The following is a 114,220-nucleotide window of genomic DNA, read 5'->3' on the forward strand; positions in this document are numbered from 1 at the left end:
CGGCACCACACTCCGACGCCGAGCATCCACCCGCTCCCCCGGCAACCACCTCGACACAACCCCCGACAACACCCGACCAGACACCGGATGCACCCACCACACCCACGAACCAGCCGCAAACGCACCCGAAGCAGGCTTCGGAACAGCCCCCCTCCGGCCTCGGCCACTGATATGTACAGAGATCAAGAACATGCAGGTCACAGCGTTACGGATCGCGAGTTAAGTACCTACTGGGGGGACATACCGCCGTTAATGTGTCCCGGCTGAGGGGGCAGATCGCCCACTCAATGTCAACTGGAGACGACACAGATCCAGGCTCCATGTCAAGTGGAGGTGACATTGCGAGACGGATGTGCCCCGGGGCGGGTCCACCAGACGGAGAGGGGGAGTTGTGTCCCTGCAGAGGGGACACAACTTGCGTGGCGTGTCGTGTCGAAGCGACATCAGTGTCAAGCAGAGGTGACATACTGCTGCGCGTCCAGAGACCAACAGCTTGGAGAACCACGTCGTGTCGACAGAGCCGCAGCGCCGCCGTACGAGCGCCCGGGCGGCGCCGCAGCCGAAGCTGCCACTGAACGATCCGGCCGACGCCTGGGACAGCCCGCTACGGCCGGTCAAGGACCTAGACGACGTCGCCCGCCAGTACCCCGGCCGCAAGCTGACACTGGACAGCGAGCGTCGGCCGCTGGAGTTCTACGGGCCGCCGGACCAGCCGAACGCGTTCTCCATGGACAGCCTGGAGTTCTTCCTGGTCATCACGCAGTTCTTCCGCGAGGCACTGCCGCTGCGGTTGATCCTGCTGATGATCGCGTGTCAGAGGGCCGGCGGGCGCATCCACCTGACGCAGGAGGAGATGGCGCACGTCCTAGACGTCGCGCGCACCAAGGTGAACGAGGCGCTGGGAGAGATCATGTCCCACGGCATCGTGTTCCGGGTGAAGCGCGGCGTGTACCAGTTCAACCCGCCGTACTCATACCGCGTTGCCGAGTTCATCCCGGGCACAGAGAGCATCGAGCCGGAGTACGTGAGGGTCGACCAGCACGTGGCCATCACAAAGATCCGGTCGGATGAGAGCCTGCCCGACCTGGTGCGTTTCCCTTCACTGGAGAGGATGCGCCAGGAGATCGAGCGGCTGCGCGAGGAACGGGCGAGAATGCGTGCTGAGCGCCGCCGGGAGCGGGCGGAGCAGAAGGAGAAGGGAGCCGAACAGTGAGTGGTCTGCATTTCGCCGTGGTGAACGCCGAAGGCGTCGTCGCGGACTTGGACCTGCTGCCGGCGGCTTACCGCGTGCTGCTGAAGCTGCGCGCCCACAGCGAGCCCGGAGGCCGCATCGAGATCGACCAGGTCACCCTCGCGCAGATGCTCAACCTGAGCCGGGCCGCCGTGAATGCAGCTCTGCGCGACCTGGACTTGGCGCAGCTGGTGAAGAAGCAGCGCCCTGGCGACTACCAGCTCAACCCCATGCTCGCCGCGTATCTCTCGCCCGAGGACGCCATCGCCGCTGTCAAGGCGATGCCGAAGGGCCAGCGCCTGAACTCTCCTGGCTTCGTAGAGCATTACCGCAAGGCGGTCACGGCCTACCAGGACCAGCTCGCCGAGAAGCGGCGGCGCCGTGAGGACGCCAAGCGCCGCCAGAACCTGAAGGCCGTGTCCTGACTTGACGGCCCGCTCGTCACGGCGGCGCTGCACCTCTACGGTGCAGCGCCGATCTCGTTTCCGGTGTCGGCGTTGACGCCAATGCTCCCTGCGAGCAGCAAGGAGCAAGTAACCGGACATGCGCCTTAAACACAACACCGCACTCACAGTGAGATCTGCGGGGAGGAGCGGGTAGAAAGAGAAGCCCCGGCGGGCCATGCGTGCGGCCCGCCGGGGCTTCCTGGTGGCTTGCTGCTACGGGGGAGGCAGCAAGCCGGTCTGGTCGACCTGCCGCAGTGCGTCGGACAGTTCGCCGGGGTCAACGAACCGAGGGCGGGTGGGGTGCGGGGGGCTGAGCCACGTGGCGGAGATGGATCCGCGCTGGGCTGTCGGCATGAGCAGCCACGAGCCGGTTGTCAGGGAGCGGATGCCTTGAGCGGTGCACCGGCGGGCGGTGCCGGCCGGTACGTGGACGATGAGCTCCTGGCGGACGTAGTCGGCCAGCACCGGGTAGCCGCGATCCATCGGCAGACCGAGGCGGGTGAGCGCGGCCAGGCCGCGTTCCAGCGGCGCGATGATGACGGCATCCCACTCCAGGCCGCAGCCCACCAGCCTCGTGACATACGGCGAGGAATCCCACGAACTCCGCGCGGCCTCCTCCGGCTCGACCAGCACGGGCCACTGAGGTTCGGCCTCAGCCTTGGGCGTGTTCGGCACGGCTCCTCCTGAGCGGATCGGTCTCGGAGGCTTCAGACCTCCGCTGTCCCCGGGCTCCCGCCGGGAGTCCGGGGTTGCTGGGCAGGGCGAGGCTGACGGTGCCCTGGGCGGTGATGACGGCAGGTCCGGTGAGGTCCATGGCTCCGCTGGGCCGTACGACGATGTGGAGGCGGCCGCCGGGCAGGTCGGCGGTGTAGTCGACGGCCAAGGGCGGGGACGGTTGATGGGAGCGGGCGGCCGCGACAGCGGCGCAGGCTCCGGTACCGCAGGCGCGGGTCTCGCCGACACCGCGCTCGTGGACCCGCAGCTGGAGATGGTGGGGCCCACGGGGGGCGACGAAGTCGACGGTGGCCCCCTGCGGGTACGCGGCGGCGGGCGTCACGGTGGGCGCGGTGCCCAGGTCTCCGGCGAGGCGGAGGTCCTCGAGGAAGACGACAGCGTGGGGGTTGCCCATGTCGACCTGAATGGCGGGCCAGGTACGGCCCGCTGCGGTGACCTCTATGCCCCCGGCGCCGGAGAGACGGGGGCGTCCCATGTCGATGGTGACCGGACCGGTGTGGTCGTCGGGGACGTGGACCCTGCGGGTTCCGGCACGGGTGGCGATGAGGAGGGCACCGGGCCGGTGCAGGCCGGCGTCGACCAGGTAGCGGGCCAGCAGGCGCAGGCCGTTGCCGCACATGGCGCCGAGGCTGCCGTCGGCGTTGCGGTAGTCCATGAACCACTCGGCCTCCCGCATCGCGGCCGCCTCGGGGTCGGCGGCGCAGCGCACGGCGCGCAGCACGCCGTCGGCGCCCAGGCCGGTGCGCCGGTCGCATAGGCGGACCACTTCGGCCGGGGTGAGGGTGAGGTGGCCGTCGGGGTCGGGGAGGATGACGAAGTCGTTCTCGGCGCCGTGCCCTTTGACGAAGGCGTGGGGTGCAGGTGCGGTCATGGGCGGGTGCCGGTCTCCCGTGGGATGCGTAGCCAGGCGATCTGGCCGGTGTCGGTGAGGGTCAGGCCGAAGTGGGTGCCGCGGTTGAGGACTTGAAGGACCTGGTCCCAGTTGTTGGCCAGGCGGGGTGTCACGTCGGCCTCGATGCGTGTGGCGCGGGGTCCGGGGAGGATGCGGGGCTTGGTGCCACCGAGGGTCTCCAACTGCGCGGCCGCGTCCTGGACTGCGTCCGATTGGTGGTCTTCAGCCACGCACCCACCCTCATTCAACACAGAACGTGATACTAGTCACTAGCTTTGATCTAGTCCACTAGGTTGTCAATCAGCACAGGTCAGCGCCGTGGGCGAGGAGAGAAATGGCTGACGGCAGCTCACGAGCCGCCCCGTATCTGCGTGTTGCCGCTGCATTCCGCGATCGCATCGCCGACGGCACCTGGACCCACGGCGAGCGTCTGCCCTCACGCGGTGAGCTGGGCTCCGAGTTCGGTGTCGGGGAGAATGTCGTCCGCCGCGCGCAGGAGCTGCTGATCACCGAGGGGCTACTTGAGGGCCGTGCGGGCTCCGGCACGTACGTGCGGGCCCCGTACCAGCGCCGCACCATGCTGCGCACCCCGGCCACCAGCATGGCCGGCCTGGGCGCCGACGGCACGTACGAAGCGGACAGCATCGCGAAGGTCCCCGCCCCACCGGATATCGGCAAACGCCTCGCCGAAGAGCCGGGCGCGCTGTGCGTGCGGACCGTCTACGAGGTCTTCGTCGACCGGCAGCCGGCGCTTTTGTGCACCAGCTGGGAGCCGATGTCCATCACCGGCGGCACCGTGATCGTCTTGCCGGAAGGCGGCCCGCTGGCCGGCCGCGGCGTGGCCGCCCGCATGGCACACCTGGGCATCACCGTGGAACGGGCCGTGGAAACCCTCCGCCCGGTTCATGTCGAGCGCGACCAGGCGCAGCTGCTGGGCGTGCCCGCCGGCACCCAGGCGACGCTGATCCAGCGCACCCACTACGACACCACCGGAAGGCCGGTGGAGACCGCCGACCTCCTCATCCCCGCAGACCGCTGGCACATCACCTACGACATCCCGGTCCCGCCCGCCACCTGACCGTGTGCATACATCCGCCGAACGCCACCTTCTGGGCGCCCGCCCACCGCCCAGCGCCGGGCCGGACCCGTGCGTTGGAGCCCGGAACGGCTGTGCCGTCGCTGCCCCGTCACGGATCCGGCCCGGCGGCTCGAGCACCCACGCATCAACCACGTTTGCGGCCTCTGGCCGCCGAGGGGGAGGGAACCCGTTATGCCCGCACCGCGCCGTGATCCGGCGTCCCGGCTCGCCGACACCCTGGCGTCACCGGTTCTGAACGCGCTCATCGGCCTGACGGGGATCGTCATCCCGGTCATCGCCTGGGTCAGTGAGCGGGCCAGCGTGAGGAACGGCCTGCTGATAGCCGAGACCGTCATCGTGATCGTCATGACGGCGAATCACTTGTGGCTGCGCAGGGCATTCATCTCGCTGCGGCGCGCGACTAACCTCAAGGCTATGGACGATGCGCACTATTACGACCTGGTTCGCTCCCAGCTGGAGCAGGAGCTGATCTCCGATTACGGCGAGGTCGCGGATGGACACCTGCGGGTCTACGCCAGCGAAGTCCCCCGTCTGTCCGTCCTGCTGGTCAACACGCTCATCGACTCGCAGTCCATGCCGAAGCGGATCCTGGCCGCGGACCTGACCACCAACCCGTCCCTGCTCACCCGGCGCCGTGAATACCTGACCGCCAACCGCCGCCTGGTCGACGCCGGTGGCACCATCGACCGGCTGTTCATCGCCTACCAGGGCGACCTGGTCCGCGAGGAGTACGCCCGCGAGCTCCTGACGCTCATCACCCACCATCGCGAGCTCGGGGTCACCTGCGGCCTGGCCGTCCGGGACCGGCTGCGCGCCGACCAGGCCGTGGACGTCATCATCATCGCGGCCGCCGCGGTCCTGGTCGAAGAGGAACAGGGCGACGCCGACTACACCAAGGGCCGCTCCAGCGTGTACTTCAAGGGAGCCGAGCGCTGGATCGGTCGGTTCGAGAGCGTCTGGGGCCACGGCGCCGACGCCGCCCCCCGCCTCCTCCAGCGCTACGAGGCCACCGTGCGACCCATGCTGGACGGCCGCACCTGGGACACCGACCGCGTCCGCGAGACGGTCGACGCGCTGTAGAACCAGGAGCTCGGCAGGGCACCCAGGAAGCGGCTCCCGCCGCGACGGCGGGAGCCGCTTCCTATTTCCACCAGCCGGCACTGCATTTGCGAAATGCCGTTCCGGCGACGACTCCGGGATTGGCGGCGACCTGGGTCAGCGATCGCTGCATACCCAGCGGCAAAGGACGTGGGTGCGGTCAACGGATTGCCCGGATCACGTGGTCGAGCAGATATGCGGTGGGGCGGCCGGGGATGTTGAGCCGGATCGTGCCGACGTCGCACCGGGCTGCACGGAACGTGGTCGCGATGGCGCGGCCGGCCATGGTGAGCCGGTCCCGGCGCGCGTCCCACTGTCCCCAGGTGTCCGGATCCTTCTCCCGCAGGAAGTCGACAGTGTCCGCCACAGTCAGGTGCTCTGGATCACCAGCGTGCGCGAACGCTTCGCGGATCAGGCAGGCCAGCTTCCTGGCCTTGGCCGCCTCCAGGCGTTTTGGCTCTACTTTCGGTGGAGGAGTCGCCTCCCCTTTCGCCGGCCGCACGTCCCCGAGCGGCGGGAGGGCCCGGTATCCGAGGTCGACGGCGGCTGTCGCGACCAGCGCCACCGGGTGCTCGTCACCGAAGTCGTACCAGTCACCGTGCCGCCGGAAGTCCTCGAACCGCTCATGCAGAGCACCTTCGAGGGCCCGGCCTCCACGTGTCTGCCACATGACATACAACGGGACCGGCGACCCGGCCTGCAGACCGCGGAGATGAGCCGGGATGTCCGTGGTGGCGCCGATCCTCACCGGCCGTGCCTGCGGGGAGCCCACGAGATAGACCCAGGTTCCCCGTCCGGGCACGGGGGCGTTGTCAGGCATCAGCGCGTCTCCTGAGCGCGGGCAGTCAAGCCCAGCACGCCGGAGCACCGTTCCAGCGGCGCACCGTCGGCACCAGAAGGGCGGTCAGCCGGGTCGGCGACCGCCGTACTCTCCGCGGCGAGCACAGGCGTCCGAGGCTTCGGCAGCATCGATCGCTTCCGCTGCTTTGTGGTTCGAGGCGCTCTCATGCTCGGTGAACGAGTAGCAGTCCCCTCAAGGCGCGGCAGCCAGCCTCGCATCACCGAAGTGCATCAGCCCCTGCCCCGACAGAGTGAGCCCGCCCCGCAGGTCGAGCGCGATTTGGGCGAGTACTGCCGGGAGGCCAGCCGACACCTACAGCAAATCTAGTGACTAGATGTACGGTATGTGATCACCGGGTGGGGCCGGGCCGAGCCCCGCCCCTGTCCCACCGGGGTGAAACCACCGTGCCGCTGTCCTTATTGCTCATCACTGTCGGCATCGCGCTACGGCAAGCCGACCGCATCCATTTCGCCCGCGGCCGCCCATACAGGGGGAACGCCGCCGCGCTCATAGCCCTGCAGCGAAGCCGGGCGACCAACTGGACACCCACCCTGCTACTGGTCGGCCAGTGGCTACAGATCGCCGGATGGTGGCGCCTGGCCGGGCACGGCCCCCTGGCGGCCGCCGCAGCGGCCCTCGGTGTGGCGGTGCAGTTCCGGCACCTACAGGAGATCAGCCACTTCGCGGTGCACGGTGTCCTGGCCCGCACCCGCCGGGCCAACCGACTGCTCGCCGAGGTCTTCGCCCACTACCCGCTCGGCCTCATCCCCGTCACCGAGCGGCAGCGGCTGCACGTGCGCGACCACCACCCCAACGCCGCCCGCCCCGGCATCGACCCCAACCTGGCCGAGCTCCACCGGGCCGGACTGCACCCGGGCACCAGCCGTGCCCGGTTCGCCCGCGCCGTGGTTTATCCGCTCACCTGGCACGGCGTCCGCGGGACCGTGGCCGGGATCGCCGCCAGCCTCCGGCACTCCGGGTCATGGCACCGCGCGGCCGCGATCGTGGCTGTCCTGGGGGCCTCCTACCTCACCGGCGGCTGGCCGGCCCTCTTGTGCGGTGTCCTCATCCCGCGGCTCCTGCTGTATCCGCAGCTGGCCTGGCTCAGCCTGATCAACGAGCACACCTGGTTCGACCCCGAACCTCGCACCGGCTCCCCGGCCTGGGTGGAAGCCGGGCGCTGTCTGCGGCTCTACCCCCACAACCGCGCTCTGGCCGCCTTCGCCGCGACCACCTGGCTCCCCTACGGCGACCTCCACCACTACGCCCACTCCGCCCACCCCGCAGTGCGCTGGAACTACCTCCCAGCGCTCGAACGCCACCTCCACCAGCCGCACTTCACCCCAGACAGCCTCCTGACCGGCTCCCGATCCGTGATCGCTCACCACCGCCGAGCCCTCGCCCTCCACACCACCGCCCGGCCGGGTACGGGCGCGGGCAAACCAGCCCACAGCGTCTAGCCACTGGACATGCGGAGGCCCCGGAACCCGTCGCCCGGGTCCGGGGCCTCCGCATGTCCAGTACGAACGTCCGCCTACATCTCCGCTCCCAAGGTGAGGCCGCTTTCAGCGAAGAAGCCGAGGATGCGCGGCAGCGCCTGACGTCGTCGGTCCCGCGTCGGTCAGGCGGGTTCGTCCGGATCAATGCCCTGAGCCCGCGCGAGGGCGAACAGGACACGCTCGATGGTGTCGAGCCGCTCCGTAATCGTCCGGTCCCCCGGGGCGCCGACAGCGTTGGCGAGTGAATCGATGTTCCCGAAAGCCGTGACCTGCTGCTCACCGATCCGCTGGAGCTGCTCACCGTGCTCGGCCAGGGTGCGACCAGTACGGAATGCCTCCGCCTCCAGGTCCCGGAGCCGCTCGTCATACGTCGCCATCTCTCGCGTCATGGCCTCATCATCTCAAAGACACAAGATCGGCAGTGCCCCCGTCCGCCCTTCACCCCCAGTAGCTCGGGTGGATCGGGTCGGGCTCGTCTGGGTGGGCAGCGGTGTAGATGGATCCGGGCTAAACGGTCCGGCGGCCCAGCCTGTCCTCGGGCCGGTGGCCCACGATTCGCGAACAATCGGGAGGGTGGCTGAATCCGTCAGGCGTAACCTGACAGCACATTGTGTCAGGGATAGCCTGACACAATGACTGATGTGGCAGAAACGCCGCCGCCGGCCCCGGCGCCAGACGAGCCGTCCACCCTCTCCCCCCGCGACGAGTCCCGCGTCGCCCTCGCTGTCAACTTCTCCAACCTGGCCGACCAGGCACTCAAATCCGTGCAGGTCGATCCCGACGCAGCCCCCGGTGCCCTGCTGCGCGCAGCCCTCGATCTGCAGCAGCAGATCGACAAGGTGGTGGCGAGTGCGGTAGTCGCCGAACGCGAGCGGGGCACCACCTGGGACCAGATCGGTGCGGCCGCCAGCATGACCCGGCAGTCCGCGCACGAGAAGTGGTACAAGGACGTCCGCGCCTGGGCTGCCCTCGGCCGCACCGCCCGGCCCAACAAGAGCAACTTCGCAACGACCCTTGAGTACGCCGCTGCCGTGGACCACCGGTACGCGATCGTGCACCCCTCGCGGCCGCAGGCCGTCACCTCGGGTCTGGACGTCGTCCGCTTCCCGGGTTCCCAGGCGTACGAGGACAGCCTGCGCGCCCGAGGTAGCGCCTTGCACAGCCAGTTCAGAGAGCTGAGCAAGACGGTCAAGGAACTCGATGAGGAGCGCCACGCACTGCAGGACGGCGGCTCGGACAACGACAGCCGCCTTGCCGAGAACAGCCTCCGACACGCGGCCATGTACGACGAGATCGCCAACGTCTACGAGCAATTGGTCACCGCCGAGCCCGCGCTCGCCGATGAGCACCGCGCCGAGGCGGAAAACCACCGCGCCACCGCCCAGAACGATCGAAAGTACGCCGCGCTTCTCCAGCCGCAGGGGTAATCCCGGCTCCGTAGCGGCCTGGTGCCCTCAGCACCGGGCCGCACACCGGCGCGGTTCTGCCCAAGTACCCCGTTGCGGCCGGCGCGGGTGTCGTCTCAACGATCGCCGCGGTATTCAAGGGCGGATAGGAGCGGAGGGGGCTGCCCAAGGTCCTCGGCGAGCGCTGCCCAGACGGTACGCCGCTCGTCTACGTCGCGGTCGTCCTCAGCTTCCGGCGACTCGTGTCCCTCCCTCGAGCACAGCCTGGGCAGCACCTCGTTTCCCAGGACAATCATTTCTCTTTCAAGTCGCATGTCACACATCGCGGCCCTCTGTGCACTTCTATACGTCGATGGCGGTGCGAGGAGTTGCCGCCGCAGAGTGATGTGAGGAGCCGCATGGAGATCGCGGTCGCGACAGCCGTTGGGACGGCGTGCGTCGCGGGGGCGCGCCTGCTGTATGTGTGGATCGGCAGCTGTGACCGGGCGCGTCTGGCCCGGTTGCGGGAGCAGGCCATCAGCGAGCGTGTGCGGATGCTGCCGCCGGGCAGCACCCTGACCGAACAGCACGACGGGATCCGTGTGCGGGTCCGGGTCGGGGCGCCGGCGGGAGGGGCTCGTGGATAAGCCTCACGTCAGCGCCTCTACTTCTACGCTCCCGGTGCATTTCCCCAGTCAACGCAAGTCGTCCGTCCCGGCCGCTCGTAACGAAGTGATCCGCGCCAGCTTCGCCGCTCACTACGAGGAGAACATGCCGGGCCTGATCCGGTTTGTCATGCGGTACGGAGCTACCCCATACGAGGCTGCCGATGCCGCCCAAGGCGCCTACATAGAAGCGTTCCGGGTCTGGCATCTGCTCACGTGCCCGGCGGCATGGCTACGCAAGGTGGCCTTTCGCCAGTACCTGCGTCAGGCTCCTCGCCCGCAGGAGGAGCTCACAGACGAGGTGCCGGATCGGCCGGCATTTTCCTGCCCATTAGAGAAAGTGGTCCTCAAAGATGAAGAGACGCAGGTGTACGAGGCTCTGGCTCAGCTGCCGATGAGGCAGCGGCAGGTGATCGCCTGGCATTTGGATGGCTTCTCGACCAATGAGATCGCGGACGCGCTAGAAATGCGGCCTCCAGCGGTCCGGCAGAACCTCGCCCGCGCCCGCGCCCAGCTCAAAGAACTGCTGGGTCTGGCTCCAGGAACTCCCGGAGGAGCGCAGTGACCCACTTCGACTCGTCCTTCGACTCGTCCAACGCGGCGCTTGACGCGCTCCTCGCCCGGGCCGACGCCGGGGTACTGCAATCCGTGACCGAGAGCCTCGACACCGTGCGCGGTGCTGGGCTGGTGCACTGGCACGCGGTCCCGAACGAGGACGTCCCGCTGGCCAGCCCGCCCGATATGTTCGCCGCCTTCCGTGACCTGCACATCCACGGCGCTATCGAGGCCATCGCGGAGCCGGGCGACACCGAGATCCCGGAGTTTCCCGACAGCCCGCATTCCACCCTGGCTGAGCTTCTGGCCGCCGCCTACCGCGACCACGTAGAACTGACCGAGCTCCTCGGCCAGTTCGCCACCTCGGACATGACCTACCTGCTGCACGCCCAGCTCGAGACACGGATCGGTTACCTGCACCACCGGCTCGTTGCAGCCAGCTCGTGTACGGACCACGGTCTGAACGGTCCTGGCGCCGCGCACCTCACTCTGGCCGTGTGGGGCAGTACGCGTCGTATCCGGCGACGGCTGGAACAAGGCCAGGACGATGCTCTGCCGCCCGGAGCCGTGCTGCAGGCGATCGCTCTGTGCACGTCGATCATCGACGTCATGGAGATCGTCAGGGATACGCTCTTCGATCTGTTCGGCATCGAGGCCACACCGACGCCCGCTCACAGTGAATACGCCGAGCGGTTCTCTGCGTAATTCTGCATTCCGCTGGCTCGGGCGGAATATCGCTGTCGACTCCATCAGGCAGGCGGCGACCACATCGCCGGCGATGAGCGCGGGAGCCGCACTCATCGCCGCGCGATCGCTGTCGTCGTCTGGCCGAGGATGTTGTTCTCGTGGGCGGCAACAGCGCGATGGCGGCGAAGCTAGCTTTTCGGGCCCGCGATTCCTCCTGGCGGGGGCGGTGTCTCGACTTCCCTCTGCTCGGCCCAGGTTCTGAGGACGTGCTGGCTGGCGCCTTCCTTGAGGATGAGGCGGATCACCACGTGCTCGTCGCTGCCGTACAGCCCGACCCATCCCCGGTAGGTGCGCAGGGCGGTGCTGTCGTCGGCCCATTCGCCCGTGACGGCTGGGCCTTCCTTGGAGAACTGCAGCGTGGCCAGGTACACGGTCACCATTCTGCCGTCGGGGGTCAGGCGCGGCTCGAGGCAGCGGCGCGTGGCAGGAGGGTGCGGAGTAGCGATGCGGTTTCTGTGTCCATGTCGACGTCGAGCTCTTCGTTGAGGGCTTCCAGCCGGGCGGCGGCCAGGCGGAGGGCTTCCATGTCGCCTGCGGCGTGGTGGGCTAGGAATACGTCGCGGTGGAGGAGTTCGTCCTCCTCGGCGGCGTTCAGGCCCTTGGTGGCGGCCCAGAGGGCGCTGCGGGGGTCGTGGGCGGCGAGGCGTCGGGTGGCGAGTTCGTGGGCGGTGTCGACGATGGCGGAGGTCATTTCCTGGATCCAGGGTTCGGCCCAGGTGTAGCGGCGTGGGTCGGTGGCGGCGAAAGGACGGTCGCGGACGAGGGCGAGGGCCTGGCGGAGGGCGAGGTCGGCGTCTTCGCCGGTGTCGTGCATGCCGGCGCGGTAGAGCTCCTGGAACTGGGTCCAGTCGGAGGTGACGTGGGGGCCGAGGGTGTAGCGGTGTTTGGCGTCGTCGGTGACGCGGGGGAAGTGGGGTGTTCCGTCCGTGCTGTCGCCGAGCCAGGAGCGGAGGCGGCTGATGAGCGGGGCTCGGGTGGACTTGGTGACGCGGCGGTCGGGCCAGAGTGCTTGATCGACGGCGTTGTGGTCGACGCCGGGGTTCAGGATGAGGTAGGCGGCCAGCTCGGTGCAGGTCTTTTGGCGGTTGGTGTCCACGCGGCCGGCGGCGTGCTGGATGTCGACCGGTCCAAGGACCCTGATCGTCGGCCCGGGCGCGGTGGGGGCTGGAGGCAGCGGGGAAGGCTCCGGGGCTTCGTCGGCCTGGGCGTGGATGGTGATGCGAGGGGCCGTGGAAGCGGTGGCGTGTGTCAGCTTGGCCTGGGCCGGTGGAGCGGCGGGAGGGGCGTCGGCGGGTTCTTCGGTGCCGGCGTCCGGCTCGCCGAGGATGTCGCTCAGGGTGGGGCCTGAGGGCGGCTGGGCCACCGGTGGTTCGCTGGCGGACGACTCGTCGTCACGCGGAGCGGGTTCGGTGGTGTCCGGGTCGGCCGTGGGGCTGGGTGTGGGTTGGGTCCAGGCGGGCGCGGGGGTGTCGGTGTCGCTGCCGGCTGTGGTGAGGATGGTCAGGATGTCGGCGTAGTCGGTGTCGCTGAGGGTCTGCAGGGTGATGGGGATGCCGGGGCCGGGCAGGGTGACGGGTGTATCGGCGTCCTCGGTGGTGAGCGTCCAGCCCGCCGGTGTGGTGGGCATGACGCCGTCGATGGTGGTGATCACCGCGCTGCTGGTGCGGGGACGTTCGCTGAGGGCCTCGATCAGTGCTGCCAGGTCCTCGTCGTCGGCTGCCGTGTCGTCGCCGCACAGCAGGATGCGGGGTGTCCACGCGCCGTCGGCTGTCGCCATCAGGCGAGCGGCGCGGAGGCTGGGGGCCCCGGCGGTCTGGAGGGCCCGCCGCTGGTCGGCGTCGTGCGCGGAGAGGGATGTGAGGGCTTGGCCGAGGTGCTGGATGCGGGCGACGCGTTCGGGTACGGCCGTCTCGAGCTCTTCGGCGGCGGTGCCGACGGCGGTGACTTCGAGGTGGGGGACGAGGGCGCTGGTGGCGAGTTCGATCGCGAGCGCGCGGAGGACGGCGCGGCACCGGTCGGGGTCGCCGGTGATGTGCAGGATCCCGATCGCTTCGAGGTCGATGAGGACCAGGCCGCCGTCGTCGTCCCAGCCGATGCTGACGAGGCCGGGGTAGGGCGGGTCGGTGTCGGCCAGCTGGTCGTCCCGGAGCAGGGCTGGGGTGTCGGCCGGGCAGCGCCACAGGGTGGGCTGTGCAGGGTCGGCGGTGAACGGTGCGCAGGCCGGTGCTGCTTCGGCGAGGTGGAGGTCGATCCCGGTGGGACGGAGGACGGCCGCTTCGATTTCGGGTAGGTCACGGTCGTCGGTGGCCAGGTTCGCGGCGAGGGTGCGCAGCGCGGTGTCGAGGAGTTCGACGCCGGTGGGGTTCTGCACGGTGCGCAGGGTCTGCTCGGTGGTGGCGGCGCGGGCCTGGGGCAGGGGGATGCGGCGGCCGGGCCGGCGGCGGCGCTGTTGGAGTTTGCGGCGCGTGGCGATGATGCCGATCGTGGAGGCGGCGAGGATGCCGGCTCCGGCCAGGGCGAGCGCCGTGCTGGGGGTGAGGATCTGGCTGTCGTGGTCGGCTGGTTGGTCGTTGGTCTGCGGCGCGTCGGGCTGGTGGGTGCGGAGAGTGCTCGCCGAGGGGGCCGGGGTGGTGGGGTGGTTGGTCTTTGGTGTGTGGGTGGGCGCGGGGCTGGCCGAGTCGGGGGTGGGCTTGTCCTCGGTGTGGTCCGGCGCCTTGTCTTCGGGGCGGGGGGTTTTCTCTGCGGGTGGGGTGGCGGTGGTCGGCAGCTTGAGGTGCTGCCCGGGGTAGATGAGATTCGGGTCGTCGATCGTGCCGCGGTTGAGGTTGTAGATCTTCGGCCAGGCGGCGGGGTCGTCGAGTTCGTCGTCGGCAATCGTGGAGAGAGAATCGCCGGGTTTCACGGTGACCGCGTGGTCGGCGTCGTCCCCCTTATCCGCCTTGTCCGCCTTGCTGGTGGATGTGGTCGCCTGGTCCTGGGAGGGGATGCGGGCGTCTGTGGGGACGTTGAGGACCGTGCCGGCCTGGAGGTCGGCCTTGGGGTCGAGATCGGGGTTGAGGGCCGCGATGTCCTTCCAGCGTGGTCCGCCGCCCTCGCCGAAGAGCTTCTCGGCCACATCCCACAGGGCGATGTCGTCGGCGGTGGCGCGGTAGGTGGGCCACTCTTCAGCGCGTGATGTGCTCGTGGAAGCGGTGGGGGTGTCCGTGCCGGTGGTGTGGTGGGGGGCTGAGGCCGTTGTCGCGGCGGCCGCGGGAGCGGCGGCGGCCGCGGCGGCCGGGGAGGCCAGAAGGATGCTGCCGAGGAGGAATCCGGCGATGCGCTGCGGTGTGGCGAATCCGGGGATTTTGGGGCTGGAGCGCCGGACGACGACCGCCATCGCCTCCAGCAGGACGGGTACGGCGAGCCAGAGCCACACGGCCCATCCGATGAGGGTGATGGTGGTGAGCAGCAGGGTGCCGTCATCGGGGGCGGACAGGGCATCCAGGGCGTCGCCGATGCTCGGTGCGGCGTCGGGGAGTTGGCCGAACTGCAGCAGGGCGGCGGGGATGCCGACGAGGAGGAAGGCGAGGCCGGCGAGTCCCGCGAGGGCGCGGAGCAGGACCGTGGGCCAGCGGCGGGCGGTGCGGGGTGCGGGCATGGGTGGTCAGCCTCCGGCCTGGTGGAGCAGGTGAGCAGTGCCGTGTCCGGTGACGTTGATCGTCGATTTGCCGATCAGCGAGGTGAACAGCGCGTCGTAGGTGCCGTGGACGGTGACGGTGAGGGTCTGTCCGTCGTCGCTGACGGTGACGCTGCCCTCGAGCTCTTCGTCGTCCAGGTAGGCGCGTGCCGCAGCCCGGGCTGCGCCGGGGTCCACGATGATGGCCTGGCCGGGGATGGCCTGGGCGGGGTCGATCTGCTGGCCGCCGGCGCGGGCGGCTTCCTGGGCGGCGTAGTCGGCGCGTGACTGGGCGGACATGGCGCCGCCGCCGTCCACGACCAGGCCGATGACCAGGAATCCCATCAGGGCGGCCCCGACCAGGAGCAAGGAGACGGAGCCGGTATCGCGGCGTGCGCGCCGGGCGAGGCGGCGGAGGTGGAGGGCAAAGGTCATGTGGCACCGTCCGGGCGGGCTCGGTACTGGTCGACCACGCTGGTGAAGGTGCTGGTCAGTTGCTTGCTTCCGGGTAGCCCCGGCACGGCGAGGTCCCCGAGTGGCGCGGTGCAGGCCACGGTCGCTGTCACGGTGGCGGACTGGCCGATCGGGGCGCTGAGGCCGCTGGTGTCGACGCTGATGGTGACGTCCGAGCAGCGCAGTCCGTCGGCATCCAGGCTGTCCATGGCGGCCTGTCGGGCCTGTTGCTGAGCGGTGGCCGGGTCGCGGGCCAGGGATGCGGTGCGGGCTGCCGCGCGGGCCGCGCTGTCCGCCTTGCCCTGGGCGAGGTGGACGCGTCCGAAGGCGGCGATCACGAGGAGGAGCAGGATGAGCGCCGGAGCGATGATCGCCGTCTCCACAGCGGCGCTGCCGCGGTCGAGGCTGCGGACGCAGTTGCCAGCGCGGCGGCTGCGCGCTCGGATGCTCATGGGGTCCAGTCCTCGATGGGCGCTTCGGCCCGGTGCACGACGGTGAGGTGCATGCCGGGGATCAGGGTGGTGACCGTTCCCCGCACTGTGACTGCCATTTCTCCGGCGCCGCTGGTGTCGACGCTGACCTGGGGTGATTGCAGTGAGCCGCCCATCTCGTTGAGGAAGGCGGTGGCGGCGTCGGCGCCGTCGCCGGGGACGGCGTTGTAGGCGCGGCCGGCGTCGACTCCTTGCTGGGCGGCACGGGCGGCGACCTGGCGGGCGTGGAACCACAGGGCGAATTGCGGCAGCACGAAGATCAGCAGCAGGAGGATCGGGACGATGATGGAGAATTCCGTCACCGATGCCCCGCGGTCGCTGTGCAGCGCGTCAAGCCGACGGCGTAGTGCCGTCGGCGTTATGCGGGATGGCCGGGTTGTCACGGGGGTCAGCTGCCGTTGATGATTCCGATTTTCTCCAGGACCTTGCCGTTGATGGCGGCGTAGATGAGTCCGGCGATGGTGGCGCCTCCGGCGGTGATGATCACCCATTCGGTGACGGAGTATCCGGCGTCCGTGGAAGCGGCCCGGATTCTTGCCCAGTGGCGGCGGGCCGCTGCGGCGGCGAGGCTGAGGCGGCGGTGCATGGTGATGGACCTCCAGTGGGGGGTTAGACGGACAGGATCCGCGAGAACGCGGGATAGCCGACGAAGATCAGCATGATGAACGCGGTGACCAGGGTGGGCAGGACCATCTTTTCGGTGGCCTGGTTGGCGCGGGCCTTGTCCTCGGAGAGGATCGTGGACCGCAGGGCCTCGGCTTGTGCTTCCAGCGCCTTGGAGACGGTCGCTCCTTCTTCACCGGCCAGGGCGAAGGTGGCGGCGGGCCGGGCGAGTTCGGGAACTCCGATCTGCTCGCCGAGGTGCCCGAGGGCGGTCCAGGGGCTGATGCCGGCGAGCCGGGCGTGCTCGAGGGTGGCGCGTACGCGGATGAGGACCCGGCCGTCGCCGTGCTCGGCCACCCGGTACAGGGCGTCGGCGGCTCCGGCGTCGGCTGACCGGGCCAGTGCCGAGCGCTGCAGCAGGGAGGCGGTGGCGTGGCGCCATTCTTCGCGGACCTCGGCCGCCTCGGTGCGGACGTCGTCCACGCATTTGGCGCCGAGGAGGACGGCGAAGGCCAGGGAGGCGGCGGCCGGGATCGCGAACGGCGGCGGGGTGCCGAGCAGGGTGAGCAGCAGCAGTACCCACTGGGGGATAGCCAGTCCGATGAGCGCGTAGAGCACGCAGCGGCCCAGGAGCCGGGCGGGGCTGGTCTCCAGCAGCGCCAGGTCCTGGGAGGGCAGGCGGCCGGCGACCCATCCGGTGCGCATCAGCCGGGTGCCGATCCGGTCGGCGAGCAGGGTGGCCTTGTCCCGGGAGGACTCAGCCGCGGTGGCGGGGCGGGCGGGCGCGGTTGCGGGGGCGTGGACGCGTTGCAGGACGTCGGCCAGGTCCGGGCGGCGGGGCAGGAGCTGGCGCACCGCCAGAGTGAGGCCGATGCCTGCTGCGGCTCCGGACAGCAGCGCGGGGGTTGAGATCACCGGATGCCTCCGGGCTGTCGGGTGCGGTGCCCGGCGGGCAGGAGCAGGCGCGGCTCGGGCCGGGGCCGGGCCATGCGGCGCATCCATCGCAGTGCGCCGACGAACAGGGCGCTCAGCGCGATGAGGAGGATCTGGCCGCCGAGGGTGCCGTAGGGGGCGGTGTAGTCGGTGCTGAGCATGGAGACGGCGACGACGGCGAGGGTGAAGACCGAGACCGTGCGGGCGTTGGTGCGGACTTTGGCGCGCTCGGCGTCAACGGCCTGGGCGTCGATGACTTTCTGGGCGACCTTCGCGGCGGTCTTCTCCAGGGCGCGGGCCATGCCGGGGCCGCGGTTGTCGGCATGGTCCATGAACATCAGCACCACGTCGTCGCTGGTGCCGTCAGCCAAGTGGTCCGCGAACTCGCGGTAGGCGAGGTGCGGGGGGTATCCGGCCCGCAGCCGCTCGGCCAGCACGGCGACCGGCCGGCGCAGCACGACGGGCACGTTGGGCACGGATGCCTGGATGGTCTGCTCCAGCGGTACGCCGGCGACGTGTACACCGGCCAGCTGGCGGAGCCACTCGGCGAGCGCGTCGAGGCGGGTGATGCGGGCCTGGGCGGAGCCGCCGGGGTGCCAGATGTATGGGAATCCGGCAACGGCGCCAGCGGTGATCAGGCCGTGGACGGGCCAGCCGGTCCAGGCCCACATGAGGATGCCGGCTGCCGCCGCGGCGGTCAGCAACCACCGGTAGTGGTCACGCCAGCGGGCCGGGAGTTCTTCGAAGGCGCGCTGCTGCTGGCGCCGCAGCCGGGCGGTGCGCGGCCGCGGGCTCCAGCCGCGCCAGACCGCGATCGCGCCGACGATGCCGCCGGCCGTCAGCAGCCCGCAGACCAGGGCGAGCATGGCCATCGAGTTGCCGGTCACAGCGGCATCACCAGCTGCATGTCCGGCCACTGGCCCCCGGGGATCTGCAGCCAGCCGGGGTCGAAGCGGCCCTTGCGCTGGAGTGTGTGCAAGCGCCGTTGCGTCGGAGGGTTCTTGTAGACGGCGCGGGGGTCGTTTCCGCGCGGGGCGAAGATCTCTCCGAGGGCGACGCCGCCGCCGTCGCCGCGGCCGGTGACTTCCCAGACGTGGGAGACGTGCCGGTGCATCCGGCCGCCGATGTCGGTTTCGTCGATGCTGTCGATATAGATGATCATGTCGATGGCGCTGGCGATGAGCCGGTAGGCGGCGTTGTCCGTCAGCCCGGCGCGGGAGAGCGGGACCATGAGGCGGTCGATGACGTCGTGCGGGCTGCGGGCGTGGATGGTGCACATCGACCCGGAGCCGCCGGCGGACATCACCTCGAGCATCGGGACCGCTTCGACGGAGCGGACCTCGCCGACCATTACGCGGTTGGCGCTGTAGCGCAGCGTCATCGGCACGATGTCCTCGATCGAGACCTCGCCGGTCAGCCGTCCGTCGCCGTCGCGCTCGCCGTTGGACTCCCGGGCCTCGAACGCCAGCACGTGGGCACCGTTGCCGTCCGCGTCCAGGTACAGCTCGCGGTCGGTTTCGATGGTGGCCAGGCGTTCCCGGGCGGGGATCTGGCGGCCCAGGGCGCGCAGCAGGGTGGTCTTGCCGGTGCCCATGTCACCGGCGATCAGCAGGTTGAAGCGGGCGCGGACGCTCGCGGCGAGGAACTGGGCCAGGACCTCGTCGATGGTGCCCCACGCCTTGAGCTCGGGCAGGCCCGCATTCTGGATGCGGTGCGTACGGATCGCCACGACCAGGTGTGTGGTCAGCAGCGTTGCCGCGACCCGCTGCCCGCCCGGCAGCCGGAAGTTGACGTGCGGGGTGGCGTGGGAGAGCTGCCGCTCGCCGTGGCCGGACTTGGCGGCCATCTGGTTGACCCAGTCCTCGGCCGCCTTCTGGTCCGCGAAGGGTGAGGGGCGGCGCTCGCGCGGCCGGTCGTAGAAGTCGATGTGCATCCACGGTCCGTCCAGCAGCACGTTCTCCACGCTGGGCTGGTCGAGGATGCGCTGGAGGGGGCCGGCGAGGAAGAGGGCGTCGAAGACCGCGGCGCGCAGCATTTCCTGCTGCTTGCGGGTCAGCGGGGTGTTGGTGCGGGCGTGGACGGTGGCCCACTCGGCGACCCGGCGCTGTACGAAGGAGCGGCCTGCGGCCTCCCGGTCCTCCTGTGTCAGGGGCCGCCCCTGACGGGCGGCTTCGTTCTGGAGGTCATCGGAGACCGCCACCCGCAGCTGCTGCACCACCTCCCACTCGACGGGCAGGACGCCGGGCAGCCCGGCCACCGTGCCGGTGTGCTGCGGCGCGGGGCTGTCGGCGGGCCCGCCGGGCGGGGCGGCGGGCGCGGCGAACGCGGTGGGGTGGCCGTCTGCCGCGCGCTGGGCGAGCAGCTGGCCGATGTGCGTGCTGGGCGCTCCTGCGTCGTGGCGGGTGCCGTTGGTGTCAGCCACCGTCGCTCACCTCCTGGCCGTGGGTCAGGCGCTGCAGGACACCGGCGACCGCGGGGTGACGGGCCTGGGCGTCGGCGAGCTGCAGGTGCAGGCGGCGGCGCTGGGCCCACTCCCGCAGGTTGCGCGCGGCCGTCCGGGCATCCCGCATCAGCGGGGTGCGGTCCAGTCCGCGGGGCCGGGCCCGCTCGCCCTCGAGGTAGCCGGCGGTGCGTTCGTCCCAGGAGAGCTGGGCCATCACCGGGGTCTGCAGAGCCCGGCTGACGTCCGCGGTGCTGTGGCCGCCCTGGGTGACCACCAGCAGGCCCAGGCCGTCGGGGCCGGTGCCAGCCGCGGCGAGCTCCGCGCGAAGGACCTCGAGCATGGGCTGTGCGGGGACCACAGAGGTGCGCCGGGCGCGGACCACCAGCAGGACGAGGTCGGCCTGGTGGAGCAGGGCCGCAGGCGCGAGCACCGGGTGCACACGCCCGTTTTCCACGACCAGGCGGCCCGCGTCCACGATGACGTCATAGCCCGCCTGCTGCGCGGTGACCTGGAGCAGCTCGGCAAGGGTCGGCCAGGTCGAGGCCAGGGAGGCCGCCTGGCGCGGGTCGGTGATGCCGGGCAGGAGGTAACGGCGCTGAGAGGAGTCCAACTGCCGGAGATTCGCGTCGAAAGCCGGCGCGAGGGTCTCTTCGGGGTTGGCGCGGGCCCAGTCGGCCTGCGCCAGCGTGTGGAGGCCGACGGAGCTGTCGAGCGGGTGGTGGGCGTGCAGCGGGCTGTCGTAGAGGTAGCCGGAGCGGATGCTGCCGCCGGACAGGTCGCACTCGGCCAGCAGCGTCGGGCGGGGGCTGGCCAGGGCGAGCGCGAGCGCGGAGGTGGTCACCCCATCAGAGGTGGCTGACACCAGTGCGACTACGGACACAGTCAGCTCCTCAGCTTCTCGGCTCGCGCACCAGCGCGATCTGCTTGGCCGCGGCCTGAGCCGCCAGCGTGGTCCCGTCGGTCGTGGCCACCGCCAGGTTCACCGTCACCGTGCCGGCGGCGTCGGCCGGTCCGACGGACACCACGGTCGCGTTGATGCTGCTCGGCTCCTGACCGCCGGAGGTGGGCTTCTCACCCTCGGCCGGGATGGTCACGGCCAGCACCCGGTCACCGGGAGCGAGCGCGTCACGCGGCACCTGGCCGCGCTTGAGCTCGACCCCGACCAGCTGCTTGTCGTCTCCGACACCGCCGCCGGCGGTGAGCTGGGAGCGGGTGAGGAGGCTTCCGCGGCGCAGGTCGACCGCGGTGCGCTGGCCGACGATCGCCTGCCGCTGGGAGGCACGGACCGGGTTCAGGGCCGGGTCCTTCGCGATCGAGGCCGTCACCAGGTCCCCCGCCTCCAGCCGGTGCCCAGCCGGCACATCGCGGGCGACGGCCAGGACCTGCACCCGGTCACCGGCCTGCGAGACCAGCGAGGCCGCGCCCAGCGCACCGGCGATCGCGACCAGGACGCACAGACCGAACAGCGGCCATTTGACGCGCTTCTTCGGCGCGCCGGAGCTGGCCGGCACATCGGCCTCGCGCAGGGGGCCGGTGCGCGGCGCCGGCATCGGGGATGTGGTGGTGCCCATCGTGTGCGATCAACCTTTCCGGTGCTGCTAGCTGACGACCTGCAGCTCAGTGATGTCGACCTGCACCTGGGAGGTGCGGGTCTCGACGAGCTGGCCCTGCTGGCCGCCGCCGTTCCAGTCGATGTCCCAGGTGGACGTCGCGGACACGGCGAACGTCCCGCCCTTCTTGTTCTGGGAGGTCTGCGTGTATTGATGACCGCAGTCCGGGGACTTCCTGGTGCCGTAGGACGCCTTGTACGGGGTGCCGGGCGTCGTGCACGTCACGGTCGACCCATCCCCCATCGTCCAGACCACCTTGCTGACCTTCGCAGTGGCGGTGACCGTCGTACCGCCGGCCGTGGCGGACGCGGTGTTCGGGCCCCAGGTGGTGTCCGAGGTGCCCATCGACATCCACAACGGCACGCCCACGGTGTAGCAGCCGAACCCGGCCGGGGCCTTCGCCTCCTTGCCGCAGCCGTTCGACGGCGCGGGCTTAGGCGAGTTGATATCCGGGCCCTTCAGCAGCATCTTGTCCACCGCTTCCCGCGCCAGCTGAGCCGGATCCGGGCCAGTGGCCGCTGGTGGCGTGGCCGCCCAGAATGTCTGGGAAGGCATCACTCCGACGGTGAGCGCAGCAGCGCCAGCGTCCAGGAGACACCTTCGCGTGTAGATAGCGCCGTCGCCTGGCTTGTGGCCATCCCAGATCTCGCTGCCGGCCGGCGGTTGGGGATCGAGCCGTACCACCTTGCAGGGCTGGGGGACCGGTTTTCCGGCCTTACCGCCCTTGCGGTCTTGGGCGGGCTGGTCTTGAGACCCCTTGGACCCTGAGGAACCGGGTTCGCTGGCTCCCACGCAGACGAAAACGGTGGAGCAGTCACCCACGCTGGCTTGGCCGCCCGAATGGTCGTCCGCGTAGGCGACGTCCGACAGGGCCATCACCAGGGCAAAACCAGCTGCGGTGAAGGCCGTACGCCGCGCTAGCAGGCGCGCTTCTGAGGCGACACGCTGAGGATCATCCATTGCTTCCCCCACTTCTCGGCTTTGACCTCCGTCACGTACCGCTCAAGCCGTCCCTTTGCGGCCGGCAGCTGCTCTCCGGTCTTCCGGTTCTTCACCTTCCACTTAGAGACATCCAGGCAGTCACGGATCGACCCCTTGGGGACCTTTCGATCCATATCGAGACCAGTCACCTCAGAGTGAGACACAGGTGCGCCCGTGAGAACGTTGCCTGTCTTCCGCATGGTCATGAGTTCGCTCTCGGCGCGGGCCAAGGCGTCCCCTGTGGCGTAGCGGGTCAGCTTCGTGCCATCAGAACTGGCCTTGGCATACGCCGCAGTCTGCTCATCCCAAAAGTGACCGTAAGCGGCAAGGAGGCCCTTCTTGTCCGCAGCTTGAGGATCGGAACTCGTTTGGCTCCCTGACGGCGCCGGCGTGGAAGCAGCGGACTTCGAGGGGTGCTTCGGCTCCGGCTTATCCGACTTTCCGTCACTGCTGCTGCAGGAGGAGACGGCCAAGGCCACACCGACCGCGATCGCGGTCACCCCGTATCGTGCAGTCCTCGAGCCATTCTCAGGCGTTGCCACTGCGCCTCCCCTAGGTCCTGGTCTGAACACCGGGGAAGCTATTCGGCGAGCCCCAAGGCGGACGCGATGCTTCCCACTCGGTGATGCCAACCGTACGTTACGTAATTTCGTCATCACGAGCCCACCTCGTTTCTCCAGTCCACGGCTACAACACGGTTACATTCCTGAGGACGCTGTGTGTAAACGACCCGTGAAGGCCGAGCTGAACGCTCCCTCATCCATGACAAGCCCTCTCAGCAGGAGCCGATGGGACACGTGGCACCAGATTTTTCTGGAAAGTGAGAGCGAGGTGAGCGATGACCGCCTGCGCGGACGTCGAGGGCTGGGTCGGGCTCGAACCGTGGCCTGACCGTGTGGGCGTGATCGAACTCGGCTCTCGGGACTGGTGGGCTCGCATGTTGAGGTGTCGCGTATTCCAGCTCAGGGTGCCGTGATTGGTCACTTTGAGTGATGAGGGCAGAGTACAAGGTCCTGGAGTGGGTACTTTCGTCCGGTGGCACCACAGTCCGGCAGCGCTGCTACGTGAAGGGTCGCGTCGGCATGGCTGCCGCCCTGCTGGTCAATGCGCGGGTTCCTGGTCGAAGTGGGCGTACACGGCGTCAATGAACGCGTCGATTTTGCCGCGCGCCTGCTCGTACGTCTCATGGAAAGTGCTGTGGGCTTCTCGGTCCGGCCACGTCCCCGAGTGCCTAAGGTGGTTCTCCAGACGATGCAGTTCCCTGGTGGGAAGGATGCCGCTCGCCGCCAGTTCCGCCCACATCGGATGTTGCAAGAGGCTGTCACGGCCCGTCGGCAGAGCCAGCCGCTTGCGAACCTTGTCCGCAACCTCGCTCCCCTCGTTGGCTGCGGCTCGGATGAGGAACTGGGGTCGCGCCTGGACGTGATGCACCAGATGTCGGCCGAGAGCTCCGTTCACCAGTTTGTAGGCGTCGGCCGCGACATCCGACAGAGACTTCGGGCCCTCAATCCGCACCACGGCCATGGCGCGCCACAGCGCGCGCTGGACCTGCTTGGACTCGTCAAGGTCGAGCACGTCGTAAGAGGCCGAGAGCTTGCGGGCCTCTTCAAGAGCGCGGTCGATCTCCAAAACGAAGGTGACGGCGGCCTCGCGGCGTGTACTGCTACGCCACTGCTCACGGGCAGAACCGGCAGCCAGCTCCGCAGCCTGGCGGGCGGCGCGCGCCTGCCTCATACCCACAACAAGAGCGGCGGGCACGCCAAGCACTGCGGCGCCCGAGGCGACGAGCGCTGACACGGCTTCGATCTCCATGGCCCGTCATGATGCCCGGCCAACGCGAGCACCATGGGTATTTCTCCTGATCGGTGAGACCACCCGTGGTGTCACCGGGAGTGGTCGCCGGGGGCGTATCGGGCCCAGGTTCCTCCGGCTTCGGTGACCAGTCGGGTGGCGGTCTTGTCGTGGTAAGCGAGTGCCTTCGCGATGACGGGGGCCGACTCGGTGCGTCGCCCAGGACGAAGAAGCGCGCGGCGTTCGGCGGCGAAAGCGGTGGCGGTGGTAGAGATGTCGATGCCGGTCAGGCGCAGGGCGAGGGCGTGGGCCAGCCACAGGCCCTCGCCACCGGTGCCACAGCCGATTCAGCCACCACAGCGTGCGCAGGGGCGGTATCCAGCGGCTTCTGCCTCGCCGACAGGCGTCCATCCGGCGTGGGTCACGTGCCGGCCGTCCCCGCTGATGAGTCCGCAGGTCTCATCGCGGTGATAGACCTCGCGGTGCCCTGGAAGGCTGGGCCGTACAAGGACAGCTGGCCTCCCACACGAACGCATCGTGATCTGTTCCCGGCGCTCCAGGGCCTGCCGCTTCTGGGGAAGCGGATCATTCGCTTGCTGGAGCTGCCACCTGGCTTGATCGATGAGCCGCTCCCTGTCTGCCCGGGTCAACTCACCTGCGGCTCGCTCAAGTAGCTCACGGGCGGAGGAGCGCAGCCGTCTGGCTTCTTCTGTCCGCTCCTCTTCGTATCTGTCTTGATCCATATCCAGCTGGCCCAGGTCCTCTGCCCACATGTGTTCGCCCGCGTCCTGCGGGCCCGAGGCTTCCGTGAATCTCAGACTTGAAACGGTCACTGGCGCCCCCCTGTCCACCGGGAACTCACGCCCCGGCTTCCACTGATAGTTCCTCAGCGTCACCGTAGCGGGCGGGACTTGCCGCAATCGGCCCGTGCGGCCTCGGTGTGTCCAGTCAGTGCTTGGCCGCCTCTGCGGGCGTAGTCGCCTCCGCGGGCGTTTGACTCTTCACCCGGACTGGCCCTTCGTGGTCACGGAGGGCGGTTCGGATGAGGCGGTGTACGTAGTCCTCCGCTGAGAGATTCGCGGCTGTTGCCCGCTGCATCACCACCTGGTGCTCCAGCTCCTCCAGTGGGATCCGTAGGTAGCGGGGCCGGAGGAGACGGAGCGACTGCGGGGTGTGGAGTTGGCCCAGGTGCTCCGTCAGCAGTCCGGCGAGAAGTTCGGGCACTGGCGGGTGGGGTTTCTCGCCGTGACGAATCCAGCGGCTGACGCGGGTGTGGTGGACGGCGATGTGTCGGTGGCCTTGCTGTGTGGCCGCATCAACGATGCGGCGGGCCGTCTCGTGGTTGCTCCATCGGGCTGCGGCCAGGGCGACGGCCAGAGAGTAATTGGGTGTGCTCATGTAACCCCCTGGGGCTGATGAGACCGGGGTGGCAGTTGAAGAGGGGGTGCGGATGTATCCGCACCCCCCTTGGTAGTGGAGGCCGTGGCGTCTGGAGCGGGAGGTTGAGCGGGCGGCGCCCAAGAGGGGCGCCGGTGCATGGGCTGGCGTCGGCCGGTCCAGAGGGAGGGTTCATGACTGAGACCGCAGTTCCCAGAATCACCGCGACGGCGTCCGCCGGCGATCCCGTGGCTCTTCGCCGGGTTCACTTCGTCGGTGTGGGTGGGGCGGGAATGCTGCCGCTGGCACGGGTCTGCGCCGAGCGGGGGTTCACGGTGTCCGGCAGTGACCTGCGGCAGTCGGAGGGCCTGGAGGTGCTGGCCGGCCTGGGCGTCCGTGTGTACACCGGGCACGCCGCGTCGCAGGTTCCCGCGGACGCGACCGCGGTGGTGTACACGCACGCGGTCGATGAAGACAATCCGGAGGTGCAGGCGGGCCGGGAGCGGGGCATTCCCCTGGTGCACCGCTCCACGGCGCTCAACGCGCTGATGGCCGACAACATCGCGGTCGGCGTCCTGGGCACGCATGGCAAGACCTCCACTGCGGCGATGCTCGCCCACGCCCTGACCCGTATGGGGCACGCCCCGACGTACGTGGTGGGCGGCGACGTCCGGGGCCCGGCCAGCGGCGGCCACGCGGGGAACGGCGAGATCTTCATCGCCGAGGTGGACGAGTCGGACCGTACGCATCTCGGTGTGCGCGTGAACGTCGCGGTGATCACGAACATCGAGCACGACCACCCCGAGAACTACCGGGGCGTGGCGGACCACATCGCCGCCTACGAGCAGTTCGCGCTCGGCATCTGGCCCGGCGGCACGCTGGTACTCAACGCGGACTCGCCCGGCTGCCGGGAGCTCGCCTCGCGCCTGGCCCTGGCTGGCCATGGCCCACGGCTGATGTGGTTCGGCGGCTCTGCTCACGCCACCTGGCGCATGACGGACGCGGTATGCGCGCACGGCGGGGGCATGGCGACGCTGAGCGGGCCGGGCGGTGCCGAGACCGGCCTGACGCTCGGCATCCCCGGCACGCACCAGCTCCTCAACGCCGCCGCCGCCATCGCAACGGTCCACGCCGTGGGACTGGACGCAGCTCGTGCCGCCGGGCACCTGGGAACCTTCGAGGGCGTGGCGCGGCGGATGAGCCGGGCCGGGGACGCGGCAGGCGCGCGGGTCTACGACTCCTACGCACACCACCCGACCGAGATCCGGGCCGATCTCGCTGCCGCGCGCAGCCTCCTCACCGAGCCCGACGGCCGGGTGATCTCGGTGTTCCAGTCGGCCGGCCAGGCCCGGCATGAGGCGTTCGGCGGCGAGTTCGGGGCGGCTCTGGCTCACGGTGACGAGGTGGTCCTGACTGGCCATTCGCGGGTCGGTGACGAGGTGGTGCTGCGGGAGCTGTCCGCGGCCGTGGAGAACGCGGGGGGCAGCTGCCGGGGCGTGGAGCGGGACCGGGCCGCGGCGGTCGCCTGCGCGGCCGCGGTGGCCCGGCCTGGTGATGTGGTGGTGCTCATCGGCACCGGCGACCTGGTCGAGTACGGCCAGGCGCTCACCGGGGAGCTGAGCCGTCCGGCCGAGGCCGCGGCCTAGCCGGCGGGTTCGGGGTCCGGTTCCAGCAGCGCCTGAGCGAGCTGCTGGAGCTGGACCCCACGGCTTGCTTTGACCAGGACGACGTCGCCGCGCCGGAGGGTCGAGCGCAGCAGGTGCAGCGCGCTGTCCTGATCGGGCAGGTGTACAGCGGGTGCGCCGAGATCGCCGGCGGCGGTCTGCATCCATTCGGCTGCTTCCCCTCCCACCGTGATGAGCTGGTCCAGGCCGAGCCCGGCGGCGTGGCGGCCGACTTCCTCGTGGGCGTGGCGGGCGTCGTTGCCCAGTTCGTTCATGGGGCCGAGGACGGCGATGGCGCGCTGGTCACGGCCGCGGGCCATCGCGGCGAGTGCGTCGAGGGAGGACCGCATGGAATCGGGGTTGGCGTTGTAGGCGTCGTTGATGACCGTGACTCCGTCGGCGCGGCGGGTGGTCTCCATGCGCCAGGGTGACCGTGGGGTGGCCTGGCTGAGGACGTCGGCGATCTGTGGGAGGGAGAGACCGGCCTCGCCGGCGACCGCTGCGGCGGCGAGGCTGTTGTAGACCTGCGGCTGCCCCACGTACTGAAGGGCGACGGGAGCGCTGCCTTCGGGGGTGTGCAGCGTGTAGGTGGCTTGTCCTCGGCCGTTGAGGCTCACCTCGGTCGCACGGATGGTGGCCTGCGCGTCGAGGCCGTAGGTGACGACGCGGGCGTGGGTGCGGTGGGCCATGGCGCGCACGAGGGGATCGTCGGCGTTGAGGACGGCGAGACCGCCGGCGGGCAGGGCTTCGACGATCTCCCCTTTGGCCTGGGCGATGTTGTCGCGGCCGCCGAACTCTCCGACGTGGGCGGTGCCGACGTTGGTGACCACACTGATCTGGGGCGGCGCGATGCGGGTGAGCTGTCGGATATGCCCGATGCCCCGCGCCCCCATCTCCAGGACGAGGAATCGGGTGGAGGGATCGGCCATCGTGATGGTCACCGGCAGGCCGATCTCGTTGTTGTAGCTGCCGGGCGTGGCCACGGTGGGCCCGACGGCCGGCAGCACCTGGGCGATGAGGTCTTTCGTGGAGGTCTTTCCGGCGGAGCCGGTGATGGCTACGATCTGTGTGCCGGTGAGGGCGTGCTGGACGAGGTGCAGGCCCAGGCACCCGAGTGCGGCCAAGACGTCGGGGACGACGATCGCGGGAACGCCGACGGGGCGAGCGACCAGGGCGGCGGCCGCGCCATTGGCAATGGCGGCCTTGGCGTAATCGTGGCCATCTGCCTGCTCCCCGGTGAGCGCGACGAACAGCGACCCGGGCGTGGCGACGCGGGAGTCGAAGACGGCCGGCGCGGTAACGGTGGCCTGCGGATCGGCGTCGGCAAGACGGCCGCCTACGGCGTCGGCGACGGCCGACAGGGGCATGGGCTGCACGTGAGTTCTCCCTGGTCAGAGGTCTATCAGGACATTACCGGTCAGGTGGTACTGATCAGGCTGGTTTGGGGGCCTCAGCCCCGCGTGCCGAAGTGGCGCTGTGGGACCGGGGGACGGCTTGGAGGGAACAGGGTGGAGCTGATGGAGCCACTGCTCGGCTCGGTCGTCGAATCGCTTGGGGCGAGCGCCTGGGTCAGGAATCGTCGGGGGGTTCTCGTTCTCGACGCTCTCGACACGCACGACAACGGGCCTGTCAGCATGCACCTTTGACGGCCAGCGATATCGGCTCGCGGATGTCGTCTGCGTCCAGCAACTCGATCGGCTCGCCCTGGTGATCCCAGGGCGGCGTGTCCCACCGGGTCATGTGGGACGGCGGCAAGGCCACCCATCCGTCGGGGCCACTGCGCAGCTTCATGACGGTCCGGCTGAGATGACCGAGCCCGGCTGTGGCGGTGCGGGGTGCCACCAGCAGCACCGCCTGGTGGCGGTTGACGACACACGGCACCTGAGCTGAGCGGCGTTCGAGCTGCACCAAAGCGAACATCGCGACGGGCCTGGGTAACACGACCGCGTCAAATCCCAGTGTGGGGGCGATGACACCGGCTCCGGGGCGTGCGGTGAACTCACGGTCCACACGGTCGGGGCTGGCGACCACGACATTCGAGGCGAGCGGGTGCGCCCCGGGCCTGGGGCACAGTTGGGCGGTCGTCCCGTCCAAGCACGTGCAGCCGCTGTCGGGGCGATAGCTGTGGCCTGCCGCCACGGGCCAGCCCAGCAAGGTGATGTAGACGTGGGCGTGCTCGGCAGCATCGCGACCCGCGAGCGAGTGCATGGCCGTCCTCCTCTCAGCGGCTCCGCCGCCGTGGTCGTCCGGCGTCCCTGCGTACGTTCGGCGCCGGAATGCCGGTGGGGTCGGTGCGTCGCCCCCGGAGGGCGGCCGGGGGCGACGCGGGGCCTCGACCCGTCCGCGGGGGATCGGTTCGCGCAACCGGCGCACGGGTCGAGGCGACTTGGGATTCGCAGGTGTCAGACCAACGGGTGACTACTTCGGACCGTGCATATCCATCGCTCGGCCTGATGGACGACCGCGGCCGCCACCGCCTCACACAGTGCGTCCGCATCGGTCGCCGCGGCCGCGGCCGGGCCGGGTGGGACGATCCACCGGCGGCCGCACACAGCCCGTTGGCCAGCGCTGCGGGTCCGCTCCGGCCCGGGGCAGCGGATGATGCCGTGCTCGACCCAGCGCGTGCCCACCAGCGACGGCCAGCTGGCGGCCGCGCACCGCGGCACCAAAAACTCCACGGCGAACCGCAACGGCACCTCGAGCACGGGGCCCAGGGGCTCGCCGCGCTCCTGGAGCCGCGCGAGGGCGTCACGTCCGGTCGTACCGGTGACGCGCAGCACGTGCCAGAGACTGCCGATGGGGATCTCGGTGGCACGTCCCGCCTGCCAGTCGATGCGGACGTTCTCGGCCGGAGCGCCGGCGGCCACCGCCCACGACAGCGCAGCAGGGGTCACCAGGGGCACCTGAAATCGGCCGTGGGCAGGCAGCGGGCACACAGCTCGACCAACCAGCCGAGACGACCGCCGCCTCGCGCCCGGGTGTAGGCGTAGCCGCCGGGGCTCAGCGGTTTGTCGGGGCTGCCACAGCGGGCGCATGCCCTGCCCCACAGCCCGATCTGCATCTCCGGCGTGATCCGCAGCGGATCGATGTCACCAGCCCGCAGATCAGTGTCGGCCCGGCGCAGCACCGGCTCCCTCGGGCGCGTAACCAGCAGCCCGAGCCCGGCCGTGGTGTCGGCCTGGGGCATCGTCATCGCAGCCATCCATATTTTCCCGGGGATGTCATCACATCCAGGGAACTTCGTCCGGCTGGCCGGGGAATAGGTGGAAGGGGGTTGCGATGGGTTGCGGATTGGCATGAGTCTGAGGGGCTCACGGCAGACGGGGTGATCGTCATGGGCGTACGACCGAACGAGCGGCTGGCCAACGCGTTACAGCGGGCCGGGATCAGCAACCGGGATCTGGCCCGGCGCGTCAATGTCCGTGCGGCGGCCGCCGGACTCAACATCGCGGTCGACTGCGCGCGGGTGGGGCGATGGCTCAAGGGCGAGCATCCCCGGGATCCGGTGCCCGGGATCGTCGCCGAGGTCCTCAGCCAGAAGCTGGGGCCGTTGACGCTGGCGGACCTCGGCTGGAGTCACACTGGGATCGACCCGCTGGATCCGCTGTGGTCCCCGGACGGGGCCGCCCACTCCCTTCACGAGTACGCCCGGAGCGATCTGATGCTCAGTCGCCGCGATATGGCCCAACTCGCCGTCGGCCTGCCCCTCATTGCGGCTGCCGAACGGCTGTGGTGGGCCGACCCGCCTGCCGGCACCACGGCGCCGGGACCCGCGGCCCGGGTCGGCAAGGAGGACGTCGCCGGGATCGAACAGCTCGTCCGCCATTTCCGGGACCTCGACGGTCGACATGGAGGAGCGCTGTTCCGGGCGGCCATCGTGGCCCAGCTGCAAGACGTCACCGAACTGCTGGCCCACGGCCGCACCTCCACCCCGGCCGTCGACCGGCGGCTGCGCCAGACTGCCGTCGACCTCGCGCAGCTGGCCGGATGGACCGCCCACGACGCGGGGTACTACGGGACGGCACAGCGGTACTGGACCCACGCCATCACGCTCGCCCGGCAGGCCCAGGACCCGGGGCGCGGCGCCGAGGTGATGTCCCGTCTGGCGCACCAAATGGTCTACCTCGGCCGCCCCGATGACGCTCTCCAACTGCTCGACGTGGCCGGCCGCACCGCGGCCGCCGCCCACAACCTGCGCCTGACGGCCATGCTCACCGCGCAGCGCGGCCGGATGCTGGCAGCCGTCGGGGACGCCCAGGCGTCCCTGGCGACGCTCGCCCAGGCCCAGGAACATCTGGCACGGGCCGAGGAGAACGGCGAGAGAGTCGAGGAGTGGATCGCCTACTTCACCGCCGCCGAGCTCGCCGGGGCGACAGCGGTCGCCTACCGCGACCTGCACACCCTGCACGGCAAGCCGGTGGGCAAGGCCAGCGTCCATTTCGCGACCGCCATCGAGCAGCGCGGTGCCGGGTACGAGCGGGTCCGGGCCATGGACATGGTCGGCATGGCCGCCGCCCACCTGGAAGAGGACAACCTCGAAGAAGCGTGTGCCGTCGCCGGGCAGGCCCTCGACCTTGCCGAACGCCTCGATTCCACCCTGATCCGCTCCCGCGTACTGACCCTCGCCACCGCAACCGACCGGGTCAGCAGCCACCCCCAGGTGGTGGAGCTCCACCAGCGCCTCGGCGGCTGGGCCGCTCCTGATCTGCATGCCGCTTGACCGGCTGGTGATCCCTCACCTGATCAGTCAGTTGATGATTCGGCGGGCAGCGACAATGTCGCCCTTCCAGGAAGCGAGCTTTGTCACGCGTACGACGTCGCCCGTCTGGGGAGCGTGGACGATCAAACCCTCCCCCATGTACATGCCGACGTGCTCGGGGCCTTTCGGCCCGTCGTGGGTGAAGAGCAGGTCGCCGGGTTGGAGCGCGTTGACGCTGACGGAGCGGCCTTCGTTGACCTGGGTGTAGGTGGTGCGGGTGAGCCTGACGCCGGCGACGCCGTAGGCCCGCTGCATCAGCGATGAACAGTCGCACCGCTCGGTCGGATTCTTGCCGTGGGGGTTGGTGCAGGTACCGCCCCACTGGTACGGCGTGCCGAGCTGGTCGAGCGCCCACCGCAGGGCGGTGCGGACCTGCGGGGGTGCGTCGGCCGGGATCTGGTAGCCGTCGGGACGGGAACCGGCCGGGATCTTCCCGAACTCACCGCCGTCGCCCTCGTCCTGGGATGTGTCGGTCCGGCTGCACGGCTTCTTCCCGAACAGGGCGACGAGCGCGGCCGCGTCGGTGGTCTGCTGGCCGTTTCCCTCTCCCGCCGGGGTGTTGGTGAGAGCGTGCTGCAGGGCGGTGGCCAGGGGCTCCCACTGGGCGTAGGCGTCGGGGAATCCGGACCTCTGCACCTTCTGGGCTGCTTCGGTGAGCGGCAGCTGCTGCCACCTGTCGACCTTCAGGAGCCTCGAGTAGAACTTCCGCGAGGCGTAGCGGGGGTCTTGGCGCTGCTCTCGCGTGCCCCAGCTGGGGCGCTGCTGGAACAGGCCGATGCTGTCGCGGTCGCCGTGGCCAAGGTTGCGGAGCCGGGATTCCTGGAGCGCGGTCGCGATCGCGATCACCTGTCCTCGCGGTGGGACGCGCATCGCGTCGCCTTCTTCCTGGATGATCTTCGCGTTGGGGATCTGCTCCTGGGGGCGGTCCAGGCCCTTGGCCGACGTGGATGCCTTGGCGCGGCCGCCGCTGAGGACGGCCTGGACCTGTTCGGTGACCGCCGCGGTGTCCACGGTGGTGTCCGTGTCGTTTCGGGAGCATGCGGTCTTCTGGGCCGTCTGGCTGTTCAGCCGGGCCTGCTGGTCTCGTCCCAGAGCAGCGACCGCCGCGGTCGCGAGCACGATCACCAGGACGATGAAGATGAGGGGCATGCCGAGCCCTGCGGTGAACAGGGCCCGGCGGCGGTTCATCTGGGCCCCCGCGGTGGCCGGGGCGGGTTGGTGCGGCGGTCGATGCGGGCCCGCAGCTGAGCTTGGCGGGAGGAGCCGGGCGGTTGGAGGGGCACGCGCGGGGTGGGCCGCGGGCGGCGTGGCGGGTGCGTGGGACGCGGTGGATGGCCGGGGCGGGGCGGGTGTGTGGGTCGGGGCGGGGCCGCCGTTGGCCAGTTCCCCGGGGGGCCGGTCGCGGGGCGCCTGTTGGCAGGCCGGGATGCGGGGCGGGTGGGGCGGCGTTTGGCGGGCTTGCGGTTCAGGCGGGTGGCGAGAGCGCTGGCACCGTCCCGGCGCAGAGCACTGCTGGCGGCCCCGCGGATGTTGCCTCGGGCGAGGGCGCTGCTGGCCATGGAGGTGCGGATGATGGCGTTGGTGGTGTCGCGGGCGTTCATGGTGTGGTCGGGAGCGGATGGAGAGGCGAGGAGGCTGTGGCCGGTGCCTCCGACCCGCGCGTTGCTGAGCCGGTTGCGGATGTTGTTGCCGACGTCGCGGGATTTGCGAGCGATGTCCTTGCGTTTGCGGTAGGCGCCGATGCAGACGACATCGACGACGAGGAAGCGGACGGTCAGTCCGCCGCTTCCGTACTCCTCGGACGGCGCGTCAAGGAGAGCGTCGACCAGCACGATGAAGATGCCGAGCATGCTCACGGTGCCGAAGAGCTGGAGCAGCGAGCGGCTGACCGATCCGCACCAGCCCCATAGGTAGGTGCGGCCGGCCCCGGGGATGGTTCCGGCGACGAGTGCGGCTTCACCGCGGATGGCGTCGTAGGCGATGCGGTACTGGGCGACGAGGAAGCTGCCCGCGATGCCGACGACGAGCAGGAAGACGATGATCGCGGCGACGAGGACGAAGAAGGCGCCGGCGAGCTTGTCACCGGACGCCTTCATCGCGGATCCGGCGTCGGGCACGCACTCGGCTTCGAATGCCTTCATGGGCTTGTCGCCGTAGTGGTTGGCGGTCCACTCGGCCGAGAGCTCGGTGACCTTGGACAGGACGTCACCAGGGATGTCCGCGCCGGGGATGTCGATGCCCAGGGAGTCGGCGGTGCTGCCCAGCGGGCCGAGCACGGCGGCCTTGCTGGCGCCGCGGATGACGTCCTTGGCGCCGCTCAGGCGCTGGTCAAACTTTCGTTCCCAGGCGAGCTGGTCCAGGAGTGCTTCGGCGTAGCGCTCGTTGCAGTCGTCGCTGAACGTCCTGCCGTATTTGATCAGCTGGGCGGGCTTGGCGATGAACGCGTCGGTGAGGGCGTCGGTCACCGGGCGGGCGAGACCGGCGGCGGTGACAGGCGTGTTGTCGTCTTGCTGCTCACCCGGCGGATGGGTGCTGTCGAGGATGATCGCGGTCACTTCGAGGGAGAACTGCCGCACCGCGCCGAGCGCGCCCTGATCCTGTCCGCCCATCAGCTGCTGGGGCGGGGTGATGACCGCGGTGGCGGTCAGGGCGGCGAGCAGGATGGACAGGGCGGCGTCGCCCCAGCCGCGGGCACGGTCACCGAAGAAGATGTTCCACGCGCAGATGAGGGCGCAGACGCTCAGGAAGAGCGTGGGCAGGCCGAGCTCCATGATGACCCGGGTGTGGAGGGACTCCGCGACCGCCAGGACCGGTTTCAGCAGGATCTTGGCGAGGCCGAAGGACAGTGCCCAGGCGACCACCCAGCAGGAGAAGGCGATCAGCCATTTGATGAACATGAAGCACAGGGAGGTGAGGAGGTTCCACACGCCCAGATCCCACTGGTACCAGCTGCCGGTGTCCCCATCGACGCTGTAGGTGCTCACGGGGATGCCGTACTTGTCGGTGGTGTTGAAAACCCCGAGGACGCCGCCTTCGTCCTCCAGGAGCTTGCGGACGCGCTTTTGCTCCTGGCGCAGCAGCTCCTTCTGCATGGACTCGCCGATGACGTCGTGCTGCTCGTCCCAGAACTTCTCGAACTTCCTTCGGAGCCGGTCGGCCTCCTTCTTCTTCTCCTCCTCGGTGAGGGACCCGTCGGGCCTGGAGGTCGCCGCATCCGAGGGGGTGGCCGGTGCGGTGGCGGCCGGGGAGGGGGTGGGGGCGGTGGGGGCTGCGAGCGCCTGGGTGGACGTCAGCAGCACCACCGTGGTCGCAACCAGGGCCCCCAGGAGCAGCGCGCCGCTCCACTGGCGCCGTCCCAGACGCCGCAGCAGCCGGATCCAGCTCATGCCGGCTCCCCGGTGGGCGTGGTGTGGATGGCGTCAGCGGCTTCCGGATCGGCGGGGATGAGGATCTTCATGGTGCCGACCCGGCCCAGCAGGTCCCGGTACAGGCACTCCCCCAGCCGGGCCTCCCGCTCGGCCTCCGGGAGGTCGAGGGGGGACAGGCCGGTGGTCACCAGCTCCAGGAGGTCCTTGTCCTCGCCGTCGAGGTCAAGGAAGTCCAGGCCGCGCCGGGCGAGGTGGCTGGTGGTCTGGCGGAACAGGAACCGGTGGGGGATCAGGCCGCGGACGATCGCGCCGCGCTCGGTCTCGGAGGGGCCGACATCATCGGAGTCGTGGGAGCCGACGAAGGCCGCGGCGTTGTGCTTGCGGCCGTCGCGGACCAGCTCCAGGAGCAGCTCCAGGCCCTCGCTGGAGGAGGTGAGCCACCAGCACTCGTCCCACACGCAGACGGCGAACTCGCTCGGTGAGGCGACCGCGATCTGCCGGCACAGCGCGGCGATCAGGTACATCAGGGCGCGGCCCATGACCTTCTCGAACTCCATGCGCTCCAGGCGAAAATCGCTGCCCAGTTCAGCGCGCTTGGGGAGCTGAAGGGCGTGCACGCTGAAGACGACGCTGTCGGCGTCCGCGGCCGCCACCGGCAGGGCATCGTCGAAGACCACCCGCGACAGGTCCTTGCGGGCGACAGCCCTGAGCTTGCGGGCCAGGCCCTGCGCAGCCGGGTCGCCGGCCCCGCGGGCCTCGAGCTCCTTCGTGAGGGCGCGCATAGAGGGGGCCGGCCGGGCCAGGACGGCGTCGATGGCCTCGGACAGGGCCACCCCCTCCAGATCCATCGGGCGCACGCCGAGCAGCAGTGTCAGGAACGACTCGGTGAACCGGGCGGCTTCCTGCGGGGCGAACAGGCGCAGCGGGTCGAGAGAGATCTGCGCGTCCTGGTCGACGGTGATGGTCTGGGTCGTGCCGGGGCAGGCGTCGGCGAAGCGCAGCCACTCCTGGTTCCGGGTGCGGTCGACGATGACGGCTCGGCCCCGGGAGTTGGGCTGGCCGGTGCGGCGGCCGCGGGCGAGCACGCTGTAGACGGCCGCCTTCATGCCGACCGACTTTCCAGCGCCGAGTTCGCCGATGAACGCGGCCGAGGCGGACGCGTTCTCGCGCGGGCCGCGGGAGAAGTCGACCAGTACGGGCCGGACACCGCCGCTGGCTGTCTGCAGTCCGTACAGGGCGCCGGTGTCGTCGCCGAGCTCGGCGCCGGCCAGCGGCATCGCCATGGCGAAATCGGAGGCGAGCAGGATCTGCCGGTAGGCGGTCATCACCCGCGGGGTCCGGCAGCCGGGCAGCATCCCGTAGAAGAGGGCTTCCTGCTCGCCCAGCGGCCGGGCGAAGGTGTAGTCGCTCGGGCCGAAGTGGGTGGCGATGGCCGTGGCCCGGTCCTGCGCCTCGGCCGCGTCCTTGCCCCACACGCACAGCGCCACCATGGCGCCGACCTCCACCTCACGCGCGGAGGAGGTCACCCTCGAGCGGAAGTGAGCGAGCTTGCCGATGCCGGTGCGGACATGGTCCGGCGCGCCGGCGGCATCGCCGTCGTATTCGGCTTCCTGGTGAGCCAGCTCCCGTGCCCGGCGCCGCGATTTGGCTTCGGCCTTGTGCCCGGGGGTGATGTGGAGGCGGGCAACCCAGTCGATCGGGAAGGGGAATTGGTCGAGTGCCTGGAGGTACTCGCTGCCGGGGAAGGCGAATTCCTCGGGCATCTCGGCCAGGGCGAGCAGCGCCTGGTGGCTGTCTCCCCATTCGGTGGCCACCTGCAGGAAGCGGCGGTGGAAGGGATTGCCCGCCGGCCGGCCGCGCCGGGAGCCGAAGTCGGTTCCGCCTTCGGCCAGCAGGGCTTCGCTGAGGGCCGCGGTGGTCCGGCCCCGTCCCCGGACCCGGTGCGCCTGATCGTCCAGGGCGGGCAGCAGCGGCTCGGCCAGGCCCCGGCGGACACTGTGGCCGTAGATCCACAGGATCTCCGATTCGGTGGCCGGCCGCATCGGAACGGCGGCCGGCCACTGGGCCTGAATCCGCGCGGCCTGCTCAGTGCGCTGCTGTTCTTCGGCCGCAGAGACGGGTGCGGGCATCAGGCCGAGTTGCCCGGCCAGCTCGGCCCGGGCGGCGGACAGGACCTGGGTGAGGGCCTCCCGGCGGCTTTCGGAGGGCAGGGGGATGGCCAGCCAGTCGGTGCGGCCGGTCAGCTCCATCGTCTCCAGCTGGTCCAGCACCGTGTGGGCGAGGTCGACATACCGGTCGGACGCCTCGAGGTCGATGCCGGCGGTCATGTCGCGCACGACCTGGGCCGGATCAACTTGGGGGCACAGGCTGAGCAGCATCGGCTCGCCCTGGAGGCTTTTGACCAGTGATTCGACCGCCTTGAGCCTGCGTCGCTTGGCCGCTGCCGTCGCGTGGCTGTAGTTCGCCGAGGACGCCCGCCACACGGCCCAGCAGGTGCCGTGTGTGGTCCAGATGATGTTCCCGGCCACGTGCCGGACAGGCAGCCGCATGGTCAGTGCCCCTTCGTTGATTCGTGCTCGGGCCCAGTGCGGCGCTGCGCGAGCAGCTGCTGCACGCCGGACCGCATCCCGCCACCGCCTGCCGTCACCGGCGTCTCGGTACGTGCCGGGGCCGTTGGACGGGGCGGGGCGGGCTGGTCAAGGTGTGGTGGCTCGGTCTGGCCGGCCGTCTCCGGTCGCTCCCGGTCCGCGACGGTGGCCTGCTGGTTGTCGGCCGCGTCCTGCGCGGGTCGGCCTGTGAGTGGCAAGGTGCAGGCGGCACGGGCGCGGTGGGCGAAGGCGGCGCGCCAGGGGCGTCCCCGCAGCCGGCCGTGGCGGGGCGCGGTCGCCAGCATGGTGATGCTCACCATGACGGCTGCCGGGTTCCGGCCGTCCAGCCGGACGAACCGCAGCGTCCACGCCCCCGCGTACGGGATGACGATGACGATCAGCAGGTCCAGCACGCTGCGCGTGCCCCACAGGCTGCGGGTGGCGATCAGCGGGATGGCCAGTGCGACCAGGGTGGTCAGCTGGGTCTTGGTGTAGGGGCCGCCGGGCAGCCGGGCGTTGCCGCCGGGGATCTTCCCGACCACAACCGGCAGGCGGCGGGCCTTGGTGTAGCAGTGGCCGATCAGACGGTCATCCGGGTCCGGGCCGGCCAGCTCGGCCCCGCTCACGGCGCCTGTCCGGTGCCGGCGGGCTTGACGCCGTTGTCGTACTGGGTGACGTCCTCACCGGTCTTGTCGCTGAGCAGGTCCATGTTGGCGGCGCCCCACCAGACCATGGCCGCCAGGATGACCGAGAGGATGGTCGGCCCGGCCGCGCGGGTCTTGAACCCGACCACGACCACGAAGATGAGGCACATCAAAGGGATGACCCCGTAGAGGAAGAGGTTCTGCAGGTCGGCGCTCAGCATCCGAGCGGTTTCGATGTTTCCGATCACAGCGAGCTGGTTCATCGTGGTCTTCTCCATATCTGGACGGTCATGTGGCCGGTGCGGTGGGCGGGGTGTGGTGGGCTGTGGCGGGGGTGGCGTCCAGGGCCGCGATCTCCCAGCGCCCGGCGCGAGCGGTGAGGGTCAGGGCGTAGGACAGCGGGACACCCACCCGGTCGGTACCGGTGGCGCGGATCTGCACCAGCAGCCGCTGCCGCGTACCGTCCGCCGGCACACCGGTGGCCGGGCTGTCAGCGCTCTCCTCACCCGCGACGGCCAGGGACTCGACCGAGACCTTGCGGTACGGCGCAGGACTGACCGGTTCCATGTGGAGACCGGGGGCGAGGTAGCGGTCCAGCTCCCCGGATCCGGTCAGGTACGCGCCGAGGAACTCCTGGGCCGTCTGGGCGCGCGTGTCCCCGGGCACGGCCGCACGCTCGGGCCCGTAGCCGAGTTGCGGCTGGTGGGACTGGCCGCCAGGAGCGGCCACTTCGGCCGGCAGGGTGGCCGCCACGTAGCCCTCAGCGCCGGAGCTGACGGATCCCTCGGAGACGAGTACGGGCACCTGGAAGTACCGCAGAGCACCAGACTGCGCCTCGGCCTCGGCTGCGTCCTTATCCCCTGTGTCCTTCGGCTGGCTGGTCGGCTCGAGGCGGGCGGCGACGATGACGGACCACGCGCCTGGTGCGGTCTGCCGCACGCGGACAGCGGTCGTCTGGGTCGTGGTCTGCCGCCCCGGCTTCCCGTCCAGCTGCAGCTGCCCGGCCGAGGGGTAGTAGGCGGCGAGCTGGTCCTGGTCGCCCTCCCCGGCCGCGACGAATGCGCTGACGAACAGCTCAGCGAACCCGGAGGGTCCCGTCCCGTCTGCCTCAGCGTGCTGCACTCGCGGCTGCGCCTGCGGGACGGCGTCCACGGCGGCCGCGGCCGACATCCAGGCCAGCAGCCCCAGGATGGGACCAGCGCAGATCACCGCCCACGCGAACCAGCGCGCCACAACCGTCGCGTTCGCCCGCGCTCCGGGCGACAGATCCCAACCGCCGGCCTGCGGCCCGCGCTGCTCCCACTCCTCCATCACGTTCTCGACGGCCGCCTCGGACGACTGCCGCCCCCTGGACTTCCAGAACTTCATGACCGTCCTCCGTTCTCGGCGGCCGAAACGGGCCGGGTCAGTTCCGCGATGCGCTCACGCAGCTGGTTCTCAGGCCGTTCCAGCAGGACCGTGAGGGAAGCGAGGACCTGGTCCGCGTCCCGGTCGAGGTAGTCGCGCAGCGCTTGGTAGGTCTCGGGGTTGAAAGGGCGGTGCACGAGCGCGGCGCCGAGTCCGACCAGCAGGTGCCAGGCGCGGGTCACGCGCTGTTCGTCGTCGTCCAGCCGCCCGGCCGACGGGCCGGTCCTTTCGTCTGTCATGTGCGCTCCCTGGGAATGAGGTGTGCGGGTACCGGTGGTGCGGCGGCTGCGGCTCATGCGGCCGTCGCCAGTTCGGCGGCCGCCGGGATGAGGCGCTGTACGGCGCGGGCGCGGCGTCGACGCCAGGCCCCTGCGGTGGTGCCGGCCGCGCGGGCCGCTACCGCGTCGGGGACGGGGATCTCTCGGTGGTGCCAGCTGATGGCTTGGGCGTCCGGGCCGGTGAGTGTTCCCTGGCGCAGGGCGGCCAGGAGGAGCTCGAGGAGCTCCAGGCGGGCGGCACTCGCCTCGATCGGGGCGGCCACCGACTGTGCAGGCTCAAGTCCATGGCTGGCCGCGGCATCGAGAAGTCCTGCGGCCTCCGCGTGGCGGCTGGGGCCCGGCTGCGGCTCGGCAAGCTCGTCGGCGATCGCGGCATCGAGTTCTTCGGCGTCGGCTTCTCGTTCGCGGGCCAGCTCCCGGCAGGTGCGCTTGAGGGTGTCCAGGGCGAGGTTCGCCGCGGGCCGGCCAGGACGGGTGTGGATGCGGCCGGAGCGGGCCACCTCGAACAGGACGCTGACGGTGAGGTGCGCGACGTCCGGGAAGGATCGGCCACTGCTTGGGCGGGCCTGGCTGAGGGCGATGCGCACCGCGGCGGGCAGCATCGCCTGGACGACGATCCGGGCTGCCCATGTGGCCGATGGCCCGGTGCCGGCCGCCCGCACCAGAAGCGTGCGGAGTACCGCGTCGGCCATGCTGTCGGCCGCTTGGCCGCGCCGTTGCCGAAGCACGGCCAGGACCTCCTCCGGGCCGAAGACCGGAGTCTGGGCGTCGGCCACCAGGCCATCGGCCACCATCCAGTCGCGTACGGCCGCACCGATCTGCGGATCCGCGCACACGGCCACCCATTCGGTGTCCAGGTGGGCGAACGCCCCTCCTGTTGCGGGTCGCTTCTGGTCTGCCACGGCACAACTCCCTCTTCGATCTCGTGCCGTGAACGCTCCCTGCCGGCAGTTGCCCAAAGGCTTGACCGGAACCGCGAAACACCAGGTCAACTGGTTGCCCAGTGCGAAGTGGGCCCTTCGGCAGGTGCTTGGGCAACCTCCCTGGGCGCAGGGCCGGGACTCTGGCCGGACGCTCCCAGGAGGGGGGTCGGATCGCCGGGGCGCGGTGTCGAGTTCGCCGTGCCAGGTGCTTGCGCATCGCATCACCGCGCAGAAGGGGGCTGCCGCAGAGGAGGGACGGATGCGTCGGCCATGGGCGCGACGGCAGCATCGGCCACGGGTATCCATCAGCGGGATGTGGCCGATCGGTCATGGCCGATGGCCGACACCGCGCATCGGCCATCGGCCATGGGGTTGCCCGCTACCTGCTGGATGGCCGATTGGTCAGCTGCGCTCCCCCGTGGCCGAGCGTTTCCCACTCCTCGAGTTCGGCGCGCAGTACGCCGAACGCGTGTGCGGCGTCGCGCTGGTTACGCAAGTGCTCGAGCCATCCCCGGTCAGCCTCGGGGGCGATGCGGCGAGCAGGCAGAGGAGTGCCGAAGGCACGGGCGCGGTAGACCTCGAGCGGGGAGATGTCCTCGTTCCAGGACTGCATCGGCAGGAAGCGGGCGAAGTCCTCCTCGCTCTCCCGCATCCACGGCCGGTATTCCACCGGCGTGCTCCGCTCGTGAGGGATGCGTTGCCGGACGGCGGCGAGCTGTTGGCGCAGCGTTGGACGGAGCTGCTGGGCGTAGCGCTGCCAGATCGGGGCGTTGCGTTCTTCTCGGCCGCGGAGCATGGCCGCATGCCGCGTGCCGTCGTCGTCAACCGGTACGTCCGGTGTGGCGGCGCCGGCCAGTTTCCCGAGTCGCTGGCGGCGGGCGAGCTCGTGCCGTACGTAGGCGGCCGGGTCCCGCAGGTAGCCGGGCACTCCCCAGGTGAGCAACTCGGCGGCGAGACCCTGCCAGGTCCACCCAGCGGCGATCAGCGGCCGCAGTGCGTAGGCCAGACGGCGGGGACACCCACGCCGGAGCCACCACACCTCCCCCTGGAGCCGTTCGGTCAGGGCGATCCCCCGGGCGCATTCGGTCGGTGAGACCGGGATTCTGCTTGTCGTGGTGGGGTGGGAGGTCTTCGGGCACGTCGCGCGCTGGCGCGAGGTGTTCTTCTTACCCCCCACTACCTTCACCTGACGGTGGTCCTGAGGGACCACAACAGAAGGGGTGCACGACGCATGCCGGGGCCGGGGCTGGCGCCGGGCCGCTTTCCGGCGGACTTCTTCAACGGCTCGGATGCGTCCGGCCTCGGTGACTCCGATGATCCGCGCGGTGTATCCGGTCCCGGCGATACGGCGCCCCTGCGCGTCATCCCAGACACGTGGGGCGACGGCGGCGAACAAGGTGGCGGTGCCGCGGTATCCGTCTGCGGGCTGCCAGGCGTTCCCCCGGCGGGTGCGCAGCGCGTTGGTCTTGGAGCCATGTTCCACGTAGGCGATCAGGCCGAGCTCACGCAGGTACCGGGCGTGGTACATCACCGCCCGCTTCTTGAGCCCGAGTTCGCGGGCGGTCGCCTCCGCGCTGAGGGGGAAGTGGCCGCGGCTGCTGCGTCTCATCCGGGCCGCGAAGACCGCGGCCAGGCGCAGTGTCGTCTGTCCGGCTTTCGGGTGATATCCGGATTCGACCATGTGCCGGGCCGCGGCGAGGAAATGGTCGGGGTGGCGCAGCTGACGGGAGGTGGTGGCTGCGAGCTCGTGGTCAGCGGCGTTACGCAGGAGAACGAAGGCATGACGAGATGTGTTCGAGACGTCTCGGGTCTCGGACAGATCAGGACATGCCGCTGGGTCGATATGGCGGCACGCCGAAAGGTCGTGCATCATTACCTCCGTTGCTCCGTACCTCCGGAAGGGAGCACAACGAAGCCTCCGTAAGGGGTGCTTCAGGTTCGGGTGAACCGAAAATCTGTCCGGCCTTCGGGACGGACACTTCGCCTGACCAGGGCTTGCACCCCTGGAACACGGCGGTGGCAGGTTGGCCAGCTGGCCCGATGGGGATCGGGCTCGGTGGCCGGGGCAGCAGACGCGGGCCTTGGAGAAGGCACTGCGGAGGGGCTGCCCCTCTGGTGGGCTACGTCATACAGCTCCCCTCATAGGGGGAAGGCGTGAGCCCGCAGTCCGGATGACATGCGGACATCCACCAGGTGACCGGGATGGACACGGGTGCGTCCTGGTGGTGGTTGTTGGGTCCTGAAGGACCTGTGCGGGTACGCTGCATTCAGCGAGACCTCGTTCCTGAAGACCTCGGTCTCGCACCGTGCGAGACCTTTTCCTCGAAGCTTGCTCGCACCGACGGCGGCCCCAGTAGCTCGCACAGGTTGGCAGACCTGAGCTGCTCGGGGCCTTTGTCGTGTCCGAGCTCCGACTGCTCGTGTCCGGGCGGACACAGAAGACGGCGCGGGACCACCCTAGTGCTCCGGACGCATCAGCTGTCACACGTCCCGACGCGTCCCTCCTTCGTGTCGCCTGCCAGGTCTTGACGAGCTGTCCCCTCTCCGCGTTGTGCAACCTGCGTGGCTGCGGCAGGCGTATCCAGGTCATGCTGCACGTCGTGCTTGCCCGCGGCGGGATGCCTCGGAATGCCCAGGCGCGTGGGATCCCGCCGGGCGGGCCTCGGGTGGGTCCTGGAGGAGGTCGTCTATCGAGCCGCGGCCACCGGTCTGGTGCTCCCAGGCTCGGAGGAGCTCGCCCACCAGGGACCGTGCGGCCGCCTGGAATTCCTCGCGGCATGTCTCGCGCTGGGCGAGCCAGGTCAGGTGCCGGGTGTGGGCGTGCATGGCGAGCAGCTCGGTGATCAACGGAGAGAACGGCAGGGGCACGTCCAGCGCTGCGCAGGCGTGCGGGGCATCGGCAGCCGGAGCGGGCTGGGAAGCGGCGGACTTGGTGAAGCGGTGCCAGATCACGATGGGCTCCTTCGAGACGAGGTGTGGGGGTCAGGCGACGTGCGCGCTCGGGCGCAGCCAGGCGTCGGTGGGGTCGGCGGGACCGAGGACGGGCGTGAAGACGGCTGCGAACGGGCCTTGCTCGCGCAGCTGGTCGAGCGTGGTGACACTGGCGCGCAGGGCCGTGGCGGCCACGACCGGGTCGGCGGCAACCAGGCTGCGCAGGTCGGCGATGCGGCGCTCCAGCCGGGAGGGCGAGGCTCCGGTGAGGATGAGGAGGAGGCGGGGGAAGACCGGGTAGCGGCTGCGCCAGGCCGCGGTCTGGGTACGGCGTGCGGGCCGGCCGCCGCGGGCGGGGGCGGCCGGGGGTGTGTACTGGTGGTAGCGGGCGTAGGCGTGGACCTTCTGAGCCAGCCGGGCAATGGTCATCTGGGTGCGGTCGACCTCGATGAAGAACGTCATCAGGGTGCGCTGCTCCCCTTCGGTGTGGACGTAGTTGAGGACGGCATCCGGGACCAGGGAGAGGTCTTCTCCGGGGCGGGTCTCGTCCCGGTAGTAGTGGGCGATTTCCGGGGACCAGTCGAGGGGGCCGCATTCGTGGCCCAGCTTGCGGGCCCACTCCACCCACGCCAGGCCGGTTTCGACGGTGGCCAGGGTGTGTTCCTGCAGCGGGCCGGCGGCGGCTTCCGGGCTCATCCGGTACGGGCGGCGTGGCAGCAGGCCGGTCGCTTCGACGGCTTCGGCTCCCTTGTCGGTCAGCCACCACAACAGCGGGGCCTGTCCGTGGGAGCGTCGGCCGACCAAGTTCACCAGGCCCTGCTCGCGCAGCTGGTGGAGTTGGCGGCGCAGGTATTCGGCGCGGGTGTGGTGGGGGGTGAGCATGCGGTGCACCTGGTCGGTTGCGACCAGGCGGTGCTGGTAGAGCACGTTCAGGACCTGCTGGCCCAGTGGGCCGGCGCCCAGTGGCGCTGCGGTCGGGTATGGCATGTCAGGCTCCTCAGCCGATGCGGGTGGTCGGGCCGCCGGCGGACGCCGGGGGCGGTTGGCGGCCGGTGAAGTGAGCGAGGATCTCGTCGTCCAGGACCTCGAGTTCGGCGAGGATGTCGCCGACGGGACGGCGCCGCAGATTGGTGTCGATCGCCGCGTCGAGCTCCGGGATGCCATCCGGGTGCTCGTAGTGGGCGTAGATCTCCTCGACCGGCAGGCCGCGCACCCGGAACGGGGTGGTGGGCGTCCCGTCGAGGTTGATCGACATCACGTAGTTGTACTTGGGGAGCTCCATGATCGTCTCCGGGGTGATGTGGCCGTTCCATCGGCGGGCCACGAAGGCGGCCTCGTCGTAGTCGGCGGTGCACGTGGACAGCAGAGACTGGTTCTGCAGCAGTGCCTGGCGGGTGACGGGGCTGAGCCGCAGGGCCATCTGGGTCATGCCGGTGAACCTGATCTCGTACTTGCGGACCTGCTCACACAGAGCCGCGAGGAAGCCCTTGCTGCTGCTGTCCACGGCGGTGAGCTCATCCCCCCACGCCCAGAAGGTGCGGCGATCAGGACGAGGGGTGTCCTGGCGGGACAGCGAGGCCCGGTGCAGGTCGTGGATGAGCAGGCAGGAGACCAGGGCGTCGGATTCCGAGCCGGAGGGACACACGAACACGATGCGGCTGGTGTCCATCGCGGCGCGCACGTCGTAGCTCGACCGCGGGGAGCCGAAGAACACCTGCAGGGACTGGGAGGTGTCCAGTCGGTCCATCACGTAGGTGACGGTCGGGACGGCTTCCTTGGAGAGGGTGGGGAAGGTGGTCCGCCAGTACGTCTGCACCCGCTGGGGCAGCGCTGGAAGGAGGGCCTCCCGCCAGTCCTCGTCCGTCAGCCACGTCCTGATCTGGAAGAGGGTGGGCTGGACCTCGGGGCGGCCGTCCTGGACCGCTCGCAGGGACAGCAGGGCGAGCGCCTGGGCGGCGCGGGCCAGGATCGTCCGTGCCCGCGGCGCGTGATCGCCCCAGTCCTGAGCGGCCGCGATGCCTCCCGTCACCGACCGCACCACTTCCTGGACGTCGCTCTCGGTGCGGCCCTCCATCGACAGCGGGTTCCAGGACACCACCCGCTGCTCGAGCTCGCACTTGGCCAGGTTGATCTCCCACACCCGGTCGAACAGGTGCGGGTGGGCCAGGTACGGCTTCGCACGCGCCCACGCTTCGCCGTGCGGGTCCAAAAACCAGACGCCGTACCCGCAGTGAGCCATCGCGATCGCCTGGACGAGCGCCGCTTCGGTCTTGCCATGGCCGCTCTTGCCCAGCTGCAGCCCGAACAGCAGATCCTTCACCCGGGCCGCGCCGATCCGCTCCTGCCCGTCCGGGTAGGTCACGGCTCCGAGCGGCACCAGGTCGGCCTGGCCGGTGTAGACGGGCAAGTTCGCGGGGGCCGGCGGGACCAGGCCGCCGGACCGGACGACGCTGGAGGCGTGACAGCGTGCGGTGGGCGGTTTGAGGAATCCGACGAGTTCAGGCACCGTCAGCCACTGCCGGCGTGGCGGATGGAATTCCCCGCTGGCGAAGCGGCGGTCGAACGCCGCTATGGCGTGCCGGGTGCGCGGCCGGCGGGGTTTGAGGTAGTTGGGGCCGCTGGTGATGGCGAAGACGGCCAGGAGCTGGTGCATGCGCGCCAGGGCTTCCTGAGGGTGTCCGGCGGCGACACGAAGGAGGAGTTGCACGGCGAATACCGCGGTCCCGGGCTCGAACTTCCCGACACTGTCGCGGACATCGGTCATCCGCGGCAGCTTCTGCGGCCGGCCGCCTGTCCCGCGGCTTGAGGTGGCCCCGCCGCTCCAGGCCGCGGTGAGGGATTCCACCACTCCCCCGCCCACGCCGCTGGTCAGCTTTTCGCCGTACGCCGACGGGCCGCGGCGGCGGGAGGCGGCTATCAGCTGACGGCGCCGCCGAACGATCTGCTGAGGGCTGACCGGCACGAGGTCCAGGACGACGTCAGCCTCCTCCCCCGCTTCACTGCGGACCGTCGCCATCGCGGCCGCCAGCTGCTGCAGCGGATCCGGATTCAGTCCCAGGGCCGCGAGCGGCTTGTGGTGCGGCAGGGCCAGCACCAGCTCAGCCCGCTCTACATAACGCGGCCGGCTGCCGTCACGGCTGGCGGGCTTGGCCAGGTCGAGGGGTGGGTTCACCGCACCTTCTCCTCTCGCTGGGCGGGATCAGGGAAGCGCACCGGCTTGATGGACTTCGTGCCGCGGTCTGTCCGCACGTCCACTTCGGCGAATCCGGGCATCGACAGCACCGCGGCGGCCTCGGCCGGACCTTCGAGGTAGCAGCGCATCTTGCCGCCGCCGGTGGCGGTGTAGCGGATGCGGGCAGCGGCACCGCGGCTGGGGGTGCTCGAGGCCGCGAACCGTACCCGGCCCAGCTGATGCGCCCACCGGGTCACCTCTCCCTCCCCCGGGTCGAACGTCCGGGTGGGGATGAGCTCCACGCGAATGCGGTCGGCGAGCGCCTCTTGCACGCGCTGCGCTCGCCGCGCGGCCAGCCATAGCGCGGCTGCGCCGGCGAGGAGGAGAAGACCGACGAGGTACGGGGCGGACCAGGCGATCCACTGCGCCATGTCGGCGATCGCACCGGGAAGGTGGGGGCTCATACCGGTGCCTGAGCGATCAGTTGGGGCGAGAGGCGGTTCACGGCGGCTCCTGTCGAGTGACGAATCCCTTCACTCAGACCAAGCCCTCGCGACAGGCCCTGTTGGGACACACGCCGACCGATTTCTGAAAAAACGGCCGGGGGCCGGTGTCCGTGGACACCGGCCCCCGACGCACGGGCTGTGCTGCTTGGTCAGTAACCGGGCTCGGTGCGCTCGGCGAAGAGCCACCCCTTCAGGTTCGTGCCTTCCTTCTTGCCGTACAGCCAGTGGTTGCCGTAACCGTTCGTGGTGCTGCAGTACACGCGGAAGTGCTCGTCGAAGTCGATCGTCCCCTTCTTCCGGTACTTCGCCCCGGGGCCGGTGTGAATGCCCGGGTAACCCAGGTCCCGAACGGTGACCCAGTGGTTCTTGTCGTTCTTGGTGCATCCGTCGCTGCCCGCCGCGGTCGCCGGCGATGCCGCGATCGCTCCAGCGCCCAGCAGGAGCGCGCTGCTGATCACAAACGCCGCAGCACGAGACCGGATCTTCGTCTTCACCTGGTACCCCTTCTGTCCTCTGCCCTGTAACGGGGGCAGAGCGGTTGCCGTCACGAGGCGTTGTGTCGCCTCACCCAGGCCAAGCCCCGTACGGCAGACCACTTGGGACACCAGCCGTCGACCTTTACCTTTTTGTGATTAATGCCGCGTGGTCGTAAGCGCCCGGTGCGCGCCGGCCACGCGCGGCCCACCAGAAAGCAGCGGCCAAGGCTCCGCGATACGGGGCCGCTGGGCTCCAGCCGTGGGTCGCGCCGGGACGGTCCCGCGACAACCTCCCGGGCACTCAAAGGGCAGATGCCCTCCGACTCCCGGCTTGCGCGGCTAACAGCTGATCCGCGCAGAGTGCTGTCCAACGAACTCCGCCCGTCATGGCGGAGCCGCCAACCACCCCTGCACGCACGCACTGTGCGGCCCGACGACTGGAGACCTCGGTGCCCCACCTCGACACCAGCACGCCCAGGACGAGTCCAGAACCGCCAATCCCGACGCGGCCGTCCCCACCGCCATTCCTCGAACTGCGCGTCGGCGGCCTTCACCTGACGGTGCAGCGAGTCCCGTACCGGTTCCTGATGGTGGCCGGCACGCTGATCGGCTCCATCGGAGGAGCCACCTGGATCGCTCGCTGAGCTACCGATGGCACACCCCGCCAGGTTCCACCAAGCAGCAGTAGGCCCACGCCCGCCAGGTCAACCTGGCGGGCCCCGGCCCTCGGGGAGTATCGGAACGGGAATTAGCGGTAGGCCGTCGGCTGTGGTGGGACGGGTCGAGTGGGAACCGTTGAGGGCGTCAGTCTCGGGGGCCGAGGACCTGCCGTTCGAGTCGTTCCATCAGTTCGGGGTCGGTGCCGCTGCCGGGGGCGTTGAGGTCGACCCGGGTCGGTCGGCGCGGGGTGATGATCTCTGGTTCGGCTGGTGTGTCGGTCTTCTCGGCTTCGGCGAGGGCCCGGTACAGGGAGGCGACCGAGGGGTGCTTGCCCGTGTTCTTGCCGGTCTTGATGGTCAGCTTCTTCGCGATCTCGGGTACGGGGACGCCGCGGTCCTTGAGCGCGCGGGCGAAGAGGAGGGAGTCGTCATCGATGACCTTCGGGCGTCCGCCGTGGTTGCCCTTGGCGGCGGCCGCCTGCTGGCCTTCCAGGGTCTTCTCCCGGATGTAGTTGCGGTCGAGCTGGGCGGCGACGGCCAGGACGGCGAAGAACATCGCGCCCATGCCGTCGGGGTCGTAGATGCCGGTGAGCGGGCCGGTGAGGAGTTCAAGCTGGACGCCGGCGTCCTGGAGCTGGCCGGAGAGCGTCATCAGCTCGGCGGCGTTACGGGCCAGACGCTTGAGCTCGTGGACGGTGAGGATGACCTCCTGGTCGGGAGCGGCATCCTTGATGTCGTACGCCAGCCTGAGCGCCTTCTCCAGCTCCGGCCGCGTCTTGATACGGGTGCTGATCTTCTCGGAGAAGACGCGCTTGCAGTTGGCGCGGCCGAGCGCGTCGAGCTGGGAGGCGAGTTCCTGCTGCGCGGTCGAGCAGCGCGCGTACCCGATCCGGATGGGCCTGGCGGTCGGCGGCGCCGGGGCCTGCTCGACGGGCGGGCCCGGCTTCCACGGCCGCCCCGGGCCGCGGTCCTCGGGCACGAGGGCTTCCAGCTCCTCACGGAGCGCGGGGACGAGGATGAAGCGGGCGGTGTGGTACTTCGTCGCGCATCGCCCGCTCCGAGTGCGGCACGGGCTCCCGGCCGGGACCTCACACTTCGGACACTCGTTGCGCTCTACCGCGTCTGCGACTTCATCGGGCGTCAGGTTCACCTGGGAAGTGTGTCAGAACTGTCTCGCATAATGCGCGAGTTTTGAGAGGACTTCTGCGAATGACGGCCTGGGGAGACGTGATCGCTCCGGGGGTTCTCGCAGAACTCTCGCATCTGGTCATTTATGAGAGTCGCTGTTGCCCCCAGCGGACTCGGTCAGCATGGCGGGCCTAGGCTTGTCCGGCTTCCAGCTGGGTGAGGTAGTCGGTGGCGGCAGGCACCTCCGCGGCACCGATGCGCTGGTAGATGGTCACGGCCTCGCGGAGGCGGGTGATCGCAGCCTGTGTGTCAGTGTGTGCCTGGCAGCGGGCGATCCCTTCGAGGGCGTGTGCCTCGTCCAGGGGGCTGTGGACCTGACGTGCCAGGAGGAGAGCCTGCTGGTAGGTGTCAAGCGCCCGCTGTGGTTCCCCAGAGCGGGCGAGCAGGGCGCCCGTGCCGTTCAGTACTTCTGCCTCCCCCTGCGCATCACCGACCTCCGCGAACAACACCCGCGACCGGTATAGGAGATCGGTCGCCGCGGTAAAGTCCCCCAACTCGGTCTGTACCCGGCCCAGGTCCTGCAGAGCGCATGCTTCGCCGTGGCGGTTGCCGAGGGTGCGGTACAGCTTCAGGGCCTGCCCGGCCAGCTCCCCCGCCCCCGCATAGTCACCCGTCAGCTGCCGCACCCAGCCCAGGTCCGTCAGGGTGTTTGCTTCGCCGAGGCGGTGGCCGAGGGTGCGGTACAGCTCTAGGGCCTGCCCCGTCAGCTCCCCCGCCCCCGCAAAGTCACCCGTCAGCCACCGCACCACGCCCATGTCCCGCAGGGCGCCTGCTTCGCCGAGGCGGTCGCCGAGGGTGCGGTACAGCTCTAGGGCCTGCCCGGCCAGCTCCCCCGCCCCCGCATAATCACCCGTCACCCGCCGGATCTGGCCCAGGTTCCGCAGGGCGCCTGCTTCGCCGAGGCGGTCGCCGAGGGTGCGGTACAGCTCTCGGGCCTGCCCGGCCAGCTCCCCCGCCCCCGCATAGTCACCCGTCAGATACCGCACCACGCCCGTGTCCCGCAGGACGTGTGCTTCGCCGTGGCGGTGGCCGAGGGTGCGGTACAGCTCTCGGGCCTGCCCGGCCAGCTCCCCCGCCCCCGCATAGTCACCCGTCAGATACCGCACCCGGCCCAGGTTCCGCAGGGCGTCGGCTTCGCCTAGGGCGTCGTTGGTGTGGTGTGCGGTGGCGGCGGCGGTTTGGTGGAGGGTGATGGCTTGGTCCCAGGGGCCTTGCTGGTGGAGGTAGGCGGCCATGGCGTCGGCGAGTGGGATGAGGTGGGTGGGTTGGGTGTGGGTGGTGGTGTGGTGGGCGCAGGCGGTGAGATTGGGGTGTTCGGTGCGCATCCAGGCCAGTGCCTGTTCGCGGGTGGTGAGGTTGGGGGCCACGTGGGGCGCGGTGGCGGGGTGGGTGTGGGGGTATGGGGTGTCGTTGAGGTGGTGGTCGGCGGTTTGGGCGGTGTGGGTGTAGTAGGTGAGGAGGCGGTGGGTGGCTTGGGTGCGGGTTTCGGTGGGGTCGTGGGTGGCGAGGGTGCGGGCGTATTCGCGGAGGAGGTCATGGAGGCGGTAGCGGCGGGGGGTGGGTTCTTCGATGAGGTGGTCGGTGTAGAGGGTTTCCAGGTGGCGCCGGGCCTGGGCGAGGGGGACGTCGGTGAGGGCGGCGGTGGCGTAGGGGTCGATGTCGGGGCCGGGGTGGAGGCCGAGGTGGCGGAAGAGGTGTTGGAGGTGGGGTGGGAGGTCTTGGTAGGAGAGGTCGAAGGCGGCGGCCACGGCACGGTTGCCGGTTTCGAGTTCGCCCAGGCGGTCCTGTGCGGTGGCGAATTCGTCGGTGAAGGTGATGAGGTCCCAGGTGGGGTGGTGGGCGAGGCGGGCGGCGAGCAGCGTGATGGCCAGGGGCAGGTGGCCGCACAGCCGTACGGTTTCGGTGACCGCGCTGTGGTCGGTGTCGGTGTCGGTGGGGGTGCGGCGGGCCAGGCGGGTGAAGAGGCGGGCGGCCTGGTCGGGCGGCAGGATGTCCAGCGGGAGGGGTTCGGCGCCGTCTAGGGCGATCAGTCGTCGGCGGCTGGTGACCAGGACCAGGCACTGTGGGGAGGCGGGCAGGAGGGGTTCGACCTGGTCGGGTCCGGCGGCGTTGTCCAGGATCAGCAGCATCCTGCGCCCGGCCAGCCGGTCCCGCCACATCGCCGCGCGCTCCTCCAGGGTGTCGGGCAGGTTCTGCGGGCTGATGCCGATGCTGATCAGCAGCGTGGCCAGGACGTCGGCAGGGTCGGCGGGAGGCTGGCCGGCGGTGTGGGCATGGAGGTCGACGAACCGATGCCCGTCCGGATAGCGCTGCGCGAGCTGGTGGGCGGCGTGCGTGACCAGAGCGGTCTTCCCGACCCCGGGCATGCCGTCGACGGTGTGAATGCTGATCACCGGGGCCCGCCCCGCCTCGGCCGCGCGCAGGAGGCGGTGGAGCTCGCCCTCGCGACCGGTGAAGGCCGCGATGTCCCGGGGCAGAGTGCTGTGCAGAGCAACGGGCGCGGGCCGGGGCGGCGCCTGGTAGGTGATGTGCTGGGTGTTGCCGTCGCCGATCTGCACGCTGGTGTTGCGGCGCAGTTCCATCCGTCGGAGTCCCTACTGTGCGGTGCGGGTACGCCGGGGGCCGGCTTCGGGCCCCGGGGTGGGCGGTGCGGGGCCGTCGTTCGCCGTGGCACCGGGGCCGGAACCGGCAGACGCGGGCGCCCGCCTGTCTGGCGGGTCGGGTCTAGAAGAAGTTGACGTGCTGGGTGTTGCCGTTACCGACCTGCAGGTTCACGTTCGTCGCTCCGCGCGTGTCGAACCCCGGTGGAACGCCTGGCAGCCCGTCCCTGTCGTGCTCGGGGGCGGGCAGGGCGGAGGCGTGCTCGTCCGCATCGTGCAGGGCCTCGTCTGCGGCCGCGATGTCCGGGCCGGGGCCCTCCTGAGTGCCAACCGCGGCCTGGTTGCGCTGCGGTTGGCGTCGGCTGGCGGCGCGGGCGGTGCGGTAGGCGCGCCAGAGGCGCGTGAGGGCCTCGCCGGAGCCGAAGAACTCGTCGGCCCGGCGGGCGACCGGCCCGGTGGGGGCCAGGGTGCAGCACTCCAGATGGGTGACGTAGGACCTGTCGTATCCCAAGTGCTCGGCCAGGACAGGCTGGGAGAGTTCGGCGGCGGTGCGCAGCCGGAACAGCTCGGCCGCGAACGCCTGGGCGGCCCGCCGTACCGGACCCTCCGCCGCCGGAACCGGAATCTCCGGCGCGCGGTCGTCCGGTGAGGGGTGCGGCTCATCTCCGGGAAACGGAGCGGCAGCGTCGGGTACGGCCCGTAGGCGCGCGTTCGGCCGGAGGTGGTCCACCGGATCTTCGTCGTCTGCTGCTCTGCCGGTGGCGTCCACACCGTGCCCCTTACCGTCCAGGTCCCCGTCACGCGCGGCCCGGGCGGGCCGGATCAGCGAACGCGGCTTCGGTGCTCGGGAGGCGTGTCCTTGGCAGGACCACCGTTGGACAGCGCACGGGGCGCGTGCCAGAAGCGCACAGGAGCAAATACCGGAGCGAATCGCCTGCCCCGTCACACCGGAGCACTCCTGCCCCAGCCGTAACCGAACCCTTCGCCGCGCGGGGCTGGGGCCATCGCATCGTCGCGGCGGGCGTGCGGGCTGTTCCCCGGGGCGAACCGACGAAGCTCGCTCGGCGTGCCTCCAGCCGAAGGCGCCGGGACCGGCTGCGGTCAGCCGGTTTCATTGGTGCGTGCCAGGGCTGGTGGTGAGTGAGGTGTGAGTGAGTGCTCCTCACCGTGGCCTCACCCGTGTGCTCACCGGTGTGCTCATGGCACCGGGGCGCCGCATCAGGGCGAGCGGCCCAGGCGAGGGGAAGGAGACGGCGATGACCGCGATGACGGTGTTCCCGCCGGCGGACGAGGGATGGTTCAAGAGCAGCTTCAGCCAGAGCACGGGCCAATGCGTGGAGGTCCGTTTCGGGGAGGGCCTGGCGCACGTGCGCAACACCCGTGACAGGACGGGTCCGATGGTGACGTTCAACCGGGCGGAGTGGGAGGCGTTCCTCCTCGGGGCGTGGAACGGCGAGTTCGACATGCCTGCCTGACGCAGCGGTTCGTCGCCAGGGGTGCTGTGGGCCGGTTCCGGTCCCACAGCACCCTTCAGTACGCCTTGACCCGGGCTCTTGCCCCTGGGTTCCGCTCTCCGGGCCCTGGTGACAGGCGAAGCGGCGTGTGTGAGGTTGAGGAGCGGCACGGACCGTGTCGCTGTTGTCGCGGCGCTGGGCGCCGGTGGTGTGGAAGGGGGAGGGCTGGGGATGGGGGATGTCTTACCCGGCGGGTCGGGGGACGGGACGGTGCGTGGTGGGGTGTGGTCGGATCTGTCGGGCTCGGCTCGTGATGTGGTGCAGGCCGGGCAGGTACTGGGTGGTGTGCACTTCCACGGCCCGGCCCCGGTGAGGGTGGAGGTTCCCGTGCCGCGGCAGCTTCCGGGCGATGTGTCCGGTTTTGTCGGTCGGTCCGCTGAACTCGCCGAGCTGGACGCGCTGCTGCCCGGCGACAACGGCGGCGAGCCGGTGTCGGTGGTGGTGATCGCCGGGACCGCCGGGGTGGGCAAGACCTCGCTCGCGATCCGCCTCGCCCACCGGATCAGCGGGCGCTTCCCTCACGGCCAGCTGTTCGTGAACCTGCATGGCTACGACGCCGGCCCGGCGCTGACGCCTGCGGCCGTGCTGGAGCGGTTCCTGCGCGCGTTCGGTGTGCCCGCCCCGGCGATTCCGGCCGGGGTGGAGGAGCGTGGGGAGTTGTACCGGTCGCTGCTGGCGGGCAAGCAGGTCCTGGTGGTGCTGGACAACGCGGCCACTGTCGGGCAGGTCCGTCCGCTGCTGCCTGGCGCCGCCGGCTGCCTGACGGTCGTCACCAGCCGCCACCGCCTGTCCGGACTGGCCGTACGCGACGGAGCCCGCCGCATCACCCTCGACGTGCTCACGGAACAGGAGTCCGCCGACCTGGTCGCTACAGCCACCCGCGGCTATCGCACCGGCGACGACCCTGCCCAGATAGCCGAACTGGCGCGGCTGTGCGCGCGGCTGCCACTGGCGCTGCGGATCGCCGCCGAACGCGCCGCCACCCACCCCCTGCTCGACCTGCCCCAGCTCACCGCCCAGCTGCGCGACGAGTCGACCCTGTGGGACGCGCTCTCCAGCCCTGACCAGGAGGAAGCCGAAGCGGTGCGCACCGTCTTCGCCTGGTCCTACCGTGCCCTCCCACCCCCCGCCGCCCGCCTGTTCCGTCTCCTCGGTCTTCATCCCGGCCCCGACTTCTCGGTCCAGGCCGCCGCCGCCCTGGCCGAACAGGACCCGCGTACGGCCCATGGCCTGCTGGACCTGCTGGCCGGCGCGCACCTGATCCAATCCACCGGGCCGGAGCGCTACCAGTTCCACGACCTGCTGCGCGCCTACGCCACCGACCAGGCCCACAGGGAAGAAACCTCCGAAGACCAGCACGCCGCGCTGAAGCGGGTGGCCGACTGGTATCTGCACACCGCCGACGCCGCGCGGGCGGCAGCCCAGACCTTCTACCCCTGCGTCCTGACCCCGGCACAGACCCGCCCGGCAACAGTTCTGGCCTTCGACGGACAGCAGGACGCACTGGCCTGGCACCAGCGCGAGCAGGCCAACCTTTTGGCCCTCGGGCGGGCTGTCGCGCAGGCCGGGCTGGACGAGATCGCCTGGCAGCTGCCGGCCACCCTGCACAGCCTGCACGTGGCCCGGGGCACGTTCGACGACCTGCAGACAGCAAGCCTCATCGGGCTGGAGGCCGCCCGGCGGCTGGGTGATCAGCGCGCCCAGGCCCTGATGCACGACTTCCTGGGCACCGCATACAAGCAATCCGGGCAACTGGCGCAAGCCGCCGAGCACCACGAGGCCGCATTCGACCTGCGCAACCAGATCGGCGACTGGACCGGGGCTGCGGAATCCGCCAACGGCCTGGGCCTGGTCCACTCATGGCGTCACGAACCCGACGCCGCCCGTACCCGCCTGGAGCACGCCCTGGCCCTCTACCAGCAGCACGGCCCTTACGACCGGACCGGCCCGACCCTGTGCAACCTCGGCTACGTCAGCGCCGACCTCGGCCAGCCCCAACAGGCCGCCCAGTACGCCCGCCAAGCCCTGACCGTGTACCGCGAGACAGCAGCCGACCACTACTTCTCGATCGACGCCCTGATCCTCCTGGCCCGCCTCGACCGGGAAGCCGGCCACCACGGACGGGCCGAGTCCCACCTCTCCGACGCCACGGCCCTGCTGGAACGCACCACCCCTCCCTCAGCTAAAGCAGCCATCCACTTCGAACAGGCCACCTTGCTGCGCGAACAGAACCGTCACGACCAGGCGCTGGAAACGTACTGGGCATGCGAGGCACTCGAGCGCTCCACCGGCAACCGCCTCGGCCAGGCCCTGGCCTACAACGGCATCGGCCAGACCCTCCGCGCCCTCGGCCGCCTGCCCGAGGCCGTCGACTTCCACACCACGGCCGCCCGCATCCTCCGCGACCTCGATCAGTCCTGGAACCTGGCCCAGACCCTGGCCCACCTCGCCGACGCCCATACCGACAACGAGCAGCCCGAGCCCGCCCGCCAGCACCGCACCGAAGCCCTCACCCTCCTCGCCCCCTTCACCGACCTGCCCGCCGCCGCCCTGCGCCAGCGGCTCCAAGAGCTGACCACCGGCTGACCCCCACCGGCTCCGCCGGTGCGACCCCCGGTGGCGCGCGGCTGAACACCATGCGTGCCGCGTCGTAGCTCAACGGCCTGATCGGGCGCCGTAAGGTCCACCACAGCGGTTCCTCCGGCCCGTCGAGGGCCTGCGGGCGGATCTGCTGCTGGTAGAGCCGCAGCCATACGAACGCGTCGCTGGAGGCGGGGATCCATTGCAGGGCCCGGGAGCCCTTGCGGATGACGCCGATCGTCTGGTCACCGGGGCTGACCCGGTCCCGGCTGACGCCGAGGAGTTCCGAGGCGCGGGGGCCGGCCGAGATGTAGAAGGCGACCAGCGCGCGGTCGCGGTGCGAGGGCAGGGCCGCGAACAGTTCGTTGAATGCCTGGTCGGGGATGCCGCGCGGGGTTCGCCGGGGTTCCTTCGGCTGGTAGGGGGCCCGGCGGACAGGGTGCTTGAAGGCGTGCATCGGGTTGTGGTGGGCGTTGAGGTGCTCGTCCTCGGCGCGCTTGGTCTTCGGGAACGGGTTGAGCAGCGGACGTCCGTGCATGTCGCGGTGGTACTCGTAGAAGCTGCGGACGACTGCCCGCGCATGCCTCCGGGTGCGTGCCGCGTAGTTCTCGCCCGCGTACCGCTTGCCGGTCACTGGATTGACCGACCCGGGCGCCGGAGCGCCCGGCCGCCGGGGCCGCGGCGGCTTCTTGACCATCTTCAGCCACAGTGCGAAGTCTCGGGCCTCCGCCCTGCCGGCCCGGTCCCACGGCACGTCGACAGCCCACAGGAACCGGAACCAGGGCAGCAGCTCGTACGCGTACGAGCGGAGCGAAGCCGGGCTGTCGTCGTCGGCGAGCATGTCGAGCAGGAACTCGCTGACTGCCGCCACCTCAATCCCGTCCTGGTCGAGCAGCCGGTACGGCAGCGACGGATCGCCGGTCTCCTGGACCCGGCCGACCCTCGGCACCGTGAGCGCCGTGACGTCCCGTAACTGCTTGCCCTTTTGCACCTGAGCCTCCACGAGTTGCTGGGGTCTCCAACAGCTCGGATGACAGCACATCAGGACGGTGGTGTGGCACGACTTCCGAGGCAAGCTGACCGGTCTGGTGCTTGGTCCCGTCACCTTGCGTCGACCTCGGGGGGCTCGTCGGCTCACACCCTGGTAGTTCGGTCAACAGGTCCTCCATCCCTTCGCGGTAGTGCTGGCGCAGTTCGCCGCGCTGGCCGATGAAGATCTTCCGGGCGAGGCGGTGGCGGGCCTCGGTGACATTCAGCTGGGCGCCGATCATCCGCCGGTATCCCTCATCGGACACGAACTGGAGCAGGTGCAGGGTCTTGAAGATCCGCCCGTAGTGGGCGAACGCGTCGCCCAGCCCGGTCGGCTTGCCGTCCCGGGAGAGCATGCGGATCAGGTCGTGACCACGGACCTCGCCCAGGGTGAGCGACCCGGCCACGCGGAGCATGTCGCCCCAGTGGGCGCGTATGCGGTCCAGGCGGATGGTGTGGTTCGACACCGGCTGGAGCGGCCCGTAGTCGGCCGCGGTGTTAGTGCGCCACAGTCGGGCGTCGGAGATGTCGGCGATCCGAGGTGAGAACTGGTAGCCGCAGATGGCGAACAGGCCGAAGACGATGTCGGAGTTTATGTGGACAGTTCAAGTTGATCTTCCTTCGGCTTGTCGCTCGGATCGTTGGCGGTGTTGATGCGGGCTGGAGAAGCCGCGCGCATAGAGTGAGATCTTCGATGGAGTGGCAGGGGTGGTGGAGGCCGTGGAAATCACCGTCCAGTGGATACGGACGTCCTGGACGAAACAGTCCCGCGGAGGAGAGGCCGCCGCTCGTAGGAACGCGGCCCCGGTCGGCTTCACTGTCCCGTATGTACCGCCCTCGTTTGCCCACGTGGTCCGCATGCATGAGCGAGACGGCTTCGAGCCCCACGGCGTCGAGGAAGACCTGGTGGGGGTCGACGTCCAGCTTCGCGAAGCCGACGGCCGGTTGCGCGTCCTTCCCCGAGTGCAGTCTCTGTTCGCCATACCACCTCGGCCGCGACGGCCCCCAGCCGTGCGCCTTGCCTCCGGTCAGTGGGTCCGCTGGCAGCTCAACTACCGTTTCAGCAGGGCGGCGGGTGTGCGGGACTGGTCGTACTGGCTGGACACCTTCAACATCGCCTATGGCCCGGTGGATGCCGACGTGTTCTTGTCGGAGCCCACTGTCCACGTTGACGAGCGAGGACCGCTCCGGTAGCTCCGTCATGGGGCGATCACGCACTGGAGCCGTTCTCTTCCGCTTCCGCGTTGACCGGCTGGCTGAGGTCGGCCAGGAGCCTTTCGATGCGTTCGCTGGTGCAGCGGTGGCGTTCGACCTCGCGGTCCCAGCCGCGTTCGGCCGCGTCGCGGGCGAGGGCCAGCTCGACCTCGCGCCGTGCCCGCAGTCGTGGTGCGTATTCGGGCGTGGTGACGAACTTTGCGCAGGTCAGGTAGAAGTCGCATTCGCAGGGGCCTTCGGCGGGAAGCCGGAGGCAGTGGCCGAGTTCGAGTTCGGTCTTGAAGAAGTTGGTCTTGAGCCAGTCGACCGACGCGTCCGGCAGGGCGCCGTACTCGCCTGCGCCTGCGGCTGGACCAGCCCCACCGCACGCTGGCCCCGGTACGCGACCGCCGCCTGGCAGAACCACCTTCTCGAGACGGGAGCGGCCGGGGGTTGCCCGGCCGCTCCTTGGTCCGTTGGGCAACCCCTGCGATGACCGACTGGGCAACCCCCCTCGCGGTCGTCCGAGCCAGCGGTCGGGCCGGACATCATCGATGGCCGACCGCGGGCAGGACCACCGGCCACCGGCTGATCGAGGGCCGGCCGCAGGATCGGTCACGTGGCCGATCGGCCATCGGCCACATCCGCGGACGGGCGGCCAGCCTGACCTGTGGCCGATGATGAATCGGCCATCGGCCATCGGCCACAGACCGGTCAGGAACTGACTGACCGAAGGTGACGGCTCTGCTGCCGCTGCTGCTCCACACGGTATGCCTGCCCCTTGCGCAGCACGCGTTGACCAGTACGCGGAGACACCTCCAGACGGCGGGCAACCTCCGCACCGGAGAGGGCTTCACCCTTCGCCTCAGCCTCGGCGATCCACTGGGCAACCGTCTGGATCCGCTGCTCCTCCGGGTCCAGCTCCGGTTCCTGATCCTGCTGTTTCGGGACCCACGGGGTCACCGCAGCCGAGCCCGGACTTGTGGCTGTACCGGCCATGGCCGACTGGCTCGCAGCCGTTGTGACCGTCGGCCGTTTCGCGTGCGACCGGCCACCGTCGCTTCGCCCGTCGGTCATCTCTTCACCGGCCACAGGCGCGGTCACTGGTTCCTGCGCGGCATCCTGGGGCGCCGAGCCTGTCTCGGTATACACCGGGTCAGCGGGCGCGGTCAGATCGGTCAGGACGGTCCGCCCATCGGTCACGGTCGTATCGGTCATGGCCGATACGTCGGCCACGCCCCCTGCTTCCTCGCCGTCGGCCCGGGCCTGCTCGGGCGCGGGGGTGTCGCGCCCCTTGGTGTCGTCGATGTACGCGGCCAGCTCGCTGTTGCTGAGGTCGCTCACGCCGTATGTCTCCCGCAGCAGCTGCCCGAACTGGTAAGCGGAGGGGTAGTGGTTGCGTTCGGCGAGGAACTGGCGGAAGGCGGTGTAGTAGACCACCTCGCGCGGCACGTCGTTCGGCAGCTGATTCAGCGTCTGGACCGGCATGGTCTGCTGTGACGGCTGGGGTTGCTGCCGCGGCTGCTGCTCGGGCTGCGCCGCCTGATCCGGTATCTGCCGCTCCTGCGGCTGGGGCTGCTCCCGAGTTCCGGCGGCTTCACCCGGGCCGTTGGCCCCCGTCACAGCATCGGTCGTGCCGTTCGCGTCTGCCGCGTCGGTCCGGCCCGGCGGAAGCGCGGTCGCCGACACCGCGGACGGCTCCAGACCGGCCGCCGCGAGCCCCGCCGGGGCGGTGTCCGACAGCGGCACCCCGTACCGCGCCAGCCGCAGCGGCATCAGCGACTCCACGGGCGCCTTACGGCGCCAGGCGCGTCCATAGCGGGCGCGCAGCCGGGCCTGGTAGACCAGCCGGTCCTGCTCCAGCCTGATGACCTCGTCGTAACTGCGCAGCTCCCACAGCTTCATCCGGCGCCACAACCGGAAGGTGGGCACCGGCGCGAGCAGCCAGCGGGTGATGCGCACCGACTCCATGTGCCGGTCGGCGGTGATGTCGGCGATCCGGCCGACCGCGTGCCGGGCCGCCTCCACGGAGACGACGAACAGGACCGGGATCACGGCGTGCATCCCCATACCCAGCGGGTCGTCCGCCACCGCGGCATTGAAGGCCACGGTCGCGACGGTCAGCAGCCAGGCCGTCTGGCGCAGCAGCGGGAAGGGGATCCGGATCCAGGTCAGCAACAGGTCCAGGGCGAGCAGGACGACGATCCCGGCGTCGATCCCGATGGGGAAGGCATTGGCGAAGTCGCCGAAACCCTTCTGCCGGGCCAGATCGCGCACTGCGGCGTAGGAACCGGCGAAGCCGATCCCCGCGATCACCACCGCCCCGGTGACGACCAGCGTGATCAGGATGCGGTGAGCTCGGCCGAGCCTCACTGGCGTTGTCCCCTGCCCCGCGGCCACTTGTGATCCGCCTTCCCCTCAATCCGTTGTCATCGCCTGAGCGGCCTTCACACTCTCACGCGTGCTGCGTCAGGGTGCTGGATGGCATCGCATCCGGGGTGGATTGTCAGCGAAAAGTGATCACGGGGAGCGAGGGAGGAAGGTTGCCGCCCTACCGCAGGCACAGCTTCCGCGGGCGCGGGAGCAGTCCTTGAGAGGGCAGGTGCCGTGTGGCGGACTTCACCGCGGGGCTTCCTTTGAGGGCGGTGCTGGCGAACAGTGTGAGAGCGGACGGTGATTGGGAGGCTGGGCTGTCGCCTGCCTGTGCCGTGGACTCCCCAATTGGGGAGTCCACGGCACAGGCACGGATTGTCGCCGGGTGAGGTATGCCAGGATGCCGTGAGCCGGTCCTGATATGGGCGCGGCCGGGTAAGCGAGGAGGTCCTTTTCCGGTGCTCAATGATCCGGTGGAGCCGATCGAGCCGCCAGTAGACAGCATCATGATCGGGACGGGCAAGGGCGGCGTCGGCAAGAGCACGATCGCCGCGCACCTGGCCGGGCACAGTGCGGCTGAGGGGCTGCGGACGCTGCTGGTGTGTGTGACCAGTCAAGACGACGACGATCTCGGCATTAAACGATTTAATCGCGGCATTCAACCCGACGGGCCGTCAGTTCTGGACGGCCAAGGTATCTACCGGGCGATCTCGGAACGCACGGCACTGAAGCCGATCCGTGAAGTGCGGCCCAACCTTGACGTGGTCCCCGGTGGCGAGGCGGTCGGTGAGCTGGTCCAGCTCCTGATGCACCGCATGATGACCGATGGGGTCGGGGTGGCGCTCTCCCTGGCCCGATCGCTCGCGCCGATCGCCCCCTGGTACGACCGGATCGTCTTCGACAGCGCTCCGGAGAACGACTCATTGGAGCAGCTTGCGGCTAGTGCTGCCCGGCGCCTGGTGGTGCCGACCCGCTCAGATGACTCTTCCATAAGCGGTATGAAGCGCATCGCCAGGAACTTCCAGGCGGTGCGTCGGCAGATCAACCCGTCCCTGCGTGTGGCAGGAGCGTTCCTCTACGCGTCGAACCCGACGGCAACGTCGATGCACTCCGAGGTCAAGGACGACATCCGCGAGGTGCTGGGGACGTCGACGCCGATCTTGTCGAAGGTGGTCGGCTATCGCGAGAAGCCAGCACGCAATGCCCGCAAGAAGGGCCTGCTGTTCTCCGAGTACGCCGAAATGCTGCCCACCAGCGCCCGAAGCTACGACGTCGCTGCCGGCCGGGCCAAGGTCGCCGACGTAGTGCCGGATGCCATCGTCGGCCTCGCAGACGACATGCGTGAATTGAACAACGAAATACTGCTGTACTGCGGGAGGGCCAACTGATGGGTGACCTGTTCGACGCTGACGACGCCGCGGGTACGGCGCACCTCGGCACCGGTCTGATGGGCGGCGGCCTCCCCGCCGTCCATCAGCAGGCGGCGGTCGTCATCAAGGCGCCGGTCGGCACCACGCTGGACTCCATCCCCAACCCCCAGCCCCCTGCCGGGGATGGCGACCTGACACAGGAAGAAGAAGCCACATTCGAGGCGTGCAAGGCCGGAATGGACAACCTCCATAACGCCTTCTGGGTTGCTGGCAAAGCGCTCGAGACCATGAAGGCCGGCGAACTTCACCGCAAGTCCGGCATTCCGAACTTCGCGGATTTCGTCTGGGCCACCTGGGAGGTTTCGGAGTCCCAGGCCCAGCGCCTGATGGGCGAGTGGCGCATGGGCGAGGCTCTGGCCGCACTGGGATGGCGCCCTCGGGAGTCGCAGGTGCGCGAATTGGTCGACGTCGCCAAACAGTCCGGTCCGAAGGCTGCAGTGTCGGTCTATGACGTCGTTGCGCGCACCGGTCAGCGCGTCACCGCTCGGGCCTTGAAGGAGGTGGTGAAACGCCTCCCTCCGATACCCCGTGACGCCTCTGCTGGAGATGTCAGCCAGATCGTCAGGTCGGTCATCCAGGGGGAGCGCTCTGCCGGTGAAACAGGTGGAAGCGAGAACTCCCCAATTGGGGAGTCCGTCGCGGAGAACGGCCACAGCGGCACAGGGACAGCCGAGTCCGAGGACATCCGGCGACTCAGGAAGGCGCTTGCCCAGCTCCAAGAAGCAGCGAAGAGCATCAACCGGCCGACCGTGCAGCGCGCTCTGAGCTCGCATCCAGAGGCAGCCGAGCAGCTGCTGGGCGAGATCGACCAGGCTCTCGACAAAGTGAAGCGCGCCGTACGCCGACCGTCGCCCGAGTGACACCGCGTGTGGGGCCTGGGTGAGTCGCGGGCTCCACAGGAACCGGAGCGAAGGACCTCACCTCACCGCTCACCGGGAGCTCCCGGTGAGCGGTCCGCCAACTGGATTCTGTCACTCCAGGGCGGGGTGCGACTGCCATCTGGGTTCAGCCCGTACGGCCATCGACCTGCAATATCTGGCTTTGCGAGACGGGCGAGGGGCTCGTCCTGTGCGAGTATCCCGGGAAGCAGGAGGGCGAACTCAATGTCACCAGAATCGGCGATTTGGCGGTAAAGTTCTTCAGCCTCGCTGGGGTCGCCTCTCTCCTCTGCCATCTGCGCCAGCCGGGCCAGGGCGGCGGGGCTACCGAGGTCAGCGGCCTGGCGGTAGAGGGCTGCAGCGCCGTCGTGGTCGCCACCGTGCTCCCGAATTCGAGCCAGGGTGTGGTGGACTCCGATGTCGTCGGCCTCGGCGGCCTGGCGTGCTACTTCTTCGGCGCCATCGCGGTCTCCGGCTTCCTCTTTCATCCGTACGAGGTGATACAGGGCGTCGCTGTACTCGTCATTGGCGGCCTGGCGGTAGAAGACCTCCGCTGCGTCTAGGTCGCCGGCCTCCCGCCGCTGCTGAGCCAGGAAACACAGGGCGCCGCTGTTTCCTGCGTTGGCGGCCTGGCGGTAGAGGGCTGCAGCGCCGTCATGATCACCAGTCATCCGTCGTACATAGGCAAGGCGGACCAGGAAGCTGCTCCCGATCTCATTGGCGGCTTGTTGGGTCAGCGCTTCAGCACCGTCACGGTCTCCGGCTTCCTCCCGCATCTGGATCAAGTCTCGCAGGGCGTCGTTGTTCCCGGCGTCTGCGGCCAAGCGGTAGAGGGCCTCGGCGCTGTCGAAGTCTCCGGCGTTGTGCTGCCGCATCCAGGCCAGAAGCCGCAGTTGATGGGCTTGGCCAGCAGCGATGGCTTGCTGGGCGAAGGCGTCGGCACCACTCCGATCTCCTGCCACGTCGCGCAGTTCGGCCAGATCGCAGAGAACACGGTCATGGCCAGCGTCGGCGGCTTGGCGGAGCAGCGCTTCCGCTCCCTCGAAGTCTCCGGCAGCCATGCGCAGGTCGGACAGGCATAAAAGGCCAGTGAGTTTGTCGGAGGCGGCGGCTTGTTGAGTCAGCGCTTCAGCGCCGTCACGGTCTCCGGCCTTCTCCCGCATCTTGATCAAGTCTCGCAGGGCGTCGGAGTTCCCGCCCTCGGCAGCCCGCCGGAGCAGAACCTCGCAATCTTCGCGCTCCCCGGCTTCATCGCACTTTCGTGCCAGAACATACAGGGCGTCGGCGCTGCCGGCGTCGGCCGCGCGGCCGCGTAGATGAAAGGCCCACTGCAGGCGGTATCGGTGAAAGGCGGCCCGGGCGAGCCGGTTCAGATCCTCAGGATGGGTGAGATGGGCGTGGGCGGCGTGCCAGAAGGAGGCCGACGGGCACATTGAACGGCGAGCGACGCGGCCGTGCTGCTCAAGGTAGTCGGCCAGCCGGAACAGCGGTCCTGCTGGTGTGGCGCTGGCCGCGACCGGCGTAGGAGCGCTGGGAGGTCTGCGCTCAGGGCGAGGGGCTGCTCGGCGCAGGGGAGCCTGTTTGCCGTGAACGGGACGTGCCAGATCGGCGAAGGCGGCCTCTGCCCAGTCTTCGCCGAGCTGGTCGAGGTCGTCATCGCTGAGATAGTCGATCGCCGCCTCTGTCAGAAATGTCTGTGGGAGGTGGAGGCCGACGCCCAGGCGGCGCGCGTCCATGGCGGCTTCCAGCAATGCCCTGGCGGGCGGTGTGGCGTGCTGGTAGCGACGCAACAGTTCCGGCGCGCCGGCTAGATCCTGGGTCACTCGTCCGTCAGAGCCTTGGCGGCCCATGACATCGGCGAGCAGGCAATCACCGTCCTCGGCGAGGGCAGCCGCCTCTTTCAACGCCTTGGTGTCGAATCTTTCCGGGACGGTGAGGGTGCGTCCAGCAAGCAGTTCCCGAACCCGGCTGTGTCGGTCCCAGGAGCCCGGAGTGGACAGTTCGGTGTACTCCTCGACGTACTCCGGCCACAGTGTTCCCAGCACCAGGACTGGTCCGCGGAGGGGGTCGGTGATCAGGCCGTGTACGGCGGCCGCGATCTGCGCGCCGAGCCGGGCGTCGCCGAGGTAGTGCTGGGCTTCGTTCAGCCACACCACAGTGAGCGGCTGAACGCGCACCAACTCGTTGAGCGCCGCCTCGGCACGGGTGGGGTCGTAGGGGTGCCACAACGTCCAGCCTTGATCGGCGAGCGGCTGAACAGCCTCCCAACAGGCCCTCGTCTTCCCCGTCGACGAGCTGCCCACGAGGACCACCATCCGGCTGCGACCCTCCATGACGTCGCACACTGCCTCGGCGAGCGCCTGGTCGTGATCGCGCCTGACGTAGCCGGGCAATACCCCCTGGCCGGTGAAGGAAGATCCGGCGGGATGGACCTCCAAGTCGTGAGCATGCCACTGACTGATCGGCTTACCCGGGCCTGACTTTCGCACGGCTGGCACTCCAGCCTCCCCAGCGGCCATCCGGCGTAGATCTAGCAGCTCCCTCCTATCTGCATCCGGTAAACGCAGCGCACGGGCAAGAGCGACAATCGTCTTTGCCGACGGCACCGGCCCGCCGTCTTGGAAGGCTTCCTGGACCGTCGTACGGCCCAGGGACGCGCGGACGGCAAGCTCCGTCTTCCCCAGGCGGCTATGAGCCAGTGCATCGTCCAGCTTGCTCCGCAGCTCGGACAGTGCCGCCTTACGTTCGTCCTGTCCGCCGTTCACGCTTTCCGACCCCCTCGGGTGTGTTCGCCGACGCTCATCTTTGTACGCCGAACCCCGGCGAACACCGATTCCTGGACTGTCATACGCGTCAACACCCAACTACCCATACGGAGTCGTCGTGTACGGTCTCGTCCTTCTCCTGATTGTTGCCGCCTTGGTGGTCGTAGTGGCGCTGCTGGCCGCTGCCGTCGCGGGCAAGCTTGCTCGCTTGGACGGCGCCAGCTACCCAGCCGCCCTTACACGGGCTGGCGCGGCCTTCGCCGCGGTCCTCTCGCTCGCTGCTACCGTGACCGCAGCTTTCGCCCAGGTCCTATCGTGACCCCTCGCTGGCATCGAGGAATGCAGCGGCGGCGATCGCCGCGACGTCGGCAACTGCGCCGTACCGCCCGCTGGGACCCTCCCTCGCGGCCCAGCGGTGCCGGGCCTGATCCCGAGGCGGGTTCAGAAGCAGCTATCGGTCTCGTCGAACCGCGCGTTCCCCCGGCCCGCCGTCGTCCTGGCGGGCCTCTCTCGCGGCGCGCACCGACTCCTCCAGTACTGCCAGCAGATCCACGGCCGGCGCCGGCTCGGGAAGTTCCCGCGGTTGGCCCCCTGCGGCCTTGACGTCAATCAGCTGCTCCAACGCGGCCGCGTACTCGTCATGGAGCTCGCTGAGGTCCACGCCGGTCATCTCGCTCATCAGCACTTCAGCCAGCTGCAGCTCGCGGTCCGTCAACGGTGCCGGGCTGGACAGGTCCCCCGGATCGCGCAGTTCCTCAGGCCACAGGAGCGTCTGGAGCACCAGCGAGCAACGCCTTGGCCGTAAGACGGCCAGCCGCTCCCTGGTGCGCAGGGCCACTTTGCATACCGCCAGCCGGCCGGAGCGGGCGAGCGCCTCGGTCAGCAGTGCGTAGGGCCGCTGGGCTGCCCGGCCGTGAAAGCCGACCCAGTACGGACGGGAGTACAAGACCGGGTCGACGTCCTCGATAGGGACGAAGCCCAGAACTTCCACGGTGCGCCGGGTCGGGAGAGGCAGGGCCTCCATGTCGGCGTCGTGGAGGATCACCATGCGCCCGTCGGGAGCTTCCCAGCCACGAGCCAGCTCGGACTGTGGGATCTCGCGCTCCTCGGCTTCACACACCCTTCGGAGCCGGATTCTGGCTCCGTCGGCGGCATGCACCAGATGCAGACCGTGGCCGTGCTCGTCCACCGCGTTGAACAGCTGCACGGGAACGGATACCAGGCCAAACGCGATCCAGCCCGACCACACAGCCCTCATGCCGCCAGTCTGATGGACGATGGCCGATCGGCCGCCGGTCAGTTCGCTCACGCTCTGAACAGCGAAACGAGCACGTAAGGCATCACACGACGATGATGCCGACCACACCGCCCGCAATGGCTGCGCCCAGAAGGACGTAGCTGACTACCTTCACGGCACCGGCGTGCTTCAGCTTCTGCTTTGCATCGTAGGCATCGGCTAGCGAAGCGATGTAGATCTGCCCCATCACGACCAGCAAGATCCCCACTACCACCGCCCCCGGAAGGCCAGCGAACCACCTGATCCAGGCTGGTGCTCCATGCCCCCTCGCAGTGATCAACGCGGCCACTTCGAGGAAAGTCAAGATGACCAGGTTGAGCGTCTGGAAGTAGAGATCAACGTCGTTCCAGATGGTCCCTGACCCGGATCCGTTGATGCGCACCTGATGCTGGTGACGGGCCTCCACGACGATCGCCAGAATCACAACGGGGATCACCTGGGCCAGCACCGCAGCGAAATTTTCCTCGCTCATGCGGCGATATTGGCAGGTCAGTGAGGAACCGAGGCGGAGGTTGATCGGTGAGCTTCAGGCAGCCCGGCATGGTCACGCGAATGGTTGAGCCAGCTGAGTTCACCTGCCCAGCCGCCGAGCTGCCGCCATGGGCGTAACCGGCCGGCTCCATAGCGACCAGGCACGCCACAACAGTGATGACGGTCATGAGCGTCGTCATCGGTTTTCCGCCTGTCAGCCATCGTCGTTCCCGGTGCCGGACGACAGGCAGTGCAGCTGTCGCCCGGCACGGCCGAGGTCTTCTCGGTCGGTTACGACCAGCGCATGCCGAGTGCGGTGAGCGCTTCCACCCGCTCGGGCGGCAGTTTCGCGGCCTTCGCGCGCTGCTGGCTGACCCAGGCGCCGAGCCGCACGGTCTCGCCGTCCACGTGCTCGGTGTGGCTGCGTGGTACTTCCAGGTGTCCTTCACGCTCGTGGTACTGCGTGGCTGCTGCCAGGTTCTGGGCCCACATCTGCGCCCGGGTGCGCTTGACGGGCGCGGGCGTGATGCCGAGCACGCTGGTGAGCATCCACTGCTGGGTTGTGGCCAGCGTGGTGAAGCCAGCGCGCTGGGAGGCCACCCACTTGCCCAGGTCTTCGCCGTCCACGGTGGCGGTCCCGGCCTTGTCCGACAGGGTGTGCCCGGCCTTGACGTGGTTCCAGGCGAGCCGGAAGGAGCGCTGCCAGTCGATGCTCCAGGCCGGGCACCAGCCCGGATCGATCTCCTCCAGGGCCTGTCGGCGCTCTTCCGACAGCGGGGCGGCGCCGTCCGGTTCGGGCAGCCCTGCCGCACTGCGGCGCTCGAGATCCGCGGCGCGGCGGGCAGCCGCCCGCTGGTTCTTCAGCCACCGCCCCACCGGGTACCGGCTGTCGCCGTGGACCGTGTCGACCGGGGCGGCGAGGCCGACTTCGTGCTCGGCGGCCCAGGCGGCGGCCGCGGCCAGGCCCTCCTCGAAGCCGGCGTCGAATGGGGACCAGACCATGCCCAGGGCGTCGAGCTGGGCGGCGCGCTCGGCGTCGAGTCGTCCCGCGTTGTAGTACCGGCGGCAGTCGGTGATCCACGCGCCGAGGGGGTAGTCGGCCGGGGACCAGGTGGCCGGTGTGCGGTAGCCGTACGGCACGCGCAGGTCCTGGTGCTCCTTGGCGTATTGCTGGGCGGCTTGGATGCCGCGCCGCCAGTGCACCCGCTCGGGGTTGATGACCCGCGTCTCGATGAACGCGGCCAGCTGGCGCGCGTCGCGCGGGGAGGAGAACCGCAGCAGCTCCTTCGCAGGGCGGCTGGCCCGGGCGGCCTGGCCGCCGTCGTCCAGGTCCTCGTCCTCGTCGTGGGCTTCCTCTCGCGGCTCGGGGGCGCGCTTGCGCGAGTTGCTGCCGGGCGAGGTGAGCTTCTCGATGCGGGCGTCGTGGGCGCGCAGCGCGGTCAGCAGCTTGGCCAGGCCGTTGTACGCGGGGGAGGTGAGCATGGCGTCCGGCGTCTCGCCGGGGGCGAGGAAGACCGGCACGATCAGGGTGGCGAGCTTCCCTTCGCCGGGCTGCATGCGCAGCGCGCGGCCGACGGCCTGGACGAGGTCGGGCATCGAGCCGCGGACGTCCGCGAAGAGCACAGCGTCGCATTCGCGGGTGTCGACTCCTTCGCCGAGGACTTTGACGCTGCCGAGCACGGACAGGGCCGCCTCGGTGCCCGCGTCGGTGACTCCGGCGGCGAACTGGGTCAGCGCGCTGCGCCGGTGGGCGGGCTTGTGCTCGCCGTGCAGCCACTCGGCCCACACCTCGTGTTCGGCGGGATACAGGTCGGCGTCCTGGGCGTGGAGTTCGGCCGCCTTGCCGGGCAGGCCACGGACGAAAGCTTCGGCTTCGGTGACCCGCTGGTGGAAGGACAGCACCTTCTTGAGGTCCTCGCGACCGGCGACCTTCAGCAGGGCGGCCTGGAGCGCACCCAGCCGCTTGCCGCGGGCCTCTTCGCTGCCGTCGCCCGCGGTGCGCAGCGCGGTGTTGAGGGCCGGGTCCTGTACTTCGACCACCAGCACCTGGTACGGGGCGACGATTCCCTTATCGATCGCTGTCTCGAGCGGTAGGTGATAGGCCACGCGGCCGAAGAGGCCGTCCGGGTCGTCGGTCATGGAGGCGACCAGCTCGCCCGGGCTACGGCGGCCGGGCTCGTCGTCGTCGGTCTCACCGGCCTGCCACATGCGCGGCGTTGCGGTCATGTACAGGCGCCGCAGTGCGGGGATGCGGGTGTTGTCGTGGACGACGGCCCACGGTTTACCGGCCCGGCCGCCGGTCCGGTGGGCTTCGTCGATGATGATCAGGTCCCAGCTCGGCAGGCCCGTGGCGTGGGCGGCTTCCAGGAAGCCGAGGCCGAGTGAGGCGTAGGTGGCGAGGACGGTGATGCGGCCGGTGCCGCTGGTGAGGCGTACGAGCTCGGCGGGGTCGGTGGTGCTGGGGAATCCGATCTCGTCGGATTTGAGAGAGGAGACGGCGAAGAAGGCGCCGCTGCGGCCGCCCTCGCGCCAGGCGCGGGCGGTCTGGTCCAGCAGGGCCAGGGAGGGGACCAGGACCAGGACGCGGTCGGCGGTCAGCTCTTCGGAGGTGTGCACGGCCACCAGGGTCTTGCCGCTGCCCGTGGCCATGATGTCCTGGGTTCGCAGGCCCGTCGGAGGCATCGGCGTGCCAACGGGCAGCTGGAGCTCGCGGACCGTGGCCACCACGGCGTCGTTCTGATGCTCCCGCAAGGGCTTCAGCATCGTGTCTCTCTTTCTGGGCTTCCGGGTTGAGGTTTCCAGGTGGGGCGGCCGCCGTCTAGCTCACCCCTGGGCTTCACGCACAGCGTTGGCCCGGGCGCCGATCCGGCGCCCGGGCCAGCGGAGGTCATGCCTGCGGTACGGAGGATGCGCTGGTCTTCCTCTGCTCGGCGTCCCGGGCTTCCTGCTCCGTCGCCAGGTACTCGGCCACGGCCTCCGCTGAGTCCTCGTCGCTCTCGCCCGTCAGATCACCGTGCAGCTCGTCCGCCGCATCGACGATCCAGCGGGACACGTCAGCGATCTGGACGTACTGCACGAGGCGGGCTTCGGGGCTGGTGAGCGGCGCGTTCACTTCGCGGCCGAGGCTGGTCAGCAGGTTGATGGCGTAGCCGACATCGGCAGTCGTGGCGTCGCCCGCGAACGGCAAGTCCTCGCTCCGGGCGATCTTGTGACGCTCGTAGTTCAGTCCACTCATGGTTCTCCCTTGTTTTCGTCGTGGCATCCGTCGGGTGGGTGCCCGCCGCGCCGGTGGCGGACGGCGGCGGTGCCACCGTCACCATCTTGCATACTCTAACTATGCATACACATAGAATGCATTACAAGGGGTTGAGGGACTGGTTCTGGCCAGGAGCAGACATGCCGGATGCCGAGGGTCGAGGCTGCCGGGGATGGGCAGTGTTCCGGCGACGTGCCACCACACCGCGGAGGGGAGCAAGTGGCTGACACCCAGCAGCAGATAGCCGGCGATGTCGCAGGCCGGCAGAGCGATATCAGGGCCAAGCTCGATGAGCTCGAGGCCATGCCCGATGACGATCCGCGCTACGCGACGGTCTTCAACCACCTGCTCGAGGCGGCCGATGGCCTGCTCACCTTCGAGGCGCAGATACCGGCGAAACTGCAAGAACCGCACCGCCAGGCCAGCAAGCGGACTATCCGGTGGGCCTCGCTACTGCACCTGGCGGGCGCCGCCGTACTGGCCCTGGCCCCGTTCACTGGGCAGATCAGCTGGTGGTGGCTGATCGTGGCCGCCATTCAGGCGTTCTTCGGCGCCATCGCAGCGAGCACCGACCCCACACCCCAGACCCACCGCCGCAGTCGATACGCGGCCGGCATCCTGACCGTGGTCACGGCCTTGGTCCCGCTGCTGGTCTTCGACGTGCTCACGGGCTGGTTCTGGCTCGCTGCCGCCGCCGGATGGATCATCAGCTTCGCCCTCACCGTCCCGGACGCCCCCACAGACACGAGCCGGGAGAAGCGGCCATGAGCATGGACACTTCCTACGGCGACGTCAACCGCCGCCTCAGCAACCTGAAGCGGGACCTTGAATTCGACCTCTCCGCCGTGCAGTCCAAGCTTGAGGAGGTGGAGGAAACCGTCGAGCGGCTCCCTGGCCGCGTCGACACCCTCGAGGCCGAGCTGGACGAGACCAAAGAACAGATCGGCCGGACGACCGAAGACCTCGAGAGCAACATCTCCGCCGTCGAAGGCTCTGTCGAGCGGGTATCCCGCAGAGTGGCCGCGCTCGAGCGCCGGGCCCGCCAGGCGGCCAGTGCCGTCGTCGTCGACCTGGACGCAGACCACGGCGCGGAGTTACACCACCTCGCCGTGGCGGTCGAAGAGGGAGCCGCGGCACAGGCACAGATCCTGCCGGACTGGCAGCGCGCTGCCCTGGAGGCCCCCATCGGGCAGCTCTCCCGGGCTCTGGAAGAACGCGGTCAACACCGTCGCACCGTGCTGCGGGCCGCAGCGATCCTCGCCACAACCGCCGCAGACCACCCCGACCGGAAGACGGCCGAGCGCGACTTCAAGACGGCCGCCCCCAAAGCGCAGCAGGCCCACGACCGCATCGAACCGCTCAGGCGGAAGGTCGAGGAAAGCCGCCGGAAGCTCGAGGCGGACGACAACGCGCGCACGCGTTACGGCAAGACCATCAGTGCCGGCGAGCGGGCCGACACCAAGCTCCGGACACGGCTGCGCAGCCGACTGGCCGGCGCCATCAGCGGCAAGGATCTGCTGCCCGTGTGGTTCGAGACGGCACTGGGCCCGCTTCCACCGCACCGTAACCCGCAGGCGTGGATGGAAGCCGCGACGGACCTGCTGGCGTACCGCATCACTTACGGGATCACCGATCCCGTGGTCCCGCTCGGGCAGCCGCCCACGAACGCGGTGCCGCGGCGCCGCTCCTGGCACGAGGAGCTCACCCGGGAACTCAAGCGCCGGGCCTAGGTGTGGTGGTGGATGAGGCCGTGGCCTGATCCTTCGATGAGGTCAGAAGCTCCAGCCGATGAGGGTGAATTCGTAGCCGAGTTCTTCCAACTCGCTTCGGGGCTCGGCTTCTTCGCGGCCCCAGACCAGCGGCAGAACCCGGCCCTCTTCGGAGTCGGTCGGGTAGTCGGCCCACACAGTGCCCGCGTCATCAAGCCACACGGCTGCGTACTCCGCCGCCCCGTCCGCCGACGGCGCCCCGTAGGGGGAGAGCAATTCGGTGCGGCAGTGGGCGATGCGGGTCAGGGTGTAGCCGCGCTCTTCCAGCTCGCCGCGCGCGGTGGGACTTTCGTCGTGCCACACCATCGGCAGCACGTCATCGGCTGACGGCACGGTGGGGTAGTCGGCCCACACGCCGCCCTCGTCATCCAGCCACACGGCGGCATGATCGTTCGTAGGGGCGGTAGCCGGCGGGGTGGCGAGGGCGCACACGCGATCGGCGGTGCTGGGTGTGAGAGTGAGTCGCCCCTGCTCGGTCGACATGTATCTCTCCTCTGGTGGTGTCGTGACCTTTGACCAGCCGCCGGCGGCGTGATCAGTCCTCGCGCGCCGTCCACGCGCGGATTTCGAGTCCGACGATCACCGTGCCGGGCTCGATGCGGTTGTTGTCGACCAGCCACGTCTGCACCGCAGCGGCGACATCCCCGCCGGCGGCGTCGACCATGGCCTTGAACTCGACGGCGTCGAAGCCCTCCATACCGGAGCCGGGACCGCCGACGTTGTTGGCGTAGGCGCGTTCCTCGGTTCCGTCGCGGCGCTGGACGACGTTGCGCCGCACACCGGGGGAGTCAGCCAGACGGCCGGAGTCGTGCTTGAACGACCCCTTACGGGCCCGGACGGTGAACGCGATCTTCCCGCCGTTCGCGGCGGCCTCCTCCACCACCGGACGCAACCGGGACGCCCCTGAGGCGATGTGTTGCCGACCGGCCCGGGCCATCGAGGAGGTCCATCTCTTCACCCGCCGGCCGTCCTCGGTCACCGTCTTCTCCGCGCGGATCCCGCCCCTGCCGCGCACCCGCGCCATGGCGCCGGACTTCGCCAGTCGCGGCTGAATGTGGCCGGCGGCGATGGCCTGGAGGCTCTCGGCGTCCCGCACCCCGGCCTGCACGGCCTGGACAGCGGCCCGGAGCGCTGGCACGAGAGAGGCCCCCTTGTTCTTGGTGAAGAACTGGCTCACCAGGGACGGGTTGCGGCCGAGGATCTCGCCGACCTGCTTCTTGTTGAATCCGGCGTCCAGCAGCTGGTCGGTGAGCCGTGCGGCTTCATTGCGCTGGGCGCGGCGGCCGCCGCCGGCGCGCCTCCTGCGTGGCGTCATGCGGCCGCCTCCTCATCGTCGTTGCACTCGTGATCGGCATAGGTGCTGGTGTCGTCCTCGAGCTGGGCGTCGCCGCTGGCGCCGCAGCTGTGGCAGCGCCACTCGGCGCTCCATGTCACCTCGCCCTCACGGCCGCAGTCGTGCCCGGAAGACGCGGTGTCCTCGTCCTCCCACACGGCTTCGCCGGACGCACCGCACACCGGGTGCTCCCACGCTCCGCCCCAGGCAACGTCCGCACTCACTGGTCGCCCACCTCCAGCGCCTGCCGGCCGAGCCGCTGCAGGTCGTAGAAGTCCTCCTCGGTGGTGGGGGTGCCCAGCTCCCAGTCCATCGCCCCCTTGAGGAGGTAGTCGCCGGGCTCTCCCTGGTACGGCCAGTCGGGGCGGACCGAGCTGTAGATGGCGTCCGTGCGGAAGGCGAGGATCGAACCGGGCGGCAGGTGCAGCGCACCGGCCTTCACCGGCTTGCCCGTCGCGTCCTTGGTGCCGGTGCTCGCCGACAGCAGCGCGGCCCGGGCCGCCGACCACACACCGGCCGCCCACTCCGGATGCGCGTACGGGTCCCGTGCGAAGCCGCCATCGCGCTCCCAGGTGGCGTGCGTGTCCGTCAGACCGGTCAGCCGCGCCCCGTCCGGGATCTCCGGGACCTCGCCACCGGCGCCGAGCTCGACCGAGCCGGTGGTGATCCGCGGCCGCTGCGCGAACGTGCCGATGCCGTACAGCAGGATCGACCGCACCGCGCGGGAGGCCAGACGCGCGGCCTGGCGCTGCTGCTCCTCCCCATGGACCTCGGACATCGCGCGCAGCGACTGCCAGGCGTCCTTCAGCTTGTTCGCCCAGCCCTTGAGCGGCTCGCCCTTCTCCCAGACCAGGCCGTCCAGGATCTCAATCCCCCAGGGCTGGACCGGGTTGCGCAGCGCGAGATTGACCTCGGCGCCGCCCGCCCAGGTGACGAAGGTGCGGCCGCCCTCGTACGGGTAGTGCCACGACCGCTCGCCCGGCGCGGGCGCCGGCAGCAGCCCCACGTGATTCCAGTCCCGGGGGATCGTGACCCGCACCTGCCAGTGCGAGGGGGAGAACAGCAGATTGGCCTGCTCCTTCTCGCTCAGCGCGGCGAACGCGGCCGCCGTCACCCGCCGCGGCACCCCCACGCCGGAGGACCAGGTGTGTTTGGCGTAGGCGAAGGTGCGGTCGGCCTCGTACCAGCCGGGGATCGTCTCCGGCACGCGCGGCGGGGTGATCAGCTCGGTGCGCCCCTGCCCGGCGGTCGCGTGGAGCAGGCCGCGGATCTCCTGGCTCATCACCGGGAACCCCTCGGCCCACTTCGCGCCGGCCTTGGCGGGGATGGTCCGCGACCACAGATCCCGCCCGGTCTGCGAGGGCGAGCCCATGAGCACCACGTCGTCCCAGTGCCGCCGCAGCGCCTTCCACAGCAGCACGAACGCCTCGCGGACGGTGGCCGGGTCGGCGCCGGCCGGGTCGAACCACTCGCCGATGGAGCGGATCTCGGTGTGCTGGTCGCCGCGCTGCCAGCGGCCCACCGGGTTACGGGGGTGGACCAGGTGCCCGGCCTGCCGGTCCTTGCCCCGCGAGGACTCGACCCGCCAGCCCTCCGGCAGCGGGCCGTTGAGCCACTCGGCGACGGCGTCCTTGAGCCACTGGTGACCGGCGGCGTTCTGGTGCCAGGGGTCACCGGCGGTGATGTAGATGCGCTCCACATCCGCCGGGACCGTGGCGTAGACCGCGGTGAGGATGTCCGCCACATTCGCATGCCCCAGGTCCAGGGTGACCTGACCGCCCTGCCACACCAGCACACCGGTCGCGGTGTCCAGGAAGGCCATCTGCCGCGCGGCCTGCCTGAAGTTGGGCCGTTGGGACGCCAGGTTCGGCTCGGCCCGGAACCAGCGGTCACCCGTCTCGCCCGCGGGGATCGACGGCAGCACCCGCTCCTGCGGGGGCGCCGTGCCGGGCTCCGGGGGAGCGGGCGATGAGGGGGAGACGGGTACCGGTTCGGCCGCTCGGTCTTCGGCGGGCAGCTGCTGCTCCTGGTCGCCGTCGTCGCTGCCGGCCTGCGGGTGGGCAACCGTCTCGGGCTGTCCGGGTGTCCCGAGAGCGGGCGCCGGAGCACCGGGCGGCTCCTTGATCGGCTGTGCGGCCGTCTGCGGCTCTGTGTGATCTCCGCTGGGCTGATCTGGCGCGGCTTCCACGGGAGCGCTGGCGGGCGCCTGAGGGCCCAGAGAGGGCGCCAGGGCGACGACGTCGATCACAGAAACGCCGGCTGACGTCGCGAGCCGGTCCGGCTTCGCCTTCTCGAACCCGCCCAGCTCGGCGATCTGCTGGTCGCGTCGTGCGTGCAGCTTGCCGAGCTCGGCCCGGAGCTTTGCGATCTGCCGCTCAAGCGGCTTGATCTTGTCTCGCACTTCGCGGAGCTCGGCGAGACCGGCGGTGTAGGTCTTGTTGTCCATCAGGAGCTTTCCTCCGGGGCCGCAGGTACGGATGCCTCTTCTCGCAGTTCCTGCAGGCGTTTTCCGCTGGGGACGTGCGTGTATTGGCCCCAGCCGTTGATCTCGGAGCCGGCCTGTGCCTTGAGCGCAGGGGAGGGCTGGGCGAAGACCCGGCCGTCCGGGAGTTCCACCCAACCATCCGCGGTGACCGTGGCCTTGTGTGTCCGCCGGAGCCGTGGCTGATGGTGCTCCAGCTCGTCTCCGGGCTGGAGCAGACCGGCTTCGAGGATGAACATCAGGGCGCCGGGGCGCCGGGCCCCGGCTGGATCGGCCGGGAGAGTCCCCCCGTTGAGGAGCAGACGGCGCAGGACGTCGTTGGGGGAGTCGACCAAAGGCTCCCCGTGGCGCTGCAGATAGGCGAACACCTCTTCGTCGATCTCGATCGTCCGCATGGACTTGGACACCAACACCTCCACTGAAAACTTTGAGACTTGAAGACTGCCAGATTCAAAGTGTGGAGGGCAAGGGGAACAGCCGTCCGGCACGGAGGCGGAGAAACCGGACGTCGCCGCAGCGCGCAGATCCTGCAGGGTCTCGCTGCCCGCGGCACGGACGGCGCTCGTTGACCAGCGGTTGCCCCGCTGTCACACGTCGATGGCACAGCGGCTCAGTCTCACGAACGTGGCACTTCCTAAAGCTTCGGGCGGATCCGCCCGAATCGTCGAGCCTCTGACCTGCGACATCTCCGTTCGATCTCCAGGGACCCGGACTCGCGCAGGTCCGACACCACAGGTTTCTTGTCCGTCCGCTGCTCCGGCCCGCGGTTCAGCTGCGACAGGGCGATGACCGGAACCTCGAGTTCCTTCGCCAGCAGCTTGGTGTTCCGGGAGACGAAGGACACTTCCTCCTGCCGGTTCTCGATCTTCCGGCCGCCGGACTGCATCAGCTGCAGGTAGTCGATGATGACCAGCCGCACGCCGTGCTTCTGCACCAGCTTCCGGGCCTTGGCGCGGATGTCCGTCATCGACAGGTTCGGGGAGGCGTCGATGTAGAGCGGCGCATGCTGCACCTTGGGCATGTGGCGGCGCAGCTTCTTCGGCGCCGCCTGGGTCCTCGGCCTGCAGGCCACCTGGTGGCAGCGCATCCTCCTCGCGCTCCCGATGGTCGGCCTGGCCTGCCTGGACGCCCGCGGAGTTGCCGTCGTGATCGAGGCCCGCGCCGGGCTCACCCGCGCGCTGGCCGACATGAACTGGGCGCAGATCCCGCTGGCCGTTGCCGGCGGCGCCTGGCTGCTAGGGCTCCTGGCCCCCGTCGGCCAGCGTGTCACGCTCTCCGTCGTCATCGCCTTGGTCGCTGCCCTGTACCGCCACGCCACGCGTCACCTGACACGGCCGCGCCACGCCCCTCGGCCGTCAGGGGCGGTCAGTACAGCTGGACGCGGGTGAGGACGATGTACGGCGGGTCGGCGTCAGCAACGATGACGTACTCGGCGACACCCAGTACACCGTCCAGGCCGAGCGGCATGCGTCTCTGCTGGGGCCACTTCACCGAGGCAGTGCTGCCCGGCACCATGCCCCGCGTCTCGTTGATCTGCACTGCCGCCGCGATGATCGCCCCGAAGACCTCGCCCGGCAGGGATAAGTCCGCCAGCAGCGCGTCGACCTCTTCGGAGAGTTCACAAGGCCAGCCCTCCGGCTCCTGGCCGTGCGACTCACTCAACGGGCAGCCCGGCCGCCTGGCGGCGCGCGATGGCCGCCGCGACGCTCGTCGTGGGCAGGGTGCCGTTCACCGCGGCCTCGGTGAACCGGCCACCGGCCGGGTCGGTGTCGAGTGTCGCCTCGCACCACCAGCGGCGCAGCACCGCCTCGGCGTCCTCCGGGGCGGCCGCCAGGAGCTCGCGGTAGAACTCCATCCGCCGCTCGCCGTCGAGCGCGGCCGCGATGCCCTCGGCGTTCCGCGGTACCCGGTCCGGCTCCGTGTGCGGGTGAATCGGCCGGATCGGTGTCGCGGCGCAGAGAGCGTGGGCTTTGCTGACTCGGGGTCTGGCGCGAGCACGCTGAGTTATCGGACAATCACAACCCTGCGCCCGAAGGAGGCGCCGACGGACCCGTCCTGACGACGCCCGAGGGAGATCGTGATGAGATTCGTCTGGCTGGGCGCGCTCGGTGTGCTCGCGGTCGTGATGGCAGTGTTCACGCCGTACGTGTTTCGCACCGAATCGACGTGGCAGGCCATTGCGTGGTCGGTCATGCTCACCGGCACGGTCGCCTTCATCGCCGTGCTCATCCGCTCCGAACTGCTGATCCGCCGCATGGGCCGGCGCACGAACAGCGACGCCTCCGAGACCTGATTCGCACTCCGAGCGTGACGAGGTCTGCCCAGGCCGAGCCTGCTCGGGGCTGGCGGATCATCTCGCTGACACGGCATCACCTTGCGTGGCAGGGTCAGCGGTGATCGGTTACGGCAGACGGACAGGGGGCTTCCGTGGAAGCACGGATGTGGGACGCGCTGGTTGGCGTGATGAAGGACGCGTACACCGCAGGGCTGGGCGAGGGGACTGTGCCGCGGCCGGTCATCATGCCGCTGGTGCGCGGCGAGTTGGTCGGGCTGATCTGGGTCAGCCCGCTCAAGGTCGGCGAGGATGCGCTCACCGGGATCGCGGAGCTCGCGAACATCGCCGCTGCGGCCGGCGCGGACGAAGTCGTCCTCGCGTGGGAGACCCACGACATCGCCACCGCCTGCCAGCTGCCCATCGTCGGCCTGGCACCGTGCCTGAACATGGTGCTCGCCACCCGCGACGGACACGTGCTGCACCAGTTCCCCTACAGCGAGCTGCTCCTGTCCCGTAGCCCCGAGGGCTGGGCGTCGGTCGCCCCCGACTGGAGGCCGGCCGCCGCGCCGCAGCCCGGCGGCGAGCTGGTGCCGCCCATCCAGGCCGCGGTCAACTTCGCCTTCACTCCCATCGAGCTGAACCACCCCGATCCGTTCGGTGCCACCGTCGTGCTGATGGAAGAGGACGGCTACCGCGTGCGCCTGGCCGAAGCGTTCGCCCGCTGACCCGCCCGTGGCACGGAGCTTTGACGACGACGCGCCCCGCCGAATCCGGGACGCAGACGAACTGATCAGCGCCCGCAAGCGGGATGCCGACGAACGGATCTACGTGGTGACCACCAACCTCGTCATCGACGCACAGGAGAAGCTCGCCCGGCGCCGACGGCTGGACCGCATCGGGCGCGTCGGCTGGGCGGTCAGCTGGCTGTCCTTACTCACCGCCGTCATTGGCACGGTCACCGCCGCAGTCACCACAGGCGACCCGGCGCGGTTCGTCCTGGGCGATCTGATCTGCGGCAGCCTCCTCCTGCTGTCCCAGCTGACGCTGGTGTGGGTGCATTTCGCCGAGCGGGGCCTGCCCACCCTCCAGCGTGCCGAGGCGCAGCTCGCCTCCGCGCAGGAGTCGCTGTGGAAGCAGAAGGCCCAAGGACGCCCGGGCCTGGAGGATCGACGGAAGCTCTACCTCGAGGAAGTCACGACCGCGGTCGAGCAGTACCAGGCAGATAGCCGCAAGTACCGGCGTATCCACAACAGCCTGCAGTCCCTCATCATGATTGGTTCCGCCTCCACGACCACGATCGCCGCGCTGGACACCGGCAAGGAACTGACTTGGCAGAGCGTCACCCTGACCATCATCAGCTTCGCTATCACGGTGGCCGCCATGTTCACCGGTTACTACAAGTTCCGCGAGCGCAGTTACTTCCTCCAGCAGACCGCCGACGCCATCGAGGAGGAGGCCAACGCCGTCACGCTTGGCATCGGCCCCTACAGCGAGTTCGGCCCCGGCCGGGAAGGCGAGGCCCTGAAGAAGTTCACGCAGCGTGTCGAAGAACACCGCAACGAGCAGCGGCGCCGCCAGCAGCAGCTCGACCAGCCGGCCGACCAGGCGACGCCCACCACACAGCCGCCGGCGGCCTGACGGCTCAGCCGCGTGGCTGCCGACGGCCTCCTCCTCGACGCTCGGACCGCACGGGGACGGTCGGGCCCCTCGTCCCGCGGCCCCAGGGGAGGAACAAGGCGAGCGCCGCCAAGACCTGCCCCAGGCCCGGAAGGATGTGCTGTAAGTCCTCGGGCCGCGCCTTTGTCACCACCGCCCGCGCGACGATGGCGACCACGGTGAGCAGCACGACGATGACCGCGAGCGCGGCGAGCAGGACGTAGGCGGGCATGGCAGAAGCAATATCCATCACGGAGACCTCCACAGATACGGAAAGCCCCGGCGGCTGCCGGGGCTTTCGAACACGAGACAAACGGGGGTTGGAGAGACAAAGAGGCCCCCACCCCTGGATGCCGGGGGCGGGAGCCTTCGTGCGGTAGAACCGGCCGGGGGATTTGGTGGAGCCATCGACCTCTGCCGTAGTGCCTGCACCGTGGTGAGGGAGCTCGGCTCCACCTCGACCCGCCGGTGCCTCTATATGCGGTTGTGGAGCGTCAGGGTGGCAGTGCCCATGACATCCGGTCAAACCGTGTGGTCACGTCCCCACGCCGGATCCACGACGCATGGGTGGTGCAGTTGGAGCCGACAGTGAGGGAGTTGGGAAGAGCCTCTGAAACCTCAGCCGTAAAGCCGCGCCCTGTGTGGGGGATCTCGTGGTGCGTCACCCCGGGCGCAGAACGCCTCTATATGCGGTTGTGGGGCGCCATCCTGGCAGCGCAGATGACGCCCGGTCAAACCAGCAGGTCACCGGTTCAACGGCGGCGGTGGCGAACCAGACGGCGATGACGCTGATGGCAGCGGGGCCGGTGCCACAGCAGGGCACCGGACAGCACGCGACGGACGGCGCGAGACGGCGGCTCAGGGACCACCGGGCAAGGCCGATCACCGCATGGCAGGGTCCATTGGAAGGTGCCTGGTGAGCGGCCTCTACACCCCGGCCCGACCGCGCGCCTGGAGCGGCCAGCGCAGCCCCGACGCCGGGTCCCGGCACCATACGTACTGGCGCTCGGGTTCCACGGTCATTCCGAAGTCGTACAGGGTCGGCTGTCCTTCGGTCAGCCACCAGTCCCAGGCAGGCTCCAGCTCGTCGACCAGGCGCCGCGGCCCGCCCTGGAAGGCGATGGCCTCGCCGTCGGGGAGTGTGGTGAGCGTGGCCCAGGAGGCGACGCCGTCGTGGATCCACACGTTCACGCCGTCGTCGTCCACGCCCGTGCTGATCTGCACGTCGGGGAGGTGGATGCGCAGGGCGAACAGCAGGTGCGCATTGTCCTTCAGCGGGCGCAGGTCCCGTGCGAATGGCCGTTCGTCGTCGGCGGGGCCGGTGCCGCGCACGTGCGGCCAGCTGCTCGCGGGCGGTGTACCGCGGGCGGGCATGAACATCGCCAGCCCCTGCATCCACCCCACCGCCGAGCGGTGGTCGTCGGCGACGGTCAGCGCGACGTGCCCCAGCCGCCCCCACGGGGTGACGATCCGGCCGCCCGGCCGTGTCTGCTCCACCCACGCCCAGGGCATCTGGTCGACGGCGTAGGTGGAGATCATCCGGTCGTAGGGCGCGCCGGACGGCCAGCCGTCGGCGCCGTCGGCGACCACGACCGCCGCGTCGATACCGGCCGCGTCGAGGCGTTCCTTGGCCTGCCGGGCCAGTTCGTCGTCCACCTCGACACTGACCACGCGTCCGGGTCCTGCGCGCCAGGTGAGGAGAGCGGCGTTCCAGCCCGTCCCGGCCCCGAGCTCGAGGACGCGGTGGCCGGGTTCGAGCATGAGGGAGTCGAGCATGTCCACCACGATGGACGGACACGACAGGCTGGAGGAGGGCGCGCCGTGGGTAATCTGGGTGACGGCCGCGTCGTAGGGCCGGCCATACAATTCGGCGGCCCATCGGTCGGGGTCGGCGCCGCGGTCGAGCGGCTGGTAGGCGTGGCCGTCCCAGCGCCACAGCCAGTCAGGCGCGAAGGTATGCCGCGGTGTGCCGGCGACAGCCTGCCGCGTCCAGGGCGAACGGGCAGGCCACAACCCATGCTGGTCCATGGCCTCATCCAGCCGCTTCCGCAAGGCGTCGTAGTCGGACACGCGGCTACTTCCGGTGTGTCCCGGACGGCGGCGGAGGCGGCGGCACCTGCCCGTCCGAGTTGTTCGGCGGCGGCGTTCCCTGCCCCGGGTCAGGATCCGGTTTGCGATGTTTGCTCACGAGCTACTCCATATTCTTCACCTCTGTAACCGCGCCATGATGACGCGATATCAGAGACAGCGGTAGAGCGCGGGAGCACCCGCGGGGGCGGCGACGGCCTCCATCATCGCCTGACGCCCGGCGCCATCTCCCCCGGCTCCCGACACGCCAGCGCGCTGGGAGCCGATGCGCATCAGGCGCAGGTTCATCCGGCGCCGGGAAGGGTCACCTCGCTCGGCTTCGCGTACACCCAGAGGTCGATCTCGACCTCCTCGTCGCATTCCTCGCAGCGGCGGACGTCGACGTCGCCGGCCACGCGCACGTGGATCAGCCAAGCGTTCCTGCCGCACTTCGGGCACATCGTCTCGCGCGCCGTACGTATGGGTTCGCCGTATCGGTTTGTCACACCAGCATCCTGCCGGACGGCCTCCCGGAGACCGGCATTCCCCTCATTTCAAAGGGTGTCGGCGGGTTCTTGAGGGCCTGGGGGAGTTGTTGAAGGCTCTGGGCCCTCCTTCGAGGGGTGTCCGGCCGACCCTCAGAAAACGTTGGTTACTTGAGGGCACACTGCCGTTCATGACCGTGCTGAACGACGCGCTCGGGCCCGCCGACAACCTTCTCGGCACCTTCCCGCTGCATCCGACCGAGATCCGCATCGGGTACGCGCGGGTGTCCACCGGCGGCCAGAAGTTCGACCGGCAGCTTGACGCGCTCACCCTGGCGAAGTGTCGGCGCATCTTCTCGGACAGGAAGTCCGGCAAGAACGACCTGCGCCCGGAGCTGAAGGAGTGCCACGCCTTCCTCCAGCCCGGCGACTCCCTCGTCGTGCCGAGCCTGGACCGGTACGGCCGCTCGTTGCAGGACCTGGTGAACATGGTCGCGGCGCTGCGCGAGCGGGGGGTCGGCTTCACCTCGTTGCACGAGAAGCTCGACACCCTCACCCCCGGCGGCCGCCTGATCTTCTACGTCTTCGCCGCCCTGGCGGAGTTCATCCGGGAGCTGATCGTGCAGGGCACGAACGAGGGGCTCGCCGCCGCGCGGGCCCGCGGCCGCGTCGGTGGCCGGCCCACCGTCGTGAGCCCCGACCTGCTGCGCGCGGCCCGCGACATGCTGCCCAACCCGGAGAACAGCATCGAGACCGTCGCCCGCCTGCTGGGCGTGTCCGTCGGCACCCTCTACAACCACATCCCCGGCCTGAAGGAACTGCGGGGCTCGCGTATCCCCGCCCAACTCGAAGGCAGCATGTTGTGACCGACTTAGCCCTCTTCGCCGAGACCTCCCAGCCCAAGGAGCCAGCCCGGCCCGCGACCGCTCCCGTCGTCCACGGTGCGGTCATCATCAGCGCCGTGGAGACCGCGTGGAAGGAGATCCGCCGCCGCTACGACGGCGTCCCGGACATCTCCGTCACCACCCCGCCCACCGCCGGCGCGCAGGACCCCACCAAGTGCACGGCGCTGCGCACCGGCCGCCGCTTCATCCGCGACGGCCGGCTGACCATGGAGCTCCAAGTGTCCTCCGGCACCTTGGGACTCGGCGGACGTCCGATGATGGAGGGGCTGCTGCATCACGCCGCGCATGGCCTCGCCCTGGACCGGGGCATCACCGACGTCAGCGGCGGTGACCGGCGCTGGCATAACAAGCGGTACGGGCGCCTCGCCCGGGAAGTCGGCCTCACCCCGCCCGCGCGGGCCGCCCGCGTCGTCGGCATGGGCCGCTGCCCGCTGTCCGACGTCGAGGCCGCGCAGTGGGCCGAGGTAATCGCTGCCCTGGACGCCGCGGCCGCCGTCCAGCTCGAAGCCACCGTCCAGGCCGTGGCCCCGCCGCGCGGCGGCCGATCCGGCGCCCGCTTCCTGATCGTCTGCGAGTGCACCCCGCCCCGCCGCCAGCAGGTCACCCCCTTCTTCTTCGAACAGGGGCCGCTGCTGTGCGGGCTGTGCCTGGCCAAGTTCCGGCCCGCCGACACGTCCGTGCCCCACCAGGGCGCCGGGGAGGGCTGAGGCGATGGTCTTCGTCGGCGTACACGGCGACTGGGGCCGCATCGACGTCGCCCAGGCCGATCTCGGCTGCGGCCAGGACCGGGAGAGCATCTACAAGGTCAAGCCGCCCGCACCGCTGACCTGCTACGAGTGCGACTGGCCGCTGCACCTGGTCCACAAGACCCACGGCACCTACGACCTGTGGTTCCTGCGGCACGCCAACAACGCCCCGCACTGCGCCGCAAAGACTGCGGGCGAGGGGATAGCGCACCACCTGCTCAAGCTCGACCTCGCCCATCACGCCCGCGCGGCCGGCTGGAGCACCGAGTACGAGGTCGCCGCCCCGGACGGCTCCTGGCGGGCTGACGTGATGGCCACCTCTCCGGACGGCAGCCGCCGCGTCGCGCTGGAGGCGCAGATGGCGTCCATCCCGGTCACCGACATCGAAGCGCGCACCGACCGGTACCAGTCGGACGGCGTCGAGGTGTGCTGGTTCACCGACCGCAAGACTGTGCCCTGGCTGGACAACGTGCCCTCGGTCCAGATCGCCCGGCCTGACGACGGCGGACCCGTTCAGGTCACCGCCGGTCCCGCTCGGTTCGTCCCCGAGTGGTGCGAAGACCGCGGGAACTGTGGCCTCTGTGAATGCGAGGACTGCGGCGCGGGCGTCGACGGGCCGCTGCCGTGCGGCGGCCACGGCAAGTGGCCGATGGCGGAACCCTTTCCCCTGGAGCGGTTCGTCGCCGCAATCTGTGCGAACACCACCCGCCCGCACCGGCTGCGCGCAAAGGGCTGGGGTGATGACGGCAAGTGGCGATGGATCACCCGTGCCTACTTCGAACTGGAGGAAGAACAGGTCCAGGCTGAAGCCAGGCGCCAGCAGGTCATCGCCCGGAAGATCCAGCCCGAGCGGCGGCGCCGGGAGGCCCAGCGCACGGCGGAGCAGGACCACCAGGCGGCGATCAACGCCCTGCTCCAGCGCCAGCAGGCGCTGACCAAGCCGGTGGTCGAGTTCGTCTACCACGAGGCCGGAACCTATCCGCAGGTCGCCAAGCACGGCACCCCTGACTTCGCCATGGGCGTCCCCGTCTACGTCAACGGCGCCCCGTACGCCGTCATCTGTCCCGTCGCCAGCCGCGTCCCCGCACTCCGCGACCGCCTTGCACCACTGATCCTGTTCGCCACCACGGAACGCGAACGTCAGCGCATCGCCGCGCAGGCCCGCCCCGGCCAACGCATTGAGGTCATCGAGGTCGACCTGACCACGACGGTCCCGGTCGTACCGCAGCAGCAGGACACGGGCAGCCTCACCATCAAGCAGGCGGTGAACCGGATGATGGGTCTGGACCGCATGTAGAAGGTCTCCGGTCTACGCCCATCGCAGCGGCCCGGCAGGATGCTGCCCAAGAACGGAGGCGGGCTACCAGTTGGCGGTGAAGTGCCGAGGTGCCGGACCGTATCGGTCCTTGGCGACCAGAACACGCACTCCAGCGGGATCGGTCCGGTCTACGAGCGTCACGGTATCTGCGTGGTACTCCAGGTCAGCGCCGCTGCCGAGATCTTCGATGTCCAGCTCGTGGCCGTCACGCCATGTACGCTCCAGCCTTGCCATGAGCAGGATCGGGGGCCGGCCGAGGCGCTCATCCATCGGCTTGTTTCAGTGCCGGTGATACCGCTTCCACGGGCGGGACACCCTGGCGCCCGTGGTGCCGGCTATCCCACGGAACAGCCTGGAGTGGAGGGTCGGTCCCGACACGGAGACCTGATGGCACCTGCCGCCCAACGCCCCGGCCGGGATGCAGGAGATCCAGGGAAGGCCGAAGGCGTCGCAGTCCGAATGAGAGGTCCTGGTGGCTGGGCAGCGGCCCGCGGTGGGTGCGAGGGACAGCTTGCCCCCGGGCCAGGCCGACCGGGGGGAGGGCGTCTGGGGAAGGATGTCGGCGGTGATGGCGTACCAGCGGTGGTCAGCACCGTCGACGAGTAGGCCGTCAAGCCGAATGCGGAGCTCGGCGCGCGTTCACTCCTCTGGAAGGTCTTCTGGGGAGCGGAAGATAGCTCGGCCAATATGTTGGCGCACGACAGACCCGACGGGCTGGTTCACGTGTCGGTTGGATCCGGTGACTGGGTGTTGCAGCAGGTCGGTGGCCGCGAGAACGGCGAGAGCTACCTGCCTGTCGTCGAGCACGGGCGACAGGCACGCTTGCAGCCGCTGCAGATGGGTGACAGCTCGCCTGACGACTCGCTGTTCGACGTCGTACTCCATCCCCGCAGCGGTCCGTGCCAATTCCTCCAAGGTCTGGGACACAGTGTCCGGGTCCCAGCTGTCGGGATAGGCATGGAGCCATCTGACAAGCAGCGGCAGCTCTTCATCGTCTCCCTCCTCACGCATGTGAGGTTGGGGCCTGGTCTCGCTGGCTGGCACTGGCGGCTCGGGAGCCGGTTCTGGCAGCACCTGCTCGATGTCGGGCAGAGAGGTCTCCAGCGGATGCAGGTCGAGCACGGTGTAGAAGAGCGTGCGGATCAGCGCGCTCGGACCGCAGCCAGCCACCTCGCCGAAGGCTTTGACCGGCCATGTGGGTTCGGTGACGGCACGCTGCGCATGCGTCTCGAACTGGTTGACCGCGTGGGTACTCATGTTGACGCGTGGCGCGCGTGGGTTCTTCTGGGCGGACTCCGCGGCGGTCCGGGTGGAACGCCACATCAGGTTGTAGATCTCCCCGAGTGGGCGGTGCCGGGCCACCTTGTAGGTAGCCTCGCGCAGCCGCTCGACGTGATTATCCGTTACGGCCGGCAGATTGAGGTCCTCCAGCCGACTGGTGAAGTAGCGCAGAGCCTCTTCAGCGATGAGTTCCTGCGTCAGGGCGAGGAGGTCGTCGTGCTGGCCCGCAGTGAGGCGTTCCGGCGCCAGACGTGCGCTTAGTACGGCGTCCAGGTGCTGGGCGCCGGTCCCCTCGCTCGTGCCAAACGGTGCGTAGAAGCGGGCATCCAGCGGGAAGAACTGTGACGTCAGCTGAGGGTTCAGGTGTACAGACTCGGGATCGTCACCTGCTGCGGCCAGGGCGTCTTGGAACGTACCGGGCTCCCACTCCATGGCGGTAACCGAGGTGGTGGGGTGGATTCTGATCAGACGGCCCCGTACGAGCGCTCCCAAGAGTTGAACGGTTTCGCTCTGCGCGGGGTGCAGAGGGTCGAGCCAGGTTCCGATCCCAGAGATCGGTGTGGTCGATGGTGCGTATCGCAGCAGCGCCAGGGCTGCCACCATCTCTCGCACCGAGGCTGTGGGTACCGTCTCGGAGAAAGCCAGCCGGTACCGCTCCTTCATGACCGCGAGCTGCGCGCTTTGCCAGGTGGCCAGAGCCGTGTCGATCGCCTGTTGCTGTACTGCACGGGCCCGGGCCGCATCGCGCTTGGCCTTGCGGTTCGGATCATTGAGTGCGTGCACGGCAGCCACCAAGGACTCCGTGCATGCCACGCAGACAGGCGTCTCGCCCTTGGCCAGGTCGGCCAGCGCGGTGCGCGACGTCAAGCTGAGCTGCTCTCCGCACTCGGGGCAAGTGTGATCGACAACGGCCCGCACACCGCCTGCGGCGACCACGTAAAGAGGGCCGCCCCAGCCGAGTGTGTCGATGTCTGCGGTTCTCTCACACCACACAGGCGTGCCCAGCTCAGGGTGAAAGCCGGCCAGGGCCCAGTATCGCTCGCCGATCGCGACCAGCTCGGGATCGGCGCCGTCGACCGGAACGACAGCGGGCGTCAGTCCGGCCAGCACCGCACTCATCTCATCAGTCACAGTTGCTCACTTTATGCAACTCTGCCGACCAGGGTTTCCTGTATGCCCAGCTCTCCCGGGGCGGTCCTCGCGAGAGGCCGAACGGCCGCAGTGGGCGATACCGCGGCCGTCATTGCCCGTGTTGCCAGACGGTCGTGCCGCGCTCGCAGGCGAGTTCGGTACTCCACCGTCGCGCAGTACCGGGCGTCGGCCACCTGTCAGGTGCTCCAGAGCCGGGCCGCGCTCCCTATCCATCGGAACAGGTCCGGCAGGCGTCTCCTTTGGTGGGGTCGTAGGGGGCGCCGCAGCCGCAGCCGGGCCAGCCCAGGCAGGTGGGGCATTGGGTGTAGGGGTCGGCGACGGGGCGGCCGCAGGTGCCGCCGCGGCCCTCGCATTCGCGGTGTGGGGGCCGGTAGACGACCGCTTGAGCCGGGGTGCGGTCTGCGGCCGCGGACGAGGCATGTGTCTGGTCGTCCCCGGACTGATCGTTGTCGGGGTTGTGAGGGCTGGGACCGCGGCCGGGCAGGAGCCATCCGCCGCGGCAGACGCTGCACGGCTGGTCATCCTCGGCCGGCCGGTCAGGCGGAGCGGGGTACCAGCCGTCTTCACACCGGCCGGCGCACGGTGTGGGTGCCAGCAGCCACACCGCGACGTCGTCGGGCCGGTATCCGTCCTCTCCGGCGTCGGCCTTGCGCTCGAGGGGCCGGTTGGCCCAAGTGGTCCACCAGCGGCGCTCGATCCGCGCGGTGAGCCGGGCGGCGGGCTGGCGGAGCAGTTCGTCACGGGTGGTCTGCAGGACTGCAGGCGGTACGCCGCCCCCGCAGGCACGGAGCAGCTTGGCCGGAAGCGCGGTGAGGACGGCACGGACCGGATCAGCGGCGGGGGCCGTGCGTTGGCAGGTATCGCACTGGTCCCAGGCGCGGGGGTAGTAGGTGCGCGCCCAGCGGCGGTGTTGGTCCTTGCGCTGTCCGGCCTCGACGCGGGTGATGGTCTCGGCGGAGGCCGGGCGGGCAGGGAGCGGAGCGGAGCAGGTGCGGCAGCGGCCCTGGCAGGCGCGGCAGATGCCGCCTTCCTCCTCGTCGGTGGCTGCCTGGCACACAGGGCACTCGCGTCGGCAGACCTCGCACAGATGGTCCTCCGGATGCGGCGGGGCAAGCCACCGGTGATCGCCCTGGCAGCGCACACATTTACGGGTGTCGGTGTCCTCGCGGTGCGTGGCGAGGATGGGCCGGCCAGGGCACTGGTCGCACCGGACGATGGGCTGGTTGCTGTTGCGGTGCACGATCACGCGGCGCTCCCGGCATGGTGGGCGGAGGCGAGTTCGTCAGCGTAGCGGTTGGTGATGGAGCACCAGGTCGCGGTCGCTGCGGACACCCGACGGCGGTGCGCCTGGGCGGACTCGGTTTCCTGGGCGGGCCGGTAGGCGGCGTGGGCGGCGGCGCGTGCGGCCGGTACGGCCTGCGGGGCGATATCCGCCAGGGCGAGCAGCTGCTCGCGAACCGGACAGGGCAGGACCGCGTCCCCCTCAGCCTCGGCCCGCACATCCGATGCCTCCGCCCCGGCAAGAGGCGCTGCCAGCGGAGGAGACACGGGAGCGGTGGCAGGCGACGGGTCAGCGGGCGGTGGCAGCGGGGCCGCCAGGATCGACTCCAACGCCCGGCGTGCCTGCCGTGTCTGCCACACAGCGAGTTCGCACTCATCGCAGCGGACACGATCCGTCGGTTTACCGCGGGCCAGGTTCGAACAGCCGTGTCGGGCACACGGGACCAGCGTCATACCGCCGGGCGTGCAGGGCAGGCCCCTGCTCAACTGGGCATCACGGCGGAACGCGTACGGCCGGTCCGGGTCCCCCGCAGCCAGGTCCGCATCGTGTTGCGCACCACGGGCAAGGGCTGCACGGATATAGGAGGCGGGTTTGGCTGGCCTCCAACCCATGCACATCCCCTGCAGCTCAGCAGCGATCTGCATGCTGTCCAGGCCCCGGTCGATCAGCGGGCGCAGGGCGTAGGCCAGACGGCGAAGAGATTCCCGCTGCGTCCAAGCCACCAGGGGCCGTACCTGCCGGGCGATACCGATGTCCTGCGCGACCTGACGTGCCGAGCGACGCGGACCACGCCTCGTCCTGAGTTTCCGGGCGGGAGATGTTGTGGGCCGCCTCGCGCGCGAGGTGTCTTTACCACCACCCACTACCTCAACCTTCCCCACCGAGGGGGAACCCTCAAGGGAATGGGGCTCACGCGCCCATGAACTGCGGTTATCCACAGCCCGCTTATCCACAGGCTCCACCGCCGTACGGGCAGCCGCCACAGCCCGCTCCCGGCCGGCCTCCGTCACCCCGCACACCCGCGTCTCGTAGCCATGTCCGGCGAGGCGGTGCCCCATCGCCTGGTCGAAGCAGGGCGGAATGACCGCGCCGTAGATCGTCGCGGTCGCTGTGTACGCCCGGCCCGGGAGCCGGAGGTTGCGCTTCGAGCCACACCGCACCCACACCAGCGCACCCAACTCCCGCAGCACCGCGGCATGCCGCTTTACCGTCGCCCGTGACAGCCCGGTACGCCGGACCGTGCCATCCAGGCCGTACAGCACCAGCCCGCGGTCGTAGTCCATCCGCGCAGCCAGATCTTCCGCCACACGCAAGGTCGAGCTACCAGACCGAGGGTGAAACCCCGCGCCCACCAGCCACCGCACCGCACGAAGCCAAGCCCGAGGCTGCGCGTGCCGGGACTCAGTGCCTTGCATCTCCTGCCGAGATCCCCGGACCAACACGAACGACGAAAGGGCAGGGACTCCGCCGGCAGACACCATGGCGCTCACTGGTGCTCCTCAGCTGGGTGCCTTGAAGTAGCAACCAGGAAGAACAGCGTCAATTGGCTTGATGGGGAGAAAATCACCCTCAATGGGGCGCGGGAACCTGTGATCTTGATCTCAGGTGGCCAGCGGTTTTGCCAGGTGATTGGCTCGATAAGCGGTACGCAGGCATGCCAAAGCTGGCGTGCCCTCGTGCAGTCATGCACAATGCTCCTGTCGCGGGCTTCCCGCCTGACGGCACAAAGAAGCCCCCTCGTGGGTGCTTCGGTTCCTGTTGCAGAACCTGAAATGAACCGTTCGCTCGGTCTGCCAACCGGCGAACAATCCCTTCGGAGGGTTGCCAGCCCTCCGGTGTCTACGGGGGCGCTGAGCTGAGGTGACTGCCAAATCACCTGGGCTGAGCGCCCCGGCGGCTGAGCCGCCCTGGAGCTAGATCATCCAGACCCCCTCCACACCAGAGGTGTGTGTCGAGGCAGTCGCGGACAACACGAACACCCCGCCGAAGGGCCAGAGACGCGTAGGCGGCTGCTGGCACCACGGCGGGGTGCGGTGTGTCTGGGGGTGGGTAGCGGTACCCTGGATCATGTCGATCATCCTCGTATGGCTATAAGGGTGCTCGGCGGGCCTCCGGACCCCTCTCACAAGGTCCCTCGGCCACTGGCCCCACGACTTGCTCAAGGTCGTTGGGGCCGCTTTTTTGTTTTTGATCAACGTCGGAGACACCTTACTCCCACGACGAGGCGTTAGGGACTCCAGAGGCGGCCGTGTCATCGACAGGCAGTTATCGGCTGCTGACTGACCGAGGCTCATGGTCTCCCCTGGCGCACGTAAATGCGCGGCGCAGCGCCGCTTGTCAGGTCGAGTCATCATCACTCCTGGGGAGTTGGGCGCTGCGGCTGCGCTGGGTCCCCGAGGAGAGAGGCACGGGCTGGCCAACACACACGTATGCGGCGCTCGCGTCGTCCGACCGTTTGAATCGGGGCCACCGCTCTCCGGCCGGGTCGGCGAGCTCAGCTTCGCGGGTACGGGCGATCAGAGCGGCCGGCCCCTCAGTGCGTAGCAAGTCCAGAAGTTGTTCCCAGCTCAAGGCGCCGAAGCTGTCGACGAGTCGGCTCGCGCCGTCCGTCAGGAGCGCGGCCTGCCGGACTTTGGCAAGGTCCACGGCTCCGGTGATTGCCTCGTCGGCGGCGGCTGGGTCGGTTGCCGCTACCCAGTAGCCGCCCGGTCGGTTGCGGAGGCCGCGTTGGACCGTGACGAGTTCGGAGACCCGGGCTGCATGCTCGGGAGTACCGGTCGGGCCTTGGAGAGCGGCGCGCATTTCGTCGCTGGCGACCTCTTCGACTCGCTTGTCGGTGACGGTCTGGATGCCGTTGTCGCTGAGGTCGAGCACCAGCACGTTGTCAGAGAGCACCAGGTACTCAAGGACGTCGTCCCGCTCGCGGATCATTACGACGGTTGAGGCAGGCACCGCCTCTTGATCCAACGCGCAGGTGTCACGGTGCAGGTCGTTGACCTCCGCAATGGCGGTTCGTAGGGCTTCCCGCAGCCACACCGTGTTGTCGCCGATCAGATTGATCAAGCGTGTGCCGAGCTGTCGTACGAACCATGGGGTGCCATGGACGCACCCCATGGGCAGGTCTCTCGGGGCAGACAGGCCGTCCAGCACGACGACTCCGGTAGGACTGACGTGGACTGTGTCCTCGTTCGCAGCGCCCATACCCTGGGCCGATGCCATGGATACCTGCACGTCAGGCCCCTTCCGGGCGGTAGAAAGGCGTGATTCGCTCGCTTTCGACGATCTCTAGAGTCTCCGGGTCGAACCGGCTGGAGATGAGGGTCGAGAACCGCTTGACCTTGAGCTCGCGATGCACGTTGGCCAGCTCTTGGCTGAGCCAGTGGACGACGCCACCGGAGCCGCGAGCGTGGATGCCTGCGATGTAGAGGAAGGCCCCCTGGCCGTCTGGCCGGGGAAGACGGCCGAAGTAGGCGATATCGCCGTTCTCGCCTTTGTCCATAGGAGATCGGTAGACCTGGCCGGTGTTCCGGTCGACGAGGTGCCAGCCGTCGTCGTCCTTCTCGAACCGCAGGTGAGGGTCACTCTCAAGGATCTGTTCGATCAGGGGCGAGAGCCGCGGGCCACAGACTACGACCAGGTTGTTCCGGTTGAGCCGGACGTTGCCGCCGAGGGAGATCCGCTCGAACGTGATTTCCAGTCCGACGTCTTCGGCCAGTTCACGTAGGCGCTCGTAGGTCTGGACATCTTCGGTGGCGATCACAGGGCCCTGTACGGGCTTGTCTCGGCCATCCTGCAGCTTGCCATCCTCCAGCTTCTCGGCGAGGGCCACGACGACCTTCCCTGAACCGAGGAACAGGCGCTCGGGAGGAGCGCCCTTAGCGAGCTGGCTCACTCGTCCCTTGCTGATACCGAGCTCGGCCGCCAGCTGGGTGCTGTTCAGCTGGGCGAGGCGCAGCGTTTCGTTCATAGCCTCATTGCGGACGGCCTGGAATTCGTTGCCGTGGTCTTGCACCCGACCGACGAGAGCATGTGCAACTTTCGCCCGCTCTAGAGGGTCGGACAGTTCCTTCAACCGGGACAGGACGACGTCGAAAGCCGTGTCGAACTGCTCCTTCAGGGAGGGCAAGTCCCCGTCGAGCTGTTTCTGCTCCATGCGTGCCTCCCTTCGCGAGGTCATGTTTACCCCATTAAACCGCATCGGTTCAAGATGGTTGACGCGCGCTGTGACGAGTCTTATGGTTTCAGCAGTCGATCGGTTTAGGGCGCTAAATCGTTCGGTTGCGTTCGCTATATCTGCACGTCAGCGCCCTACCAGCACCACCGCAGTACGTCGTCTGCCCCTCGCAGGGCGGCCGGGGTCGAGAGCTCCACCAAACTCCCCCGGGTTTCTCGACTGATCTGCGTGCACGTCGCAGCGCTGATGCGCTGTCTGTCCTGCAGGGCACGGCTTCGCTGTGTGGCCTGGAGGGCAGAGAGGGTACCGCGCCATGCCCCTGCCGCTCCGTTTGCGAGGAGTCACTTTGTCCACTCCGGCCTCTGAACCGACCGCCCGCTTCCGTAAATCCCGGACCCGAAGCCGGAACATCAACCCCAGCCCGCCGCTGCGGGTGTCCAATCTCAACCCCCACCAGTACGACTTACGGCCCGCCTGCGCCTCCCTGATCTGCCCCGAATGCAAGACGTCGGTGCCGATCACTGGCGTCCGGGCCAAGATCCAGAAACTGGTCCCGCACGACACCGGCACTGTCCATAAGGACGCGTCGATCCGCTGCAAGAACAGCAACCGCCGCGTCACCGTCGACGTCGCGTACGAGGTGTGGCAGCGGCTGCTGGAGCAAGGGGGCGTGGAGGCCGCTGGCTGTCACTCCGCGCGCCAGCACTACAAGCCGATCTTGGCCCCGGCCAAGCCCGTCACCAAGATCACCCCGGCCCCGGTGAACGCGCCCGACGCGCTCACCGCCTACCGCGAGCACTTGAAGAAGTGCCGGGCCAGCAGTGCGGCCGGCCGTTGCGGCGGCACGCACCGCTGCGCGGACGGCGCTCGGCTCGCCGCGCTGTACGAACAGCTGTGGCGCACCCAGTCGCACCGCGACCGCGAGCACACGAAAGAAGCCCGCGTGAACGCGCTGCTGACCCGCCATCGGGCGGCCAGGAGCAGGGCGGCCAACTCGGATGAGTGGGCGAAGCACCAGGAAGCCACGACCAACGCCAAGACGGTCACAGCCAAACGCAGCGGCACGCTGATCGAGGAAGCGAACAACACCTGCCGGACCCGCCTCGCCGACGCTGCCAGCGAGCGCGGACCACTGCTCCCTCTGAAGACGCTCCGCGTCGGCGTCTGACCAGCCCGACAACGAGCGACCACGGCCCCGGCCTTCCCGAGCGATCGGGACGGCCGGGGCCTCTCATTTCCCCAAGATGACGGCCCCGGGACTGCTCTCGGGCCGTTGTCGTTCACTCACATGGAGATCGACTATGACCGCGAGCGCACGCACCCGCCGCTACTCACAGCCCGAGCAGGAGTTCATCGACTGTCAGGACGCATTGCTGGGCTACATCACCAATCGCCTCCCGGTCACCGACTGGCACAAGGCCGAGGACCTCGCCCAGCAGACATGGACCCGCGCACTCTCCCAGCCCCGCCGCAGCCACGCCCTCGACACCGATGGTGTGCCCGGCTGGATCGCCTACCAGGCCCGCATCGTGCTGCGCCGCCACCTCTCGCCTGTGCCCGCCGGCGATGCCAACTGGTGGTACCTCACCCAGATCCTCGGTCACTCCTCTGAGTGGCCGGAGCACTGGCATTGCGTGCTCGTGGAGGAGGGCCAGGCCGCGCTGCTGCGCCTCGCGGCGCGGGAGATCGCTCCCACCCCGGCCGCTGTTTTCCGGCGCCCTGCCGCGCCGGTCGCGGCGGCCGCCTGAGTGCCCGTACCAGCGACCGCGGCCCTGGACATCCCCGCTCACGCGCCGGATGCCCAGCGGCCGCGGCTGCTCGTCCGGGCAGTCGGCCAAATCCCGGCCAAAACGATGAAGGCCCCGGGCTGCACCCCGGGGCCGATTCGGTCGAATTCATTGGGAGGAACACGACCTTGAACACCATCATGACACCTCCGCCGCCTCTTCGCGTACACGCGGGAATCAGTCACACGAGCGTGCCGGAGACGCCGAGTCGTGTCCGGCTGGTGCCGGGCTGGACCGTCGCGTGCTCGCCGATCGGCAAGCACGCGAGTGCTCGGGATCAGCGCTGCGGCTGCGGAAAGCCTGCGGATCAGTGCCGGTGCAAGGACCCGTATCCGGCGGGGCGGCTCTGTGTGGCTGTGCACACCGCGATGGCAGTCCCGCCGCTTTGCGCCCACGACGGCGACAGCGACACGGACATGGACGAGGCGCTGCGCCGGGTCCGGGCGGGAGGTGGCCGGTGAACACCGTCACCAACTTCGTCACCAGTCTCACCGATGAGGAGTGGGAGGAACTGAGGAAGAAGAACGCGGAGCAGAACAAGCGCTCGGAGAACAACCGGCGCTGAGATAGGCGGCTGCGGGCCCACGGAAGGTCACCCCGCGGGGCGAGATCACCGTGGGCCCGCCCGTTCCCCCGGCCGCATGACCTACTCGTGCGCCCAGGGGAGCCGGATCCGGCTCCACGACCGAAGCAGCGCCCAGGGCTTAGGCCCCCTGGGCGCTGCGCACAGGCACAACCAGTGAGAGGCAAACCTGTGAACCTCACCATCGCACGTCTGGCCATCCTCGCCCAGGACCACGACCGCGCCGATCGCCCCCAGGGCCAGCAGCAGGCGCCGCCCCCGCCGCCGAAGGAGCACCCGGAACTGCCCACCCGCCTGCCGGGAGCGTCGCTCTAATGTGCTGCGGCCAGTCGATGACCTACCGCAACGGCCGGTACGAATGCGACATCTGCTACGGCTGGAGCGATGTGGGTGTCACGTTCGTGATCCCGCCGACGGCCCACTGCCGACCGGCCGGTGCTGGACACCACACCGCGCTTCCGGACATCCCCTGAACACAACCGCGCTGCCCTCGCTCCTTCTCCGGGAGCGAGGGCAGCGCCTTACCTTCCCGTATCTCTCGTGACCATTTCCGACATAGCTCGGGCCACGCAGGCGGCTGCCGCACGCGTCATCGCCGCGCGAGGCGTGAAGAGTCCGGCCGCCCTCGCTCTGCTGCTGGCCGCCGCTGCGACGGCGGGCGCGGCACTGGACGCCGGCCATCCCGTGAACGACATCCACCTACCCCGAGAGGCTTCTCATGAGCGCACACAGCCCCACCACTGCGCCGATACCGCGTGATCCCCGTGCGCCGCTCCAGCGCGCCCAGGACCGGCTCGCGGCCGCCCACCATGAGCTGATCGAGACGGGCTTGTCCCGTAGCAGGCGACACGAAATCGCCGACCAGATGCACGAGTTGACCGCCGAGATCAGCAACTTGAGCAGCTGATCTCGGCCGCTGATGGGGCGCCGCCGCCGACGGCGCCCCATCAGCAGATCACCGCAGCCTGCGCTGCCCTGGCGGCCGCCTCTCCGGGCGGCCGCCAGGAGTGCGCAGGACGCACTGCCCCGCCCAGTGGGGCCCGTACAGCGGACTCCCACTCCTACACCTCTGGAGAGTTCATGGATGCCCTGATCACTCACCAGTTCTTCGGCCCTGACCAGGCGACCCGCTACCAGACCCCCGGTCTGAACGTGGACCAGGCGTACCGCTTGATCGGCGCGAACACGGTGGCGGGCTTCGAGCCGGTCGTGCACAACCGGACTGCGGCGGGCGACCAGTTGCGAACCCGGGACGGTCACCTCCTCACCATCGTGGCGCTCCACGGCACCGCGCTGATGAGCGCGATCTGGTTCGAGCAGTTCTGACGGCTGCCTCCTCCCCCGTCCCGGCCCGCGTGGCCGGTGCGGGGGGCCACTAGCTCTCTCCCGGCTGGTGGGTGCCGAGGCCGGCCAGACCACCCAGCCCACTGACCACAGGAAGGACCAATCTCGTGCGCAAGGTCACCATCACCCAGGCGGGTGCCGTCTTCGTCGCCGGCTGCGTTGCCGGTGACATCGGCTACCGCCTCTCCGGCCACCAGGTAGGAGCCGCCTACATCACGGCGATCGTCGTCGGCACCCTGTCCGTCGGCCTCGCGTTCGCCAGCCCGGCCGGCCGCACCATCACCTTCACCTGTCCGGTCAAGGGCTGCACCGTCAGCATCCGTGCCCGCGACACCAGCGCCGAGGAACTCGAACGCCTCCGCGTTCTCGCGACCGACCACAGCAAGCACGGTCGGGCCGCCTGATCCGGCCACTCTCCCCATTCCTCCCAGCGGCCTCCCCCGCCAACAGAACTCCTGGCCGAGCCGACAGACCCCGCCCAAGAACTCAAGGACAGGACGGACTACATGCTCAAGCGACTGCGCGACACGGTGAAGGACGCCATCGCCTCCGGAGACCAGGAGGCGCAGCAGTCCTTCACCTCCGGGATCGGCACCCTCAAAGCGATGACCCCGGAGGGACTGGAGATCCGAGGGACGGAGATCCAGGAGTACGGCAAGCAGGTCGTGGCCGTCGACGGCCACGGCGACCGAGTCCACCGCCTGGACCGTCGGCGCTGACCCGGCCTGTTTCGGAACCTTCACGGCCAGCCGCGCAGATCGCAGCCTGCTTTGCCTGTCGTCCCTGCCGGGTGTCGGCGGGGACGGCCGGGGGTGCAGGAACCTCACTTGGACGGCGCCCGGAGACGCGACTTCCGGACGCCACTGCCACAGACCACGAATCGAAAGGAATCACCTGTGACGCGCATGATGATTGCACGCGCCAACGTGAACCGGGCTCCGGAGCCCACGCGGGGCCCGCGGCCGGGCGGTAGTGACACCGAACCGCAGAACCTGCTCGTCAGCACCGGCGCAGCGCCGGCCACGGATCTGCATGCCGCCGTCGAGCAGATGCTGCAGGCCGTGCCTTGGCACCAGGAGCGGATCGAGCAGTTGCAGTACGTGGCTGCCGACTCGACGGCCTGGCTGTTGCAGCAGACCAGTGACCTGCTGCGGACCGGGGGCTGGGTCCGCGGCGCCTACGAGCGCGGTGGCGGGTACTGCCTGACCGGCGCCTTGGCCGAGGCCGCCAAGCGGCTCGGCGTGGCGTGGGAGGTCAAGCGGGCCGGTGAGCTGGCGCTGGAGCTCTCGCTGGCGCTGCGCACGCGGGGCATGGACGTCAACCTGATCCGCTACAACGACCACCTCGGTCGCCGGGTCGAGCAGGTCCAGGAACTGCTCGCCACTGCGACGCAGATCGCCTACCGCTACGGCCAGCCGGTAGTTGCAGCACCGAAGTCCACCCCGGCCTGAGCACTGACAGACCCACAGCTGTTCGGGTCCGACTGTCATCCCTCGTCGCCTGGCTGCGCCAGCACTGACCACCTGCCCCAAAGCAGACGGCCCTCCGAGCCCTCGGCAATTGAGCTGCCGAGGCCCCGGAGGGCCTGGTCACGAGCCTACCGACCGACGCCGACCCGCGGTGGCCTCTTGCACGAGGCGCCGAAACGTAAGAGAGGACACACCCCCGTGGCCAACACCACCACCCGGCGCAGGCGCAAACCTGCCCCGGCCGCGAAGCCCCGCGCCAACGGGCGCGCCAAGGCCCCGGCCCTGCCGGCCTCCATCCCTGCCCAGGCCGCCGTCCCCGAGGACACCGCCCCGCTGGTGCACCCGGAGGCCGACCCGCACCTGGCCGACGCCGCCGACCACGCTGCCGACCTCCGGGACCAGGCTGCCGACGACGCCGCCCGCATCCTCGCCGACGGCCAGGAGCGCGCCGCCGAACTACTGGACAGCGCGCGCACCGAGGCCGCCTCGATCACCGAGGCGGCCACGACCGAGCAGGCCCGCGTCCTCGCAGACGCCCAGGCCGACGCCGACCAGGTCCGCGCCGACGCCGCGAGCGCCGCGGCCACCGACGCGCAGCAGGTCCTCGCCGACGCCGAAGCGAAGGCGGAGCAGCTGCTCGCTGGCGCACGCCTCGAGGCCGACGCCGTCACGACGACGGCGACCGGCGAGGCCGACCAGGTCCTCACCGACGCCAAGGCGGCTGCCGAGCAGCTGCTCGGCGACGCATGCCGCCAGGCGGAAGAGGTCACTACCACGGCGGCCGCGCAGGCGGAGCAGGTGAAGACTGAGGCGGCGCAGGCCGCAGCGAAGGCCCTCGCCGACGCGGAGACCAAGCGCACCGAACTGCTGGCCGGCGCGGAGCGCACCGCGGCGGAGACCCGCACCCGCGCCACCACCGACGTCGAACAGTTCCTTCAGCGGGCGCGGAGCGAGGCCGACCGGCTGCGCGAGAGCGCGGACGCCCAGGCCGCGCAGGTGCGGACCGAAGCGGAGAAGGCGGCCGCCGAGCTGCGTGAGGACGCTACCCGCGAGCGGGAGGCGTCCCGCGCGGATGCGACTCGTACACGCGCGCTCGCCAAGGAGGACATCGGCCGGCTGCGGGCGACGGCGGCCGAGGACGCCGAGCGGCTGACCCGCACCGCCCGCGAGGAAGCTGACCGCATCCTGGCCGCGGCCCGCACCAAACGGGACGCGGAGCTCAAGGAAGCCGAACAGGCCCTGGCGCAGGCCCGGCTGCGGGAAGCGGACGCGGACGTCACGCTGAAGGCCGCCGACGACATGGTGGCCGAAGCCGCCGCCCGGATGAAGCGCGCCACCGACCGAACCGAGCGGGCACTGGAACGCAAGCGCCTCAAGATCCAGGCCAAAGGGGAGCGCAGGGACGCGAAGGAGGCCCGCAAGGCCAAGGCCCGTGAGCTGCGGGCCGCCTCCCGCGCCGGGAAGCCGGCCCTGACCGACCGCGTGAAGCAGTTCGTGAAAATCAACGCGGAACGCCTGATGGTGATCGGTCCGATCACCGCCCCGATGGCCGTCGCGTGGACGGGCCAAGCCGGGTTCGCCGAGGACATCCTCGGCTGGGTCGTCCCGTTCACGATCCTGTTCGCCGCCGCCTGGGAGCTGTCGACGGCGTTCGTGGGCTGGATGTACCACCAGGCCCGCCAGAGCGGCGACGCCGGAACCCTCTACCGGGTCTCCACCTGGATCTTCGCCCTCGGGGCGGCGGTCATGAACTTCTGGCACGCCTCCGGGCAGCCGGTGGCCGGCAGCCGGGTCTGGGACGCGAAGGAGGAGATCTGGACGGAGCAGATCACCTACTGGCACTTCACCCCGAAGGCGGTGGCGTTCGCCGCCATGAGCATCGTGGGCATGGTGCTGTGGGAGCTGTACGCCTCACTGATCCACCGCCGCAAGCTCCGTGAGGACGGCAAGGTCGCCAAGGCGCGGCCCTCCATCGGGGCGGTCCGCTGGCTCCGCTACCCGGTCCACAGCTTCACCGCCTGGTCCCTCGCGATCACCGACTCGCGCCTGACCACGCTGGACCGGGCCTGGACCGCAGCCGGTGCACAGCTCGCGGACCGCAAGGCGGTCCGGACCGGCCTGGCCCTGCACCGGGTCGTCGTCCCCCGGATCGGGGCCGACGATCACGGACCGGCCGCCATCCCCACCGTCCTCACCCTGACCCGCACGGACCGGAACGGACCGCTGGAAAGCCCCGCTCCGGTCCGCCCGGTCCAGCACGGCGGGTACGCGGTCCGGTCCGGTCCGGCCGACCGGAAGGCGGTCCATAGCCCGGTCCGGACCACAGGAGCCACGGACCGGACCGGCGGACCGGCGCTCGCCCTGGAGGCCGGTCCGGCCGGACCGCAGAGCGCTGACCTGCCGACCGGCCCCGGTCCGGACCGTGGACCTCGGACCGTGCCCGCCACCCAGAGTGCGGCGGGCACGCGCGGGGTGACGGTCCGGACCACCGACGCCGCTCCTGGACCGCAGGAGGCGGACCGCACCGGACCGGCCGACCAGGAGGCGTCGAACAGCGCGAGCGGTCCGGACCGGAACGAGGAAGGCGGTCCGGACCGCACGGTCATCACGCTCACGGACCTGGAGCGGACCGCGCTGGACCGGCTCCGGACCGCGAACGAGCCGCTGAACCGGACCAACATCGCCAAGGCGGTCCGGGCCGAGGGCGGCTCCATCGCCACGGACCGCGCCGGACAGATCGCCGTCGCCCTCAAGCAGCACACGGTCCGCTGACCGGACCGCCCGCACGACACCCTGCCGCTCATAGTCGCCACCGGACCGCGCTCGCCCACCGAGCACGGTCCGGTGACGGCCACGGCCGGCAGGCCAGTTCAACCGCACCCGCACCCCCGAGCGGGTACGGCGGGCCAGTCCCGCACGAGCACCACCAGCCCCCACGTACGCAGATCCGACCCGCGGAGGACCCCCGTGAGCACCGAAGACAAGCCCTTCTTCGACGACCCGAACGCGGCGCTGCGCGAGGTCGCGCAGAACCCCGCCGCCTACGCGCACTACCTCGCGGACTTCCACCGGGTCGTGCTGGACATACAGGCCAAGCTGGAGATCCTCCAGCGCGAGACCCGCGTGCACTGCCGCGGGACCCGCGTGGAGGGCGACAAGATGGGCCAGGCTTTCCTGCGCAGTTTCCCGGTGGAAAAGTCCCTGAACGACCTCCTCAAGAACCTCAAGAACGTCACCTCGGGACTGGAAAAGAGCGCCCATAAGCGCCACGCCCACGACGAAAAGGTGAAGGAGGTCAAGAAGCAGCGAAAGGAAAAGGCGCAGCTCAAGGAGCGGAAGAACAACCCGCCGCTCCAGGCCGCCCCGGAAACCCCAGGACAGCCGGGTGCGCAGAGCCCGAATATGGGCTATGGTGGCCCCACGTCGATTTACAACCTGGACCGCAGGGAGTCGGCGTGAGCGCAGGTCGCCCGCTCACGAAAGCAGAGCGGAAGGCGTTCAACCGTGCGAAACACGAGCAGAAAATCAAGCAAGAGCTGATCGCTCAGCACGGTAACGAACTCGGCCAATTCTACTACTGGCTTCGCGTCACGAATATGCGGGGCACGCAGACTTATCGCGAGGGAAACCCGGACTTCGTCCGTGAGGTCGCGCTCGCCCTGCACAACGTCTACAGCCGCTACTTCGGCTAGCTCCATGGGTCCCGCACGAAGGGCCGCTCCCGATCCCCGGGGGCGGCCCTTCGGCGATCCCAACGCGTGCCGCGCGTGACGCGTGTCGCGCGTGGCGCGCACGCGTGTACGCGAGGCCGGTGCCGACTGTCAAGCCCAGGAGGAGGGAGTCGCGTGTCCGACGACACCGACAGCAATGTGGTCCACCTCCCCACTCGGGGCAGCGATTCCGGCGACATGCCGGACGCTCCCGACGGCGGGGATCTCTTCTATTCCGAACCGCCTGACGGCGGTGCCGGTGGCGCTGTCCCTCCGGAATCCACGGCAGAGACGACAACGGAACTCCCGTCTGTTCGCGGGCCGATTTCACCGGAAACCGCTTTGCGGGAATCGGGAATGCCTAGTGCTCCGGATTCCGACGACTCCGACGACGAAGAATATGAGGAAGGCGAATACGCCCAGCCTCGTTCTCTGGCCGATCGGCTCGGTGACTGGCTGGAATACCGGCTGGAAGTGGCGCGGGACCGGCACGCCGGAGAAGCGTCCTTCCGTGAGGCTGAAATAGCGCGCAAGACTGCGCTTTTGGAAGCCCGCACCGCTCAGGAAACCGCGATGATGGAGCAGAACGGCAAGCTCCACGCCGCGATGATGAAAGCGAAGGCCGACAAGGCGGCAGCACGAGGCAAGGCCGACGCCGACCGCTCGCGGTCCTCCAGCTCCGGCATGGGCGCCGACAAGGGCCGCTCGAAGGCCAGCGGCGGGGGCGGCGGCAGCTCCGGCGGTGGCCGGGGCTCGGGAACAAACGGGTCGGGTGGAGGGGCCGGGCGCGGCTCCGGGGGAGGCAACTCCCCCAAGGGGGCCGGGAAGGGCTCTGATCGCTCCGCTGGCGGCCGTGGGGGCGGCTCGAAGGGCAATGAGTCGTCCGGCGGTTCCAAAGGCCGCCAGAACGGCTCTGGCGGCTCCGGGGCAGGTAAGTCCGGTACCGGCAAGGGAAGTTCGGGCGGCTCCGGCAAGAGCGGCTCGGGTGGTTCGAAGGGCGACGGCGGCAAAGCGCAGAACTCGTCGGCCTCCAGTCCGGCGTCCGAACGGGCCCGCGGCCGTCAGGAGCGCGCCGCCGCCCGCCAGGCGGCACGCCAGCAGCGGCGCAGCACCAACCAGGCCGCCAACCTCGCCGACCGCAGCAAGGACCGGGACCAGGACCGTGCCAACCGGCAGGCGCAGCGAGAGGAACGCCGCGCGGCGAAGGCCGCGAGGAAGGCGAAGCGGGAGGCCGCCAAGGCCGCCGACGGCCGCACCACCCTGGGCGCGGCCGTGGCGGAGGAAGCGCAGCGCCGCTGGGACAAGCGCCGCGCAGATGCCGAGTCCAAGGACGCGAAAGATGCCGAGTCCAAGGACGCGAAAGACGAGCGCGCCGCCGAACGGAAGGCGAAACGGAAGGCCAAACGGGAAGCCGCTGCGGCCGCAGCGGAGGGCCGCACCGCCTTCGTCGACGCGCTGGTGGACGAAGCACGGCGGCGCTGGGAGGAACGCCGCGCGCAGGCCGAGAAGGACCGCGAAGAGAAAGAGTGCGCGAAGAAGGAGGAGGGCCCGAAGGACACCGACGGGACGAAGGACGCTTCCGGCGCCGACCGCTCCGAGGACGGGCCGGGCAAGGACAAGGACAAGCCGGATGAGGATCCCGAGGAGCCGTCCGAGGAGGAGCGCGACGACGACGAAGCCATGTGGGAGCGCATCAGAGAGCAAGTCAAGGCGCGGATGCGGTCGTTCTTCAACCGCCGGTCCCGGGATGCCTGGGGGCACTGGCGCAGGGCGAAGCCGAAGGATGAGCCAGATCCCCCGGACGGGCCGGCCCGTCCGGAAGACGCCGGCTTCAAGGTCTACAGCCCCGGCCGGTACAAGCCCGGCGACCCACTGGATGGCATGGAGATCGCGCCGGGGCCCAAAGGCCTGCCGCCCGCCCCGGAGCCCCACACCGAGCGGCCTGGCACTACCCGACCCACTGCACAGGAGGACCCCGTGACCTCAGAGGTCAACAAGCCCGCGTCGGGCCAGGCCGGCATGGCGGCCAAGCATCGGACCGACATCACTTTCGGTGAGTACCTGGTGCAGGTCGTGAATATCGCGGTCGCCGCCGGGCTCGACAAGGACCGTGCCCAGGAGCTGGCCGTCGCGCTCGGGAAGGTCGCCGACGCGCTGCGGGACATGGCGGCTGACCTGGTCGGTGACCACAACATTGCCACCGAGGTCGTCGACCGGGTCACGGACCTGGCCGACGCCGCGATGCGGATGAAGCAGCTGGCCGAACGGTGTGCCACCGAGTGCGAGATCGCCTCGGAGGCCGCCCGGCTCGCCGCCGTCGCGGTCGGCCGGACCTACGGCGAGGACATCCAGGCCATGGATGACGCGGGCCTGGCCCACGCCTCCGCCGCTGTTCACCACGACTAGGAAAAGGGGGGTTCGCTGATGAGCGACCTCGAGCCCTACACCGGCGGCGGCGCTGCCGTCTCCACGGAGGGCGACAACCGCTACAAGGCCGTCCAGGCCAATCTCAGGAGGCTGGGCCAGGCCATGGACATGGCCAGCGTCGAACTCGAGGCGCTGCTGCGCGGCATGCGGGTGAACGCTCAGCGCGCTGAGGGTCTGGCGGTGAACATCGCCAACGCGGAACTGGACCGCAAGTTCGTGGAGATGACGAACCAGGTGTCCGTCGCCCTGGGCGGCGCCGCCGTGGCGGTTCGCAAGCTCCACGAGACGGCCCAGGAGGTGTCCGGCCTCGCTCACGACACGCGGCGCACGCACGCGCGGCTGTACGAGGGCCTGGACGACATCCGTTCCAGCCGCAAGGAGCGCACCCCCAAGCCGGGCTTCTTCGCCCACTGACCCGCCCCACCCAACATCCAACCTCCGGATGGGCGGCCCGCCACCGACGGCGGGCCGCCCATTGCCATCTGCGAAGGAGAGCTTTCCGTGTCCGTGCCGCGCAGCGTCGCCCTGGAGCGCACCCTCTACACCCTGGCCGCCCCGGTCCTCGCCGCGGCCCCGAACCTCTACCCCGACAGCCCCGTCAACACGGTCGTGCAGCTGGCGGGCGCCGCCGGCGTCGGCGGCTGGGTCCTGGCGTACAAGAGCGACAAGCCCGGCGCGGGACGCAAGATCCTGCGCTGGTCCCCGCTCGTGACCGCCGCCGCCATCGACGTCGCCGCCCGGCACACGATCGGCTGGGGACCGTGGTGCGTGGACGCCCTGCTCGCCGCAGGATGGGCGGCGGCCGGCCTGCTGGTGATGCCGTTCTCCAAGCACAGCCGCCGTAACCACCGGCCCGCCCTCGCCGCCCCCGCCCCCGCCCCGGCGCCGCAACTGCAGCCCGCCGCCTCCGAGCCGTCCCCGGCGCAGCCGGACGACGACGCGGACCCCTTCACCCGGCAGGTCCGCTGGCTGTGGCAGAACCGCGGCCTGCCCGGCCGCACGATCGTCGTCAAAGCCACCCCGCACGAGGGCATGCCGAACGACCTGTCGCTGCTGCTGCGGGCCTCCGAGGCCGGACGGCCGATCTCCGGACTCACCGACGCAGATGTCGCCGCCGCGTTCAGCGTCGACGTGACGGACGTGCACATCGAGGAGGTGGTCCGGCAGTACGGACGCGAGGGCGGCCCCGCCTGGAAGCACGTCCACGTCACCCCCGACGCGAACGAGCGTCGCCGCAGGGCCCCCACCGCCCGCGAGTGGTGGGCCGACCGCATCGGAGCCGCCGGCGGCCCCGTGCCCGGCTCGGAGTTCGTCAAGGAGGTCCGCGACAAGCAGCGCAAGGTCACCCACTACATCGCCCAGGTCCCCGACGAGATGGGCGAGCCGCGCGTCAACCTGCACGCCCTGGCGGCCACGCTGAAGACCAAGTACGACGAGGGCCGGCTGTTCGTCACCGTCGACGGCAGCCAGGTCCTGGTCTCCCTGTGGGACAGCTCGCCGCTCGCGCAGGTCTTCCCCGCAACGAGGGAGCTGCTGACCCCGGACAAGAACGGCCGCTGGGTGACCGGCTACCTCGGCAACGGCCAGCCCGCCCGCAACCGTGTCTACACCGACCGTGGCGCCGCGCACGGGCTGTTCGTCGCCCCGTCCGGCGGCGGCAAGACGCAGCTGATGGGTCTGCACGTCGCGGCCGACGCCCTGTTCGGGGCGGTGGTCTGGCTGGCGGCGGAAGCACCGGACGAGAAGGCGGCCACGCTGGGCGGGTACACCGACCGCTACGGCGTCGGGTCCCTCTACATGATCCGGCTGCTGCGGGCGCTGGACGCGCTGATGGAGATCCGCGGCGAGATGCCGTGGGAGGACGGAAAGGTCTACGACTGGGACCCCGGCCTGCCGGGCTGCCCCTACCGGATGCTGTCCGCCTACCTGGATGAGTTCCTCTCCGCCGCCCGCAACGGCGACTACGGCGCGGAGATCATGGACCTGGCCGAACGCGTGTCGGTCAAGGGCCGCAAGTACGGCATCGGCATCAAGGTGGCCGGCCAGTCCATCTACGTCCAAGACGGCTTCACGCAGCTGCTGTGCGAGAACCTGCGCGAGAACTGCATCCCGGTCGTGCTGAAGGTCGCCCCCAAGAAGGTGACCAACATGTTCACGGCCCTCGGGATCTCCTCCGAGAACATCCCCGACCCCCTCCCCCGCTCCTTCTCCCCTGCCGAGGCAGGCCGGATCGAGCGAGTGATGCGCGGCCAGCCCGAGCCGCCCGCCAACTCCAACACCGGCGGCGCCGGATGGATCGTCGAAGCCAAGCAGCCCGAGGTCCTGCGCACGCTGTTCATGGACTTCAAGGCCGGCCTCGACGACTACTTCCCCGACACCATCGCCACCCTGACCGACCACGAGATCCGCGAACTCCAAGCGCGGGACCTGTGGTTCGACTGGACCGAGCCGCCCCGGCCCGGCGAGTTCGGCCCCGAGCCCGGCGACGACGAGGACGGCGACGACGACGCGCCCAAGAAGGGCGGCGGCAAGCGCCGCGGCGGCGGGAATTCCGCCACGCGCCGCGACGCGGTCACCTCGCCCCGCCAGGCCCTGGAAGCCATCAAAAACCTCACGAACGCATAACCGGCCGGGTCCGGCTCCTCGCCAGCCCTGACCACCACCCGCCAAAGGGGCGGCCCACCCGGGCCGCCCCTTCCGCGTTGCCGAGGAGCCCCGCCCATGCTCACCACACCCACCCCCAACAGGACACACCAGCCCCACACCACGTCCACCGAGCCCGACCTGGAGACACGGATGGCGCTCACCGAAGCGGCCATGACGGTGCGCCTGGAGACCGCCGCCCTCGCAGTCGACGTGTCCACCGCCCACATCCTCACCACCCCCATCGACCTCGAGGACATCGTCCGGGTCCCCGACGCCATCCCCGAGGCGCCGGTCGATCTGTATCCCACCCCGGTCGCCGCACTGCTACAGCGCGCACACCAACGGCTGCTCACCGGCGGCTGGTGCAAGGACACCCTGGTCGACGAGGACGGCGCCCGCTGCATGCTCGGATCCATCCGAGCCGAGGCCCGCGGAGACAGCGGCCTGGAAAGCAGCGCCGTCGCCGTGCTGCTGGACGCGATCCGCCGCACGTTCGGCGACGACGTCGACTCCGTGCCGAGCTTCAACGACGCCTTCGCACGCGGCCGCGTCCCGATCCGCATGGTCGACCAGGCCGCCCACCTCGCCGACACCCGCGGCCTGTAACCCCGTCCGGGCCTCCTGCCTCGCACCCGAACCCCCCGCGGTCGGGTGCGGGCCAGGCCGTCCGGCCTGCGCACCACCGCCCATCACACCAACCCGAGCGAGGGAGTCGCCCCGCCATGCAGTCCGACGACAAGCCCATCAATGGCCAGCACGACCCGAACTTCCTCGACCTGCTCAACCAGACGCCCCCGCCGCCCGACGCGAAGGACTGGCCCCGCCCGAAGCGCTTCGCCGGGCTGCGCGAGGCATGGGACGCGTCCTGGAAGCAGGGCGGCTTCCTGTACGAGCGGTGGGAGGAACTGTTCCAGGCCCGGCGCCTCGGCTGGCACGAGATGGCCAACTGGATCAAGGCCGTGCTCAGCCTCGCCGGGATCTGCGCGGTCGTCGTCCTGCTGGACGCCGCCGGGGACATCGTCAGCGCCGTGCTGCACCGCCTGTCCGCCCCCCGCACCGTGATCGAGCCGCCCGGAGTCGACACCACCAGCGGCCTGTGGGGCGTGATCGACAACCCGATCCGTTCCTACATCGGGCAGCACAGCGTCGGCCTCCCCGTCCCCGGCTCCGCCGTCTACGCCTTCTGGCAGTTCACCGGGCTGATCGGCCTCATCGGCGGATTCGCCGGCAGCACCGGCGCGCGCATCCTCTGGACCGGGTGGGGCCTCTCCGGCGTCGCCATGGTGTGGTCCGCCACGCCCGACGGCAGCCGCACCGTCGCCGCCGGCATCGCCGCTCTCATGTGGGCCCTCGCCAGCATCTTCGCCCTGCGCGGCCTGAGCCTGCGCCCGGTCATCAACAACCTGGCCCCCGCTGCGCCGCAGGTCAACGTCTACCCCGCGTTCCACTTCCCGCCGCAGCCCACGCCCGAGCACGACGACCTGGACGACGAACCCGACAACGTTCATCCGCTCCAGCGCTGACCCGTCTTCCGCCCCGTCCAGTCCACCACCGAGCACCGAAGGGAACCTGATGAAGCCGCAGCAGGAGACCGAGTTCTGGGTCGGCACCTTCCACGGGAGCCACGACGGCATCCCCGCCAAGGTCACCGCGACCCGCGACGACACCCGCCCCGAGCCGTACGTATGGACGTGCACGTGCGGCGCGTCCCGCTCCTTCCCGACCGAACACGGCGTGTGGCCCACCGCCTGGCGGCACACCCACCCCACGCGCTTCGACCGGCTGCACTCGTGGGCGGGCCGCCTCTTCCGTTGACCTGACGCTCTGCCTGGTCCTCGCCCCGCCCCGTACCCGGGGCCGGGCGAGGACCGGACAGGCCGCCTGGCCGAACGCACCATCCGCTGCGCCCCGCCGACACCAGCACGACGTCGTCGGGGCGCAGCGCTGCCCACCGACGAGTGAGGACATCACTCGTGCTTCATCCTCCGACCGCGCCGCCGGATCGGCCGCCCTCGCCCGCGGCGTCCGGCCCCCGCTACCTGCAGCGCCTGCCGAGGCTGCCCGGTCCCGTCACTACCTCCGCACCGCCTGCCTGACCAACCTCCCTGGAGCCCGCTGTGAAGAAGACTCCCGCCAAGAAGCCCGCCGCGAAAAGGCCCCCTGCGAAAAGGTCACCGGCCAAGACGGCTGCCGCGAAAAGGGCCCCTGTGAAGAGGGCCACGGCGAAAAGGGCACCGGCCAAGAAGCCCGCCGCGAAGAGGACCCCCGCCAAGAGGGCCGCGGCGAAGCCGGCGCCCAGCACCAGGATTGTGTACTGGTTCTTCCGCCGTATGGGGCGGGGCGCCAGGAACCTCGATCCGGCGCACCGCAAGGACGGCGTCGCGCTGCTGCTGCTCGGTAGCGCGTTGATTGTCGCTGCGGGCACCTGGGCCGACCTGCGGGGTCCGGTCGGCGATCTCGTTGAGATCCTGGTGACCGGCTCCTTCGGCCGCCTCGACCTGCTGGTGCCGGTGCTGCTCGGCGTCATCGCCGTGCGCTTCATCCGGCACACGGAGAAGTCCGAGGGCTACGGCCATGTCGTCATCGGGCTGTCCGCCCTGGTCATCGGCGTGCTCGGGCTTGTCCACATCGCCTGCGGCTCGCCAGCCCGCAGCGACAGCATGCAGGCCATACGGGACGCCGGCGGCCTGACCGGCTGGGGCATCGCGACCCCGCTGACGTATACCATGGGCGACGTGCTGGCCGTACCGCTGCTGGTGTTGCTCATCGTCTTCGGGCTGCTGGTCGTCACGGCCACCCCGGTCAACGCCATCCCGCAGCGGCTGCGGGCGCTCGGGGCGCACCTCGGCGTCGTTCAGGAGCAAGCGGCCGACGTGCCCGGCGAGGACGAGCGACACGCGGAGCAGAGGCGCGAGGCGCTGCCCGCGCGCTCCAGCCGTGGCGGGTCCGCCGGGGAGGCTTACCGTCCCGACGGCATCGAGCAGGAGGTCCTCCCACGGCGCGGGAAACTCAAGGCCGCGGCAACGCCGGCGCCCGCCGCCCGGCCGCACGGGATGATGCCGTCCCCCCGGGCCGTCCCCGACCTCACCACGGCGCTGCCTGCTGGCGAGGAGCGCGATCTTCCCGCGTGCGCGGAGCAGCTCCAGATGTCCAATGACACCGCCTACTCCCTGTCGGCGCTTGACCTCCTCACGCGCGGGGGCCCCGGTAAGGCGCGCAGCGCCGCCAACGACGCGGTCGTTGCCTCGCTCTCGACCCTCTTCGCCGAGTTCAAGGTCGACGTCGCCGTCACGGGCTTCACGCGCGGGCCGACGGTCACGCGCTACGAGGTCGAGCTCGGCCCCGCTGTGAAGGTCGAGCGGATCACCGCGCTGACGAAGAACATCGCGTACGCCGTCGCCAGCCCGGACGTACGGATCATCAGCCCGATCCCCGGCAAGTCCGCGGTCGGCATCGAGATCCCCAACACCGACCGTGAGATGGTCAACCTCGGCGACGTGCTGCGGCTGGCCCCGGCCGCCGAGGACGACCACCCGCTGCTGGTGGCACTCGGCAAGGACGTCGAGGGCGGCTACGTCATGGCCAACCTCGCGACGATGCCGCACATCCTGGTCGCCGGAGCCACCGGGTCCGGTAAGTCGTCGTGCATCAACTCCTTGATCACTTCCATCATGGTGCGCGCGACCCCCGAAGAGGTGCGCATGGTCCTCGTCGACCCCAAGCGGGTCGAGCTGACCGCCTACGAGGGCATCCCGCACCTGATCACGCCGATCATCACCAACCCGAAGCGGGCCGCCGAGGCGCTCCAGTGGGTCGTACGCGAGATGGACCTGCGCTACGACGACCTCGCGGCGTACGGCTTCCGGCACATCGACGACTTCAACGCAGCCGTAAGAAGCGGCAAAGTGAAGGCGCCGACGGGCAGCGAGCGGGATCTCAAGCCGTACCCGTACCTGCTGGTGATCGTCGACGAGCTCGCCGACCTGATGATGGTCGCCCCGCGGGATGTCGAGGACGCGATCGTGCGCATCACGCAGCTCGCGCGCGCGGCCGGCATCCACCTGGTGCTCGCCACCCAGCGGCCGTCGGTAGACGTCGTCACCGGTCTGATCAAGGCGAACGTCCCCTCACGGCTCGCCTTCGCCACCTCCTCGCTCACCGACTCGCGCGTCATCCTCGACCAGCCCGGGGCGGAGAAGCTGATCGGTCAGGGCGACGGGCTGTTCCTGCCGATGGGGGCGAACACGCCTGCCCGTATGCAGGGCGCGTTCGTCACCGAGGACGAGATCGCGGCCATCGTCCAGCACTGCAAGGACAAGATGGCGTCCGACTTCCGGGACGACGTCGTCGTGGGCACCAAGCAGAAGGAGGAGATCGACGAGGACATCGGCGACGACCTGGACCTGCTGTGCGAGGCGGCGGAGCTGGTCGTATCCACCCAGTTCGGTTCGACATCCATGCTTCAGCGCAAGCTGCGTGTCGGCTTCGCCAAAGCCGGACGGCTGATGGACCTCATGGAGTCCCGCAACATCGTCGGGCCCAGCCAGGGTTCCAAGGCGCGCGACGTCCTCGTGAAGCGGGACGAGCTGGACGGGGTGTTGGCATCGCTCCGTCCCGAACCCGGCAGTGCGCAAGGAGAAGGCGCGGACACCGACAGCCTCCAAGAGCGGGTCCAAACCGCAACTGGCGGAGAGCGGCTGCGATGAGCCCCTCCCGCTGCTGCGCGTACGCCGCGAGCCGGGCACCAGCGGACTGACCCGTCGACCTGTCTGGGACCCGGTCGCCAGCCGGTCCGAGGCCACACCGTCATGGAGTCCGCGGGCAGCAAGCTGACCGCAGTGATCACGACGCCTTCTCCGCGGCGGTACAGGTTGCGACCACGGCAAGGGACCGAGCACTCCAGCGCCCAGGTCCGTCATGGTCGGCCCGACCATCACTCTGACCACGGCAGCCCAGGCAACACGTTGCCTCAATGTGACCGGTGGTCGGGGCTGATGGTCGCCCGCGTGGTCGGGGGCGAAAGATGCGGTACCTCCATGGACCCCACTCGTCTTCGCATCCCGGCACCGGACGGACCCGGCGACGAACCCGCCAACATCCACCAGCTCCAGCAGCGCTGACCCTCCGGTCGCTCCGCCCGGTCCTCGACCACCCCGCGACCCTCGGATGGTCGAGGGCCGGACAGGCCGTCCGGCCCGCTCAACCACCCCACCGAATCGGAGCGCACACCCATGTCAAACACCAGCAACACGGTCGAGAGCAGCACCGCCCACAACATCGTCCAGGGCCAGAGCATCGGCGTCATCATCATGGACGCCCACGGTCCAGTGCACACCGGAAGCGGCGACCAGATCATCTACGGCGCGCCCTCCGAGAACCACGGCCCCAGCGAGTCGTCCACCGACTGACCCTGGGGCGCGGACGCCGCGCCGACGCCAGCCCATTCGCACCCTTGCCCTGCCGGCGAACCCGATGTCGGCGAGGCACGGGTGCGTGCTGCTCACCGCCGTCTGGAAGGCCCGCTCGTGCTCATCCCCGGCTGCTACATCGCGCCGGCCCCCACCGACGGCTGCCTGACCGCCCAACGCAACGACCACACCCACCTACGTGCTCGCCGGGGCGCAGCACACCGAAGCGATGACCTACCGGGCCTGCGTCACCTCGGACGAGGAGTACACGCGGCGCGGCATCGAGCGGGGCCAGGACCTCGTCATGATGGACGCCGAGTCGGAGGAGTTCACCAGCGTCACCCTGGCCGACCTGATGGCCAAGGCGGACGCGATGAAGCTGATACCCGGCTGCCCACCTCTGGCCCGAACCCCTGATCCAGCTCGCCCACTTCCGCACCT

At 69.8% G+C, this 114,220-nt stretch carries 111 protein-coding genes and 1 pseudogene (1 of these 112 cut by a window edge); 46 read left to right on the plus strand and 66 right to left on the minus strand.

Annotation, left to right across the window (positions count from 1 at the left end; translation table 11 throughout):
- Positions 1-493 precede the first annotated feature (493 nt).
- Together ACFYOY_RS35440 and ACFYOY_RS35445 are read left to right on the plus strand one after the other, a co-directional pair.
- Complete coding sequence (locus ACFYOY_RS35440) at positions 494-1,213, plus strand: hypothetical protein (RefSeq protein ID WP_388591549.1); 720 nt, start codon at positions 494-496, stop codon at positions 1,211-1,213.
- A complete protein-coding gene (locus ACFYOY_RS35445; protein WP_388591551.1) occupies positions 1,210-1,656 on the plus strand; it encodes a helix-turn-helix domain-containing protein in 447 nt (148 codons plus the stop codon). The genes ACFYOY_RS35440 and ACFYOY_RS35445 overlap by 4 nt, the downstream gene beginning before the upstream one ends.
- 234 nt (positions 1,657-1,890) lie before the next feature.
- Here ACFYOY_RS35445 and ACFYOY_RS35450 read toward each other — a convergent pair whose 3' ends face one another.
- Genes ACFYOY_RS35450 through ACFYOY_RS35460 form a run of 3 tightly spaced genes read right to left on the minus strand, consistent with a single transcriptional unit; the run spans position 1,891 to position 3,534 of the window.
- A complete protein-coding gene (locus tag ACFYOY_RS35450) occupies positions 1,891-2,352 on the minus strand; it encodes a hypothetical protein (RefSeq protein ID WP_388591553.1) in 462 nt (153 codons plus the stop codon).
- A complete protein-coding gene (gene dapF / locus ACFYOY_RS35455) occupies positions 2,330-3,283 on the minus strand; it encodes a diaminopimelate epimerase (RefSeq protein ID WP_388591555.1) in 954 nt (317 codons plus the stop codon). The genes ACFYOY_RS35450 and dapF overlap by 23 nt, the downstream gene beginning before the upstream one ends.
- The gene (locus ACFYOY_RS35460) at positions 3,280-3,534 is read right to left on the minus strand and encodes a hypothetical protein (RefSeq protein WP_388591557.1); all 255 of its coding nucleotides are present in this window, start codon (positions 3,532-3,534) and stop codon (positions 3,280-3,282) included. Before ACFYOY_RS35460 ends, dapF begins: the two co-directional genes overlap by 4 nt.
- A gap of 104 nt (positions 3,535-3,638) precedes the next feature.
- Here ACFYOY_RS35460 and ACFYOY_RS35465 point away from each other — a divergent pair, with 104 nt between their 5' ends.
- Positions 3,639-4,382, plus strand: coding sequence for a GntR family transcriptional regulator (locus ACFYOY_RS35465; protein WP_388591559.1), 744 nt, complete (start codon positions 3,639-3,641; stop codon positions 4,380-4,382).
- A 192-nt stretch (positions 4,383-4,574) separates the two neighbouring features.
- Positions 4,575-5,483, plus strand: coding sequence for a hypothetical protein (locus ACFYOY_RS35470; RefSeq protein ID WP_388591561.1), 909 nt, complete (start codon positions 4,575-4,577; stop codon positions 5,481-5,483).
- Positions 5,484-5,661: 178 nt separating this feature from the next.
- Here the strand turns inward: ACFYOY_RS35470 and ACFYOY_RS35475 are convergent, their stop codons facing one another.
- Complete coding sequence (locus ACFYOY_RS35475; RefSeq protein WP_388591563.1) at positions 5,662-6,321, minus strand: GIY-YIG nuclease family protein; 660 nt, start codon at positions 6,319-6,321, stop codon at positions 5,662-5,664.
- 425 nt (positions 6,322-6,746) lie between these two features.
- Here ACFYOY_RS35475 and ACFYOY_RS35480 point away from each other — a divergent pair, with 425 nt between their 5' ends.
- Complete coding sequence (locus ACFYOY_RS35480) at positions 6,747-7,802, plus strand: fatty acid desaturase (protein ID WP_388591565.1); 1,056 nt, start codon at positions 6,747-6,749, stop codon at positions 7,800-7,802.
- 161 nt (positions 7,803-7,963) lie between these two features.
- On the opposite strand, the gene ACFYOY_RS35485 is transcribed toward ACFYOY_RS35480, so the two are convergent.
- A complete protein-coding gene (locus ACFYOY_RS35485) occupies positions 7,964-8,230 on the minus strand; it encodes a hypothetical protein (RefSeq protein ID WP_346161661.1) in 267 nt (88 codons plus the stop codon).
- A gap of 243 nt (positions 8,231-8,473) precedes the next feature.
- On the opposite strand from ACFYOY_RS35485, the gene ACFYOY_RS35490 reads away from it, so the two are divergent.
- From ACFYOY_RS35490 to ACFYOY_RS35505, 4 genes are all read left to right on the plus strand, one after another.
- Complete coding sequence (locus ACFYOY_RS35490; RefSeq protein ID WP_388591568.1) at positions 8,474-9,268, plus strand: hypothetical protein; 795 nt, start codon at positions 8,474-8,476, stop codon at positions 9,266-9,268.
- Between the two features lie 377 nt (positions 9,269-9,645).
- Positions 9,646-9,873 carry a hypothetical protein gene (locus tag ACFYOY_RS35495; RefSeq protein WP_364015234.1) on the plus strand — a complete coding sequence of 76 codons (228 nt, stop codon included), beginning with the start codon at positions 9,646-9,648 and terminating at the stop codon, positions 9,871-9,873.
- Positions 9,866-10,456, plus strand: a complete 591-nt coding sequence (locus ACFYOY_RS35500) for a sigma-70 family RNA polymerase sigma factor (RefSeq protein WP_364015237.1) — start codon at positions 9,866-9,868, stop codon at positions 10,454-10,456. The genes ACFYOY_RS35495 and ACFYOY_RS35500 overlap by 8 nt, the downstream gene beginning before the upstream one ends.
- Positions 10,453-11,151, plus strand: coding sequence for a hypothetical protein (locus ACFYOY_RS35505; RefSeq protein ID WP_388591571.1), 699 nt, complete (start codon positions 10,453-10,455; stop codon positions 11,149-11,151). The genes ACFYOY_RS35500 and ACFYOY_RS35505 overlap by 4 nt, the downstream gene beginning before the upstream one ends.
- Before the next feature lie 170 nt (positions 11,152-11,321).
- On the opposite strand, the gene ACFYOY_RS35510 is transcribed toward ACFYOY_RS35505, so the two are convergent.
- The 15 genes from ACFYOY_RS35510 to ACFYOY_RS35580 form a co-directional block, all read right to left on the minus strand.
- Positions 11,322-11,573: a hypothetical protein gene (locus ACFYOY_RS35510; RefSeq protein ID WP_364015242.1), complete on the minus strand. Its 252-nt coding sequence runs from the start codon at positions 11,571-11,573 to the stop codon at positions 11,322-11,324.
- Positions 11,574-11,587: 14 nt separating this feature from the next.
- The gene (locus tag ACFYOY_RS35515; RefSeq protein WP_388591573.1) at positions 11,588-14,830 is read right to left on the minus strand and encodes a LysM peptidoglycan-binding domain-containing protein; all 3,243 of its coding nucleotides are present in this window, start codon (positions 14,828-14,830) and stop codon (positions 11,588-11,590) included.
- Positions 14,831-14,836: 6 nt separating this feature from the next.
- On the minus strand, positions 14,837-15,283 hold the full coding sequence (locus ACFYOY_RS35520) for a Tad domain-containing protein (RefSeq protein WP_388591575.1): 447 nt from the start codon (positions 15,281-15,283) through the stop codon (positions 14,837-14,839).
- Positions 15,280-15,753, minus strand: coding sequence for a TadE/TadG family type IV pilus assembly protein (locus ACFYOY_RS35525; protein ID WP_388591577.1), 474 nt, complete (start codon positions 15,751-15,753; stop codon positions 15,280-15,282). Before ACFYOY_RS35525 ends, ACFYOY_RS35520 begins: the two co-directional genes overlap by 4 nt.
- Positions 15,750-16,094, minus strand: a complete 345-nt coding sequence (locus ACFYOY_RS35530; RefSeq protein ID WP_388591579.1) for a TadE/TadG family type IV pilus assembly protein — start codon at positions 16,092-16,094, stop codon at positions 15,750-15,752. The genes ACFYOY_RS35525 and ACFYOY_RS35530 overlap by 4 nt, the downstream gene beginning before the upstream one ends.
- Positions 16,095-16,180: 86 nt before the next feature.
- Positions 16,181-16,378 carry a hypothetical protein gene (locus ACFYOY_RS35535; RefSeq protein ID WP_388591581.1) on the minus strand — a complete coding sequence of 66 codons (198 nt, stop codon included), beginning with the start codon at positions 16,376-16,378 and terminating at the stop codon, positions 16,181-16,183.
- Positions 16,379-16,401: 23 nt separating this feature from the next.
- Positions 16,402-17,310 (minus strand): type II secretion system F family protein, encoded by a 909-nt coding sequence (locus tag ACFYOY_RS35540; RefSeq protein ID WP_388591583.1) that lies wholly within the window; start codon positions 17,308-17,310, stop codon positions 16,402-16,404.
- Complete coding sequence (locus tag ACFYOY_RS35545; RefSeq protein ID WP_388591585.1) at positions 17,307-18,215, minus strand: type II secretion system F family protein; 909 nt, start codon at positions 18,213-18,215, stop codon at positions 17,307-17,309. The genes ACFYOY_RS35540 and ACFYOY_RS35545 overlap by 4 nt, the downstream gene beginning before the upstream one ends.
- Positions 18,212-19,750 carry a CpaF family protein gene (locus ACFYOY_RS35550; protein ID WP_388591587.1) on the minus strand — a complete coding sequence of 513 codons (1,539 nt, stop codon included), beginning with the start codon at positions 19,748-19,750 and terminating at the stop codon, positions 18,212-18,214. Before ACFYOY_RS35550 ends, ACFYOY_RS35545 begins: the two co-directional genes overlap by 4 nt.
- Positions 19,743-20,651: a MinD/ParA family protein gene (locus ACFYOY_RS35555; protein WP_388591589.1), complete on the minus strand. Its 909-nt coding sequence runs from the start codon at positions 20,649-20,651 to the stop codon at positions 19,743-19,745. Before ACFYOY_RS35555 ends, ACFYOY_RS35550 begins: the two co-directional genes overlap by 8 nt.
- A gap of 10 nt (positions 20,652-20,661) precedes the next feature.
- Positions 20,662-21,342 carry an SAF domain-containing protein gene (locus ACFYOY_RS35560; protein WP_388591591.1) on the minus strand — a complete coding sequence of 227 codons (681 nt, stop codon included), beginning with the start codon at positions 21,340-21,342 and terminating at the stop codon, positions 20,662-20,664.
- A gap of 27 nt (positions 21,343-21,369) precedes the next feature.
- Positions 21,370-21,936, minus strand: a complete 567-nt coding sequence (locus ACFYOY_RS35565; protein WP_388591593.1) for an ATP/GTP-binding protein — start codon at positions 21,934-21,936, stop codon at positions 21,370-21,372.
- Positions 21,937-22,298: 362 nt separating this feature from the next.
- On the minus strand, positions 22,299-22,904 hold the full coding sequence (locus tag ACFYOY_RS35570) for a hypothetical protein (protein ID WP_388591595.1): 606 nt from the start codon (positions 22,902-22,904) through the stop codon (positions 22,299-22,301).
- A gap of 559 nt (positions 22,905-23,463) precedes the next feature.
- Positions 23,464-24,174: a hypothetical protein gene (locus ACFYOY_RS35575; RefSeq protein ID WP_388591597.1), complete on the minus strand. Its 711-nt coding sequence runs from the start codon at positions 24,172-24,174 to the stop codon at positions 23,464-23,466.
- A 927-nt stretch (positions 24,175-25,101) separates the two neighbouring features.
- Positions 25,102-25,551: a hypothetical protein gene (locus tag ACFYOY_RS35580; protein WP_388591599.1), complete on the minus strand. Its 450-nt coding sequence runs from the start codon at positions 25,549-25,551 to the stop codon at positions 25,102-25,104.
- A 173-nt stretch (positions 25,552-25,724) separates the two neighbouring features.
- Between ACFYOY_RS35580 and murC the strand changes: the two genes are divergently transcribed.
- Positions 25,725-27,176, plus strand: coding sequence for a UDP-N-acetylmuramate--L-alanine ligase (gene murC, locus ACFYOY_RS35585; RefSeq protein WP_388591601.1), 1,452 nt, complete (start codon positions 25,725-25,727; stop codon positions 27,174-27,176).
- On the opposite strand, the gene murF is transcribed toward murC, so the two are convergent.
- The 4 genes from murF to ACFYOY_RS35605 form a co-directional block, all read right to left on the minus strand.
- Complete coding sequence (gene murF, locus ACFYOY_RS35590) at positions 27,173-28,570, minus strand: UDP-N-acetylmuramoyl-tripeptide--D-alanyl-D-alanine ligase (RefSeq protein WP_388591603.1); 1,398 nt, start codon at positions 28,568-28,570, stop codon at positions 27,173-27,175. The genes murC and murF overlap by 4 nt on opposite strands.
- A gap of 253 nt (positions 28,571-28,823) precedes the next feature.
- Positions 28,824-29,402: a hypothetical protein gene (locus ACFYOY_RS35595; protein WP_388591605.1), complete on the minus strand. Its 579-nt coding sequence runs from the start codon at positions 29,400-29,402 to the stop codon at positions 28,824-28,826.
- A 194-nt stretch (positions 29,403-29,596) separates the two neighbouring features.
- On the minus strand, positions 29,597-30,088 hold the full coding sequence (locus tag ACFYOY_RS35600) for a hypothetical protein (protein WP_388591607.1): 492 nt from the start codon (positions 30,086-30,088) through the stop codon (positions 29,597-29,599).
- Positions 30,085-30,387 carry a hypothetical protein gene (locus ACFYOY_RS35605; protein ID WP_388591609.1) on the minus strand — a complete coding sequence of 101 codons (303 nt, stop codon included), beginning with the start codon at positions 30,385-30,387 and terminating at the stop codon, positions 30,085-30,087. The genes ACFYOY_RS35600 and ACFYOY_RS35605 overlap by 4 nt, the downstream gene beginning before the upstream one ends.
- A 141-nt stretch (positions 30,388-30,528) precedes the next feature.
- Between ACFYOY_RS35605 and ACFYOY_RS35610 the strand changes: the two genes are divergently transcribed.
- Positions 30,529-31,914 carry a Tat pathway signal protein gene (locus ACFYOY_RS35610; protein WP_388591611.1) on the plus strand — a complete coding sequence of 462 codons (1,386 nt, stop codon included), beginning with the start codon at positions 30,529-30,531 and terminating at the stop codon, positions 31,912-31,914.
- Positions 31,915-31,941: 27 nt separating this feature from the next.
- Here ACFYOY_RS35610 and ACFYOY_RS35615 read toward each other — a convergent pair whose 3' ends face one another.
- From ACFYOY_RS35615 to ACFYOY_RS35695, 17 genes are all read right to left on the minus strand, one after another.
- Entirely contained in the window at positions 31,942-33,141 is a 1,200-nt protein-coding gene (locus ACFYOY_RS35615) for a C40 family peptidase (RefSeq protein ID WP_388591613.1), read from the minus strand.
- The gene (locus tag ACFYOY_RS35620) at positions 33,138-35,339 is read right to left on the minus strand and encodes a hypothetical protein (protein WP_388591615.1); all 2,202 of its coding nucleotides are present in this window, start codon (positions 35,337-35,339) and stop codon (positions 33,138-33,140) included. The genes ACFYOY_RS35615 and ACFYOY_RS35620 overlap by 4 nt, the downstream gene beginning before the upstream one ends.
- On the minus strand, positions 35,336-37,870 hold the full coding sequence (locus ACFYOY_RS35625; protein ID WP_388591617.1) for an ATP-binding protein: 2,535 nt from the start codon (positions 37,868-37,870) through the stop codon (positions 35,336-35,338). The genes ACFYOY_RS35620 and ACFYOY_RS35625 overlap by 4 nt, the downstream gene beginning before the upstream one ends.
- 2 nt (positions 37,871-37,872) lie before the next feature.
- On the minus strand, positions 37,873-38,535 hold the full coding sequence (locus tag ACFYOY_RS35630) for a hypothetical protein (protein WP_388591619.1): 663 nt from the start codon (positions 38,533-38,535) through the stop codon (positions 37,873-37,875).
- Positions 38,532-38,831 (minus strand): hypothetical protein, encoded by a 300-nt coding sequence (locus ACFYOY_RS35635; protein WP_388591621.1) that lies wholly within the window; start codon positions 38,829-38,831, stop codon positions 38,532-38,534. Before ACFYOY_RS35635 ends, ACFYOY_RS35630 begins: the two co-directional genes overlap by 4 nt.
- Positions 38,832-38,841: 10 nt before the next feature.
- On the minus strand, positions 38,842-39,921 hold the full coding sequence (locus ACFYOY_RS35640) for a conjugal transfer protein (RefSeq protein ID WP_388591623.1): 1,080 nt from the start codon (positions 39,919-39,921) through the stop codon (positions 38,842-38,844).
- Positions 39,918-40,199, minus strand: coding sequence for a hypothetical protein (locus ACFYOY_RS35645; RefSeq protein WP_388591625.1), 282 nt, complete (start codon positions 40,197-40,199; stop codon positions 39,918-39,920). The genes ACFYOY_RS35640 and ACFYOY_RS35645 overlap by 4 nt, the downstream gene beginning before the upstream one ends.
- Positions 40,200-40,252: 53 nt before the next feature.
- Positions 40,253-41,140 (minus strand): hypothetical protein, encoded by an 888-nt coding sequence (locus ACFYOY_RS35650; RefSeq protein WP_388591627.1) that lies wholly within the window; start codon positions 41,138-41,140, stop codon positions 40,253-40,255.
- 400 nt (positions 41,141-41,540) lie between these two features.
- Complete coding sequence (locus ACFYOY_RS35655; RefSeq protein ID WP_388591628.1) at positions 41,541-42,770, minus strand: hypothetical protein; 1,230 nt, start codon at positions 42,768-42,770, stop codon at positions 41,541-41,543.
- Between the two features lie 977 nt (positions 42,771-43,747).
- Positions 43,748-44,113 carry a hypothetical protein gene (locus ACFYOY_RS35660; protein ID WP_364015330.1) on the minus strand — a complete coding sequence of 122 codons (366 nt, stop codon included), beginning with the start codon at positions 44,111-44,113 and terminating at the stop codon, positions 43,748-43,750.
- Positions 44,114-44,143: 30 nt separating this feature from the next.
- On the minus strand, positions 44,144-45,079 hold the full coding sequence (locus tag ACFYOY_RS35665) for a replication-relaxation family protein (RefSeq protein WP_388591630.1): 936 nt from the start codon (positions 45,077-45,079) through the stop codon (positions 44,144-44,146).
- Positions 45,080-45,089: 10 nt separating this feature from the next.
- A complete protein-coding gene (locus ACFYOY_RS35670; RefSeq protein WP_388591632.1) occupies positions 45,090-47,264 on the minus strand; it encodes an ATP/GTP-binding protein in 2,175 nt (724 codons plus the stop codon).
- Positions 47,261-47,728 (minus strand): hypothetical protein, encoded by a 468-nt coding sequence (locus tag ACFYOY_RS35675; protein ID WP_388591634.1) that lies wholly within the window; start codon positions 47,726-47,728, stop codon positions 47,261-47,263. Before ACFYOY_RS35675 ends, ACFYOY_RS35670 begins: the two co-directional genes overlap by 4 nt.
- Positions 47,729-47,919: 191 nt before the next feature.
- Positions 47,920-48,264, minus strand: coding sequence for a hypothetical protein (locus tag ACFYOY_RS35680; RefSeq protein ID WP_364015341.1), 345 nt, complete (start codon positions 48,262-48,264; stop codon positions 47,920-47,922).
- 786 nt (positions 48,265-49,050) lie between these two features.
- Positions 49,051-49,884, minus strand: a complete 834-nt coding sequence (locus ACFYOY_RS35685) for a recombinase family protein (protein ID WP_388591636.1) — start codon at positions 49,882-49,884, stop codon at positions 49,051-49,053.
- Between the two features lie 340 nt (positions 49,885-50,224).
- Complete coding sequence (locus tag ACFYOY_RS35690; RefSeq protein WP_388591638.1) at positions 50,225-52,675, minus strand: ATP-binding protein; 2,451 nt, start codon at positions 52,673-52,675, stop codon at positions 50,225-50,227.
- A gap of 142 nt (positions 52,676-52,817) precedes the next feature.
- Positions 52,818-53,462 (minus strand): multiprotein-bridging factor 1 family protein, encoded by a 645-nt coding sequence (locus ACFYOY_RS35695; RefSeq protein ID WP_388591640.1) that lies wholly within the window; start codon positions 53,460-53,462, stop codon positions 52,818-52,820.
- A gap of 487 nt (positions 53,463-53,949) precedes the next feature.
- On the opposite strand from ACFYOY_RS35695, the gene ACFYOY_RS35700 reads away from it, so the two are divergent.
- Positions 53,950-54,168 carry a DUF397 domain-containing protein gene (locus ACFYOY_RS35700; RefSeq protein WP_388591642.1) on the plus strand — a complete coding sequence of 73 codons (219 nt, stop codon included), beginning with the start codon at positions 53,950-53,952 and terminating at the stop codon, positions 54,166-54,168.
- Between the two features lie 210 nt (positions 54,169-54,378).
- The gene (locus ACFYOY_RS35705; RefSeq protein ID WP_388591644.1) at positions 54,379-56,793 is read left to right on the plus strand and encodes an ATP-binding protein; all 2,415 of its coding nucleotides are present in this window, start codon (positions 54,379-54,381) and stop codon (positions 56,791-56,793) included.
- Here the strand turns inward: ACFYOY_RS35705 and ACFYOY_RS35710 are convergent.
- Both ACFYOY_RS35710 and ACFYOY_RS35715 read right to left on the minus strand, forming a co-directional pair.
- Positions 56,735-57,778, minus strand: coding sequence for a hypothetical protein (locus tag ACFYOY_RS35710; RefSeq protein WP_388591646.1), 1,044 nt, complete (start codon positions 57,776-57,778; stop codon positions 56,735-56,737). The two genes, ACFYOY_RS35705 and ACFYOY_RS35710, sit on opposite strands and share 59 nt — an antisense overlap.
- Complete coding sequence (locus tag ACFYOY_RS35715) at positions 57,660-58,412, minus strand: Tn3 family transposase (protein WP_388591865.1); 753 nt, start codon at positions 58,410-58,412, stop codon at positions 57,660-57,662. Before ACFYOY_RS35715 ends, ACFYOY_RS35710 begins: the two co-directional genes overlap by 119 nt.
- Before the next feature lie 124 nt (positions 58,413-58,536).
- Between ACFYOY_RS35715 and ACFYOY_RS35720 the strand changes: the two genes are divergently transcribed.
- The gene (locus tag ACFYOY_RS35720) at positions 58,537-59,010 is read left to right on the plus strand and encodes a hypothetical protein (RefSeq protein ID WP_388591867.1); all 474 of its coding nucleotides are present in this window, start codon (positions 58,537-58,539) and stop codon (positions 59,008-59,010) included.
- Positions 59,011-59,026: 16 nt separating this feature from the next.
- On the opposite strand, the gene ACFYOY_RS35725 is transcribed toward ACFYOY_RS35720, so the two are convergent.
- Positions 59,027-59,437, minus strand: coding sequence for a hypothetical protein (locus ACFYOY_RS35725; RefSeq protein ID WP_388591648.1), 411 nt, complete (start codon positions 59,435-59,437; stop codon positions 59,027-59,029).
- Between the two features lie 287 nt (positions 59,438-59,724).
- Positions 59,725-61,383 carry a DUF2637 domain-containing protein gene (locus tag ACFYOY_RS35730; protein ID WP_388591650.1) on the minus strand — a complete coding sequence of 553 codons (1,659 nt, stop codon included), beginning with the start codon at positions 61,381-61,383 and terminating at the stop codon, positions 59,725-59,727.
- A gap of 458 nt (positions 61,384-61,841) precedes the next feature.
- Here ACFYOY_RS35730 and ACFYOY_RS35735 point away from each other — a divergent pair, with 458 nt between their 5' ends.
- Both ACFYOY_RS35735 and ACFYOY_RS35740 read left to right on the plus strand, forming a co-directional pair.
- Positions 61,842-62,771 (plus strand): ParA family protein, encoded by a 930-nt coding sequence (locus ACFYOY_RS35735; protein WP_388591652.1) that lies wholly within the window; start codon positions 61,842-61,844, stop codon positions 62,769-62,771.
- Positions 62,771-63,673 (plus strand): hypothetical protein, encoded by a 903-nt coding sequence (locus tag ACFYOY_RS35740; protein WP_388591654.1) that lies wholly within the window; start codon positions 62,771-62,773, stop codon positions 63,671-63,673. The genes ACFYOY_RS35735 and ACFYOY_RS35740 overlap by 1 nt, the downstream gene beginning before the upstream one ends.
- Positions 63,674-63,735: 62 nt before the next feature.
- Here ACFYOY_RS35740 and ACFYOY_RS35745 read toward each other — a convergent pair whose 3' ends face one another.
- The 5 genes from ACFYOY_RS35745 to ACFYOY_RS35765 all read right to left on the minus strand — a co-directional run bounded on the left by ACFYOY_RS35745 (position 63,736) and on the right by ACFYOY_RS35765 (position 71,459).
- Positions 63,736-66,129 (minus strand): hypothetical protein, encoded by a 2,394-nt coding sequence (locus ACFYOY_RS35745; RefSeq protein ID WP_388591656.1) that lies wholly within the window; start codon positions 66,127-66,129, stop codon positions 63,736-63,738.
- A gap of 778 nt (positions 66,130-66,907) precedes the next feature.
- The gene (locus ACFYOY_RS35750) at positions 66,908-67,765 is read right to left on the minus strand and encodes a Ku protein (RefSeq protein ID WP_388591658.1); all 858 of its coding nucleotides are present in this window, start codon (positions 67,763-67,765) and stop codon (positions 66,908-66,910) included.
- Between the two features lie 31 nt (positions 67,766-67,796).
- Positions 67,797-68,225, minus strand: coding sequence for a hypothetical protein (locus ACFYOY_RS35755; protein ID WP_388591660.1), 429 nt, complete (start codon positions 68,223-68,225; stop codon positions 67,797-67,799).
- A 290-nt stretch (positions 68,226-68,515) separates the two neighbouring features.
- Positions 68,516-70,987, minus strand: a complete 2,472-nt coding sequence (locus ACFYOY_RS35760; protein ID WP_388591662.1) for a Helicase associated domain protein — start codon at positions 70,985-70,987, stop codon at positions 68,516-68,518.
- A 124-nt stretch (positions 70,988-71,111) separates the two neighbouring features.
- Positions 71,112-71,459 carry a hypothetical protein gene (locus ACFYOY_RS35765; RefSeq protein WP_388591664.1) on the minus strand — a complete coding sequence of 116 codons (348 nt, stop codon included), beginning with the start codon at positions 71,457-71,459 and terminating at the stop codon, positions 71,112-71,114.
- 240 nt (positions 71,460-71,699) lie between these two features.
- Here ACFYOY_RS35765 and ACFYOY_RS35770 point away from each other — a divergent pair, with 240 nt between their 5' ends.
- Complete coding sequence (locus ACFYOY_RS35770; protein ID WP_388591666.1) at positions 71,700-72,248, plus strand: hypothetical protein; 549 nt, start codon at positions 71,700-71,702, stop codon at positions 72,246-72,248.
- A complete protein-coding gene (locus ACFYOY_RS35775) occupies positions 72,245-73,210 on the plus strand; it encodes a CopG family transcriptional regulator (RefSeq protein ID WP_388591668.1) in 966 nt (321 codons plus the stop codon). Before ACFYOY_RS35770 ends, ACFYOY_RS35775 begins: the two co-directional genes overlap by 4 nt.
- Before the next feature lie 42 nt (positions 73,211-73,252).
- Here the strand turns inward: ACFYOY_RS35775 and ACFYOY_RS35780 are convergent, their stop codons facing one another.
- From ACFYOY_RS35780 to ACFYOY_RS35805, 6 genes and pseudogenes are all read right to left on the minus strand, one after another.
- Entirely contained in the window at positions 73,253-73,732 is a 480-nt protein-coding gene (locus tag ACFYOY_RS35780; RefSeq protein WP_388591670.1) for a hypothetical protein, read from the minus strand.
- Between the two features lie 52 nt (positions 73,733-73,784).
- Positions 73,785-74,564: a hypothetical protein gene (locus ACFYOY_RS35785; RefSeq protein ID WP_388591672.1), complete on the minus strand. Its 780-nt coding sequence runs from the start codon at positions 74,562-74,564 to the stop codon at positions 73,785-73,787.
- Entirely contained in the window at positions 74,561-74,806 is a 246-nt protein-coding gene (locus ACFYOY_RS35790) for a hypothetical protein (protein WP_388591674.1), read from the minus strand. The genes ACFYOY_RS35785 and ACFYOY_RS35790 overlap by 4 nt, the downstream gene beginning before the upstream one ends.
- Positions 74,803-77,028, minus strand: a complete 2,226-nt coding sequence (locus ACFYOY_RS35795) for a Mucin-19 (RefSeq protein WP_388591676.1) — start codon at positions 77,026-77,028, stop codon at positions 74,803-74,805. The genes ACFYOY_RS35790 and ACFYOY_RS35795 overlap by 4 nt, the downstream gene beginning before the upstream one ends.
- Positions 77,028-77,471, minus strand: a complete 444-nt coding sequence (locus tag ACFYOY_RS35800) for a hypothetical protein (RefSeq protein ID WP_388591678.1) — start codon at positions 77,469-77,471, stop codon at positions 77,028-77,030. Before ACFYOY_RS35800 ends, ACFYOY_RS35795 begins: the two co-directional genes overlap by 1 nt.
- 290 nt (positions 77,472-77,761) lie before the next feature.
- Positions 77,762-78,097 (minus strand): annotated as a pseudogene (locus ACFYOY_RS35805) (DnaB-like helicase C-terminal domain-containing protein); the annotation flags it as partial.
- Between ACFYOY_RS35805 and ACFYOY_RS35810 the strand changes: the two are divergent.
- Complete coding sequence (locus ACFYOY_RS35810) at positions 78,084-78,452, plus strand: hypothetical protein (RefSeq protein WP_388591680.1); 369 nt, start codon at positions 78,084-78,086, stop codon at positions 78,450-78,452. The pseudogene ACFYOY_RS35805 and the gene ACFYOY_RS35810 sit on opposite strands and share 14 nt — an antisense overlap.
- Here the strand turns inward: ACFYOY_RS35810 and ACFYOY_RS35815 are convergent.
- A complete protein-coding gene (locus ACFYOY_RS35815) occupies positions 78,430-78,726 on the minus strand; it encodes a hypothetical protein (RefSeq protein WP_388591682.1) in 297 nt (98 codons plus the stop codon). The two genes, ACFYOY_RS35810 and ACFYOY_RS35815, sit on opposite strands and share 23 nt — an antisense overlap.
- Complete coding sequence (locus ACFYOY_RS35820) at positions 78,719-78,919, minus strand: hypothetical protein (protein WP_388591684.1); 201 nt, start codon at positions 78,917-78,919, stop codon at positions 78,719-78,721. Before ACFYOY_RS35820 ends, ACFYOY_RS35815 begins: the two co-directional genes overlap by 8 nt.
- Positions 78,920-79,144: 225 nt before the next feature.
- On the opposite strand from ACFYOY_RS35820, the gene ACFYOY_RS35825 reads away from it, so the two are divergent.
- The 3 genes from ACFYOY_RS35825 (at position 79,145) to ACFYOY_RS35835 (ending at position 80,977) form a co-directional block, all read left to right on the plus strand.
- Complete coding sequence (locus ACFYOY_RS35825; protein WP_388591686.1) at positions 79,145-79,357, plus strand: hypothetical protein; 213 nt, start codon at positions 79,145-79,147, stop codon at positions 79,355-79,357.
- A 146-nt stretch (positions 79,358-79,503) separates the two neighbouring features.
- Positions 79,504-80,064, plus strand: coding sequence for a hypothetical protein (locus ACFYOY_RS35830; RefSeq protein ID WP_388591688.1), 561 nt, complete (start codon positions 79,504-79,506; stop codon positions 80,062-80,064).
- Between the two features lie 7 nt (positions 80,065-80,071).
- A complete protein-coding gene (locus ACFYOY_RS35835; protein ID WP_388591690.1) occupies positions 80,072-80,977 on the plus strand; it encodes a DUF4231 domain-containing protein in 906 nt (301 codons plus the stop codon).
- A 4-nt stretch (positions 80,978-80,981) separates the two neighbouring features.
- Here ACFYOY_RS35835 and ACFYOY_RS35840 read toward each other — a convergent pair whose 3' ends face one another.
- Both ACFYOY_RS35840 and ACFYOY_RS35845 read right to left on the minus strand, forming a co-directional pair.
- Entirely contained in the window at positions 80,982-81,245 is a 264-nt protein-coding gene (locus ACFYOY_RS35840) for a hypothetical protein (RefSeq protein ID WP_388591692.1), read from the minus strand.
- A 677-nt stretch (positions 81,246-81,922) separates the two neighbouring features.
- A complete protein-coding gene (locus ACFYOY_RS35845) occupies positions 81,923-83,065 on the minus strand; it encodes a methyltransferase domain-containing protein (protein ID WP_388591694.1) in 1,143 nt (380 codons plus the stop codon).
- A gap of 673 nt (positions 83,066-83,738) precedes the next feature.
- On the opposite strand from ACFYOY_RS35845, the gene ACFYOY_RS35850 reads away from it, so the two are divergent.
- The 3 genes from ACFYOY_RS35850 to ACFYOY_RS35860 are packed head-to-tail and all read left to right on the plus strand — an operon-like array spanning position 83,739 to position 86,495.
- The gene (locus tag ACFYOY_RS35850; RefSeq protein WP_388591696.1) at positions 83,739-84,413 is read left to right on the plus strand and encodes a recombinase family protein; all 675 of its coding nucleotides are present in this window, start codon (positions 83,739-83,741) and stop codon (positions 84,411-84,413) included.
- A complete protein-coding gene (locus tag ACFYOY_RS35855; protein ID WP_388591698.1) occupies positions 84,410-85,159 on the plus strand; it encodes a hypothetical protein in 750 nt (249 codons plus the stop codon). Before ACFYOY_RS35850 ends, ACFYOY_RS35855 begins: the two co-directional genes overlap by 4 nt.
- Before the next feature lie 4 nt (positions 85,160-85,163).
- Entirely contained in the window at positions 85,164-86,495 is a 1,332-nt protein-coding gene (locus ACFYOY_RS35860) for a competence protein CoiA family protein (protein ID WP_388591700.1), read from the plus strand.
- Between the two features lie 63 nt (positions 86,496-86,558).
- On the opposite strand, the gene ACFYOY_RS35865 is transcribed toward ACFYOY_RS35860, so the two are convergent.
- The 6 genes from ACFYOY_RS35865 to ACFYOY_RS35890 form a co-directional block, all read right to left on the minus strand.
- Positions 86,559-86,786, minus strand: a complete 228-nt coding sequence (locus ACFYOY_RS35865) for a hypothetical protein (RefSeq protein ID WP_388591702.1) — start codon at positions 86,784-86,786, stop codon at positions 86,559-86,561.
- Between the two features lie 369 nt (positions 86,787-87,155).
- Complete coding sequence (locus tag ACFYOY_RS35870) at positions 87,156-88,928, minus strand: hypothetical protein (protein WP_388591704.1); 1,773 nt, start codon at positions 88,926-88,928, stop codon at positions 87,156-87,158.
- 226 nt (positions 88,929-89,154) lie between these two features.
- A complete protein-coding gene (locus ACFYOY_RS35875) occupies positions 89,155-90,195 on the minus strand; it encodes a hypothetical protein (protein WP_388591706.1) in 1,041 nt (346 codons plus the stop codon).
- On the minus strand, positions 90,192-90,449 hold the full coding sequence (locus ACFYOY_RS35880; protein WP_388591708.1) for a hypothetical protein: 258 nt from the start codon (positions 90,447-90,449) through the stop codon (positions 90,192-90,194). Before ACFYOY_RS35880 ends, ACFYOY_RS35875 begins: the two co-directional genes overlap by 4 nt.
- A gap of 2,119 nt (positions 90,450-92,568) precedes the next feature.
- On the minus strand, positions 92,569-93,294 hold the full coding sequence (locus ACFYOY_RS35885; RefSeq protein ID WP_388591710.1) for an integrase: 726 nt from the start codon (positions 93,292-93,294) through the stop codon (positions 92,569-92,571).
- A gap of 169 nt (positions 93,295-93,463) precedes the next feature.
- A complete protein-coding gene (locus tag ACFYOY_RS35890; protein ID WP_388591712.1) occupies positions 93,464-94,384 on the minus strand; it encodes a sigma-70 family RNA polymerase sigma factor in 921 nt (306 codons plus the stop codon).
- 367 nt (positions 94,385-94,751) lie between these two features.
- Here ACFYOY_RS35890 and ACFYOY_RS35895 point away from each other — a divergent pair, with 367 nt between their 5' ends.
- The 21 genes from ACFYOY_RS35895 to ACFYOY_RS35995 all read left to right on the plus strand — a co-directional run.
- Entirely contained in the window at positions 94,752-95,573 is an 822-nt protein-coding gene (locus ACFYOY_RS35895; RefSeq protein ID WP_388591713.1) for a hypothetical protein, read from the plus strand.
- A 133-nt stretch (positions 95,574-95,706) separates the two neighbouring features.
- On the plus strand, positions 95,707-96,153 hold the full coding sequence (locus ACFYOY_RS35900) for a hypothetical protein (protein ID WP_388591715.1): 447 nt from the start codon (positions 95,707-95,709) through the stop codon (positions 96,151-96,153).
- A gap of 793 nt (positions 96,154-96,946) precedes the next feature.
- Positions 96,947-97,090: a hypothetical protein gene (locus ACFYOY_RS35905; RefSeq protein ID WP_388591716.1), complete on the plus strand. Its 144-nt coding sequence runs from the start codon at positions 96,947-96,949 to the stop codon at positions 97,088-97,090.
- 17 nt (positions 97,091-97,107) lie between these two features.
- On the plus strand, positions 97,108-97,248 hold the full coding sequence (locus ACFYOY_RS35910; RefSeq protein ID WP_388591718.1) for a hypothetical protein: 141 nt from the start codon (positions 97,108-97,110) through the stop codon (positions 97,246-97,248).
- A 245-nt stretch (positions 97,249-97,493) separates the two neighbouring features.
- Positions 97,494-97,682, plus strand: a complete 189-nt coding sequence (locus ACFYOY_RS35915; protein ID WP_388591720.1) for a hypothetical protein — start codon at positions 97,494-97,496, stop codon at positions 97,680-97,682.
- A 173-nt stretch (positions 97,683-97,855) separates the two neighbouring features.
- Positions 97,856-98,101: a hypothetical protein gene (locus ACFYOY_RS35920; protein WP_388591722.1), complete on the plus strand. Its 246-nt coding sequence runs from the start codon at positions 97,856-97,858 to the stop codon at positions 98,099-98,101.
- Between the two features lie 125 nt (positions 98,102-98,226).
- Positions 98,227-98,523, plus strand: coding sequence for a hypothetical protein (locus ACFYOY_RS35925; protein ID WP_388591724.1), 297 nt, complete (start codon positions 98,227-98,229; stop codon positions 98,521-98,523).
- Between the two features lie 102 nt (positions 98,524-98,625).
- Complete coding sequence (locus ACFYOY_RS35930) at positions 98,626-98,838, plus strand: hypothetical protein (RefSeq protein WP_388591726.1); 213 nt, start codon at positions 98,626-98,628, stop codon at positions 98,836-98,838.
- Between the two features lie 177 nt (positions 98,839-99,015).
- Positions 99,016-99,570: a hypothetical protein gene (locus ACFYOY_RS35935; RefSeq protein WP_388591728.1), complete on the plus strand. Its 555-nt coding sequence runs from the start codon at positions 99,016-99,018 to the stop codon at positions 99,568-99,570.
- A gap of 216 nt (positions 99,571-99,786) precedes the next feature.
- Positions 99,787-102,360, plus strand: a complete 2,574-nt coding sequence (locus tag ACFYOY_RS35940) for a hypothetical protein (RefSeq protein ID WP_388591730.1) — start codon at positions 99,787-99,789, stop codon at positions 102,358-102,360.
- Between the two features lie 195 nt (positions 102,361-102,555).
- Positions 102,556-103,047 carry a hypothetical protein gene (locus tag ACFYOY_RS35945; protein ID WP_388591732.1) on the plus strand — a complete coding sequence of 164 codons (492 nt, stop codon included), beginning with the start codon at positions 102,556-102,558 and terminating at the stop codon, positions 103,045-103,047.
- Positions 103,044-103,280, plus strand: a complete 237-nt coding sequence (locus ACFYOY_RS35950; RefSeq protein WP_364010953.1) for a hypothetical protein — start codon at positions 103,044-103,046, stop codon at positions 103,278-103,280. Before ACFYOY_RS35945 ends, ACFYOY_RS35950 begins: the two co-directional genes overlap by 4 nt.
- A gap of 153 nt (positions 103,281-103,433) precedes the next feature.
- A complete protein-coding gene (locus ACFYOY_RS35955; protein ID WP_388591734.1) occupies positions 103,434-105,704 on the plus strand; it encodes an ATP/GTP-binding protein in 2,271 nt (756 codons plus the stop codon).
- An 18-nt stretch (positions 105,705-105,722) separates the two neighbouring features.
- Positions 105,723-106,139, plus strand: a complete 417-nt coding sequence (locus ACFYOY_RS35960; protein ID WP_388591736.1) for a conjugal transfer protein TraB — start codon at positions 105,723-105,725, stop codon at positions 106,137-106,139.
- 87 nt (positions 106,140-106,226) lie between these two features.
- Positions 106,227-108,350, plus strand: a complete 2,124-nt coding sequence (locus tag ACFYOY_RS35965; RefSeq protein WP_388591738.1) for a chromosome segregation protein ParM — start codon at positions 106,227-106,229, stop codon at positions 108,348-108,350.
- Between the two features lie 96 nt (positions 108,351-108,446).
- The gene (locus ACFYOY_RS35970; RefSeq protein WP_388591740.1) at positions 108,447-108,977 is read left to right on the plus strand and encodes a hypothetical protein; all 531 of its coding nucleotides are present in this window, start codon (positions 108,447-108,449) and stop codon (positions 108,975-108,977) included.
- Positions 108,978-109,093: 116 nt separating this feature from the next.
- Positions 109,094-109,894: a hypothetical protein gene (locus ACFYOY_RS35975; RefSeq protein ID WP_388591742.1), complete on the plus strand. Its 801-nt coding sequence runs from the start codon at positions 109,094-109,096 to the stop codon at positions 109,892-109,894.
- Between the two features lie 49 nt (positions 109,895-109,943).
- Positions 109,944-110,186, plus strand: a complete 243-nt coding sequence (locus tag ACFYOY_RS35980) for a hypothetical protein (RefSeq protein ID WP_388591744.1) — start codon at positions 109,944-109,946, stop codon at positions 110,184-110,186.
- 290 nt (positions 110,187-110,476) lie between these two features.
- The gene (locus ACFYOY_RS35985) at positions 110,477-113,077 is read left to right on the plus strand and encodes a DNA translocase FtsK (RefSeq protein WP_388591869.1); all 2,601 of its coding nucleotides are present in this window, start codon (positions 110,477-110,479) and stop codon (positions 113,075-113,077) included.
- Between the two features lie 525 nt (positions 113,078-113,602).
- A complete protein-coding gene (locus ACFYOY_RS35990) occupies positions 113,603-113,779 on the plus strand; it encodes a hypothetical protein (RefSeq protein ID WP_388591746.1) in 177 nt (58 codons plus the stop codon).
- 199 nt (positions 113,780-113,978) lie between these two features.
- A protein-coding gene (locus ACFYOY_RS35995; RefSeq protein WP_388591748.1) for a hypothetical protein crosses the window boundary here: on the plus strand, positions 113,979-114,220 show its beginning. The gene runs 520 nt beyond the window's last position; 242 of the gene's 762 nt are visible here — the first part of the coding sequence; the start codon lies at positions 113,979-113,981; the stop codon falls past the right edge of the window.

The sequence above is a fragment of the Streptomyces sp. NPDC007875 genome (genome assembly GCF_042868035.1).
Classification (GTDB): domain Bacteria; phylum Actinomycetota; class Actinomycetes; order Streptomycetales; family Streptomycetaceae; genus Streptomyces; species Streptomyces antimycoticus.

Coding starts and splice junctions, on each gene's coding strand:
- dapF (WP_388591555.1), bottom strand. CDS start 3,283: ATGACCGCACCTGCACCCCACGCCTTCGTCAAAGGGCACGGCGCCGAG.
- ACFYOY_RS35465 (WP_388591559.1), top strand. CDS start 3,639: ATGGCTGACGGCAGCTCACGAGCCGCCCCGTATCTGCGTGTTGCCGCT.
- ACFYOY_RS35470 (WP_388591561.1), top strand. CDS start 4,575: ATGCCCGCACCGCGCCGTGATCCGGCGTCCCGGCTCGCCGACACCCTG.
- ACFYOY_RS35475 (WP_388591563.1), bottom strand. CDS start 6,321: ATGCCTGACAACGCCCCCGTGCCCGGACGGGGAACCTGGGTCTATCTC.
- ACFYOY_RS35485 (WP_346161661.1), bottom strand. CDS start 8,230: ATGACGCGAGAGATGGCGACGTATGACGAGCGGCTCCGGGACCTGGAG.
- ACFYOY_RS35490 (WP_388591568.1), top strand. CDS start 8,474: ATGACTGATGTGGCAGAAACGCCGCCGCCGGCCCCGGCGCCAGACGAG.
- ACFYOY_RS35495 (WP_364015234.1), top strand. CDS start 9,646: ATGGAGATCGCGGTCGCGACAGCCGTTGGGACGGCGTGCGTCGCGGGG.
- ACFYOY_RS35510 (WP_364015242.1), bottom strand. CDS start 11,573: ATGGTGACCGTGTACCTGGCCACGCTGCAGTTCTCCAAGGAAGGCCCA.
- ACFYOY_RS35515 (WP_388591573.1), bottom strand. CDS start 14,830: ATGCCCGCACCCCGCACCGCCCGCCGCTGGCCCACGGTCCTGCTCCGC.
- ACFYOY_RS35520 (WP_388591575.1), bottom strand. CDS start 15,283: ATGACCTTTGCCCTCCACCTCCGCCGCCTCGCCCGGCGCGCACGCCGC.
- ACFYOY_RS35525 (WP_388591577.1), bottom strand. CDS start 15,753: ATGAGCATCCGAGCGCGCAGCCGCCGCGCTGGCAACTGCGTCCGCAGC.
- ACFYOY_RS35535 (WP_388591581.1), bottom strand. CDS start 16,378: ATGCACCGCCGCCTCAGCCTCGCCGCCGCAGCGGCCCGCCGCCACTGG.
- ACFYOY_RS35560 (WP_388591591.1), bottom strand. CDS start 21,342: ATGGGCACCACCACATCCCCGATGCCGGCGCCGCGCACCGGCCCCCTG.
- ACFYOY_RS35565 (WP_388591593.1), bottom strand. CDS start 21,936: ATGCCTTCCCAGACATTCTGGGCGGCCACGCCACCAGCGGCCACTGGC.
- ACFYOY_RS35575 (WP_388591597.1), bottom strand. CDS start 24,174: ATGGAGATCGAAGCCGTGTCAGCGCTCGTCGCCTCGGGCGCCGCAGTG.
- ACFYOY_RS35580 (WP_388591599.1), bottom strand. CDS start 25,551: ATGAGCACACCCAATTACTCTCTGGCCGTCGCCCTGGCCGCAGCCCGA.
- murC (WP_388591601.1), top strand. CDS start 25,725: ATGACTGAGACCGCAGTTCCCAGAATCACCGCGACGGCGTCCGCCGGC.
- ACFYOY_RS35595 (WP_388591605.1), bottom strand. CDS start 29,402: ATGCACTCGCTCGCGGGTCGCGATGCTGCCGAGCACGCCCACGTCTAC.
- ACFYOY_RS35605 (WP_388591609.1), bottom strand. CDS start 30,387: ATGACGATGCCCCAGGCCGACACCACGGCCGGGCTCGGGCTGCTGGTT.
- ACFYOY_RS35610 (WP_388591611.1), top strand. CDS start 30,529: ATGGGCGTACGACCGAACGAGCGGCTGGCCAACGCGTTACAGCGGGCC.
- ACFYOY_RS35615 (WP_388591613.1), bottom strand. CDS start 33,141: ATGAACCGCCGCCGGGCCCTGTTCACCGCAGGGCTCGGCATGCCCCTC.
- ACFYOY_RS35620 (WP_388591615.1), bottom strand. CDS start 35,339: ATGAGCTGGATCCGGCTGCTGCGGCGTCTGGGACGGCGCCAGTGGAGC.
- ACFYOY_RS35625 (WP_388591617.1), bottom strand. CDS start 37,870: ATGCGGCTGCCTGTCCGGCACGTGGCCGGGAACATCATCTGGACCACA.
- ACFYOY_RS35635 (WP_388591621.1), bottom strand. CDS start 38,831: ATGGAGAAGACCACGATGAACCAGCTCGCTGTGATCGGAAACATCGAA.
- ACFYOY_RS35640 (WP_388591623.1), bottom strand. CDS start 39,921: ATGAAGTTCTGGAAGTCCAGGGGGCGGCAGTCGTCCGAGGCGGCCGTC.
- ACFYOY_RS35645 (WP_388591625.1), bottom strand. CDS start 40,199: ATGACAGACGAAAGGACCGGCCCGTCGGCCGGGCGGCTGGACGACGAC.
- ACFYOY_RS35655 (WP_388591628.1), bottom strand. CDS start 42,770: ATGAGACGCAGCAGCCGCGGCCACTTCCCCCTCAGCGCGGAGGCGACC.
- ACFYOY_RS35665 (WP_388591630.1), bottom strand. CDS start 45,079: ATGCCATACCCGACCGCAGCGCCACTGGGCGCCGGCCCACTGGGCCAG.
- ACFYOY_RS35675 (WP_388591634.1), bottom strand. CDS start 47,728: ATGAGCCCCCACCTTCCCGGTGCGATCGCCGACATGGCGCAGTGGATC.
- ACFYOY_RS35690 (WP_388591638.1), bottom strand. CDS start 52,675: ATGGAACTGCGCCGCAACACCAGCGTGCAGATCGGCGACGGCAACACC.
- ACFYOY_RS35700 (WP_388591642.1), top strand. CDS start 53,950: ATGACCGCGATGACGGTGTTCCCGCCGGCGGACGAGGGATGGTTCAAG.
- ACFYOY_RS35705 (WP_388591644.1), top strand. CDS start 54,379: ATGGGGGATGTCTTACCCGGCGGGTCGGGGGACGGGACGGTGCGTGGT.
- ACFYOY_RS35740 (WP_388591654.1), top strand. CDS start 62,771: ATGGGTGACCTGTTCGACGCTGACGACGCCGCGGGTACGGCGCACCTC.
- ACFYOY_RS35755 (WP_388591660.1), bottom strand. CDS start 68,225: ATGAGCGAGGAAAATTTCGCTGCGGTGCTGGCCCAGGTGATCCCCGTT.
- ACFYOY_RS35760 (WP_388591662.1), bottom strand. CDS start 70,987: ATGCTGAAGCCCTTGCGGGAGCATCAGAACGACGCCGTGGTGGCCACG.
- ACFYOY_RS35765 (WP_388591664.1), bottom strand. CDS start 71,459: ATGAGTGGACTGAACTACGAGCGTCACAAGATCGCCCGGAGCGAGGAC.
- ACFYOY_RS35775 (WP_388591668.1), top strand. CDS start 72,245: ATGAGCATGGACACTTCCTACGGCGACGTCAACCGCCGCCTCAGCAAC.
- ACFYOY_RS35780 (WP_388591670.1), bottom strand. CDS start 73,732: ATGTCGACCGAGCAGGGGCGACTCACTCTCACACCCAGCACCGCCGAT.
- ACFYOY_RS35785 (WP_388591672.1), bottom strand. CDS start 74,564: ATGACGCCACGCAGGAGGCGCGCCGGCGGCGGCCGCCGCGCCCAGCGC.
- ACFYOY_RS35795 (WP_388591676.1), bottom strand. CDS start 77,028: ATGGACAACAAGACCTACACCGCCGGTCTCGCCGAGCTCCGCGAAGTG.
- ACFYOY_RS35810 (WP_388591680.1), top strand. CDS start 78,084: ATGTGGCGGCGCAGCTTCTTCGGCGCCGCCTGGGTCCTCGGCCTGCAG.
- ACFYOY_RS35820 (WP_388591684.1), bottom strand. CDS start 78,919: ATGGAGTTCTACCGCGAGCTCCTGGCGGCCGCCCCGGAGGACGCCGAG.
- ACFYOY_RS35825 (WP_388591686.1), top strand. CDS start 79,145: ATGAGATTCGTCTGGCTGGGCGCGCTCGGTGTGCTCGCGGTCGTGATG.
- ACFYOY_RS35830 (WP_388591688.1), top strand. CDS start 79,504: ATGTGGGACGCGCTGGTTGGCGTGATGAAGGACGCGTACACCGCAGGG.
- ACFYOY_RS35840 (WP_388591692.1), bottom strand. CDS start 81,245: ATGGATATTGCTTCTGCCATGCCCGCCTACGTCCTGCTCGCCGCGCTC.
- ACFYOY_RS35850 (WP_388591696.1), top strand. CDS start 83,739: ATGACCGTGCTGAACGACGCGCTCGGGCCCGCCGACAACCTTCTCGGC.
- ACFYOY_RS35860 (WP_388591700.1), top strand. CDS start 85,164: ATGGTCTTCGTCGGCGTACACGGCGACTGGGGCCGCATCGACGTCGCC.
- ACFYOY_RS35865 (WP_388591702.1), bottom strand. CDS start 86,786: ATGGATGAGCGCCTCGGCCGGCCCCCGATCCTGCTCATGGCAAGGCTG.
- ACFYOY_RS35890 (WP_388591712.1), bottom strand. CDS start 94,384: ATGGAGCAGAAACAGCTCGACGGGGACTTGCCCTCCCTGAAGGAGCAG.
- ACFYOY_RS35900 (WP_388591715.1), top strand. CDS start 95,707: ATGACCGCGAGCGCACGCACCCGCCGCTACTCACAGCCCGAGCAGGAG.
- ACFYOY_RS35910 (WP_388591718.1), top strand. CDS start 97,108: ATGACCTACCGCAACGGCCGGTACGAATGCGACATCTGCTACGGCTGG.
- ACFYOY_RS35915 (WP_388591720.1), top strand. CDS start 97,494: ATGAGCGCACACAGCCCCACCACTGCGCCGATACCGCGTGATCCCCGT.
- ACFYOY_RS35920 (WP_388591722.1), top strand. CDS start 97,856: ATGGATGCCCTGATCACTCACCAGTTCTTCGGCCCTGACCAGGCGACC.
- ACFYOY_RS35930 (WP_388591726.1), top strand. CDS start 98,626: ATGCTCAAGCGACTGCGCGACACGGTGAAGGACGCCATCGCCTCCGGA.
- ACFYOY_RS35960 (WP_388591736.1), top strand. CDS start 105,723: ATGAGCGACCTCGAGCCCTACACCGGCGGCGGCGCTGCCGTCTCCACG.
- ACFYOY_RS35970 (WP_388591740.1), top strand. CDS start 108,447: ATGCTCACCACACCCACCCCCAACAGGACACACCAGCCCCACACCACG.
- ACFYOY_RS35975 (WP_388591742.1), top strand. CDS start 109,094: ATGCAGTCCGACGACAAGCCCATCAATGGCCAGCACGACCCGAACTTC.
- ACFYOY_RS35980 (WP_388591744.1), top strand. CDS start 109,944: ATGAAGCCGCAGCAGGAGACCGAGTTCTGGGTCGGCACCTTCCACGGG.
- ACFYOY_RS35990 (WP_388591746.1), top strand. CDS start 113,603: ATGTCAAACACCAGCAACACGGTCGAGAGCAGCACCGCCCACAACATC.